This is a genomic window from Leptospira fluminis (assembly GCF_004771275.1).
Classification (GTDB): Bacteria; Spirochaetota; Leptospiria; order Leptospirales; family Leptospiraceae; genus Leptospira_B; species Leptospira_B fluminis.
In genome coordinates, this window is sequence record NZ_RQEV01000017.1 from 57672 (window position 1) to 173014 (window position 115343).

The following is a 115343-nucleotide window of genomic DNA, read 5'->3' on the forward strand; positions in this document are numbered from 1 at the left end:
GATCTGAAGATTGGTATTCGTGTTGTATTCGTCCAAAAGAGCCTGGGCGCTGATGGGAACCAGGTTACGCACGACCGGAGAAGGATAATTCCGGATCTTTTCCATCAGAGGCTGCAAAGCAGAGTATGCGTTCGAATTGTTCGTTTGCAGTTTGTTGATCAGATCCGCTCCGCCGGAAGCCAGAGTCTGCATCGCGGGCCGGCTTTGCAGCATCATCGCCTGTGCCGCCCGCAGGGTACCCAGATTGTCCGGTTGGGGAGCCTTAGCTAAAGAATTTCCTAATGCAACGTTAAAGGCGACCGGATCCAGATTCGTAAAAAAGCTCTTCACGACCGGAAACGGATTCAGAAAGGTAAAGAGAGAAACTCCGGTGTATGCCGTGGTATTGTCGGAGAATTGAGAAATCCCAGACTTATCCGTTCCCGCGTGAGAACAAGCAGTCGATAAGACAGATATAAGAGAAAAAATAAGTAAATACTTGGATCCCTTTCCGGAAACAGACCGTTCGTCTCCTGGGGTTACCAGTGATTTTTTTCCTATTTTCATTCCCAAACTTCCCCAGTTCAGCCAATTTCGCATTTTATAACGATCGTTATCCGAAATAGATCCTTCTCCTTTTTGTATAGATGAGAGAAAGAATTTGTTCAAACCATTTTTATATATCAATCGTTCGGATCATGTATCGGTCGCTATACAGGTACATATCACAACGCGCCATACAACGATTTTTTTCATATTTTTCACATTTTTTTCAAGAACGATCGTTATTTAAAGAGATCCTTTTCGTCGCCGATAATCGAATGATTTTATATTTCGAATCCTTATAAACGGCTTCCTTCCGTCTGAAACCGCAAACATCGAGGCAAATAGGGAATTGATAGGACATAACAATGAGAAATCAAAGGAGGAGAGTTTGATTCCGATTTACCGCCGTTTCGAGATGCAAAACGGGATGCAAGAATTTATTTCCAAAACCGACGGAATCCTGAAAAGAATTCCGCCGGACAAAAGGATCGCTTAGATCAAGCCGAAGCCGGTTTTGCCTGCTTCCGTTTGTAGATCGAATAACCGATCGCTCCCAAGCAGATCAAAAGCCAGATATACCAGAATTTGACGAGAAGGATCGTGATCACTGTGATTACGAAGGCCACCACTCCCAGAACAAAGGAGATCGCCATCTTGCCGAACTCTCCGATAAAAGGAATGAAACTCAGCAATGCAGTCAAAGGTCCGACCAACAGATTCAAACTCGCCCACATGATGACGAAACAAACGATTCGACCGATCCATTTCATCATCTTGTCGTCGGAAGCGATGTCCTTCATCGTCTTTTGGTAATCTCCGACGGAAGCGTTTAGGAATAAGTTATCCTCTTTGCTTCTGAATTTTCCCATCGAATGTCCGGAAACGGAACCTACGAAAGTCATATTCTCCTTCGGAATCGGCCTCACGTCTACGTTTATGCGTTCGCAACCTTCGATTTCATCCTTGGAGCATTTTTCGTTCAGATAAACGTATTCCTCCTTCAGAATCCCTTTCGACAGGTTCGCCGCTTCGGGCGCGGAAGAAGGAACTTCGCTCGTAAACTCCACGTCTTTTAGATTCACCGAGTAGGAAGCTCCGCTTTCTCCTTTGATCTTCGCGTCGCTTGCAAAGGAATTGATCTCGGAATGCGAAACTTGGTAAAACGGTTTGGATTTACAACCGGAGAGCTCGAAGTTTCGGGGGTTTTTCGGAGAGGAAGTCCATTCCAGTTTACATTTGCGGACTTTCTTCTTATTCGTTCCGCTTCCTTCTTCCTTCACTTCTTCCGTCCAAGCGTAGACCTCGGCGGTTTGGGAATAGGAAATATAATGTCCCGTTTTAACGAATTCCCCTCCCAACGGATCGGCTGTAAGCATACCTGTTACATATGACGGAAAACCTTCTTTGGCTTCCGCTGCGGGAACGGCTCCTTTCAAAGCCGCACTCGCCTGTTCGCAGGTTTCGACCTGATAGATCAGAAATAAAGAAGCGGGGAATAATAAAATACCGGTCAAGATGCCTTTAAAAGAATCGCCAAACTGACCGAATATACCGACGTCCTCCGAAGAGGACATCCCATCCGAACTTTCCAATGCCATGAATTTATCTCCTGTTGAGGGTAAAAAACGAAAGAGCATCATACACTCAAGAGAGGAAGTTAGGCAATTTATTTTTTCCGAAAAATACGGAACGTGAGAATTTTATTCCCTATGATGGAACTTTAAAATAATTCTAACCAGGCGTTACGAATATTCGGTTTTTCCATGAAGTAGGTCCCGATCAAGGCGGCGTCCACATATGGACGAAATGCGTCCAAGTCCTGTTTGCTCTTAACGCCGGATTCCCCTACTTTTATGATATTTGGCGAAAGTTTGCCCGAGACCTTCGAGACTAGATCTTGATGAATCGTAAAATCGTCCAGATCGCGGGTATTGATACCGACGATATTCGCGCCCGCATCGGAGGCGATTTCGGCCTCTTCCTCGGTGTGAATCTCCGTCAGGACGTCCATTCCGAGATCCCTCGCCTGGCGGATTAAGGAACCTATGGATTGACGATCCAGGATCCGAACGATCAATAAAATCGCTCCGGCGCCGAACTCTCGAGCCTCCAGGATCTGCCTGGGATCTATTATAAAATCCTTACGAAGTATGGGAATTCGAACCGAGTCGGAGACTCTTCTCAAGTCCTCTAAGGAGCCCCCGAAGTATTCCCGATCCGTTAGGACGGAAATACAGGAAGCCCCGCATTCCTCGTATGTCTTAGCTACGGAGATAGGATCGTAATCTACGCGGATCGTCCCGGCGGAAGGACTCTTACGCTTGCATTCCGCGATGATGGAGAATTTCCGGGACCGAAGAGATTGCCAGAGGCTCGGGCCGGAATAGCGGGGAGGGTTGTATTCGGGAATCGACTCCAACTCCCGCTTTTTGGTTTCGAGAATTTCCCGTAAAACTCGGTGCAAACCCATCCGATCAATTACGGAAGGACTTAAGGGCTTCTTCCTCTGTTTCCCGGATATCGAAAAGGGAAGTAAGTTCTATCACGTCGAAGATCCGTTTTACGGCAGGCTTGATCCCGCAGATTTTCAGACCGCCTTCTTTCGCGTTCAACTTCCGGAGGGTGGAAATGCAGGCTCGAAAACCGGAAGAGGACATATAATCCACTTCCTGCATATTCAATATAACCCTTGTATGTCCTTGGTTGTCGATGAGATCGTTGAGATTTTCTTCCACCTCGTTCGCGATGGAAACGTCCAAGCGTCCTTTGAGGTAAACAATGAGAACTCCGTCCTGTACCTTATGATCCAGCAAAGGAACCTACCTGAGCGATTAATTAGAGACAATTCTGAGTCCGAAAATTAGCCTGTCAACCAAGTTCCCCCGTATGGCAAATTTTCCTACCTCCTTGCTCGGCCAGAGAGTTCTCGTTCTAGGCGGCGGAGTCTCCGGCATGGCGGCCCTCCGTCTCTTAAGGGAAAGACAAGCTATTCCCCTCTTATGCAATTCGGAGCCCGTTCCCTCCGTAGCGGAAACATTCGTAAAAGAGGATGTTTCCTTGGCCTCTCTTCTTCCTCTCGCACTTGTAGTAAAAAGCCCCGGTGTTTCTCCCGGGCATGCGGTGATCAAACAGGCACATTCCCTGATGATTCCGGTAGTATCGGAAGTGGAATTCGCCCGCGGTTTCTTTACCGGAAAATTGCTGGGAATCACAGGTACGGATGGGAAATCCACAACCACAGCATTGACCTGTCACTTACTCTCTAAGGATTTTCCGGGAGCAACAGCGGGAGGAAATATAGGTCACGCGTTCAGCGAATTCTGTACGAAACCGATCCCATTGGCGGTTTTGGAATTGTCCAGTTACCAATTGCAGGATTCCGGTCCTCTTCAACTTGACGTTTCCGTAATTTTGAATCTTGCGCCGGATCATCTGGAGAGACACGGGACTCTGGACGAGTATTTCTCCGCCAAATCCAGGATCATAGACAGGAATAATCCCCGTCACACCCTAGTCGTCAGTTCCAAATTGTTCCGGGAAAGAGTCCAGAAATTGAATTGCCTCTGCAGGGTTCAGACCTTCGGCAGAGAGCAAGGAAACGACGCGATCATTCTTGACGAAGCAAGGACGATTCAAACCGCGCAGGCTCTTTACGACGCCAAATCGTTTCCTCTTTCCGGCGGACACAATCTGGAAAATTTGAGTGCGGCGATCCTGGCTGCGGAGGCCTCCGGAGGCAAACCTGTCAATATCCAATCGGCGATCTCTTCTTTTACCGGTCTTCCCCATCGTTTCCAGAATGCGGGAAGAGCGGCGGGAATTTCGTTTATCAACGATTCCAAATCCACGAACCTACACAGTATGTTGGCGGGAATGAGCACCTGGAAGGATCGAAAAACCACCTGCCTGATCTTAGGCGGACGTCCTAAGTCGGAATCCCCCGAGCCTCTTAAGGATTTTTTAAAAGCGGGAATGGGTTGGGTCATCCTGTTCGGAGAAGCGAGAAATATCTGGGGAGAAGAGATTTCCACTATTTTGGGGGACCGTCTCATACAAGCGGACACTCTAGAAGAGGGATTTGCCTGGTTAAAAAACGCGATTCGAACCGGAAGAGCCAAATTGCAGTCCGTGGTTTTTTCCCCCGCGTGCGCGAGCTTCGATCAGTATAAAAACTTCGAGGAAAGAGGAGAACATTTCCTGAGCATGGTTCGTCGTTGGGCGGAAGAAGAACCCTAAAATCCGGAAATGCCCTTGTCCGGGTTCATTTCGTAAGATGCGGGTGCTGGGATAATTTCTCCCAAACTCTCGCATCGATGAACATCTTCAACAATTCGGAATCCAAATGGTTGTCCTTTACTTCCATCTCCAAAATGTCGAGAGCACGATCCAAGGGAACCGCCTTCTTGTAAGGCCTGTCCTTGTCCGTCAAAGCGTCGAATATATCGGAAATGGTCATGATCTTGGACTGGACTGGAATGTCGTCTCCCGACAGCCCGCGAGGATATCCGCTTCCGTTTAACTTTTCGTGATGGGCGTGGGCGATTGCCGGAACCATTTTTAAATCGCTGGTCCAAGGGATCTTGCTCAAAAACTGGAAGGTATGTTCCACATGGGATTCGATTTCCTTACGTTCGTCGAAATCCAAGGACCCTTTTTTAATCGTGAGAAATCCGAATTCGTACGGCGTGATCAGATTCAGTTCTTCTCCCTCCGTAGTCGTGTACTGCAGTTTTGCGATCTCTTCCAAACGGTAGGAATTGGTCTCTTCCAATATGGTGGGCTCGTTGGATTGACGGATGATCTGCAACATGGAACCCAACCTTCTGAACTCCTCCGCCTTTTCGAAGTCTAGAGACTTTTCGAAATCCGCGAATCCCAAGGTTCCGTGCTTCTTTAAATATTCCACTTTTCTGGCGTTGAACCGCGCTTCCAAATCCTTTGTCAGGAACTTAAAACGCCAATCGATCAGGTCCAGTTCCAGCTCTTCCAGTTTTTTGGCCTTAACGAGCACCTTTTCCCGAACTCCGACCTTTCCGAAATCATGAAGCAAGGACGCATAACGGATCTCTTTGATCTGTTCCTTGCTGAATTTGATGTCCTTATACTTTCCGTTCTCGACCCGATCCAGCGCTTCCGCCAATCCCACGGTCAAAAGAGCGACACGAAAGGAATGCCCGCTCGTGGTCGGATCCCTGGCTTCGATCGCGTTTACCGACGCCGTGACGAATCCTTCGAATAGAGTTTCGATTTCCCGGAGGAGATAATTATTCTGGATAGCTACGGCGGCTTGGCCGGCCACACCCAAAACCAACTGGGAGGCGTAGTCGTCGAACGGCTGTATGTCCTCCCCTTTCATCTGCTCCACGGTCAGCTTTTGGTTAAAATTCCGCTTTCGGTTGATCAGTTGTAGAACCCCGACTACCTCCCCTCTATGATCCTTCATGGGCACGACCAACATGGACTTCGTATAATAATTCGTTAATACGTCGAAGTTTCCGTTAAACGTGAATTCCGTTTCGGAAGGAAGATTGTACGCGTCGGCGATGTTCAGAACCTTACCGGTCTCCGCCACATATCCTGCGATACTCTCCTTATTGATCGGGAGTAGGAATTCCTCCCCCACGCTCAACGCCGAGATTTTGAATCTAAGACTTTTGACGAAACTGATCTCGTCTCTCTCCACAAGATACAAGGATCCGGAATCCGCGTTACAGATCTCCCTTGCACTGTATAGGATCTCGCCCAATAATTTATCGAAATCCTTTTCGTTGGCCAGACTGATTCCGATCCGCGTCAACCGATTGATTTCGTATTTTGCGGTGTTGATCCGGTGGAGCAGATCGAATTGATCCGTTACCATTTGCAGATGAACGAATGCGTTGGCCAAACCTTTGCAGATATGAAGGTCGGTCGTCGTGTTCGGTAATATTCCGAAAATCAAATCGTCTTCGATTTCCGTCTGTTTGTGACCGTCATAATCCAAACCGGCGTTCAGGATAAATCGTGCCAGAATGAGAGGATTCAGACGGAGCTGTTCTCGGATACGCCTGTGATCTTCCTCCAACGCGGCGGCGGAAAGATAAAAGACGATATTTACAAATTGTTCCGTGTCTCGGATTCCCGGGTATTCGTAAAAGTCCCGAAGAAGCAGAACTTCCGGATGAAGTTTGTTCCGCAGTACGGTTAACCTGCGGTCTAGAGCCGGATCATCCGTTACCACGTATTGCTGAAACTTGGACTCCATTCCTTGCGGGCCCATCCTACGACAATTCTAGTTTCGTGAAAAGGAGAATTTTCCGAAGGACGGAAACACGCGCCAAACAGGTGTTCACGCTCGAATTCGGCTATAGAAATGCGTAAAGTATACTCATCACCAAACGGAACTTCGAAGGTCGGATTCTCTCCGTTAGGATTAGAGGAAAAATCCCGAAAAAAACCTCAAGGAACCTACAAAATAAAAGGCGTCCCCCGCCGGAAAAGCAAGGAACGCCCGAGACCGTTCGTCAAATAGTCGTTTGGGTTAGAATTAACGCTTCAGACCCAAGACCTCTTGCAGCATTTGATCCGTAGTTGTGATCGTCCTTGAGTTGGCCTGGAATCCCCTTTGGGTTACGATCATATCCGTAAATTGGTCGGACAAATCTACGTTGGACATTTCCAGAAGTCCCGCGTTGATTTTTCCCCGGCCCGCAATCCCGGCCTCTCCGATCAAAGGTTCGCCGGAGTTGTTGGAGAAAGCGAACATCGTATCTCCCGCCTTATCCAAACCTGCCGGGTTATTGAAGACCGCGGTGGCGATTCTGGCCAGGGGCTGCTTGATTCCGTTCGAGTAAACGCCGGTGATGGTTCCGGAATTGTCTATCGAAAAGGACTCCAAGTATCCCATCGTATAACCGTCCTGTTTTACCGCTTTCGTGGTAAAATCGGAAGAGAATTGAGTGATTCCATCCACCATCCCTGCTTCGCCTAAGGCAAGGTCGAAACTCTGCACCTGCGGATTTCCGGGAATCCGGAAGGAAACCTTAGCGCTTAATTTACCGGTATTCATCATGTCCGCACCGTCGGAAACGTACACGAGTTTTCCGTCGGGGGTGAAGCCGAATTCGAGCTCCGTGTTTCCGGGAAGTTGGGTGTTTTGACCGCCGGTTCCGGCGACATCCGCGGACACTTGCGTCGCATCGGTAAGAGAAACTCGACCTTTCCAGGTATTGTCACGGACCTTATAGAATTCCATTTTGAGTTCCCGCTGTTGCCCTTGATCGTCGAAAACCTTGATCGTAGTGACGTGACCGCGTCTTTGTTTCGGATCCGGATCGTTGATATAAGCCGTGATTTCCTCCGGAGTCGCGTCCGGGGGAACCGCCGGGACGGACGAGTTCAAGTTGGATCGGAAATCGATCTTAGAGGTCGCACGTGCGGGTTCTTTAGAATATACTGGAATAATAATATCTTCCGTCGATCCGGAGGAATTGATGTATTTATTTCCCTTCTCGTCGAGTCTGGAATTCCATCCCTGCACTTTCAGACCGTTGGCGGGATTCACGTAGTATCCGTTCTTATCCAGGTTAAACGCTCCGGCTCTCGTGTAGAATTGCTTATCACCGTCCTTAACGATGAAAAAACCTTCTCCGGAGATCGCTACGTCCGTATTTTTTCCGGTAGTCTGCAACGCTCCCTGAGTCATGATTTTATCGATCGCAGCGATCAACGAACCGAGACCGACCTGTTGCGGGTTTACTCCTCCGATGTTCTCCTTGGGTTCGGAAGCTCCGCGGAGTTCTTGGGAAATCATGTCCTGAAAAGTCACACGTTCGGTCTTGAAACCGTGAGTGTTCACGTTGGAAATGTTGTTCCCGATCACGTCCATTCTAACCTGGTGGTTTTTCAGACCGGAGACTCCGGAATAAAGAGACCTCATCATAACGCTTGTACCTCGATACTTTCTATCTTATTTATAATCACTTTGGTTGGGTTTGCCGGGAAAGCTCCACCCGGGAGCGCCCGAAGATTCGAATTCCTGTTCTTCGCCGGCCTGCGCATTAATTCCCGAGACGGAATCCGCGGATTGCGGTGGAACCGCGCCGTCGTTCCGGGATTGCCCGGGGATTTTGGATCCGGTCTCGTTCTGGTTCAACAAGCTCGGATCCGTGATCAGGGTGATCGCATCGATTTCGACGGTCCTGCCGTTCACTCTTACGAAGGATTTCCCTTCTCCATCAAAGAAGAGCGCTCCTGCCGTTCCGACGACGTTTTCCCCTGTCACGAAATCGGGACCGGAAACGATTTTTCCGACGAGAGAAAAGCTCTGACGGTTGGTCATTTTTCCGATCCCCTGGGAGATATTATTCATCTGTTCCAACGAGGAGAACTGCGCCATCTGAGCGATAAAATCCTGGTCCTTGACGGGATTCGTAGGGTCCTGGGAGGAAAGTTGGGTGATGAGAAGTTTTAGAAAATCATCTTTTCCTAACGCTTTTGCCGTTGAGCGCACCTCTATCCCCTGCAATCCGCTCTTTTCCTCTTTATCCAATTTCTCGAAGTGGTTCTTCAAATTGAAGCTTCTGTCTCCTTCGAGATAACGGTTTCGAGCCGCTTCGCTACTGACTGCGTTGGTTTCTGGCATTCGAATGTCCTTACACTAAAACGTTTAAACGTCTTTCTGTATTCTTGTCGGCGTTTTGCGGAATTTCTATAGAATCGGAATCGGAAAGATTTTCCGATTCCTCTCGCTTTCCGTTCGTCCGAGAAACGGAGGAGTCTCCGGTTCTTTCTTCGCCCGAATTGCCGGAGTCTTTGTCCGCGAACAAAAACGATCCGGATTCCTCCACTTCCACGGACAAGGATTCCAGAACCAATCCTTGGTCCTTGAAATCCTTTTTCAGTTGCTCCAGATCTCCGGAGAACATGCGTTTGACTTCCTCGGATTCCACGAGGATTCTCCCCTGCACTCTGTCTTCCTCGACGGAAATCCGAAGAGAGACCCTACCTAATTCTTGGGGATTTAAGCGCAAAGTCGCTTCCGACCTTCCGTTTTCTACGATATGAAGTCTTGCGCTCTGGACCAATCTTTGGAAATTTTCCCTTGTTATTCCCGGATCCGAAGTTCTTACGCCGGAAGCGCGGGATTTTTCGGAGGAGGCGGAAACGGATTCCTTATCCGTCACTCCCATTCCGGCCTTGATCAGGGATAAGGTGGTCTCGTTTCCCTGTCTATGAAGCGATTCCTGATTCTGCCTGTCCTTTCCGTTGGAATCGTTTTTCGTTCCGGCGTCTTCGGCGGCTTGCAGCTTAACGGCGGATGATTTCGAGATTTGCGCGTAGGATTCCGATTTTTTTTCGCGGGTGACTTTTATCGATTCGGAATCTAAAATTACGTTTTCCTTATTTACTTCCCGCAATACGGCCTGGCCCTTTTCCTCGTTGGCGGGTTTGGAAAACCTTCGGACTTCATCCAATTTTTTCATGCCTTCTTCCAGACTTTCCTTTTCCGAAGGTTTACTTTGACGGAATTCCTTGACGTTCTTTTTTTCCTCGGACTTCGGGGTCTCTAAAGCTTCCGTAGATTCCGATTTGGATTCCTTTTGCTGGCCAATTTCCTCTTTAGAGGAATTTCTAAGATTCTTTTTGACGGCAGAAAGGGAAACGACCCCTTCTTCCTCCTTGGCATTTTTATCCTCTTCTTTAGATTCCAAGGTCTGCAAAAATGCGCTCATGCTGAGCTGAAACGGAATTTTCCCTTCCGTTGTTTCGAGATCGTTTTCAGATCTCAGGTCTTCTCCCTCGATCGCATTCTCTTCCGATCCCTCTATCGTGCGGAGTTTTCCCTTTTGATTTTCAGGAAGAGAAACGGAATCGGAAACGAGATTCAAAAAGGAATACAGTTCGGAAAAATCGGAATCTTCCCCTTCCCCAGCGATCTCTTCTTCCTCTTCGTTTTTTTGTTCCTCATTCTTTTGGAGATTCCGAACGCCTTCGGTATTTTCGAATAAATCCTGTTCTTTCGGTTCTACGTCTCTATGGTCCGGGATGACGGCGGACCGACCTTCTCCTTCTTCCAAAGCCTGTTGGGAACGGAGCTGGATAGACTTCATCAGATCCATAAAATTCGGACCGGACTGAGGCGCCTTGTCGGAAGAAACGGAAATCGATTTGGATTCGGCATGCGTGATCCGGACATCTTCCGGGCTGGATTGATCGGTTCGTATCTGCATAAAGCGCCCCTTGCAGTATAAGGATCGAAAGTTCCTCCGATTCCTTGATCGATTTCCGAAATTATCTTCTTCCCTTTTTTGATTATGTCGGGTTAGGTGCTGGAAATCGTCTAATTTTTCCCGAAAATCGCTAAAGTAGTTCCTGCCAACCGGGAAAAAGACTGGCGCATCCGAGCGAACGACGATCCGATGAAAGCCATGTCACGCATCGTTCTCGGATTTTTTCCTCTCGCCTTCTTAATGTTAGTCGTCGCAAGTTGTACCGGAACTCGACCCACGAATCTGGGAGTTCGAGACGGTAAGTTGGCCCCTTGCCCAAGCAGTCCCAACTGCGTTTCCAGTCAAGTTGCCAACTCGGACGAGACCCATTTCATTTCTTCGTACGAATACAAGAATAAACCGGAAGACGCTAAAAAGAAATTGGTGGCCGCGATCCAATCCCTCCCGAGAACGCTTATAATTACGGAAAAACCGGATTACGTGTATGCGGAATTCACTTCCTTTACGATGCGCTTCGTGGACGACGTCGAATTTTATTTCGCGCCGGATCAAAAGACGATTCACATAAGATCCGCTTCCAGGTTGGGACATTCGGACCTAGGAGTGAATAGAAAAAGGATGGAGAAGATCAGGGAATTATTCTCCGCTCCATAAGGAAAAGCGCGGAGAATTCAGATTTTGTAAATTATTTTTTCCGAATATCCGAGGATCCGTGTATGTTCTGCAAGGAGCGGATCGTAAACCCTTTGTCCCGCATCTCCACCATTCCCTTAATCAAAGCCTTAGCGGCGCTCGCCGTCGTCAGACAAGGAATCTTATAACGGATGGCGGCCTGACGAATCGCAAAGCTGTCGTCCCGTGTCACCCTGCTTAGAGGGGTATTCAGGATCAGATGGATTTTGTTCTCACGGATATAATCCAGCGCCGTCGGAAACTGGTTGTCGTAAACCTTGTTGATCTTGGAGGAAAGAATCCCGTTTTCGGATAGGTATTTGTGGGTTCCTTCGGTGGCGATCAGGTTGAACCCGAGAACGGAAAGATCTTTCATATAGCGCAGGAGTTCCTTCTTATCCTTGTCGTTTACAGATACGAAAACGGTTCCTTGGGAAGGCAATTCTTCTCCCGCCATGTACTGGGATTTTAAAAAGGCTTCCCCCGCCGTATCCGCGATCCCCATCACTTCTCCGGTGGATCTCATCTCCGGTCCTAGAATGGTATCGACTCCCGGAAATTTATTGAAAGGTAGCACGGCTTCCTTCACGTTTACGGTTCTGAAATCCATTTCCTTGGGAAGAGGAAGTTCCTTCAGAGCTTCGCCCATCATGATACGAGTTGCGTATTTGACGATCGGGTGCCCCAAAGCTTTGGACACGAACGGAACGGTTCTGGACGCGCGGGGATTGACTTCGATCACATACAACCTCTCGTCCTTGACCGCGTATTGGATGTTGATGAGACCTTTTACTTGCAGTTCCAAGGCCAACGCTCTCGTAGCTGTACCGATTTCCTCCATCACTTTGGCGGACAGAGATTGGGGAGGAAGAACGCAAGCGGAGTCTCCCGAATGGATCCCGGCCTCTTCGATGTGCTCCATGATTCCCGCGATAAAAACTTCCTTGCCGTCGCAAAGAGCGTCCACGTCCACTTCTACCGCGTCTTCCAAAAAGCTATCGATCAGAAGAGGTCGATCCTCCGAGATTTCCTCGGCCTTTTCCATATAACGGTCCAATTCCCGTTCTTCGCTGATGATCAGCATGGCTCTTCCGCCTAACACGTAACTAGGACGAACGAGCACAGGATACGTGATCGCCTTCGCGATCTTACGGGCGTCTTCCATAGAGGTCGCGATTCCGTTTTTCGGAGATACAAGATGAAGTTTCTCCAGCACTTCCGCGAACCTCTTTCTGTCCTCCGCCCTATCGATCGAATCGGGGCTGGTGCCCAAAATAGGGATCCCCTTTTTCTCCAAGTCCTTGGCCAACTTCAGAGGAGTCTGTCCTCCGAATTGGATAATCAGACCTTCGGGCTTTTCCTTTTTATAAATCTGAACGACGTCTTCGAGAGTCAGAGGTTCGAAATAGAGACGATCGGAGGTATCATAATCCGTGGATACCGTTTCCGGATTGGAATTAACCATGATGGATTCGATTCCCAAATCCTGTAATGCGAAGGAGGCGTGACAGCAGCAATAATCGAATTCGATCCCCTGGCCGATCCGATTCGGACCTCCACCCAAGATGATCACGGACCGTTTCGAGGTTACATCCGTCTCGTCCTCTTCGTCATACGAAGAATAAAAGTACGGAGTATAGGCTTCGAACTCTCCCGCACAAGTATCGATACGTTTGTAAACGGGCTCTATCTTCGCGTCTACGATCGCCCGTTCCAGAAGGATCTCCTCCGCTTTCAATAAGGAGGCGACTTCCGCCTTTTTTTTATCCGGAGTCAGCTCCGATGAAAGTAGGACGTCCACCTGCTTTTTCCTTTTGAGATACGCCAGTTGACGATTGGAAAAACCGAAGCGCTTCATTTTCGGAAGAACGGAATCTCCTTTTTCCGCAAACTCCGTCTCCGCTTTTTGCAGGTCCGCAAATTGGTACAAAAACCAAGGATCGATCTTGCAGAGTTCGTGTATTCTTTCTACGGAATATCCTTCTTCCAAAGCTTTCTTTACATAAAAGATTCGCTTATCATTCGGACGACGTAGGAAGGCGTCGATCTTTTCCTGTTTTGCGGCCGAAGAAAGGGAATGGAACTCCGCCAATTCCGCAAAGTTCCCGTCGGACCCGAAACCGTACCTATCGATCTCCAAGGAACGCATGGCTTTCTGGAAACTTTCCTTGAAAGTCCTTCCGATCGCCATGGCTTCCCCCACCGCTTTCATCTGGACGCCCAGAGTATCATCCGTTCCGGGAAATTTCTCGAACGCGAACCTCGGGATTTTAGTGACCACATAATCAATGGAAGGTTCGAAGGAGGCCGGAGTCACGCGGGTGATATCGTTCTTGATCTCGTCCAGCGTATATCCGATGGACAATAAGGCTGCGATCTTTGCGATCGGAAATCCTGTCGCCTTGGAAGCCAAAGCCGAGGAACGGGAAACCCGGGGATTCATTTCGATCACGATCACGTCTCCGTTTTCCGGATTCACCGCGAATTGAATATTCGAACCGCCGGTTTCCACTCCGATCTCACGGATGATCTTAATGGAAAGATCTCTGAGATTTTGGTATTCCTTATCGGAGAGAGTTTGCTGAGGAGCTACCGTGATGGAGTCTCCCGTATGAACTCCCATCGGATCTATGTTTTCTATGGAACAAATGATGACTACGTTGTCCGCGAGGTCTCGCATGACCTCCAACTCGAACTCTTTCCATCCTAGGACGGACTCCTCCAAAAGCACCTGACTGATAGGAGAAGCCTTCAGCCCTTTTCCCACTACTTCGTCGAAAGTCTCTTCGTCGTACGCGATTCCACCGCCGGTACCTCCTAACGTAAACGCCGGACGGACGATAAGAGGGAGGCCGATCCTTTGCTTGATCTCCGCGGCTTCCTTTAAGTTATTCGACAGACCGGACCGAGGTACCTTGACCCCGATCTTTTCCATGGCCTTTTTGAACAATTCCCTGTCTTCGGCCTTTTTGATGGCGTCCACTTTCGCGCCGATCAATTCCACATTGTACTTTTCCAGAATGCCGGCATTGTGACACGCGATCGCGAGATTGAGAGCGGTCTGCCCGCCTACGGTCGGCAAAATCGCGTCCGGCTTTTCTTGTTCCAGAATTTTCTGGACCACGGCGACCGTCAGAGGCTCAACGTAGGTCGCGTCCGCCAGGTCCGGATCCGTCATGATCGTCGCGGGATTCGAATTGAGAAGAATGACTCGAATTCCTTTTTCCTTTAACGCCTTAGTGGCTTGGGTTCCGGAATAATCGAATTCGCAGGCCTGACCGATAACGATCGGCCCGGATCCGAGGATCAATACGGATCGGATATCTTCTCTTTTCGGCATATTATTTTACAGCTTTTTCGCTCCGTCTTGTACTTCAAGCATCAATTCCCAACGGGAAGGAAATAGTCCCCCGCCTTTTTCCATTTACCGGAACCGAGGAGAATTCTCTCCAATTCCAATTTCAAATCCGAACACAAGTGGACGGGAAGCGGCTTTCGGTTCCAAGGATCCCCGATCCTATCGTAACATTCGTATTGCACACCGTCCGGCCCGGGAATGTAGAGAAATTTCCTTTTCCCGTCCTGCACCATCCTGTGTTTCGCGAAAGAGATCGTTTCTTTAGCGTACGGATCTGAAATCGCGACGGTATTCCGATCTGAGGAATCTATGGAATGCAGCTCCAGGATATTCGGATAGCGGATCCTGCCTTTCTGAAAGAAATGATTGCCCCGATCTGAAAACCAAATTCCCGTTTCGGAATATACTTTTCGGTCGTCTTTCCAGAAGTGAAGAGCGGGAAGCGTTGTCAGGTCTCTTCCCGGATAACCCGCGTCCGTTTTGCGTCCGGCCACGGAGAGAACCGTCGGCAATACGTCCAGGGAACTCGTGATTCCGGAAAAGGTTCCGGACCGATCGGAAACGGGAAAATTCTTGGGGTACTTCAAGATAAGCGGAACCTTGGTCACGCCCTCCCCTCGGAGGTGCTCCCCGTGACCGTGACTATGCACGTCTTCGAACAATGATTCCCCGTGGTCGCTTGTTAAAAGAATTAGAGTATTATCATATAACCCTTTCTTTTTCAGCTCGGCGACGATTTTACCCACGGCGGAATCGAACGCGAGTAGAGATTCCTTATAGACCGCTCGGATCTGCTCCCTCTCGCTCTCCTCCGGAATTCTGGAGTCGCTCGGATCCACGAACCGAAAATACTTGGAAGGACCGTAATATTTCGGATCGCCTTCCGTCTTGTAGTACGGATAAGGCGGACTATAGGGGAAATGAGTGACCGAGGAAAAATAGACCAGAAAAAAAGGGTTCCGATTCTCATCCAGAAGGCGGAACAAGTCGGGCAAAATCCTTTCGTCATCCCCAAGTGTAGGAAAAGAACGCACCGAAGAAAGATATTCTCCGCCCCCGAAAAAAGCCCCCGTCAGCACGGGTAACAGATATACTTGGGATTCCAAGGTTCTTTGTTGGGTAAGGGTTCCTGCATTGAAGTCCGGGGCATAGACCTTCGAAAACCCCCAATCCGCCCTGGGAAAAATATCCCCGGCAAAAGAGGACACTACGCCGGTACGGTATCCCAGTTCGGAGTTCAAAATTCCGGCTAACGTGGAAATTCTAGATCCCAGAGACGCTCTGTCTTTTTTATCCGGAAACATGTCCAGAATTCCGTGTTCGAAGGAATATCTCCCCGTCAATAGATCGGCCCATGCGGGGAAAGTTCTAGGAATCGTGGTATGATGGTCCAGAAAAACCCTGGAATCGGCCGCGAGAAGATCTATGTTCGGAGTCAGCTCCGTTTTTCCCTGGACGAATCCGAGTTGGTCTTCCCGGATGCTATCGGCCGCGAGGACCAAAACGTTCGGATAAGACAAACCGGACGGAACCGAGGCCGGAACGTTCTTCCGAAAATTCCCCTCGGACAACGGAGACTGACTGCTTTGAAACGCGCCGAAACATCCGAGTGCGAGAACGAAAAGTAAGAAGAATTCGTACTGCCTTCGTTTCAGAGAAGGGGACCAATAATATGCGCACCCGGAAAAGAAAACGCCTAACGCGGAACCGAAACGATGGAATCCGTAAAAGAACAGCAGGAATACCGCGAGTCGAACGACGGATTGTATGTCCCCCTCTTTCAAAAAATTTCGAACCTTCCGCCCGAGTTGAACGGACAATAGAAGACTCAATACTCCGAGGGAAAACCAGGGAGGGATATGATCGGTAAGAAAATAGAGAAACCCGAGCGCCCAAGCCTGCCTATAATAAAAGAACTCTCCGTAAACCTGCGGATACATGGAAACGGAAGAACAAAAAAGAAGAAACAGGCCCGCAAAAAGCAGCGGGTAAAACATTAGAAGCGGGATTTTTTTTCCATTCCGATAAGCTTCCCATTCCGGTCCGATCGATAGTATGGAAAAGCAGAAAAAGAAGGAGTAGGATACGAAGAGTACGACGCCTAAGTCGCGTAAAATGGACGGAATCAATCCGTAAAATAAGGACCGGAATTCTCCGATGTCCACGCCCATGATATGGAAGGAAGTGTTCCCGACGACGCAAAGAAAGGAGAGAACGAAAACGAATATCCCGGTATGTATCCAGGGACTTCCGGACCGGAACTCCTGTACGAAAATTTCCCTGAACTTAAACCAACGCGCGGACATTCAGTACGTTCCTGCCGAAGGGACGAGACTCGAAACCTTCCCAATCCAAAGCGACCGGCGACTGGACGGCGATCAATGCCGCGCCGGATTCCTGAACGACGATGTCCTCCACCATCGCTTTAATCTTAGCCTCCTTTTTTTCCCAGAAAGAATAGGGAGGATCTATAAAGAAAACCTTATGCGTTCGGGCTTCGGCAAAGCCGGTATAAAAACGGAACGCATCCTTTCGAAAAACGGAATGCTCGTGGGGAATCTTTGTCAAAACGCCTTTCAGACTTTCGAAGCGGTCCCAAGCCAGTTCCAAAAAGATCGCTTCCGCGAATCCGCGACTTAGCGCTTCGATTCCCATCTGTCCGGACCCTGCGAACAAATCCAAAAACGCCGCATCCGTGAAATTCAGCCTACCCTGCAACTGGAGGGATTCCAGAATATCGAAGAAGGATTTCTTCATGATCGCGGGAGTAAAATTGCTTTTCCCTTCCTGAGTGACCGGCGAAGGGATCAACTTCCCTTTCAAATCGCCCGTCTGGATCCTAAGCCCTTTTCCTTTCTTGGACGGTTTCATTTTCCCTCCTTGCTCTTTTGTAGGCTCAATTCCAAAATCTTAAGCCGCTTTCCCAATTTTGCGTCGTGCGAAATCTCTTTAGCCTTTTGCAGGATTCCTTCCGCGGATTCATAATCCTTGGAAGAATACAGGATGCAAGCGTAAGTGTAAACTCCTTCCGCATAGCGGACCGAGGACTCTCCGTGCTCCAAAAAGATCTTTCCCCATCTCCCCCCCGGCTCCGTCGCTTCCAAAACCAACGCCCTTTCCAGAAAAAGATATACCGCGTTGTAAAAGATTCCGGGATGTTTTTTGGATCTTTCGAAGATACTGGTTAAAGTCTTATCGATTTCCTCCAGATTAGGTTCGGAGGCGACGTAAAGAAGAAGGATTTTATAATCCACTTCCCCTTTGCGCAGAACGGGTCGGGAGGCCCTGACTAAAACGTCATAATTTCCTTTTTTATAATATTCATAGATTTGATCGAAATCGACTCCGTAAGTCGGAAACACGATCGGCGATTGGGCGAGATAAAAAAATAAGACGATGGCTCCGCGAAGAATCCCCTTTCGGGAACGGTGCGGAACCGGAAAAATCAAAGCTCGATTACGTTCGAGGAACCGCACATAGCACAGATAGTGCTTTCCGGCCCGTCCAAAGAGCCGTCCGGATCGCTTTCCCAACGATGGTCGCAGTCCTCGCAGACACAGGTTACGGCTTCGTCATCCAGGAAGTCTTCCCCCCCGTCAGTATCGTAGTCCTCGTCAAAGTCGTAGTCATAGGGCATATTTACACGGAAACCAAGGGGGGCTTGTGAGTCAAGCCGTACTAAACGGGAATGCCTCAAAAAATACGTGAAAGGTGCGGGCGTTCCGGAGATTCTGCCGAGAGGATGCTCTACCAAGCTCGACATAGAAGTTACAAGAAAAAAACGGATTACAAACCCTTGGTATTTTTCTTGCTTGCAATCGTCCTCGGCGGGATCGCCTTTTTTTTTCGCCAGGATATCCGCAACGTATTTGCCGGTGACCGAAGACTTCTCTTAGAGAAGGAAAGAAAGATTCTGCAGAGCGGAATCTTAAAGTCGGACCCGAAGGAAAACGAAATCAAGGAATTCAGGTCTCTGGCCAAAGACTTTGCCTCCGCAAATCCCAAGGACGGAATTTCCTACCATTATCTGGCTTTATCCAGTTATTACGAATTTCTACTTTTAGGATTCCGTTTCGATTCCGGAACTCTGACCAAAATCGCGTATACTGGATTCGACGAATTCCTCTCCGAGGATTCCTCTTATCTTCCGCTGATAGAGGACTCTTATCGTAACGCGTTAAGAGCAGAAGCTGTGGATCCGGAATTCGCGGAACATACGGATAACCGTTATCTGATTTCGTTCGGAGAAGCGATTCGACAGAAACTTAGCCGGTCCGCGTTGAATAAGCTTTTGATCTCGATCGATCCGCAAAAACTGAGTCCGGAATTGAAGATCGGGTACGCCTGGGTCTGTCTCTTGGGAAGCTCCCTATCCGGAAATACGGATTTCCTAAAAAGTACTCTTTCTCGGGAGGAAGTATCCGGCGCTTTGCTTCTTTCCCGCAGAGAAGCGGATTTTTTGACCGCACTTTCCGAATTCAGGGCGGGACAATACGTTTCTTCCCTCGCTAGCCTGAGGCGCGTACGGAACGAGAACGTGGATTTTCTGACGGGAAGTTCCCGCATTCTGGAAGCCAAAATTTTCTATTATCAAAACCTTCCTCCGAGAGCCCTGTCTCTTTTGGAGGAATACTATCCGACAGCGGGAGATCGTAGAGAGGAAATTCTAAGATTGGCGAGAGAGATCGTAGGCAAACACCCCAATCTAAAAACGAAACTGCCGCTGGAGGAATGATTTTATGAGGATGCTGATTCCGGCGGTTTTGATTTGCCTTTCCTGCGGAGTAAAACCGGTACCGCCTCCGAAAGGCACTTTTTGCGACCCGTTAAAAAAGGAAAGAGACTGCATCACTTTGGATTTCAGAGACGGAAAAACGATCCTGAACGAAAAGGAATACGCGTTAAAGTCCAGCGGCATCCTGAATTACGCGTTTTCGGCGGAGTCCGTGACGTATGATGTGGAAGTATTAAACGAAAATAGAGTAAGAATCGTCGGAACCGACGGTTCCCAAAAACTTTTCCTTCGCTTAAAGGAAAAGGGGGAACGGAAAAAAGAATGGGCACGACTTTGGCAAGTGATCAAAGAAAGCCTAGGATTATAGGAACTTTTATCTGAATCCGGGAAATATGAAACGAATCCCGAATATCATTCCCTGAGACTTGACATCCTCGGGGACCGTCCCGAAGTTTTGTCCTCTGAGAGTATCCAAGCAAGCCCGATCCACAAGAGTTTGTCCTTGGGAAGAAACCAGCTTCGTATCGACGACCTGGCCCGCGTCGTTTAACATAAATTGTACCCGGACCTCTCCCGGAATGATCGCTTCCCTGACGACGGTACCTGCTCCGTCCCTATAACCGTAATTTCCTCCGCCGGGCGGCGCAAAGCTCCCTTCGATCTGTCGTAACATTCTTTTGAAATAATCGTACCCGGCTAATTTCTTACGGGGAATGGAAAGGGACTGTCCTCCGTCCCAGCGGAAAAGAAAATCCTGCTCGAAGCGATAATTGAACGGAATCTTAGTCATCCTTCCGGTCGCGGAGGATTGGGTGGACTGTTCCTGGGTTTTAGTCGGCTCCTGCACCGGATCGTTTTTCAGAATCGCGACGTCGTAAACCTGTTCCTCTTCCGTCTTGGTTTGGGAACTCTTCGGATTGGCCTGCTGTGAAGGCCTCTTGATCAGATTCCCCCATATAAACTCCCTATGAGGCGAAGCGGTATGGAATCCTTCCTTTTGAGTCAATCCTCCCGCACCCGCCGCATCCACGTTGGAAAGCGCCTTATATTCGTCTTTGACCCTCGAATCCGCGAAATCCTGTTCCAACAATACTTCGTAGATTTTTTCCCGCTCCGCCTTATCCGTGACCTTTACGAGAGGATCCTCCCCTAACATCTTCCAGAGTGCGTTACGGGTGAACAAATGGGCGACCAAAAAGGAGGCGAAGGCAAAAACCAAAAACGCGGCAAAGAGAAGACGTCGATCGTCCTCTTCGATATTCGCCGGTTTATCTATTTCTAAATTAAAAAAGGCCGGGAGTTGCATCTTCGTCCGTTCTTACCCCTTTAACAGGATAAGATTTTTCCAATATTTGATACGCTTTTTCTGTGGCAACCCTTCCGGAAGGTGTGCGATTGATCAATCCGATCCGAACCATATAGGATTCGTAATGATCCTCCAAAGTCCGTTCCTCCTCTCCTACCACCGCCGAAATCGGCCTAAGTCCCACCGGTCCGCCCTTATACCTATCTATCATACATTCCAGAATTTGGCGATCCATTCTATCCAAGCCGTACTCGTCTATCCCTAATCTGCGGAACGCTTCTTCGCAAGCGGGCATTTCGATGCGACGATCCCCTTGGACTTCCGAAAAATCCCGGACCCGTTTCAACAAATGATTCGCGATCCGAGGAGTCTTGCGGGAGCGGCGACCGATTTCCCAGGCGGAATTCTCCTCGATATCGTAGCCTAGGATTTTTGCGGAGCGAAGTACGATCTGCTTCATTTCCGCGTCATCGTAATAATCCAGACGGGAATGGATCCCGAATCTGCTTTTCAAAGGATCGGAAATCAGCCCGCTTCGCGTAGTCGCTCCGATTAATGTAAATGGCTTCAACTTGATCTGAACGGTCTGGGCGGTGATTCCTTCCCCAACGAGAAGATCGATCATGAAATTCTCCATGGCAGGATAAAGGATCTCTTCCACCTTTCTGCCTAGAGAATGGACCTCGTCGATGAATAGGATATCCCCTTCCTGTAGGTCCGTGAGCAACTTGGCAAGATCCGCTCCTCGAGTCAGAACCGGCGCGGAGGTCACGACGATCCTCGCGCCTAATTCCTGGGCAATGATTCCGGCCAGAGTGGTTTTCCCCAATCCCGGAGGTCCCGAAAGAAGCACGTGATCCAGCGCTTGCGCTCTCCGCTTAGTCGCTTCCACGAAAACCGAAAGGTTGGCAAGGGTTTCCTTTTGGCCGACAAACTCCGAAAAAAAGGAAGGACGCAAGGTCGCCTCCTCCTCGAATTTTTCCTCCGGATTCAAAGTATGTCTGGCCAAAAAATTTCTCTTATTCCTTAAGTTTAACCGAAATCTTGAGAGTCTGTCCCTTTCGGAACACGGTGATGGTAAGTCTCTGGCCGACTTTCGATCCGCGGATCTTGGCGACGACTTCCGACGCGTTCTTTACCTTGGTTCCGTCGATTTCCAAAATTACGTCTTCGATTTCGATCCCGGCGTCGGCGGCAGCGCTTCCGTTCACCACTTGTCTCACGAAGGCTCCCGCAACCGCCGGAAGTTTCAACTCCTTAGAGATCTCTTCGGTCACGTCGTCCAAGCCCACTCCCAATTTCGGACGTTTGACTTTTCCTCCGGATTTCAACTCTTCTACGATCGATTTGGCCTCGTTTATTGGGATCGCAAAACCTAGACCGATCGAACCTCCGCTCGGAGACACGATCATACGATTGATTCCGATAACTCTTCCGTTGATGTCAAGGAGAGGTCCGCCCGAATTCCCTTGGTTGATAGCGGCATCGGTCTGGATATAATGGACTCCCGAATTGTCGATTCCTCCTCGACCCACTGCCGAGACGATACCCACGGTCATGGATTGGTCCAGACCCCAAGGAGCGCCGATCGCAATCGACCAATCTCCAACTTTAACGGCGGATGAATCTCCTAACTCGATGGGAACCAGATTCGCTTCGGCCTGGATCTTGAGCAGAGCCACGTCGATGGTTTGGTCCGAGCCCACCAATTGAGCGGGAAATTTCTTTCCATCCTTCGTGCTGACGGTGAATTTATCCCAACCGCCTACTACGTGTTCGTTGGTAAGAATGTATCCGTCCTTGCTCAAAATGATTCCGGAACCGAGTCCGCTTTGTTTTTCTTTCTGCGGCCGAACCCTGCCTCGGCGTCCATAATAAAAATCGAAAAAGGGATCGAACCCTTGTTGAGTCACGGTACGTTCCGTAGCGACGGAAACCACACTCGGAGAAGAGTTCGTATACACTTCTTCAAACGCTTGCTGGATGGAAATGGCGGCTTTTGCGGACGCGGACGGTTCCCGATCCGCCTTCGCGTTTAAAAATAACGAGCTGTTATTGGAGGTTCCGCAATATAGTACGGGCGAAATAAGAGTACCCGCAAGCACGGACACGCAAATCACCAGGAAATTTTTGAATCTGTCGGTTTTTTTCATGGATTCCTTTCCTCAGGAATGGGATTCCGGTTGGGTACGCATCAGGATTCGCCTGAAATCGACTCTGTCAAGTTGGTTTCGGAAAACGTTAATGGCACCACATCCGGGATTTTTTGTTTTTGAAGGTTTAGACGGCAGCGGAAAAAGCACCTTGAGCCGTCACGTATTCGACCTACTTTCCCGGAAAGGTGTTCCCTCAATTTGCTTTGCGGAACCCACGAAATTCGAAACGGGACTCTATCTTAGAAAATTTTTGAGTGGAGAACTGGAACTTTCGGGGGAAGAACAAATCGGAGCCTTCCTGAAAGATAGGGAAGTCTCCCTCCAAAGGAATATTCTCCCGGCGTTAAAAGAAGGAAAAATCGTTCTACTGGATCGATATATGTATTCCACCGCCGCATACCAATCCGGTCCCGAATTTTCGGCTCAGGAAATACTCGAAAGAAATCGAGCCTGCGGCTTTCCGGAGCCGGACCTTCTTTTTTATTTGGATCTCGAGCCGGAACAGGCTCTGGTCCGCTTGGAGGGAAGGAAAGAGGCCAAGGAAAGGTTCGAATCTTTGGGAACTCTGGAAAAAATACGGAACGCTTACGAAAGCATCCTTCCGGAAAATACCGTACGCTTAGACGCGAACCTGCGGCCGGAAGAACTCGCGGATTTGGTCGAAGAGAAAATCCTCTTAGTTCGTGGAAAGGGTCGCTAGATTCCGGAGAGTTTCCTCATGAATAGCCGCTTCTCGATCCAATTGGTCGGCCATATTCAGCAGCTTTCTTTTACGGTTCGATTCGGAGGAGAGTTTCGGTTCCTCGGCGGCCAGCTCCCGCAAATGATTTGCCTCGCCCCGTTTCCTCTTTGCGAGGCCCTGCAGGTACTTTCGGACGACTTCTTTTTGTTCCGGCGTGGAGAGGCTTTCGACCAAGGCTTTCTCGATCAGTCGAGCCTCTTCTTCCGCCGAAAAGGAAACGACGGCAAAGGGAAAAAACGATAAAGCCAGGACCAATCCGGAAACGATTCTCCAAAAACGTATCGATCTCATGCCAAATTTCTGATTCATAGGTCTCTATTTCTAAATCCCTAAGGATTTTTGCATTTTTGTCTGAAGAATAGGATCCTTCCTTTTTCTGTACACGAAAAAACGGAAATACCCTTTCTTTTCGGCCCGAAAGAATACATAGAATGCTGTTGACTCGGGAGCTTCGTCCAAAAAACTCTCCTTCATACCGCACCTATAGCTCAACGGATAGAGTACAGGCCTCCGGAGCCTGGGGTCCAGGTTCGAGTCCTGGTAGGTGCAGAGAAATAAGGACTCGAAGCGAGCTCTTGGGAGCAAGCATAGCGACCCATAGGGAGCGTAAATGCTTGCGACCGAGCCACAGGACGTGGCGAGACAAGAACGAGACGCCGTGGAGCTTAGTTTGCCACGATGGCAAACTGCGTAACGGCGAGTCCTGGTAGTAAACGCAAGGGCGACTCCCGCACCGCGGGACCGCGCTACTCCAGGCTTTGGTCGCAAGCAAAGAATTTTCCCGCGTTCCATTGATTCCCGTCTTCCGAAAGCTTGCGACTGCTTCGCACCCTACGTATCGCTGTCGCGTTCGAAAAATCTCTTTCAGTAGCCGCATACTTCCTTACATTTTATTTTCGACAATCGCGCACCGAAGTAAAGCATTGACAATGCATATAAATTCCCTATCTTATGCATATCATGAGAACGACTGTAGATATTCCGGAAGAACTATTTTTGGAAGCGATGAAATTGACTCGTTTGAAAACTAAGACCGACGTAATTAAGGAAGGGCTTACCTCTTTGATCAGAAGGGAAAAGTTAAAAGACCTCAAAAAATACAAAGGCCACCTCAATCTCGAGATTGATCTAGATGATTTACGAAAACGATGAGTCGTGTCCTGTTGGATTCATCCGTTTGGATCGAGTATTTCAGGAATACCGCCTCATCAATTTCGGCCAACGTCGACGAATTGATCGATGCGGAAAATATCTACACTAACGATCTCATTCTGACTGAATTGATTCCTTTTTTGAAATTAAGAAGGCAATCGAAAGTTATCGCTTCCTTAGAAGCGATCGAACGTTTCCCGTTGAAAATCGATTGGGAGCAGATCATTGAGTATCAAATCCTGAATCTTAAAAACGGAATTAATCATGTCGGTATCCCGGATCTGATCATCGCCCAAAATGCGATTCAAAATAAAGCGTTCCTTTTTACGTTAGATAAACATTTTAAATTAATGAAGGAAAGCGTTAAACTGAAAATCTACTAAAACGGCCGCTACACATCGACTCCCGCACCGCGGGACCGCGCTACTCCAGCACTTCCACTTCTTTCCAATTGCCTCGTTGCAAGGCGATCTCTTTTGCGCTCAATCCTTCGTTCGTTTTTTTCTCGGGATCGGCTCCGTGCTTTAAAAGAAAAGCGACTATGGAACTATTCCCTTGTCTGGAAGCTGCGATATGCAAAGGAGTATATCCGCCTTCCTCCTGACTGAAGTTCGGGTCGGCTCCCTTTTCGATGAGTAATTTCACGGTTTCGTCCCGTCCTGCGGCGACGGCGGAATGCAGCGGAGTGTTGCCGAAAGAGAATTTACTTTTGGATCTCGCCTGGAGATCGGCACCGTGATCCAAAAGATACGCGACCAAAGAAGTTCTCCCGAAATGCGCCGCCAGGTGCAAGGGAGTCCAGCCGTCCTTGCTATACGAACGGGCCGCATCGGAATCTTTTGCCAGTAATTCCCTCACTCTTTTTTCGTCTCCGATAGCTGCGGCTTCGAACAAATTCAGGGGAATCTCCAAACCTAAATAAGCCTGTATGATATCCTCTTTTCCATAATACAGTGCGAACAAAAACGGAGTGATCCCTTCCGGATTCGCCACGGATCCGAGAGAAGGATTTTCGCGCAATGCAAAGATCACCTGGGATTTTTGTCCAGAAGCGATCAAATGAAATATATCGGACATGGGTAAAATATCTCCCGAAGTTCAAAGAGGGATAGTGACCGAAATCCGAAGTTTGTCAATTCGGATTAAGCCTTAAAGAAATCTAATTCTCTTGTAACTTAAAAAGATCGAAGGGCTGCAAATCCACCGAAATCGGAAGCGGAGTAAGAAGGGAATTTCCGTTCGAAGTATCGAACATACTCACCCCCGGCCTGGTAAATTCTGTATTTGCCACGTACAATATCCGATCCGATCCGAGCAACAGCGCGGAAAGGCTGGCATCGAAGGAAGAAGGTATGTAAAGTAAAGTAGACAATTTCGCCCCGCTAGAAGGATCGAAAACCTGTAACGTTTTGTTAAAAGAAGCGTCCAAAACGCTGGCATAGCCCAGATGATCGTTAGCGATCTGTACCACCATAAGATCCCCTCCGGCAGTCGTTTCCATATAAAGCGGATTCGCTCGAAAGCTTCGGGTGGAAAGTTGGAATGCGACGATTGCACCGTCCAACGCGCTGATATACCCCAACCGATTCGGCGTCGCTATCACCAAATGCGGCTCTCCGAAGAGATTCAGCAGTTGCGGTTTCCCGACGGGATTAGCGAACGGAAAGTTGTAAACCGCGAGAACGGTATCCGAAACGATATCGATCTCCAGAAGATAGGAAATCCCGCTGGGAGGAAAATAACCGCTCGGATCGTTTCGGTCCAATCTTTCCAAACATACGAAAAGGCTATTCCCTACGATTTTCATCCCGGACATTTCCGGAAGTCCGTCCGGAATTCCGGAGGCGGAAGTCGTCTCGGAATATCCGCCTAGATCCAAGGCCCCCAACGCGGCGCCGTTACTCGGGTTGATGATCTTCAGAAAGCGGGAATTGTAGAGGGAGACGTACGCCTTGTTCGGACCCGCGAATTCGATGTCTCCGGGATTGGTTCCCCCCCCCATGGACCACTCCGCTAGCGTTTGAAAGGCGAGATCGGGATCCAATACCTGTACGCTATCCCGATTTAATCTATTTATAATATATACTTTTCCGTTATAATACCGGCCGACCGCATCCGAATGAATGGGAGTCAGTCCCGGATACGAAGTCTTCAGGTCCGGATTCAATACCTTGAACCGACCCGAGCTGCTAAAATCGGTCGTTACCACTCCAATGTTTCCGGAAATGTTCGGCGTCAAAAACAAAGAGTACAACGGAGGCCTCTTAATATCCTCGCAGTCGATCGAAACGAAGAAAAAAAATCCGATCAGGATTCGACGCAATCTCATCTTAGAATCTCCCGCTCAAGGTCGCGAACCAATTTCTTCCCGGAAGAGGATATCCTACGATATCTTCCACCCTTTTGTCTCCCGCATTCCGAAAATCTAACGTAAGCAGAAGTTCCTGCGGGGCTTTTTCCGTCGCCTTTCCTTCCCCCTCCGAAGAGGAATACAGAACGAACGTCAAGTACAGATTCCAAATCTGTCTAGCAGGTTGGTAATTGATGTATTCGTTGGTTCGATCCTTGAATACGGCGCCCACATAAACGAGTTCCACTCCCCCTTCCCATCTTTTCGCGCGATAGCCTAACGTGGAGGAGAGTTCGTGTTTCGGTCGAAGCGGGAGGTATTTCCCTTTCAGATAAGGCGCATCGGAAGTGTTGATCGCCGATTGGTAGGTATAATCGATCAGGAATTTCCAACCTTTGAACTCCGTTTTTTGGGAGACTTCCGCACCGTCTATCTTCGCGGAATCTATATTTTCCGGTCTCAAGGTAAATTGGGAATTTGGAATGAAAAGAATCATATCCGAAATCCTTTTTCGGAAGTACGAAACGGAAGCTTGGGATCGTAGATTTCCGACCGTGTACTTTCCCGAAAATCCGGCGTCTAGATTTCCGCTCTTCTCCGGTTTTAAACTGTCATTCGGAAGTATGGTACCGACTTCTCCGAACAATTCCAAAAAACTAGGGATCCTATATTGCTTCGAAGCGTTGGCTTTCAGATCTAGGGAGAACGATTGTGTTTCGAGCAACTTGTATAGGACGCCTGCCTTGGGGTTCGAAAAGGAAGTAGTCTTATTTGCCGACGCAAGCGGATCCTGTCTTTGGAACCAAGGAGTGTCTGTCTGGAAACGATCCTTATAAAGGTCCCAGGAAACGCCGGGAGTCAGGATCAATGTTTCACCGAAGAGACGGATCTCGTCCTCCAACTGAGCCGTCAGATAGGTCCGAGATTTTTCCGGTTCATAAATCATATCCTGGTTATTGACGTTGCTTCTACTCCGATCGAAGGTTTCTCTCTCCAGTCCGAAATGGGTACGAACGATCTGTCCGAAGTCCAGCAGATAGAACGTAGGAGTGGCCTGCACACCGGATTGGTGGATTCGAGCCGAAGAATTAGGAGAGCCTGAGGAAAATTCCGATTTGGGATCGTAGAGTTGGTCGTTCGCAAACGTGGTAAACGCCCGGGTTTCTATCCGGAATCGCCCGTCGAACAATCCTTTGGTGTCCGTGGAAATCGAGGAAGTGTTTCTAAGATACTTCCGGTGAACCCGATATGTCTGATTCGATGCCGGTCCCGGAATTCCCTGGGAACGATAATTTAGATCATTCCAAAATCGGATTTTTGTGCGACCTATATCCCCGTCCAAGCCGACCATTCCGGTGGATCTTTCGTATTGTGCATTTCTCCTCCGATCGACGGTTTCTTCGTACGGATTTACGATCACCGTCCCGTGAGGATTCAGGAACGGAAAATTCTGATCGGATTTCTCTCCCAGAAAAAATAGGCTGGTGCCGATTCCTCCGTACGTTCCGGAATGAGCCAAGGTTCCTTTACCCGTGCCGAAACTTCCTCCTCCCAGATTGATCCTTGTCTTCAGAGGTCCTGTGGATTTTCTAGTGACCAGGTTTACGCTTCCGCCTATCGCCGATCCGGAAAATCCTACGGGAGCCCCGCTGCGATACACTTCCACACTTTGCAGATTGTCGAAGGGTAGATCGGCAAGGTTGACCTCCCCTCCTTGGGAGTTGTTAAAGGGAACACCGTCTATAAAGATCCGAGATTGGTTGGGATTTGTGCCTCTCAAGGAAAGAGTCGAATAAGAACCTAGGCCTCCGTATCTACGGACGCGAACCCCGGCTTCCCTTTCAAGAACATCCGGCAGACTCGTATAACGGGAACCGTACTGGTCCAGATTGATGGAAGATTGGAATCCACTCGGATTCTTCCGAAAATTTTCCGGTTGGGAAGAGTCGGAGACTTTTCCCAAAACTCGGATCGGAGCGGACTCCTCTGCGGTCCGACTTTGACCGAAAATGGAGGCGGAAAAAAAAGCCAACCCGAACAGGAAGAACCGGTTTCGGCGCGAAAAAAAAGATCTATCTTTACGAAAGGTACCTGTATTTAAGAGGGTCAAAAATTTCTCCCGGACGGGAGAAGATACGAGCGGACTAAAAAAGGCGCACGAAAGGACTTCCCGCCCGACCTTACTTCCCGAAAGTCCGACAATCGATAAGCGTTAGGACAGGTCTTCTGGCTCATGCCGGAGATCGGCGCCTTCCCGTCCGATCGGACAGTGGCGGTTGCCGTCCCTTTTTATAAGGCACTTACAGCTGCGGGCTCAGCTCCGGTCTTGCACCGGATTCCCTTTTTCCCTCTGCTTGCGAATCCAGCTTTCTTCTCGAAGGCGGCAAGGCAATCGCAAAAAAGATCGATTTGCCTGCTTTTCATTCTCGGAATGAAATATTTTCTTGAAGTCGTCGGGTCTAAGGCCAGAATGTTTGCATCCAAAATTCACAAAAACCCCCGGAGCATAGAAACCCGAATGAAACTGAACAATCTGTCACTATGGCTTTTGACCGGAATCGTACTCTTTTCCGCCTCCTCCGTATCCGCGATCGGAACCTACTCGGAAGGTTGGGCCGTAGCAAAACTGACCCAATTCGAAAGCAGAGGACTCATCTTCGATTCGTATGAAGGCACTCTGGAAATGATGTCCTTCGACGCGTCGGAAAAATGCGATGAAATGAAGGACGAGTGCTTCACTCCGGTAAAGAAAAAAGTTCCTTTCAGCGTTAGACCCGAAAGCACCGATGCGGTGAATTTTTTGAACAAGAGCCTAAATCAGGACGTACTGGTTCATTATAGAATCCATAGAATCGAACCTCTCGCCTTGTCGACGGACTTCGAAGTCCTAGCGGCCCAAAAGCAGGATACGGTCCTGGCAAAGGATATAGCGGAAAAACTCGCTGGCCCCAAGACGGGATCCAAGAGAAATTTTTCGGTTACCGGCAGGATCCTAAATTTGGAATATAAGGGAACCTTAATAGGTACGTACGAAGGAATTTATCTGGACGAAACTAGGGGGAAGGTCCATCCGTTTTCCGTTACGAACGAGGATATCGCGAATTTCGCCTGGTCCGCGATGAGGTTCAACCTGAAATATTTCCTCGGAATCTCGGTCGCCTTTACGACGGGAGCCAGGGAATCCCATTACGATCTATTCGAAGTGAATTTTAAAAATCCGGCCGGAGCGCTAGAATCGCCTCCACCGTCCAATTAACGGACAAAAGGGAAGATCCGCCCGTTACGCGGTCTTCCCTTTTCCAAAACGAAAATCTTAAGGTAAAACCGTTCCGTCGGATTGGATTTTAGGACCTTTACCCGGAAAGTCCGACTTGGTCAGGGATTGTACGAGCTCTACGGTTTTGTTTTCGGGATCGGGGGCAGGAACTCCGTTTTGACTGAGCTGTAGAGGCAAAATTTTTCCTCTCACGAAATTTCCCTTCTTATCCAGATCCGCTTCCAGCACTAGAGAATATCCGCCGTAACCCTTCGTGGAAAATACCCGATAGCCCAAAAAATTTCCCAAGGAATACGCGATCAACTTTCCCCTATAGAGTTCCATGGCCCTGGGTAGGTGCGGACCGTGACCTATAAATAGATCCGCTCCTGCGTCGATCAATGCGTGAGATAATGCGACTAGATTTCCCCTGTATTCACCGTAAAACCTTTCCTGTTCGTTCTTAACGTGAAGCGCAGGACCTCCTTCCGATCCTCCGTGAACGGAGATAAAGACCAATTGGGCTTTTCTCTTCGCTTCTTTGACCAGGGCGACACCGTCCTCTATGTCGTTCACGTTATTGTGAGCCGCTTTCATGTGGCTGAATCCGATCCAAGCGACCGTGGTGTTTTTTACGGTCATGTAGGTGATGGCCCCCTTTTTTCCCGTATAGCGGATTCCGGCGGCGGAAATATTCTTAGCGGTATCGTCGAAACCTTGCTGGTGAAAATCCAAGCTATGGTTATTCGCGATGGAAAGAACGTCGAAACCCACATCCTTTAGAATTTTTGCATACGAAGGAGGAGTTCGAAAAGCGAAGATCAGAGGGCGATTGATATTCTTGGAGGAAGTAGGATAATCCGTGAGAGTACTTTCGAAATTCGCAAATAGGATATCCGCACCGCGGAGGGAGGATTCCACGGAGGAGAAAAGGGTGTTTCTCGGGTCGGAAGGAAGTCGATTGTCGGGGTAATTCGTTCCCATCACCAAATCGCCGACCGCTTTGATCTTGATCGTCTCCGTTTCGGCCCAAATCGGATTCGAAACACAAGCTAAGAATAGGATCGCACGACTCAAAAAAAACGGAATTCTCTGCATAGAGGGAGATTTTTCCGACCGGGATTTCCCGAAAAGCCGTTTTCGGCAGTGGCGAAACCCCGATCCTGAGGATAAAATTTTGGTCTCCGCTTTTCCCGAAGTACCGATGAGAAAACTATATGGACCAAATCCCTTGCAATACTTGCTATACGGAAGATTTTCACCCTTTGTTTTCAAAGGCAAGTTCGCAAGGAGAAACGTTTCGTATCGTGGAATGCAAACGATGCGGTCTAGTGCAGGTAAATCCGCAGCCTTCTCCGGAAGACGTCGCGAAATATTATGAGGATTCCTATTTTACCCAAAGGACGGATAGAGGATACGACGATTACTATTCCGAATCCACTAAGCGGGAGATCTCCCGGGTTTACAATTTGAACCTCGCAGACCTGGATTTCTTTACTTGGGAAAAAAGCCTCGGACCTTCCAAAACGGCTCTGGATGTGGGTTGCGCGGCGGGGTATTTTTTGGATTATTTGAGAGACCGGGATTGGCAAGTCAAGGGCCTAGACATCGCATCCGGGCCGGTTGCTTTTGCCGTAAACAAACTGAAGTTGGATGTGGAACAGACCGACTTCCTAGCTTGGGATCCTGCCGGAACAAAACAGTTCGATCTAGTAACCTTATGGGCGAGCCTCGAACACCTCCACCACCCCAAACAAACCCTGGAAAAGATCCTTCTCCATTTAAAACCGGGAGGAAGATTGATCCTCTCCACTTGCCGCTACGGCCTCTTAGCCCGCACTCTAGGTCCCAAATGGAGATACCTGAACGTGCCGGAACACCTGTATTACTATAGTCTGGACGGAATCGAAAAGCTCTGCATGGATCTCGGATATTTGCCCCTCTCTCATATCAGCTATGGGAGCGGCTTAACGACGAGAAAGAACGCGAGTTGGAGATTCAAAGCTTCGAAGAAAATTTCGGATTGGGCCGTTAAGATCTTAGACCAAGGCGATATGATGGCGCTCTCTTTCGGCAAGACCAAATATTGATCCGGATTTTGCGGAACCGAAAAGCCGATTCCTAATTCGAGCCCGGCTTTTCCTTCACGCGAATCACTTTGGTAGCGAAGATCACTTTATAGATATCCTTTTTCGGAATGAGGGATTCCTTCTTCTGTTCTCCTTCATCCCACTCCACTTGGATGCTATCCACGTCCTGGCCCAAGACCCTCGCCTCCTGGATCCTGCCGGTCCGATAAATGATGGTGCTATAATTCTTGCCCGCCGAATCCGCCGGACTGCTCTTGTCCAGATATTTCCGGAGAGAATCCTCGAAGGTTCTTTCGCTCTCCGCGAAAAAATCCGTCCGAAGTCTTTCTCTCTCGGATTCGAAAAAGGAATCGTAATCTTTTTTATGAATGAACCGAGTGGAAGTGTCGCATTCCGTAATCTTCACTTTCCGAACGGAGACGGAGGATAAAAAACCCAAAACCAGAGAAAGGGAAACCTGGGGCCATTCCGCATAACTTTCCAAGACGTAGACTTTTCCTTCCTGTTTCGGCAAAGCAGGTTCCGAGGAGAGTTGCCACAGGCCGTAAAACGCGTACCAGCGATTGAATTGGCCGAGAGGAGAACAAGGTTGAGCGTCGGATTCCAGGGCGATCTTTTCCGGTTGGGAAAACTCCAGACGCTTTTCGAAACTACAAGCTGCCTGCAAACCGACGGAGCAGATCATCCAAATAGTTACAACCTTACGAGACCTTCCCCGTTCCATACGGGCAAGTTCGATGGATTTGACTTATCTAAGCAATCTATTTTGAGATTTTATTGGATTTTTATAGGAGCCGGAGCGAACAGAAGGAGGAACCGATTTCGTTTTGGAACGGGACTGAGTCGTCGATTTGGATCGAGACATTCCTCCTTCCCTAATAAGTTGGAAAAAGAAATAGGAAGGAATCAAAACGACCACGGCCAAAAAGAGAAATTTGGGAAGTAAGGATTCCAAAAAGGATTCCCGTAGAATCCCCAAGGTACGGCGCTGGTTTTCCGATATTTTTTCCCGGAAATCGGTTCCATGTTCTCGAGCCAGAGATTTCAATTGGACCGAACGCCAGATCTTTTCCAAAGGATTCAAACGTTCTTCAAAGGCAGCCTCGGTACGAACCCGATTCCATTTCAAAAAACTTCCCGCGAAAGCAGTCGTTATAAAAAGGAAGAGAGGCAATAGAAGCATCACGGCAAAGGATACCGATCTTTTTTTTCTCTTAGGTATCTTTTCGGAAGTCTTGGCCATAGTACTCTTTTCGGACGTTTCCTATAGTGTCCTAAGTTCGCAGTTTTGTAAAAAAAGATTTTCCGGAATTGCGGACACGAAGAAGGGAACACGGTATTTCGACTTGTATTTATTCTATCCGATCGGAGCCTATCGTTTTCTAAAAATGGGCCGGTTTCGAACGCACTTCCCCAAGCTGTTTCTTTCACTCTTCCTACTTACCGATTGCACTACGGTGGGATTCCATAGGGAAGCCGTGCGAAACTCGCTGGAATACGGCAAAACGCAAACCCTCAAGGTATGCGTTTGGAAGGACGAAAACGTCTCCCTGGAAAGGATCTCCTCCTTGATGGATTCTTGGAATGACGAATTGGCGTTGTATCGACTCAGAGCGGAAACGGTACAGATCACGGATTGGAAACGCCGAGGATGGACGGGCATTGCCATCTTGGAAGATCTAGTGCATGCCCCCCTCCCAGAAGGTTGCGACCGGATCTTGGCGTTCGCGGGAGCTAAGAGCACGGATTATTTTTACCAGATCGCACAGATCGTTCTGGCCTTCTTTTTCATTCCCTTACCGGAAGTCTTAGGCGCCGTGGACAGGAACACAGGATCGAGAGGATACGTCTTGGCCCATTGGTTCTCCCTGAACCAACTTCTCTGGAGCGCACCTTCCGCGACCTTAGTACATGAAGGATACCATCTATTGGGTTGCGGGCACTCCTTGTTTCTCTCGGAATGCTATACGAAAATCCGGGAGATCAAGGAAGCAGGTCTAACGGAGTCGGCCCGGAAGGATCTCTTCTTCCCCGCCAAGAATCCGAAAGGCGGATATTTCCTACAAAGGAAAGACCTGAATTCCTTCTTTTTGGGGGAATGATCCGATTCCTGCTTTCAGGAAAGAAAGCTGCGGGAATTTTGGAAGAATGAACGGAGAAGAAACAAGACCGTCCTTTCGTTTCTTTTCCGGAACGGGAGAGGAAGCGAAAGGATTTCTTTATGCGCTCTCGGGAACCGTTCTATTTTCCTCCAAGGGAGTTTTGGTGAAACTAGTATACGGATACGGAATCGACTCCGTAACCGTCCTGACATTTCGAATGTTGTTCGCCATTCCATTTTTCGCGTTCGTGCTCCACCGGGAATCCAAACGCGTCGAAAACATTCCCATCTCGCCGAAGAATTATAGAAACGTGGTATTCCTAGCTTTCATCGGTTATTATCTAGCCAGCTTCTTCGATTTTTGGGGATTAGAATACCTCTCGGCGTCCATAGAAAGATTGGTGCTATTCACCTACCCCGCGATCGTTCTGCTATTGAGTTTTCTTTTTCTAAGAAAGCGGGCCCATACTGTGGAATTGTACGCGGTGGCGCTCACCTACTCCGGCATCCTCTTGGCGTTCTTACCGGACGCGAAAGCGGAAGGTGGCAAAGCGTTCCTAGGAGCAGGTCTGGTGTTTCTATCCGCCTTGGCCTATTCCGTCTATCTGATCGGAAGCGGAGAATTGATTCCGAAATTGGGATCCCGCAGATTCACGGCTCTCTTAATGCTATGGTCCGGAGCCTTCGTGATTTTCCATTTTCTACTCACCAAGAATTGGAAAATTCTCGTCGAACAACCTTGGCAAGTCTACGCATATGGTCTCGCTTTAGGATTCCTAACCACGGTTCTACCGGCCTTTTTGACCACGGCCGGAATCCAAAGAATCGGCTCCAGCAAAGCCTCCATCGCGGGAAGCGCCGGCCCGATCTTCACGCTTTTTCTCTCCGCCGGTCTTTTGAACGAAAAGATCACTCTGGAAAATCTGGCGGGAACGATTCTCGTACTCTCCGGAGTGTTTCTACTAGGTCGCAAAAAGGAAAGACAATAATCAGGTGGTGATATCCAGGACGAGCATCGCCATATCGTCTCCGAAAGAACCTTCCGAAAACGAGAATACTTCGGAAACCACCTGCTCGATATATTCCTCCGGAGAAACGACGTTTCTATGCTCCAAAAGGACGGAATGGAATCCGGGAAGATCCAGGATCCTCCCTTCTGCGTTGAAGATTTCGTACATCCCGTCCGAGTAAAATACGATCCTGTCCCCGGTCTGCAATTGTATGGATTCGTTGAAGTATTCGATGGAATCGAAGATCAGCAGAGGCAGATTCATCCCTTTCAATTCCTGCATTTCCTTTCCTCGAAAAAGAAGGATGGGCGGATGCCCGGCGTACGAATAAACCAATTTTCTTTCCAGAGGAAAGAACCTCGCCCAAACGGCGGCGATATGGTGTTCCACCACCATCGGCTTGAGATCCCGGACGAATTGCTGGATACCGTCCGCGGGAGAAATCCCGGTCTTTGCGTGATGGCGGAAAGAGAGGACCGCCATTCCGGAAACCATGGCGGAGGAAATCCCGTGACCGGAAACGTCCCCGAACAGAATATCCACCACTCCCGTTTCGTGTTGTATATAAGTGATGATGTCTCCGCCTACCTTTTCGAAAGGTCTGAAATAACTTTCGATCCGATAAAAGGGAGAAGAGGGAAAATCCCTGGCGACCAAAGAACGCTGTGTCAACCTGGCTAATTCCAAATCGTGGCTCATTCTCTCGTAAAAGTCGTTTAAGTCCGCCTCCTTTTTTTTCCGATCGAAGGCCAAAACGATCAGGTCCGAAACCAATTTCAGTACATTGATGTCTTCCTGCGTCCAGAGCTTTTGCCCTCTAGCGGAATCGAATCCCACGAATCCGAGATCCTCCTCTTTGGAAAGAAGGGGGGTCACGACTGCGGAACGGAAGGAAAGACGCGAAAAGAAGGAGCGAATGGATCCGTTCGATTCCGGAATTTCGTCGTCGGAGTTCATAAGCAAAAAACCTTGGGAACGCAAAAGAATCAGGCTTTCCTTTCGGAACTCCTCGATTGCAAGATTCTGCAGTCTGTGCATTTTAGATTCCGCGCCTTCCGCGCACCATTCGTGCGTGTTGGAGACCGTCAGCCCCGAATGGGTATATAAAAACACATAGGCGCGATCCGCATCGCAGAACTTACCCAATCTGGATAACGCGAAATGGATCGCTTCGTTCGTACCGCTCGGATCGGTTCTCAAAAAATTTCTGGATATTTCGCTTAACAAACTTTCCAGTTCGAGAGTCCGTTTTAGTCTTCTCTCGGCGCTTCTAAGAAAAGTTACGTCCTTTTGCACTCCCCAAGCTCGGAGTAATCTTCCGTTCTCGACGATTCCCAGCGCCGTGTTGAGGAAAAATTTCCGCTTTCCTCCGGTATCCACCTCCACCGATTCCGAATCGTGAGTCTTGTAACCGGATCTTATGAATTCGGACAATCCGATCCTGTTAAACCGGTTTTCAAAAGCCAAAAAATCCTTTAACAATAGCCCCTTGATTTCCTCTGCATTCCGATAACCGTACATCCTGGCCATGGTATCGTTGCAATGGGTCAGCCTGGCGGTTTCGTACAGGATTTTTACCTGCTCCTCCAGAGGTAGGCTCACATCGACCGGAGGTTCCAATTCGTAGCACCAGATTCCCTCGGGAGTTCTGGTGATATAACCTTCGATTCGCTCGATTTCCTCGAGTCGTTTCCTATATTCCAAATGCCAATCCTTGCCTAGAATCCGAACGCTGATCGTTTGGACCTTCCTCTTAGTATCGGCCTTGGAAAGTCTGAAATTTTCCCCGTTTTTTTCCGAGGGGCCGGAGATTTGTCCGGGAGAATCCGTAAACTATCCCTATCGAATCGCGGAGAACCCCTTATGAAAACCCAACAGAAAAAACAGATCAACCAGGATAAAATCGCAGCCCTAGCCGAAATTCTCGCGGACAAACTCATCGAAGAAGTCCGGAAAAGAGCGGAGGAAAAAAACCGGAACTTTCCTAAGGAAGCAGCCTAATCCGGCAGGAAAACCGGTTGCAAGGGACATTTCCCGGGCGATAGTTCGCTTGTTCGGAGGTGGAAATGTCCCTCGGATTGATTTCCCGTTTTTTACGCAAAATTTCCTTATTTGCAGTCGTTTGCGTGTCATTCTCGTTTTACGGCTGCGGTTATAATACCATCCAAGTCCAGGACGAAAACGTCAAAGCGGCTTGGTCGGAAGTATTGAATCAGTACCAAAGAAGAACGGACCTGATTCCGAATCTGGTCAACACGGTTAAAGGTTATGCGGCCCAGGAAAAAGAAGTACTGACCGAAGTGACCAAGGCCAGAGCAAGCGTGGGTTCCGTCCAGGCGACTCCGGAAGTGCTGAACAATCCCGAGCTATTCAAAAAATTCACGCAAGCGCAGGGACAAATGACTTCCGCACTTTCCCGTTTGATGGTCGTGGTGGAGAAATATCCGGAGCTGAAGTCCAATCAGAATTTTTTGGATCTCCAAGCCCAATTGGAAGGGACGGAAAATAGAATCACCGTCTCCAGAAACCGGTATATCCAGGCCGTGCAGGAATATAATGTGACGGTTCGCACGTTTCCGAACGTGATTACTGCGAAGATGTTCGGATATTCCCCCAAACCGAATTTTACCGTGGAAAACGAAAAGGAAATTTCCAAACCCCCGCAGGTTCAGTTTTAAGCGGAAAGTCCTTTGAAGCGCGTCCTCTTATTCCTTGTACTTTTCTTTTGCGTAAGATCCGTTCTTTCGGAACCGATCGCCCTACCCGAGTTGCACCGTCGAGTCACGGACCTGACAGGAACCTTACGCTCGGAAGAGATTTCCTCTTTGGAGGAAAAATTGAAAAACCTCGAAGAGCGCAAAGGAAGTCAGGTCGCGATCCTTGTCCTTCCCACTACGGGAGAAGAAACTATCGAACAGTATTCCATCCGCCTGGCCGAAAAATGGAAGGTGGGTCGAAAATCCGTCGCGGACGGGGTCATCTTTTTGGTCGCAAAGAACGATCGAAAGATGAGGTTCGAAGTCGGAAGAGGTTTGGAAGGAGCGCTTCCGGACGTACTTTGTAAGCGGATTCAGATCGAGTATGTCCGTCCTCTCTTCAAGGAAGGAAAGTACTACGAAGGGATAGAGATCGGAATCGAAAAAATCATAGGTTTGATCGAAGGAGAACCCTTACCCGAACCCACCCACACCACCTTTCACGAAACATCCCGAGGAAAAATCGGTCTAACCGGATATTTCCTGCTCCTTGTCGGGGTCGGAATTTTCGTCGGAATCTTTTTCCGAAGAATGTTTTCCTTCATCAAGGCGGGCGCGGCCGCCGGGATAGGCTATTGGGCCGGCGGATTATTAGGGATTTCCTTCTGGACCATGCTTCCCATCCTGATCGTATTCTTCGTCATACTTCTGGTACTTTATTCCACCTGGAATAGCGGGATGGGCGGAGGATCTTCTTGGGGTTCGTGGGGAGGATACGGCGGCGGGTCTTCCTGGGGTTCCTCTTCCGGCGGAGATTCCGGCTGGAGCGGAGGCGGAGGCGATTTCGGAGGCGGCGGTTCCTCCTCGGATTGGTGACACATGAGCGAAAGTACTTCCCGTTTTTCCCGTTTTTTAACCCATCTATCGGCGAGCGTGACCGAATTCCTGGTTACTCCGCTCGGACATGCATTCGAATTTAATTTATTAGGAAAATATTTTAAAAAGGAAGATCTCAAAAGAATCGGAGAGATCGTTTCCGAGTCCGAAAACCTCCATAGAGGAGAGATACGCGTCGCGATAGAAACCAAACTTCCGCTCTCGCAAATCTGGTCGGGAAAATCCGCCCGCGACCGCGCTCTGGAAATGTTCTCCTTCCTGAAAATTTGGGATACCGAGGAAAACACTGGAATCCTGGTGTATTTGCTTCTGGCAGAAAGGAAAATCGTGATCCTTGCCGATCGCGGGATTTACGGAAAGATCGGACAAAGGCAATTGGACGAGATCGCGAGGGAAATCGGGGAAGGCTTTAAAACTTCCGAACACAGAAAAAGTCTAGCCGAAGGAATCCGAAAATTAACCGAGGAGCTTCGAAAGCATTTTCCTGCGGGAGAAAAAAATCCGAACGAACTCCCGGACGATCCGTACCTCGCCTGAATCCTGTTCGTGATTTCTCTCGGATAAGGTCCTCCCTTACTTCAACTTTTCCTTGAAAAAGACGATCTGCTCCGCAATCGTATCTTCGAACAATTTTCCGTAATACGGCTCGAAATGACCCATATCCAAGAGGTTCGTTTTGCAGTCGCGTATCCTACGCGCGGTCTTAAGTGCGGCAGCGTACGGAATCAAGGAATCCTTTTTGGCGATCTGCATCAGCACCGGTGCCTGGATCCTGGAAGCGTACGACACGGGGCGGTACATGGGAAGGAGAAGACAAATCCTGGCAGGAGCTTCGTTCGTCCACTCCGATCCTTCAGGAATCAACTTCGTATAACCGTCGTACGAATCCGGAGTGTTCATCAACGCGAAACTCCCCGGCCTTGCGACGATCGGAACCGTATGAGGTTTTGCTCCGAACGGAATCCGAACCAGATCCTTCAATCCGTGTAGGAAACCCTGTAGTTGATAAAGAATGGGAAAAGAATTCGTAGTGGAGATGCCATCCACGAACGGAACTTGGGAAACGACCGCCTTAACGTCCGGACTCTTGGCTGCGGTCACGAGAACGTGTCCTCCTCCGAAGGAAGTCCCCCAGATCCCCAATCGATCCCCTTTCACTTCCGGTAGGGATTTTACGAATCGGATCGCCTCCAGAAAATCCTCCACGTGCCGCTTCGGGTGGATCAGATTCCGGGGAAGTCCGTCGCTTTCACCCAGATTCCTGTAGTCGAAAAGAAAAACGGCAAAGCCCGCCTTACAGAACCGCTCCGCATAATCCGGGAGCCTGAATCTCCTCTCGGCGCCTATACCGTGTCCCATTACGATGACGGGAGGCTTAGATTCATTAGGAAGATATAATGTTCCTTTACATATAGCGCCCTTGCTAGAAAATTCCTTTAGCGAACTTTTCATAGACTCCCCCTTCGGATAAATATACGAATTTTATTATAGACTCTTGATCCGATTCACCATGGAATACAGGCCATTACGACGGCTCATGGACAAATGCTTGTCCAGACCGATCTCCTTCAGAAAATCCAAGGAAGCGTTTCGAATTTCGTCCCGGGTGCGACCGGAAAAAACCCGCAGGAGCAGAGCGATCATCCCTTTTGTGATCGCGGAATCGCTGTCCGCCGAAAAGAAAAGTTTTCCCTCTTTTTCCTCCGGCAAAACCCAAACCCTGGATTGGCAACCGGGAACGAGCAGGTCCTCGCTTTTTTTACCTTCCGGAAAAGAAGGAAGGGTATCTCCGATCTCGATCAGGAGTCCGTATCTTTCCTCCCAATCCGAACATTCGGAAAATTCCTTTATGATTTCTTCTTGGGTTTCTTCCAGACTTGGCATGCAGAATCCTCAGGGAGTTTCTCCATCTACCTTAAAACCGATCGCTTTAGTGGCAAAACAAAATTAGTTTCCGTTTCCGCGCGGCAGCCCTTCTTCGTTTTTAGGCTGGACGATCTCCGCTTTCTCTCCAAGGATTCGTCCTGGAAAAGCAATATGAAAGCCTTCGAAGTCCTCGACAATTTCGGAATAGAAAATCTGAGTTCGGTCACACGCCCCGATCCCAAACCCGGTCCTGGTGAAGTGCTGGTAAAAATCAAGGCCTGCTCCCTGAATTATAGGGATTTTTTGATGATCACCGGACAATACAACCCCAGACAAAAACTCCCGTTGGTTCCTCTCTCCGACGGTGCGGGGGAAGTCGTGGAACTCGGACCGGGCGTAAAGAAGGTTCGAATCGGAGACAGGGTATGCGGGATCTTTTCCCAAGGTTGGCTCGCCGGAGCTCCGCGATTGGAAAACATACGGGAAACTTTAGGAGGCCCGCTGGACGGGATGATTTCCGAATATCGTGTTTTTCCGGAAGAAGGGGTGATCTCTTTTCCGGAACACCTTTCCTACGCGGAAGCGTCCACTCTCCCCTGCGCGGGACTCACCGCCTACAATGCGGTCGTCACGTTCGGCGAACTGGAACCCGGGATGACCGTCGTAGCGTTAGGAACGGGCGGGGTCTCCCTTTTTGCATTACAATTCGCTAAAATGTTAGGTTGTAAGACGATCGTCACCTCCTCCAGCGACCAAAAACTTGAAAAGGCGAAATCTCTCGGAGCCGACGAAGGGATCAATTACACCGCAAAGACGAATTGGGATCGGGAAATCCGAAAAAAAACGGACATGAAAGGAGCGGATCTGATCATCGAGGTCGGAGGAGCCGGAACGCTTTCCAAGTCCGTCCAGTCCGTAAAACCCGGAGGAATCGTGGCGTTGATCGGGGTGGTCGCAGGAGGTGGAGAAGCGAACCTTTCTCTCTTTCCCATACTGATGCAGGGGATCAGAATCCAAGGAGTGATCGTGGGGAGCAGATCGGACTTCGAAAGAATGAATCTCGCGATTTCCCGGAACCTCATGAGACCCGTGATCGATCGGATTTTTCCGTATTCAGAGTTTCCGAAAGCGTTGGAATACCTAAGGGACGGAAAGCACTTCGGCAAAGTCGTAATCGAAATTTGAATTTGAGACCGGAGCAAATCTATGAGTAAACATCTTGAGATCGATTTTTGGTTCGAATTCGCAAGCACGTATTCCTATCTGAGCGCGGGACGAATCGAGCGTCTCTGCGCGCAAAAAGGGGTTCGTGCGAATTGGAAGCCCTTCCTTCTAGGTCCGATTTTCAAAGAACAAGGAATGGAGGATTCCCCCTTCAACCTTTTCCCCGCCAAAGGAAAATACATGTGGAAGGACCTGGAAAGAAGATGTAAAAAATACGATCTTCCTTTCGAACGACCCGACAAATTTCCGCAAAACGGACTCAAGGCGGCGAGAATCGCTGTCGCATTTTCCGGAAGCGAGTGGATCCATGAATTCACCCGCAGAGTATACCTTGCCGAGTTTTCCCGAAAGAAAGATATCGGCGAAACGGAAACTCTGTCTGAAATCCTGAAACAGTTAGGTCAAAGCTCCGACAACATCTTAGAAAAGTCCGAATCCCAGGAAAACAAGTCCGCCTTGCGCGAAAATACGGAAACGGCAAAATCCTTGGGAATCTTCGGCGCTCCCAGCTTTATCGTTCGCGGAGAGCTTTTTTGGGGGGACGACCGTCTGGAAGACGCCCTCGAATTTCTCATCCGAACTTGATGCTGGTCATGGATACGGAGCTTTGGATTTTGTCGTTGTAAAACGAAATCTCCTCGTCGTCCGAAGCCAAGGCAAGCGAATACAACATGGGAACGTAATGTTCCGGCGTCGGAACCGCAAGACGAGCAGACGCTCCAAGATTCTCATAATCGGACAAGGCCTTGGCATCCCGTTTTAGGATCAAGGACTTGAATGTCTCGTTCGCTTCCTGCGCCCAGTCCGGAACCTTCTCCTCGTTTCTCCAATCGTACAATCTGAGATTATGCACCAAATCGCCGCTAGCTACGATCAATACCCGACGTTGCCGTAAGCGGGAAAGTTCCTTGGCGAATTCATAATGCCAAGTCGCAGGTTTCGTCCCGTCCAGACTGAGTTGGAGGACCGGAATGTTCGCCTTCGGAATCATATGTCTGAGCACGCTCCAAGTTCCGTGATCCAACCCCCATTCGTAATCCTGTTCGATCGGTTGGAAAGAAGCGGACTTGGAAATCGAACCGGCTAATTCCGGATATCCCGGAGCAGGATATTGGACGTCGAACAATTCCTGGGGAAACCCGTAAAAATCGTGTATGGTCTTCGGAGATTCCATGGCAGTAATCCGAGTCCCGCGTGTGACCCAATGAGCGGAAATACAAAGCACCGCATCAGGATCGGGCAGACCTTTCATACTTTCCGCCCAACCTCGGGTGAATTCGTTTTCTCCGATGGCGTTCATCGGGCTTCCATGACCGACAAAAAAAACCGGGAGCCGATCCATATTCTCCTCTTTCCTCCGATACAGAAACTTTCCCAGACCCGCCGCAAAAGCAAATCCCGCCGCCCCCCAAAGGAAGCTTTTCCTGGAAAAGGCGGCTTTCGGCCGTTGTCCCTCGAAGCTCATATTGTTTATATTTAGACTTTGCGAAAAGAAAAATAATTCAAATTTAAACTATTTTGCCGCCGCAAAAAAGCAGAGGTCCGTCAATTTTTTCGGTGCAATTCGAATACTTTCGGACGAATCCGAGATTTCGAAAAATGTCGATTCGAGGCCGATTTCCCTTTTCTCAGCTTTCTTTGTTCTGCTTCAGGAAGCGAGTGAATCTCCTTGCATTCTTCAGAACAACAATGATCGAACTTTTCCGCGCAGCTTTCGCACTGGATAAACAAAACATGACAGGCGGGATTGGCGCAATTGATGTGATGCGCGGAGGAGTTCCCGCACTGGTGACACTCGCTGAGGATTTCCTGCCCGATCGTTTCCTGGAGCCTGCCGTCAAAGACGAAATTTTTACCTTTGAATCTGGAAGGTAGACCTTTTCGTCGGATTTCGGCAGCGTATTCGATGATTCCTCCGTGCAATTGGTACACTTTCCGAAAGCCGTGATGCCGGAGATAAGCGGACGCCTTTTCGCAACGAATTCCTCCGGTACAATACATTAAGATTTCCTTATCCTTTTGGTCCTTCAGTAGATCCAAAATCATAGGAAGTTCCTCTCGAAACGTATCCGCCTGCGGAAGTAAGGCCCCTTCGAAATGGCCGATCTCGGATTCATAATGGTTTCGTACGTCCACGACGAGCGCATCGGAAGATTCCAGTTTGCGGTTGAATTCCTCCGCGGATAAATGAACTCCCACATCGGTAACGTCGAAACTTCCGTCGTCCAAACCGTCAGCGACGATTTTTTCCCGTACTTTGATCTCCAATTTCAAAAAAGAACGACCGTCGTCCTCTACCGCGATTTTAAACGGTATCTCCTTGAATTCGGTCGTGCCATCCAAGTATTCGCGTAAAGCGGCGAAATTCGGCTCGGGAACGGAGAGTTGAGCGTTGATTCCTTCCCTCGCGATATAAATGCGTCCCAATACTCCGAGATCTTCCCAATCGGAATACAAGCGATCCCGCATCGTTTTCGGATCGGAAATGATAACATACCTGTAAAAGGAAAGAGTGCGTCTCGAAACGGACTCGCTTTCCAACTTTTGTCGTAGGATCTCCTTACTGTATATGTTATGCAACGGTTTCTTTGTCATATCTTTGGGCGGAACGGTTCCAAAAAATAGGTTTTGTCCCTCCGGCCCGATGGCAAGTCGAAAAAAGAGTTTCCCTTTTCGGAAGAACCTGCATCTCATTTTCTATATCATAGATTCCTTCCGGTCGGACGCCCGAAAGTCCGTTGGCGCAGTAAAAACCGGGTACCGGAAAAAAGAAATCCAAGACCGGAAATTTGTCCGGGGAATCCTTACAATGGAAAGCCAGTCTCGGGAAATGGATTTCCCGAAATCGCAATGGATCCAGAAAGGAGGATATATGGAATACTCGATCACATTATTAGTGGGAATCCTAGTCGGATTCTCTCTGGCGTTTTTCTTGGCAAAGAGATTGTACGGTTCGGAATCCGGAATCTCCGCGTCCGAGCACGAAAAATTAAAGATGGAAGTCGCCGTATCGAGGGCCACGGAACAACGATCCAAAGAAAGGACGGTCCAATTGGAATCGGATCTCAAAACCGTTTCCGAAAAGAACACGCAAGCGATCGGTGCCTGGCAAGCGATGAAAAAGGAATCCGATCTTTTAAAGGAAAGATTGGAGAACCAAAAAAAGGAATTCGAAGAACTGACCTCCAAGTTAAAGGAAGAATTCAAAAACCTTGCCAACCAGGCTCTCCTGGATAATTCCCAAAAATTCAATCTCCAAACCCAGGAAAAATTGGGCGACTTACTAAAACCCTTAAAGGAAAACATAGAGAGTTTCGGAAAGAAAGTAGAAGTCTCCGCCCAGGAAACGAAGATCAGCACCGCTACTCTGAAGGAGCATATCTCCTCTTTGACCAAGGCGAACGAAAGCCTTCAAACGGAAGCCAAAAATCTGGCCGAGGCTCTTCGTGGAGACAAAAAAGCCCAAGGAGACTGGGGAGAGGAAATCCTGGAAGGAATCTTGGAACGAAGCGGACTGAGAGAAGGAGAGGAATTCTTTCGTCAGGCCAGCTTTAAGGACGAGGACGGAGGCAAGCGACCGGACGTGATCGTAAGACTACCGGGCAACCGTTGCGTGGTAGTGGATTCCAAAGTCTCCCTAAACGCCTACGTTTCGTTTTACGGAGCGACCGAGGAAACCGAAAAGGAAATCTATCTGGAACAGCACGCCGGTGCGCTTCGGAAACACGCCAAGGATCTTGCCAGGAAAAACTACCAATATCTGGAAGGCCTGAATTCTCCCGATTTCGTACTCATGTTTCTTTATAGCGAACCGGCTCTGTTTTGGGCCCTTCGAAAGGATCCTTCCCTAGCCTTGGAAGCGTACCAACAGAATATACTGATCGTCACTCCGTCCTCCCTAATGATTTCCCTTAAAATGGTTTCCAATATCTGGAGATTAGAAGACCAGGACCGGAACGCAAAAGAGATCGCCCGCCAATCCGGATTGCTTTTGGAAAAACTCGGAAATTTCGTATCGGACCTGGAAAAAGTGGGAGGCGCATTGAGCGTCACGCAAGGACATTATGAAAATGCGATGAAGAAATTGAAATCCGGAAAAGGAAATATCCTGAAAAAAGCCGGAGAACTCATGGAGTTGGGCGCTAGCGTCTCCAAAGAAGAGACGAAAAAAAAACTTTCAGGCTTTGCGGACGAGGAAGAAGAGGACGAACCTTCCCTACTTTCGGCGGATTAAAAGGCTCAAATCGGATCGGAATCCGGAAGCCTACCCCCGACCACCGGCATTTGTTCCGTACACCTCTTTAGATACAAAAGGGAGGTCTTGTCTCCGGGATACACTCGGAGAGCCTCCCGAAAAGTTTCGCCGGCATCCATAAATCGACCGGAAAGAAACGCATCGACACCTTTTTCAAAACCCGTCTTGGAATTCCGAAACGCCTCCTGCTCCGCATCACTCAGATAGTCTCCGATCTCGTAGATAAAAACCTCTTCTTTCTTTCCTTTGATCGGAATCCGATCTAGTTTTCGACTCAAAAATCGTTCCCTGTTCTTAAGGCTCGAATAGGTATCCTGGCTCAATAGGATTCCTGTACCGTAAAATTTGGTCAATACCTCCAATCGCGCCGCCACATGAACCGCCTCGGAAATCACGGTACTATCCATTCTTCCTTCGGCTCCGATCAGTCCCAAGATCGACGACCCTGTATGGATTCCGATGCCGACCTGAAATGGGCGACGGCCTTCCGCCAGTCTTTGACGGTTGTAGATAAGGATTTCTTTTTGCATCTGGATCGCCGCGAGCACGGCATCGTCCGGAGTTTCCGAAAACAAGGCCATAATCCCGTCTCCGAAATATTTCTCCACGAAGCCGCGGTTAGTCCGAATGACCGGCTCCATCCTGCCAAGATACGTATTCAGAAACTCGAAATTTTCCTTCGCGTTCATGCTTTCGGAAATTTCCGTAAACGATCGGATATCTGAAAACAGAATGGTCACTTCCCGTCTTACCTGATCTCCCGGCTTCAACTCCGCTACGCTTTGTTTGTCGAGCAGACCCAGAAACTTACTCGGAACAAAACTGCTGTACGTGGAATTGATCCGACGCAACTCTTCCGCCAAGGCCTCCTTTTCGCGATACAAATCCCCGTAGCGAAAAGAAAGGACGAAGGTCTCTATCATCACCAGCACGAACAACCCTAAGGGCAAAAAGGAACGGGTTTTGAGGATTTGATGTGCGGCAAGTACTTCGATCACTCCCGCCGTGGACAGGATCAAATAGCCGACCATAAGAGGAATCGCGTACGGTTTCCGTTTCCAAACAGCCAACACAAGAACGTAAACGACCAGAATGATGGATGCGAACATGGACGCCTGGTAATACGGAATCGCCTTCGATGCCTCCGGAAAAGGCAAGAATGCTCCGACCGAAAAAATCAGACCCAGACCGTAAAAACTTCCCATCCAGATCCGGGGAAAAAGATCGGGATAAATGCTCCTGAGATAATGAAGACCTAAAGGAAGGGAAAGATAAAACGTGAGATATTCCAATCTCATCGAAGTCAGATAACCGAAGGACGGAAAATAAGAGAGTAGAATCTTATCCTCCGTCACCAAAATCCTAACGAATAGAGTGAAACAAAACAACCCGAAAGGTAAAGGAGAAAGGTCCTGTCTTCGGATCAAAAACAAGCCGACATGATACAGGAAGGTCAAAAAGAAAATGCCTCCCAAAAACCAATCCATGTCCCGGAACCTGGCCACTTCCTCTCTTAATGCGGAGGATTCTCCGAACCGGATCCCGTACCAAAGACCGCCGAACCTATGATGAAAATTAGAAATATCTAATGTAACCTGTGCGATCGAAACTCCGGAAGGATCCCATTCCCCGAACGAACCCCTACTCTCTGGGACGCTGGAGACCGGATCCTTGCCTACGATTCCGGACTTCAAAACCTTGGCCCCGTTAACGTAAAGATCGAACGCAGTGGCCTGTCCCTTAGAATAAAACGCAAGATTCGGAGCATTCTTCGGAAGAAGGATTCCGAGTTTCATAGTGGCGTAGCCGGAACCCAGCCAAACTCCCGGAACCGCAAAGAGGGATTTTTTTTCTTCCGCATTTCCGTCGGAAGCCAATCTGTCAGGATAATACTCCCAATCACCTGTCAGATCCAAAAGCGGATGTCGTTGAAAATCCCAATTCCTAAGATCCAGAATTCCATTCGAGACTTTCGGTCTTTCCTCGGTTTGCCTGGAACAGGAAGAGGCAAAAAGAAGGAACGGTCCGAGAATGGACAGGAAGAAAAAGAATCGAATCGCCGAAAGGCGACTGAATTCGATGATTCGTTTCAACGTTACGTTCCCCTCAGTGATATAAGCATAATCGAAAAGGCGGTACGTCAAGAGAATTGTTCCGAGCGAACGGATCTTTCTTTTTTTCCTTTACCAATGCCTCGCGTCTCCAATTCTCTTTCACATGAAAAAAAGGATTTCCCTAATTTCTTGTTCTGTTCCGTTCCTCTGTATCTTACTTTTCTCGAACAGCTGCGGAGATCGTTTACGTGGAAAGCCGACTCCCGCCATTCCGGAAATCGCGGGTTTTTATGTGAGCGATCAATCGCTTATTTGGAGCAAAGAAAATCGCCTTAAAATCCAGACGCTTTGGATCCGGAAAAACGCTAGGGAAGAATTGGAGTTCGTAAATAAAACCCTCGTTCGATTGCAATTCAGACTGAGCGAAAACAGGGAAGAGATCAAATTGAGATCCGGCAAACTGGTTACGAGCGGTCACGAATTATTGTTCTTCGAATCCATATTCAAAGAATTGAATAGACTCTATTCGGGAAAAAACACGAGCGATCCGAAACATTGGGACGTAAAATCCTTCGGTCCTTTCGTCAAAGTCAAGGAAGTCGGGCACATCCTGACGGATGCTTCCGGAAGAAGCGCCGAGATCTCCGCGAACATGAACGTCATCCGGTTTTCTGACGGGGAATCGTACAGAAGAATAGGTTCCCCTTTGATCGGAAGAATCAACGTTAACACGGGAAAAAGCAGAAAGAGCTTCGACAACGAGACCGCCGGAGTCCTTTTTTACGAACTTTCTCCGGAAATGTATCCCGGAAAAGAAGGACGAAAGTACGTGCTCGGATTTTTCTCCACCACTGACGATCTTTCCGTGGACATGCCGGTGACCGTCGGGAACGTTCCGGGAACCGTAGCGGAAATTTTCGAACACTTGGCGGTGGTAGAGATCCAGCCTAAATCCGGCGCTTCCCCCTCGCCTTTGGATCCGATCCTCTTGGTCGGATCCGTGGATCAAAAGGCCGCTTCCCAAAAACAAGGCGCGGAAGAATTGATCCGCAGATTAAAACAGGACCCGAACGTTTCCAAGGAAGAACTGATCCGGGAGTTGGAAAAGATCAAGAACAGATAAACGTTCAGACGTCGCAAAGGCCTTGCAATCCCTTTAAGAAATCTTTGCGACGACTTCCTAAAGGCGCAAAAAAACGTTCGTCAAATGCCTCGACTTCCCGTACGGCAACTTTCAATAAATTTTTCCCTTCCGCGGTAACACGCACCAGCTTAGCTCTGGTATCCGAATCATGAGCGAACCGGCTTACCATTTTCTTTCCTTCCAGAGTCCGAAGCGCCGTGGAAGTGCTCATCGGATCCGTCTTTGCCTGGTCGGAGATCCTGATTTGAGTGGTTTCCACCCCCGAACATTCCAACCAATACGTGACCGCCAAAACCACGAACTGCGCATGAGTGAGATCCAGAGGCTCCAATATTTTTCGGATCTCTCTTTGCCAAAGATTGGAAACCTGCCAAAGCAAAAAGCCGGGGCTATCCTCGGCTTTATCGAATCCAAAAATTTCATCCTTTGACATCTGCATCCATCCGTTCGGCGATCGTTTCGAAATCCGTCGATCCGATCTCCAGGATTCCGAAACGGAAAGGAAAACCCCAGGATTTTTTATTTCGAATAAAATCCAAATCCTGGACAAGAGGAAGAATCTCCGCGTCCTTAGAGGGAAGAAAGGAAACCCTTCTCCGAAACGGAACGAAGTCCGCACTCATAGGAAACGAAAACACCTCATCGTCCTGGATCCTGCCGATCGCGGTAAATTTCCGACAAAATTCCTTTTCTCCGAATTTTTCTTTGGAGGAATAAATCAGAACCCAGTCCCCCTGTTTCATGCGTGCAAGAGGTCCCTTTTTCCCGTGGCAGGCCTGAATGATTCCGTTTTCCTTCCCATTTTGTGCGTGATCCCGAGAGGCCACTACGATCCAGTAACGATTCATTTCTTGGCCTTCCTTACGAAATCGGCGAACGTGCGGATCTCCATTTCCATGTTCCTCGCCTGCTCTTCCCCGATGATCTTCTTCCACAAAAAACCCAGAGGTCCCCGAATGCTCAATTCCACTTTCACTTCCGTTCCGCCTTTTACGTCCCGGAAGAAATGTAGAAACTTCATTTTGGCTCCCGGCAAACTGGTTTCGTCACCGAGGACAAAAGGGGATTCCGCTTCCGTAATCCTCACTTTTACTTTCGGCCCGTCCTTCGGTTTCAGGTCGAATACCGTTCCAACAACCGCCGGGCCTTCGATCTTGGTCCAAAGTAACCCTTCATCCCATTTGGGCCAATTTGCCACGTCCGCCCTAGCCTTCCAAAGCTCTTCTGCGGATACCCCGTCCACTTTCGTATCGTATGTAAATTCCCACATATTCTCCTCCGTTAATAAGCAAACTTACAATATAAGTATATATAATATATATACTTATTATCAAGCATTTTACTACCGGAGAATCGATTTTTTTGGTAAAAGAAATAAAAAAGGCGCCCCTTGCGGAAAGCGCCCCACTGAGATCGGAAACCAGTTTTCGGTTATTGGTTACTTTTTGCGTTGGAAGCCATTTTTAAGAAATAACCGTTCGTATCGTACCATGCTTGGCCCAGATATAAAGCGTTTGTAGCCTCTAAGTGATCGATTCCTGTAGTGGTAATCGGGTACGAAGGTCCGCCTTTCCAACTTCCCCATTGCTGCGAGGAAGACGGAACCACGCCGTCGTTACTCACACTCTGTCCATAAAAAGGAGCCCCGATTGCGCAGATCGGATAGATCAATCCCATTGCAGGATGTTGGATCAGATCCGGAATGGTGATCGTGGAACCGAAGGAGTAGTATTTTACTCCGGCAGCATTCGGAGTGGAATTGTTAAACGCGGTAGCTCCGTCCGTCGTTAAAAGCTTCAAAGCTGCGACCGCGTTTTCGTTGGATTGCCCATACACGAATCCTACGACCGCATTCAGGACGGTTCCTACATAAGGAAGGGCCCAGCTCGGAATTACCGCCAAAACCACGTTTGCAACCGGACTACCGTAGTGCGGCGTATTTAATGTGGTCAGAGTCGCGACGTTACCCGAAAATCCGAGGTTGGAAACCAGGTATCTCGCGTCCATACCGCCTTGCGAATGCCCGATGATATGTACTTTACCGGTGTAATTCGAAGCCGCCATCGCTGTTTGAATTGCCGTCTTCAATTGGACGGCTCTCTGGGAAGAAGAACCGGTAGCGGTGACGCTCGGAGTTATAACCGTGGCTCCTTGGGATTGGAGATAAGCCGCATTTCCGCCCCAATAGTCTACGATTCCCGTAGCCTTTCCCCATCCGAACAAGCCATGAGCCAATACGATGGGATAGCTTCCCGCCAAAGGTTTGCTGGAAGAACCGCCGCCGGACGCTTGGACCGCTCCGGAAATTAACAGAGTCAGTCCGATAATCCAAATCCTCAACACTCTAGACATTTTTTTAACCTCTTCTCTTTACTATTCATCACTATGTGGAAGCTCTCCGTTTCCTCGGCCTGGGTCGATAGAAGGGAAAAGACTTCCTGATTTATTTTTCAATTGCGAACGATTGTTCGAAAACAATCTAAACTTCATTTCATACGTTTGTTATAAATAAATCCCCTTTGAACCAAATCTTACCGAACACTGCTCGGCAAGAAGACGTTATTGATTGCAATACCATTCCTGTTCTAAAAGGTCAAGGAAAGATTGTTAGAATGTAGAAAGAAAATGGACAAAAATTTCTTTATATATCAATCGATCGTTATACTTCCCTGAGGGAAAAGCCTCGAGAGTACGATCTAGTTTCCGTTTTTCTAATAGAGGAAAAGGAATTTTTTGGGAGAAATGAAACCTTTTAGATATCTAGACGAGTTTGCTGCTTGGGGTCAGACGGAAGAAGTCCGCGCGCCTTCAACTTCTGGAGGACTTTTTCGGCGATTTTCTTCCCCCAGATTTCGCCCACCTGCATGGATTCCTGGGTGATCTGGGGATTCTTCTCCAAAAGTTTTTTACCCACCGGCGAATTGTAAAATGCGGTGATTTCCCGAATTTCTTCGATCGTGAAATATTTATCGTAAATCGGAACGATCAGTTCGACCATATCCTCGCCGTGGAGCTCTTTCCGGAAATCTTCCCAGAATTCCTCCGGGATCTGAGGCATCAGTTGTTTGAAACGGGAGATCATCTGGCCGACTACCAAAACGCCCATCTTCTCCGAACCTGAGGAAATCAAAAGTCGACGGATCTCCTCTTTCTTCATGTCTTCGGAGAATAGGGGAACGGTAATAAAAAGAGAAAAAACGATCCAGGACGACAAATGACGATTCATGTTCCTACTCCGACCATCCCCTCAGGATGACCCAAAGCGGAGAGAAAGTAAAGCCGTTTCGTCGGTACCGAAGGAAGAACCGTTTTTTCTAGAGGAAAAAAAATCCGGAAAATATTCCCGGAACTCCACCGATGGAGTCTTTTTTCCGGCGTTTAGCGTCCCGCACGTTTGCGCATATTCGGATCTAGGATCTTTTTGCGCAGTCTCATGCTCATGGGGGTAACTTCCAGCAATTCGTCATCGTCCAAAAATTCTATATTCTGCTCCAGGCTAAACCTACGAGGGGGAACGAGACGGATCGCTTCGTCCGCACCCGAAGAACGGACGTTGGTCAATTTCTTTTCGCGGACCGGATTCACTTCTAGATCGTTTTCTCTAGAGTGGATGCCTATGATCATTCCCGGATACACCGCGGTTTGCGGGTCGATCAGAAGATCTCCCCGTTCCTGTATCTTCCACAGAGCATAGCCGGTGGTTTCTCCCGAGTCCATAGAAATGAGGGCTCCGTTTTTACGGCCGGGAATCTCTCCCTTATAAATGTCGAAACGGAGATAGCGGCTGGACATGACCCCTTCTCCTTTGGTTTCGGTCACGAAATATCCCCGGAAGCCGATGATGCCTCTAGTCGGGATCACGAATTCCACCCTGGTCATTCCGGAAGGATGCGCCTCCATCAGTTGGAGTTCGCCTTTCCTTCGGTTCAGTTCGGCGATGATGCTTCCCGTAAACTGGTCCGGCAGGTCCATGACCATATATTCGTAGGGTTCCAACTTTTCGCCGTTTTCTCCCTTTTTAATGATCACTTCCGGACGGGAGACTTGGAGCTCGAATCCTTCTCTGCGCATGGTCTCGATCAATACGGAGAGATGCAGTTCTCCCCTTCCCAAAATCTTGAATCGATCCTTATCTTCCGTCTCCTCCAAACGCATTGCTACGTTGGTTTCCAACTCCCGATCCAACCTTTCCCGGATATTCCGTGTGGTTACGAACTTTCCCTCTTTGCTGGCAAACGGAGAGTTATTGACCATGAAGTACATGGACACGGTAGGCTCTTCCACCTCTATGGCAGGCATAGGCGCCGGCTTTCCGGGCTCACATACCGTGTCTCCGATAAACACGTCGGGAAGTCCGGCAATGGCCACGATGTCCCCCGCTTCGGCGATATCGATTTCGTTCCTTTTCAGACCTTCAAAATTGTATAATTTCGTAATTTTTAATATTTGGGCTTCGTCCCGTCCGTTTTTCTTGGGGGACAGCTGGACGACGTTCATCCCTCTTTGGAGATTTCCGTTGTAGATCTTTCCGATGGCGATCCTTCCGACGTAATCGTTATAATCGAGAGACGTGACTTGGAATTGGAGAGGCGCTTCGGCATTCGCTTTAACGGGAGGAACGTGCTTCAGAACCATATCTAAAAGAGGATCCAGATCCTTACCCGGAGCGTCCTCCAATTTACCTACGGCCCAGCCTTGCTTTGCTGAAGCGTAGATGATCGGAAAATCCAATTGTTCGTCGTTGGCGCCCAGATCGCTGAACAGATCGAAGGCCATATCCACGACCGCGGATGGTCTCGCTCCGTCCCTATCTATCTTATTGATGACCAAAATCGGTTTGTGTCCCAATTGCAGAGACTTGCCCAGTACGAAACGGGTCTGGGGCATGGGTCCGTCGAAAGCGTCCACAAGTAGCAGACAGGAATCCGCGGTAGAGAGCACACGTTCCACTTCTCCTCCGAAGTCCGCGTGACCGGGAGTGTCCACGATATTGATCCGAGTGCCTTTATAAATCACCGCTGTATTTTTAGCTTTGATCGTGATCCCTTTCTCCCTTTCCAGGTCGTTATGGTCCATGATCCTTTCGCCGTCTTCCTTGGCGGTGACGGCTCCGGTCTGTCTGAGGATCCCATCCAGGAGAGTCGTCTTTCCGTGGTCTACGTGTGCGATAATGGCGATATTGCGGATTTCCATGCTAAAAACCAAAATTTCCCGAGGGGCCAGGGTGGCAAGGTCGATTTAGGCCATCGACGCTTTGTACATTACGTTTTCGAAACAAATCGCAGGGACAAAAACCGATCAGATTTCGGGCAGAGGAATACGATCCGTCTCTCCCGGAACCGTTCCGAAGCGATCCTCTTTCCATTCCTTTTTGGCTCGTTCTATCCTGTCCAAGGAACTGGACACGAAATTCCACCACAGGTGTTTTCGTTCGGGCAAAGGCTCTCCCCCCAAAAGAATGGCTCGGGTGGCCGTTTCCGCACGGAACTTGATGGATCCCCCCAAAGGGTAGACGGCCATTTCCCCGACTCCCACGATCCTGCCTTCCGCGTCTAGACTTCCTCTGGCGACGTAAACCGCGGCCTCTTGGCTGGAAGGAACGGGAAGTTCTACCTCCGCTCCCGGCTCGATTTCGAAATCCGCATAGAACAATGGAGAATACGTTTTTACGGGAGAAACCTCTCCCAAAAAGGATCCGGCGATCAGCCTCAGTTCCCAACCCCCTCCGCTCAATTCCGGAAATTCATCCCTACCGTAATGAAAAAATTCGGGCGGAGTCTCCTCGTATTCTTGGGGTAAAGCCGCCCAAGTCTGGATTCCCTCCAGGATCTGATACTCCGGATCCGGTTGGGAATGCTCGCTGTGAGCGATTCCGGAACCGGCGGTCATCCAATTGACTTCGTACGGGCGAATGATCTGCCTGGTCCCTAAAGTATCCTTATGCAATACCACACCGTCGTACAGATACGTAACCGTGGACAAACCGATGTGAGGATGGGATCGAACGAGTAATTCTTCTCCGGTTTTCAGAGAAACCGGCCCCATATGATCGAGAAAAACGAAGGGGCCGACGGCCCGAGTTTCGATATTCGGAAGAATCCTGCGAACCGTAAATCCATCGCCCAGATCCTTCAATTTTCCGGTAAGGTATTTCATATCAATTCTTAGACAAGTCGCGAATTCGTTGACACGATTCAAAAATGGGATTTCCTTCGCATTCCGGTCCGTGATCTTTCATCCGTCGCTCTGTTCTAGTTTGAAGTTTTTTGAAGTCAATTACTATGGCTCCCTGCGAATGCATAAATTTTTCTTTTCCGCCTGTATTTTTCTCTTTTTAACGGGGGGAAGTTCCCTCTTTTCCGAACCCCTGCTACTGGATGGAGAAGAATCCCGGAGCATATCCGATCGAATGGAATATTTTCAGGATGAAACCGGCAAACTGGAATTGCCGGATATTCTTCGGACTTCTCCTTCCTTCCTACCGAACCGCAGGAAAAATCTTCACTTAGGCTATACGAATTCGGCGGTATGGGTCCGCTTCTCCCTCCGGAACGCGGATCTCCATGGTCAGGAATATCTGATCGTTTCCGAATTTCCCTATTCGGATCGGATCGTTTTTCACGAAACAAAAAAGGGAAATATCCTGCGTTCCGTTACCACGGGAGACACCCTACCTTTCCACACTCGGGATCTAAAGCACAGGTATTTCGCGTTCAAAACAGACTTCGAATCGGGGGAAACCAAAGAGTATTATCTGCGTTATACCAACGACGGCCCCATGAACATTCCCCTCGTCGTCAGCCCCACGAGAATTTATCTGGAAAAAAGCACCGCCGAAACTCTTGCACTCGGATTTTTTTACGGGTGCATACTGATTATGATACTGTACAATTTTTTCCTGTTCACTTCCATTCGAGAACTGGACTATTTGTATTACGTAATATACCTGGTTTTCGTTTTTCTGACTCAGATCAGTTTTAACGGACTTGCGAATCGATTCCTTTGGGGAGAATTTCCGACATGGGGAAACGTTTCCACGAACGTTCTTTCCTTATTTGCGTTCTGCTCTTCCTCGCTGTTCAGCATGCAATACCTCCGACTTACGAAACGTTCCTTCGCAAACCGGATTCTGAAAATCTTTGCGGTTTCCACCTTCGTTTTCGGAGTCGCGTCGATCTTTGCGTCGATCCGTTTCTCCTCTTTGGTCGCCGTTTCCATCGGCTTGGTCCATCCGATCCTATTGATCGGCATCGGATTGATAAGACGCCTCCAAGGATATAAACCCGCCGGATTCTTTTTACTCGCCTGGATCTCGATGGAGGCCGCGATTTTTCTCACCTCGCTCCAAAGGTTAGGAGTATTCGATTCCGTTATGTTAGGGGAATACGCGATTCATGTAGGCACTACCTTCGAGGTTACCCTTCTTTCCTTCGGCCTTGCCAACAGCATCAATTCACTCAAGGAAGAGAAACAGCGGATGATCCTGGCCCAAAACGAGACCCTTGAGGAAAGGATCGCGGTCAAAACGAAGGATTTGGAAATCGCCAAGGAACAGGCGGAGGAGGCAAACCTTCAAAAGTCCAAATTTCTCGCCCACATGAGCCACGAAATCAGGACTCCGATGAACGGAATATTAGCGATGTCTAAAATGCTTTTGGAATCGGAGCCGCCGGGAGAAAAAAAGGAAACCCTAGGTATCATAGCCGCCGGGGCCGATAATTTACTTACGATCATCAACGATATCCTGGACCTATCGAGAATCGAATCGGGAAAATTGGACCTGGTATACGAGTCCTTCCGTATCGACCATTTTCTGTCGGAGATACTCGGAATCATCCGCCTCCAGACCGAAGAAAAAGGGATCGCCCTGAAGCTGCACAAATCCTCCGAAGTTCCCGAATTCATCCGTACCGACAAGACCCGCTTGGCCCAGATCCTGCTGAACCTTCTCGGAAATTCCTCCAAATTCACTTCCCAAGGGGAAATTCGATTGTCCGTAGGCGTTCGGGAAAAAGCCGCCGACTCGGTGTTACTGGAATTTTCCGTGAGGGATACCGGGATCGGAATTCCGGAGAACCGGATCCCCCAGTTGTTTCAGCCGTTCACACAAGGGGATAATTCCATCACGAGGGATTACGGAGGAACCGGTCTCGGGTTGGCGATTTCCAAACGTTTGACGGAATTACTTGCCGGCAGGATTTCCGTGCAAAGCAAACCGGGAGCTTGGACGGAATTTACGTTTACGATCTCTTGCGAAGAATCCGGAAAAAATTCCGAAAAAACCGTGGAACCGACCCCGACACCGCCCCCTGTGGAAACCGAGATTCTGGTCGTGGATGACAACGCGGCCAACCAAATCATCGTGGAACGGATCCTGAAAAAAATCGGCCACTCGGTGACCATCGCCTCCGGAGGAAAGGAAGCTTTGGAATGGCTAGGGAAAAAGAAATTTTCGGTCATTTTAATGGATCTGGAGATGCCCGGACTGGACGGTTTCGAAACTACGAGAAGGATCAGAAACGATTCGAAAGGGGGAAAAGACCCGATCATCATCGCCTTGACCGCTCATGTGATGAAGGAATTCGAACAGCTCAGCTACGAGGCCGGTATGAACGATTTTTTATCCAAACCGATAGACCCGGCCGTTTTGCGGGAAAGGATCGAATACTGGATCCGAAAATCGGCCTGAAGCAACTAGGCAGGGAATCCCGTCGCACCCAAACCGGCCGAAAATCGAGACGACTAGGCCTACCGAAGCAACTTGACAGGAGATCTTGCCGCACCAAACTGGTCAAAAATCGAGACAACTAGGCCTAGAATACGATGTTCGCGATCATATCTGTCGGGAATCGACAATTTAAAGTAACCCAGGATTCTGAATTCCTGACGGAAAAAACCGGAAAAAAACCCGGAGATACCTTCGATGCTAAGGTTTTACTGTTCGCCGAGAACAACAAGGTTCATATCGGTTCTCCCGATCTGAAATCCGCCAAGGTCTCCTTGAAGGTCGTGGACGACGTTAAAGGCGAAAAAATCCGCGGTTATATTTATAAAAAGCGCAAGAACTCCCAAAGAACCTGGGGCCACAGACAACAGCTCCAGAAACTAAAGGTAGTTTCCCTCTCGGCGGTTTGATCCGAGTAAAAATCCTCCGCAAGGGAGAAGGGTTCCAAGGCTTAGAATCGGTCGGACATGCATCGACTCGACAAGGCGCCAAAGGATCCAATCTACTCTGCGCGGCGGTCGGGACTCTGGTCCAATCCTTATACCTCCACCTCTGGAGGGAAGGAAAGGCGGAATCCGCGGAAATCCGGGACGGTTTCTTGAAATTCGAGATCCGCTCCGGTTACGAAACTGATCTCCATGTCCGAGCGAACTTCGGTTTAGTAAGGGACGGACTGGAAAATTTGAGGGAACAGTATCCCTCTGAAATAGAACTCATAGGAGAATAGACGATGGCACATAAGAAAGGTGGCGGTTCTTCGAAAAACGGACGGGATTCCCAATCCAAACGTCTCGGCGTTAAACGTTTCGGAGGAGAGCTGGTTTTGGCCGGTAACATTCTGGTCCGCCAAAGAGGTACCAGACTCCAAGCGGGCAAAAACGTCGGGTTAGGAAAAGATCATACTCTTTTCTCCTTGGTTCATGGTAGAGTGAAATTCGAGCAGGTTACCAAGACCAAAATGCAAGTTTCGGTTTATCCGGAATAAAGCTAGCTCCTATACTAAATTAGGAGATTTGAAAAAGAAAGGCCGCTGAGGAATCCTCCTCTAGCCTTTCTTTTTCTGTTTCAGGACGATAAACCAGAATGGAAAAGTTCGTAGACGAAATCGTAATCGAGGTGACTGCGGGCCACGGCGGAGCCGGTTCCATGCACTTTCGTCACGAGAAATATGTAGAGTTCGGCGGACCCGACGGGGGTGACGGAGGAATAGGCGGAGACGTCTTATTCCGAACGAACCTTTCCATGATCACTCTGGACAGGTATCTTACGAAAAGAAAATTCCGAGCCATGGAGGGATTTCCGGGAGAAGGAAACAATCGCTCCGGAAAGAAAGGAGAGGACCTGATTCTTTTCGTTCCCTTAGGAACCCAGATCTACGACGAAGACAGCGGCGAACTTCTTTTCGACTTTGTTGCCGACGAATTGGAGTTCTGCGTGGCGAAGGGAGGACGCGGAGGAAAAGGGAATTCGCATTTCAAATCCTCCACTCACCAAGCGCCGAAATTTTCCCAGCCCGGAGAGGACGGAGAATATAGACACCTTCGTCTGAGCCTAAAATTGCTCGCGGATGTGGGCATCGTAGGGCTTCCGAACGCGGGCAAATCCACCCTACTCTCCAAAATCACGGAGGCCCATCCCAAAATAGCGGGTTATGCATTCACTACCCTTTCTCCCAATCTAGGAGTGGTAAAAAGAAGGGGGGATATCTATCGTTATACGATCGCGGATATTCCCGGAATCGTGGAGGGGGCCAGCAAAGGAATAGGACTCGGACTCTCCTTTTTGAGGCATATAGAACGGGTAAAAGGGATCCTTTATGTTTTCGACGCCAGCGCTTTGGATATAGAATCCGACTTTAAAATGCTGAGAGCCGAATTAGAAACTTATAATAAACTATTGTTAGATCGCCCCCATTTGATCGTGCTGAACAAGATCGACGTGTGGGAAGACCAAAACTTCACCAAAGAACTCCTAAATTCCGTTTCTTCTTTGGGTAAAGTGGTCCCGATTTCAGCCAAGGAATCGGTCAATCTAGAGCGATTGCTGGAGATCATGGACGAAACCTTCTTTAGGCACGAATTGGAGAAGCATAAGGTAACCGACGAAGAAAGACAAAATACGGACGCCCAAGATGAATAGGTCGGATTTGGACGAAAAAATCCGGAACGCAAACACCGTCGTAATCAAAATCGGCTCGGCAAGATTATCCGGCTCGGAAGAGGAAGTGAACGACTTTCTATTCCAGCTGGTAGCTGACGTGCGTCACCTGCGCGATCAGGGAAAAAAAGTCGTAGTGGTCTCTTCGGGCGCGATAGCAAGGGGAAGAAAGATGTCCGAAACTCTTCCCGCAATAGTGAACGCGGGAGACTCGCTTTCCGAGAAGCAGGCCTTGGCCGCGATGGGGCAAAACCGTCTCGTTAATCTCTACGACAGTTTCTTTTCCAAGGTCAATCTACCCATCGCTCAGATCCTATTCGGAGTCCTGGATCTGGAAACGGGGGAAGGATTCAAAAACCTGAAAAACACATTCCGCCAACTATTGGATTGGGGAATACTCCCGATCGTGAACGAAAACGATTCCGTAGCCACGGAAGAACTTAAGTTCGGAGACAACGACGTTTTGTCCGCCGTGGTCAGTCTAATCGTAGAAGCCGATATCCTCGTCATCCTTACGGGAGTCTCCGGTTTCTTGCGGGAAGGAAAAACCGTTTCTTATCTTCCGGAAGTCGGTTCGGAGGAGCTCGCGAACGCGGGAGGTCCGAGCGGCCCGGGAACGGGGGGGATGTATACCAAACTCAAGGCGGCGACCATCCTGAAAGAGGCCGGAATTCCTACGGGAATCATTGACGGAGCGGAGAAAAACTGCGTGCGTCGTTTCTTGGAAGAGAATAGACTGGGGACATTGGTGGGAGGAAACGGCAAAAACCGTTCCTATTCCGAGGAGGAGATCAAATCCATCCTCCAATCCAAGAGAAACGGAGGAACATCCAGATGATCCAAAGATCCGTCGAACTCGAATACGTGGAGGAACTCTGCCGCAAGGCCCAGATCGCCTCCCGTGAATTACGAAAACTGAATACTTTCCGCAAAAACTCCGTCTTGGAAAAACTCGCCGAAGCCTTACTATCGAGAAAATCGACGATCCTCTCTGAGAACGCCAAGGATCTTGCCGCAGGTAAGGAAAAGGGATTGTCGGAAGCGATGTTGGATCGTTTAGCGTTGGATGATAAGAGGATCTCCAACCTCTCTAAGGCCGTGCTGGAAATCAGGGCCCTCCCCGATCCGATCGGAGAAGTGATCCGCGGACTCACTCTTCCTAACGGAATCAAACTCTCTACGAAGCGGGTCCCCTTAGGCGTAGTCATGGTGATTTACGAATCCAGACCGAACGTGACGATAGATGTGGGAGCTCTTTCCTTCAAATCGGGGAACTCCTGCATTTTAAGAGGAGGGAGCGAGGCATTTCATTCGAACCGTATTCTTTCCGACATCTTTCGGGATTGCATTTCGGCTGCGGGTATTTCTCCGGACGCCGTCACCTTTGTGGACCAAACGGACCGTGAATTCATGGTCCCGTTCTTAAAGCAGACTCGCACCATAGACTTAGTGGTTCCCAGAGGAGGGGAAGGGTTGATCCGTTTCGTTTCCGAAAACTCCCTGATCCCCGTAGTCAAGCACGACAAAGGGGTCGTAAATCTGTACATAGACAAGACGGCCGATCCTAAAAAAGCGGTTCCGATCGCGTTGAATTCCAAAGTGCAACGCCCGGGAGTCTGCAATGCGGTCGAAAATTTGGTTCTCCATTCCGGCTATCCTCGGTCTAGAGAACTGTTGCAATCCCTCTCCGAGCAAGGAGTCAGACTTTTGTTGGATCCTCCTTCACTGGCTTTGTTTCCTTCCGGTGAACCGGTTAAAAACGAGGACTATTGGGAGGAATTTTTGGACCTCCGACTCTCCGTAAAAACGGTGGATACCATCGAGGAAGCCGTGCATTTTATCTCGGAAACTTCCTCCGGTCATACGGAAGCCATAGTGACGGAGGATCTGCAAGCGGCTAACTACTTTACGGAATCCTTAGACTCCGCCGCACTCTTCGTGAATGTCTCCACAAGGTTCCATGACGGAGGAGAATTCGGACTAGGCGCGGAAGTGGGAATTTCCACCGGCAAACTTCACGTTCGAGGACCGATGGGGCTGGTGCATCTTACGACCACGACCACATTCGCGGAAGGAGAAGGTCAGGTCCGGAGTTGATTCCGAAACCTCGAGAGGACTCATGCCGATTCCTGCCGCGAAGCCGAATGTAACGGGAATTTTCGGCGGTAGTTTCGATCCTCCTCATCTGGGACATCTCGGAATTGCGGAATCCTTTTGGCGGGAATTTCCGGAGGCCTCCGAACTTTTAATCATTCCCAACTCCCTCTCTCCGGCAAAAAACGAAAAGCACGTTTCGGCAGGAATCATTCTGGACATGCTCCATCTACAATTCGGAGAAATAAAAAACACTAGAATCCTGGACCTGGAACTGCAAAGATCCGGTCCGAGTTATACGTACGATACCTTAACCGAACTCAAGAGAACCATGCCGGAACGGGATTATCTCCTGTTGGTCGGAGAAGACCAGTACGTCTCCTTTCATCTTTGGAAAGAATGGGAAGGGATCCTATCTCTTGTAACTACTCTTCTCGTATTTCGCAGAACCTCCGAAATCATCCCTCTCAATCCGGAATTGGATCGTTTCTCCGAAAAGATCGTTTTCCTAAAAAATCCGATCGTTCCCGGTGCTTCCTGCGACCTCCGAGGGGAACTTCCGGAAGCGATCCGGACGAAACGGAAACCGATTGCGCTTACCGAGGCGGTGTGGCAAAAGATTCTAGAGACGAACTCTTATTCGAAGTGAATCATGATGCCCGAAACGATACAAAAACAAACGGAATATTTCAGCAGAATCGTTCCTGAGGAAATCACCGTTACAAGATGGGAACATAGCCTGAGAGTCGCGGAGATCGCGCGGGAACTGGCCGAATTCCATGCTCCGGATTTTTCCTCCCACGCTTATCTGGCGGGAATCATCCACGACATCACAAAACAAAAGACGAAGGACTTCCACTTGAACGTTTTCCGGGAAGCGAAGGACGACGAAGCCCCCCTGCTCCCGGAAGCCGCTTGGCACGCCCGTTCGGCCTATCATTACCTAAAGGGAAAATACGGATTTTCCAACGAATCGATTTTAGGCGCGGTAAAGCACCATACTTTAGGCGGGGACGGACTGGGAGTTTTGGAGTGCATTCTGTACGCCTCCGATTTTTTAGGATCGGATTTTGCGGAAAAACAGAAGGATTACGCCGAATGGAGAGAGGAAGCCCGGAGAAATCTCTATAAGGGAGTTTTGAATAAGGCCGTCCATACTCTTTCCGATTTGTTGGAGAATCGGAAAGAAGTCCATCCGAGAACGATCGGAATGTATCACTTTGCTCTGGGAAAAATATCCAATTGACATCCGGCTTTTTAAGAACGAAATGGAACCGAGGCTTTGCTTTTGGGTTCCTCTAAATCTTCGAAACCGTTCTTTCTATTTCCTCTTTCGATCACGATAGGCATTCTGCTAGTCGTCGGAATTTTTTTCCTATTCAAACAATTGCGAAGAACCGGATTGGATGAAAAGATCGGTTCCGGCAAACCGATCCATATCCTGATACACGCAACGGGCGCCGAAGAATCCTACGAATTCGGCCTTTTGGCCACGATCTTTCCCTCTCAAGAGAGAGTGGCCTTATTCTTCGTACATCCGATCACCACGTTCGAAGATCCCGATGACACTCTCGAACAGTTAAAATCCAAGGCCGAATCGGCAGTTTCGAACGCGATGGAAGACATTCTCGGATCCAAGCCTACGTATAAGATCAAAGTGAATGCTCCCGCCTTCATCCGACTCGTGGATCTGCTCGGAGGATTGCCTATCTACACGGACGATCGCACCTCCAAAAATTCTCCCACGTATGGGAGAACTCCCGGACTTTATACCTATTCCGGAAACGACGTCTACGATTACGTTTCTTACATGGAAAAACGGGAAACACTGGACTATTTGGACAGGATCAGCCGTCAGGAAAGTGCCGTCCTTACGCTTTATGAAACACTCTATGAAAACCGAGATCTTCTAAATGCGAGCTGGTCCGAATTCGCGTTTTCGCTATTAGACACGAATCTTTCCAAAGAGGACTTCTATTCTCTTTTAAAATTCATGACGTCTCGCAGATTCGTTTTCGGAGTTACGGAACTTCCGGGAGAACCTTCTCAAGACCCGAAAACCAAACGACTGTATCTAAAGGCGGACCTCGCGAGGGCTGCGGCGGCTTTCCGTAAGTTTCAAAAGGACGTTTCCTCCGAAATATTCGCGGACGGTGAATTCGCGCGTACGGAAGTCCTAAACGGGACCGAAGTCGCGGGTCTTGCCAAAGACGTAAGAAGTATTCTGGCGGATAAAAGAATCAAGGTCCTCGCCGCTGACAACGCTTGGACTAAGGACGTCAAGAAGACGGTCGTCCTGGACCGCTCCGGAAATACCGCGGTCTCCGACAAGATTTCCTCCGTATTGGACAAGACGAAAGTGTATCACGTATTACGCAAAGACCTGGGTTTGGATTCCACCGTTCTCCTCGGTTCCGACATCCAACCTAAAAAATGAAAGATATGACTCCAGCCTCAAAAAACGCCCCGAAAGAAACGTTAGAAATTCTGCAAGCCGTCCATAAGATTATGAAGGACAAGAAGTGCGAGGAGATTGCGGTGTTGAATCTCGAATCTGTAAATTCGTACTTAAGCTATTTCGTAATCTGCACGGTCAATTCCGCGGTCCAAGCGAACGCGGTCGCCAGGGAAATCAAAAAGACCTTGAAGTCGTTTAAACTTCCGCATAAAGAGACGGACAAAACGGGAACCTCCGCCTCTTCCGGCTGGACGCTCATCGACTACGGGGAATTCATCATCCACATCATGACTCCGGAAAAAAGGGAGTTTTATAATTTGGACCGTCTCTGGCGGGATGCGGAAAGAATCCAGATGGAATGACCGGTCTACGGACACAGTTCGGAAAATTCCCGATTTAAGCCAACTTGTCCTTTAGGTTCTCCCACTTCGACACCGGCAATTCGCAACTGAAATCCCTACAAAGATAGGCGCGGACCCCGCCTTCGGAAACGCGACCTGTAAGCAAAGAGGTTTTTTCTCCCAATTCCTCGGCTTCCTTGTCCGTCGCCCAGACCAGAACCAGATCCGGAAGAAACAGGGAACCGATCCCTTTCCAGAACGGCAGAAGTTCTTCCTTGGCGGAATAAACGATCGCAAGTTCGCGTGAAGAAACGCTTCGGAGCCAATAGGCGGAAAGCATATAAGGATAATTCATCGGAGTCGTCTCGAGTTCTTTTTTGAAATAGGAGAAAATCGAATCCGCATACTTCCCGTGCTTCTCCGATTCGATCCCCATTTTCGCCAAAAGAGTGAACGCTAACGCGAAGGAGCTGTTCGCAGAAGGTTCCACGCCGTCGTAGCCGTCTACGCTGCGGCGGAGCAAAAGATCTTCGGCATCCGATCCGGTATCGAAGAAAACTCCTGCAGGAGTCCGGAAGAGTCGAACCGCTTCCTCCGAATATCTTAGCGCCAAGTTCAGGTATCTCAGACCTTTTCCCGCTTGGAAAAGAAAAAGAGACGCGAGAATAAATTCCGCATAATCCGTAGAGTATCCCAGAAATCTCGCTTCTCCCTCGCGATATCTTCGTAGCAACCTGCCGTCTTCCCGGATCAATTTCCTTTCTAGAAAATGGAAGGATTCCTCCGCTTCGCCTAAAAGTTCCCCGTCGCCGAAAGCGAGCGCGGCCTTAGTGGCGGCTTTTACGAAAAGACAATTCCAGGAAAGAAGCACCTTATCGTCGAGCAAGGGACGAATCCTGGAAGACCTTCTTTCCAGCAGTTTCTTCCGACTCCTTTCCACGATCTCGTTCAGCTCTTCCGGTTCTAATCCGTGCTTTCTCGCGAAATTCACTCGGAACGTTTCGTGCAAAATATTACTATTTTCGAAATTTCCCGTATCGGTTACGTTCCAGAATTCCTCCAACAACTTTGCGTCCGAGCCGCAGACTTCATGGAATTCTTTCCTCGACCAGATATAAAACAGCCCCTCTTCCCCTTCCGAATCCGCGTCTTCCGCGCTGGAGATCCCTCCTCCGTGGAGCTTCATATCCCGAAATAGATATTCCAATACGTCATATGCAGCTTCTTTGTACTTCTCGTCTCCTGTGACCTGGAAACATTCCACCAAGGCCTCCAGGAAAAGGGAATTGTCGTAGAGCATTTTCTCGAAATGAGGAACCAGCCATTTGTAATCCGTGGAATACCTGCACAATCCTCCACCGATCTGGTCGTAGATTCCTCCCTTCTTCATAGCAGTTAAAGTCTCCTCTACCATCTCTAGAGCCTTGGATTCCCCCGCGCTCTTATGGAACCGAAGCAAAAAGGAAAGACCCATACTGGGGGGAAATTTATTGTTCCCGCTCGTCCGGAAACCTGCGAAATCCGGATCGTAAAACCGATCGTACATCCGAAAACAGTTCTCAAACACGGACCGTTCAGGCAAGGAAAGATCTTCCCTCCGATGCAGCGCCTTCGTCTCCTCCGAATCCTTTAAAAATTGCGCCAATTCCTCGGAGGCCTCTAGGAGCTCTTCCGCCTTTTCCTTCCATAAATCCGAAAGAATCCGGAGCACTTCCGTGAAACTTTTTTTCCCGTATTTCGGGATCGGAGGAAAGTATGTTCCTCCGGTGATCGGTTTTCCTTCGGGAGTCAGGAAAAGGTTCAAAGGCCACCCGCCTTGCTGGTTCATCGCATGCAGCGCGTCCATGTAGATCCTGTCCACGTCCGGTCTCTCTTCGCGGTCGACTTTCACCGAGATAAAATACTCGTTCAATACGTCTGCTGTCGCTCGGTCCTCGAAGGATTCCTTTTCCATCACATGGCACCAATGGCATGTCGCATAACCGATGGAAAGAAAGACCAACTTATTTTCGGCTTTCGCTTTTTCAAAAGCCTCGCTCCCCCAAGGAAACCAATCCACCGGGTTCGTAGAATGTTGGAGTAGATACGGACTCTTTTCGGACGCGAGTCGGTTTAATTTCTTAGGAGTTCTGTCCATTTATTTCTCTAGCATTAGACTTTTCTCTCAGTGTTTTCGATTTGGCAAATTCTTCCGAGCCGAAAACCATGCTCCGTAAGGAAGATTATCGAAGTCATGCAGAGCGTCCAAGCCCTTCCTTTCATAAGGAAAATTTATTTCCGGCTTTTTTTGGCTGGGGCTCTGTCCGTACCAGGTTCCCTTTTTGCCCAGGAGGCCGAACCGTTCTCCACGAACAAACCGGTGCTTCACCTCTCCCTAAAAGAGGCGGTCAATTACGTTCTGGCAAATAACCTAACCGTTAAAAATGCCAAAATGGAATATGTAAAGGCCGACTCGGACTTTCTAAAGAACGATTCCAAATACGCTTGGACTCTGGTTGGTTCATTCACTTCGGTAAAGACGGGACTTCCCTCGAACCGGAATAACATCATCTCCGGAACGAAAATATCGAACGACCGGATGGCGATCGGAATCCAAAAACAATTCGAAACCCAAACGTATTTCAGCTTCGAAGTCAGCAATACCCGATTCGACACGAACGCGTTGGAATCTGCGGCATCGGCTGCTCCCCTGGGAGCCTTGGGTCCTTTGTTGGCCGCGCCTCCCCAGTACACCAGCGCATTGACCGCTACTTTGAGTCAGGAACTATTGAAATACAGTTTCGGAAAGACCGACAAACAGCGTCGTAAGATGCTCCAGCAAAACGCGGTCATCAAACGGGACAATCTGATCGATACCCTTTCCCGCCTCGTCGTCCAGACATTGGTGGATTACTGGACTCTCAGCGTTTACGATTCCCAAGTCGCTACTTTCGAAAAATTGGAAAGAAACACCCGGGCGATCCGGGATATCACCGCGAGAAAAACCGGGCTCGGACTTTCCGAATCTTTCGAACTGAACCAGTGGAATTCCGCGGTCATGAACACCCAAAACAGTCTGGAAAAAGCCAAATTGGCAAGAGACACCGCGGAAAGGAACTTGGTCCGGGTCTTGAGTGTCGATCCTTCTTCCAAAATCGCAGGAATCACCGATTTACAGGACAAAATTCCTGCAGACATACGACCGGAAAAGGATTACGAATACGCCTTACTGAATCGGATCGATTTAAAGAATTTGAGGAGACAAAAGGAAGTCGCCGATCTGGACCTGAAAATCAAAGAAGCGGAAGACATGCCCTCCCTAAAGATCAGCGGACGCTACTCTTCCCAAGGCCAGACGTTTCTCAATCCTCAAGCCAACTTCGTCAATCCGGATACGGGAGTTCTCTCCTTCAAATATCCGGACATGAACGCCAGTTTCAATCTTTCCTACCCGTTATTCGATTTGGGAATCAAGGCGAATATCCGGGACGCCAAAATCAAAGTAAAGGTATTGGCAAAGCAGGAAGAGGATCTGAAGGAGCAGATCAAGGAAGAATTGAACGACCGTTTCGCCTCCCTCTCCGCGGGACAGGAATTGTTGGATTCGGCGATCCGCCAAAGAGACGAAGCCGAAAGCTATTACAAGGGCGTCCAAGTTCGTTACAGCCAGGGTCGTTTTACGGCAGTAGTGGTCAAACTAGCTCTGGACAATCTGATCAACGCGGAACTCCGCCTCGCACAAGCCAAGATCAACTTCAACGTGGACCTGATCCGATACAACTTGGCCAAGAATTACGTATTCGAAAAGTTCGGAGTGGAAGTTTCCAAAATCGTGGAAGAACTATCCAAATACGATCCGGACGCGGAAAAAACCCCTTAGTTGTCGGCGTTCCAAACCTTAAAAACGCGACGGCAGTTTATCTTCCGTCCTGAAATTTTAAGCCTTTGGAATATTCGGAACTTCTAAAGGAATCGTCTCCCCTTCCAACGCCCGAAGGAACTCGATTAGATCCCTTTTTTCCTCCTCCGAAAGTCTCGCAGGTGCCGCCGATTGCGGGCCGGAGACCGCTCTAGCTCTAGAATGACTTTCTTCGACCGCGTGATTTACCGCTTCTTCCAAAGATTCGAATCGTCCGTTGTGCATAAACGATTTCTTTCTGGTTACGTCCCGTAAGGAAGGTGTCCGAATCCTATCCTTGGTTCCGGATATCCCGGTATTATGCATTTCCGAATCCGAAAAATTCGGACCTTGGTGACATTGGACGCATTTTGCCTTGTTTTGAAAAACGTCCCAACCGCGTTTCTGAGCGGGGGTGAGTGCCGCCTCTTCCCCCATTGCGAATCGATCGAAGTTGGAATTCCGACTCAATATGGTTCTCTGAAAAGAGGCGATCGCGAATACGATCCTATCCAAAGTGATTTCGGGGCTACCGAAGGCCTTTTGAAACATTTCCCTATATTCGGGAACGGAAGAAATTCGCTTAACGACAGTAGCTCCGTTCTTGGACATGAGTTCGGAATACACCCTCTGTTTCACGACGTCCTCCAGATCCCTAGTTTCAGGATCCTTAAAAACGTCTTTATAAAGCGTCACGTTGGTAAGGGTTTGGTCCACGTTCTGGTGAATCTTATTTCGCGGAGCTCCTTCCATGTGGAAATCCGTGTCCTTGTACGTGGCGCAACTGAAGTCCTGTCCCAAGGAAAGTCGCTTATCGAAATATAAAGTCTTTCCCAGTTCCACCTTGTCCCTATTGTAGAGATTATTGCTCGGATGGATGACGTTCCGCACGACGAAGGTCTGAAGCTCAGGTACGGGTCTACGCTCTTTGCAGAAATTCAAACCAAGCGTGATAGGAAAAAGAACGACGATTAAAAATCTATGGTTCATGTAAAAACCCGGTGCGCCTTCTATTCCTCCAGCTTTCCCCAAATTCGGCCTTTGTCAATCTCCTATTTAGAGTCGCTCTAAACGCCGCTATTATGCGAATAGGAACTGTCTTGGACCGTGTCACAGAAACGGATTCCCGGAGTCTCTCCTTAAGAAACAGGGGGAAAAAATGGAATCTAAATCCGTAATTATCGTCGGCGGAGGATACGCGGGAATTGTGGCGGCGAATCGACTAGCCAGAAAAAAATTGCCGATACGGATCCTATTGATCACGGGAAACGAAACGTTCATCGAAAAGATCCGAAACCACCAGGAAATCGCGGGAACGAATTCGAAATTTTATTCCGTACGATCCCTGCTCAGAAAAGAGGTGGAATTAAAAATCGGATTCGTGGAAAGAATCCTCAAGGAAAAACGAAGAGTCCGTTTGACGAACGGAGAGGAATATCCTTATGATTTTTTAGGATATACATTGGGGATGCGAGCGAAAACGAGCGAGGAATTTCCGGAGACGTACTATTCGGTCGCGGAAGAGAAGGATTGCAAGCGGATTCGACAAGAACTGTACGAAAATCCGGATCGAAGAATCACCGTGCTCGGAGCAGGACTGACCGGAATCGAAACCGCTTCCGAGTTAGCGGAACGTTTTCCGAAAGCGATGATCACCCTTCTGGACTCCGGATCGATCGGCGGAAATTTCGACTCGGAAGCGGCGATGTACATGCGAAAAACCCTACACAAATTGGGAGTCACTATATTCGAAAACCGGAAAGCGATTTCCTTTTTACGCGACGGAATCCTCACGGAAACCGGAGAAAAGATTTCCCACGATATCTGCCTACTCTCCGCCGGACTCTCCGCTTCTCCCGTCGGAAAGGAATCCGGTTGGAAAACGAACGAACTCGACCAGGTGTTCGTCTCGCAGACCTTGCAGATTCCCGAAGAATGGAACGCTCTTGGGGCCGGGGACGGAATTCGAATCCTGGGAGAGGGACATTCGCATTTGAGAATGTCCTGTGCGACCGCTCTTCCAATGGGCGTGTACATGGCCGAACGTATCTCGTTTTTATTGGGAACAAAAAGCGAAATCGGATCCAGGCCTTTCTCCCTCGGATACGTGATTCGCTGCGTAAGCTTAGGCAGAAAATACGGCCTGATACAGCATCTAAATCCGGATGATACTCCGAAACAATCTTTCTGGAAAGGACGGGTCGGAGCGATGGTCAAGGAACTGATCTGCAAATTCACCGTCTTTTCTTTTAAAGCCGAAAAATATTTCGATTTTTACAATTGGCCGCCAGGTCCTAAATTGGATCGAAACGACGAATCTCGCGTCAAAAAAGCGATCGTGGCCGCAGGAAAATAGGCAATGGACAAACTCGGGCAATTTCTGGAACACAAGAAGCTGCTATTCGGGATAGCGTATAGAATGACCGGTAGCGTGGTCGACGCGGAGGACATCGTGCAGGAGACCTTTCTCAGATGGGAAAGATCTTCCGCCGAAAAGGTCCGCTCCCCCAAGGCCTTCCTTTCCACGATCGCGACACGATTATCTCTGGATAACCTGAGAAAATCTAAAAGAAAACGCGAAACCTATATCGGTCCTTGGTTGCCCGAACCCATGTCGCCGACTCCGCAGGAGGAATTCCTTGGAGCGGATGAGGATACTTTAGATCTGGCCTTCCTGCATCTATTAGAAAAATTGAATCCGATCGAGAGGGCCGTCTTTTTACTGCGTGAATCGTTTTCATTGGGCTATCCTATTATCGCGGAAGCGGTGGGCAAAAGTCCGGAAAACTGCCGTCAGATCCTAAAGCGCGCCAAGACGGCGCTGAAGTCGGATCGAAGACGGTACCTCGCCGATGCGGAAATGCGAAGGACTCATCTTCGGAATTTTCTGCTCGCGACGACCAAAGGGGATCCGAGCCATTTAATCCCTTTTTTCCGGGAAGAAATCGTGATTTGGTCCGACGGCGGGGGCAAGGTGAATGCGGCAAGAATTCCGATCGTCGGAAAGGATAGAGTCGCTACGTTCCTGCATCGTGTACGGAAAAACCGTCTCAGAAAAAAACTTCGCTTCTATTTTTCCTACGTAAACGGTGCGGAATCTCTGATCGGATATTCCGGAGAACGACCGGTATATTTCCAGAATTTCATCATAGAACCGGAAGGCATCTGGAGAATCTATATCGTCTTGAACCCGGATAAACTTTCCTCGTTTTCCGACAAAAACAAACTGATACGGGAAGGCGCTTTGGTTCCGATCGAATCTTTCCTATTATTCCCGAATCCTCAAACTTCGGGATTCCAAAAATGGATGACTCCCGTGGTAAAATTGGTTCGCTGGGTTTTCTGGTAATCCTTCAACTGCGCCCTAAACCTGCAAAGATTCGATCGTTCGGAAAAATTCCTAGTTAACATAGGATAATCCTCTTTCGACCGCTTTTGCGTCCGGGATTATTGACTTTTAATCATTCATAGTTTTCTAATATAGTAATGAAACTAAGGTTGATAATTTTATATATGATCGGATTTACGATATTCAGCGTGTCTTGCGGAGTCAACGAAACGGTGGTCGAAAATCGAGCCAATTCTCTGATCGTAGACGGGGAGAAGCCGAGCGGATATTTCGAATCTAAATTCGGCAAGGTGGCTTACTGGATCCAAGGGAAGGGAAAAACGGTATTTCTACTGCATTCGGCGGGCCACGACCATAGGGACTTCGAAGCCATCCTTCCGACCCTGACCTCCAAATTTCGCGTGATTCGTTTGGACTGGCCCGGTCATGGAGAATCCGAAAATCCGTCACCCCCATCCTCGGCTTCCGCGGTATCGATCGCGGAAGTGCTGCAGGAAATCGCTCCCAAACTTGCGCCTGAAGGAGCCGTTTTTTTAGGAAACTCCGTCGGAGGATTTGCGTCCTTAAAAATGGCTTTGGAAAAACCGGAACTGGTAAAAGGTCTGGTCCTTGTGGATACGGGAGGGATGAACGCACCCGATTTCGCGACACGTACGTTTTCCAGCCTGAAAGGGAGCGTATGGTTCACGAAACTTTCTTGGACCGCGTTTCCTAAATATTATCTGAAAATCCGAAACGAATATACGAACCTGATCCTGGAGCAAATCCGGAAAAAAGGGGAACAGGAAGGAGCAAAGGAAGTGAACGCCGCGATCTGGAAGAGTTTTTTGGATCCGAAACACGACCTCAGAGAGAAAGTCAAAGATGTCCGCCAACCGACTCTGATCGTATGGGGAATGCAGGATCCGGTACTAGAACCGAGCCTCGGAAAAACCCTGCACAGGGAAATCAAGAATTCGCAAATCGTATTCCTGAAAACGGGTCACGTACCTTTTGCGGAAGATCCCGAAGCCTTCCTGAAAGCTTTGGTACCTTTCTTGGATTCCGTACGATAATGGATCCGTTTTAGGATTGCAAAAAGCGGGATCGGATGACTCTTAAAGGAGAGACATCCGATCTTGGAACCAGAACAGATCCGACAGGAAAGTCCCGAATGGGACCGAATTTTTCAAACCATATACAAAGTCTCCGGGATGCCTAGAGAAATCTGGAATCGTGCCGAAGGACTCTATTCTTTTCGAAAACTCGAATACGGCGATTTTTTCGTAAAACAAGGAAAGGTTCCCACCGAATTCGCCTTCGTTTTTTCGGGACAGCTCCGCGAATATTATCTTACCGACCAAGGCGACGAGTACATTAAAAGTTTCTGTTTTCCCGGGGAATTTACGGGTTCCTATTTCGACCTCCTATCGGAACACCCGTCCACTTGCAATATTCGCGCCTTATCCGATTGCCTGTTAGGAGTTGCGAACTTTGCAGACTTTACCGCTTTATACGAAGAGCATCCCGCTTGGGAAAGATTGGGAAGAAAGACGGCGGAATTTCTATTTATAAAGAAAGCGAAACGCGAATACGAGCTTCTGGCTCTTTCCGCGGAGCAAAGATACGAATCCCTAAAAAAGGCCTATCCGAAAATCGAGGAATCGATTCCTCAATACCATATCGCCTCTTATCTCGGGATCACACCCGTAAGCCTGAGTAGAATCAGATCGAAACTTTCCAAGGCGGGAAGTTAAAAAGAAAACGCCGGAAGAAAAACTCCCGGCGTCTCTCGTAACTCAGCAATTGCCGCTAAATGTTTAGCGAATTACTTAGCGGATGCAGCTTCGCGAATCACGTAAGCGGCGATCTCATTCTTCTGAATTTGGGTCGTTCCTTCGAAGATACAAAGGATTTTTGCGTCCCTCATCAACTTCTCCACAGGATATTCCTTCGTGTATCCGTAACCGCCGTAAATCTGAACCGCGTCGGTAGCGGCTTTCATTGCGGTTTCGGAACAGTACGCTTTTGCGATCGCGGAATACTTCGGAAGACGAGGATCTTCCGCATCGGACATGCGGGCGGACAGATAACAGATCTGGCGAGCGGTCTCGACTCCGATGGACATGTCGGCGAGCATGTGCTGCACCGCCTGGAAGCTGGAGATCTTGGATCCGAATTGCTCCCTTTGGCGAGCATACTTGGACGCGTGATCCAATGCCGCCTGCGCCACACCCACTCCCATAGCAGCCACGTATGGACGGGATGCGTTCAGAGTTTGGAGAGCGTAGATGAATCCGAGGTTTTCCTTCCCGATCATGTTCGCTTCTTCCACCGCACAGTCTTCGAAGATGATCTGACGGGTATCGGAAGCACGGATTCCAAGCTTATCTTCTTTTTTACCTACGATCAAACCCGGAGTGTCGCGTTTTACGTAGAAGCAGGAAACTCCGCGGGTTCCGCGTCCCTTATCGGTATAAGCGAATACCGTATATGCTCCCGCGCTACCACCGCCGGTGATCCATTGTTTGGTTCCGTTGATGACCCATTTGTCGCCTTTCTTAACGGCGGTAGTGCTCATTCCCGGAACGTCGGAACCTGCTCCAGGCTCGGAAAGACAGAAGGAAACTCCGTATTCTCCGTCGACTACCGGTTGAAGCCATTTTTTCTTTTGTTCATGACTTGCACCTTTCATGATCGGAAGAATTCCCAAACCGGTGTATCCGAAACAAAGGCTGATCCCGAGGCATCCTCTGGAAAGCTCTTCGGTCACAAGGCATTGTTCAATGGAACCCAATCCCCAGCCGCCGTATTCTTCGGGGATAGTTAGGCCGTTTACGCCCAATTCCTTTCTCATTCGATTGATCAGTTCTTCGGGGTGCTTATTCTCTTCGTCCCAGTGGATCGCTACTTCGTGGGTGATCTCTTTTTTTACGAAATTGCGGATCGTATCCCGAATTTCGATCTGTTGCTCAGTCAGTTCCTGGTACATTGGTTCCCTTCTTAAGAGGTTTCTGCTCCTAGTTTTTGAGGACTAGGGATTAGATCAACAAAAACCTTCCCGAAATGCCGAGCAAATCGTCCCGAATGGGACAGAATTCCAAGAAAACCCGAATTTTTGTAGAATTTGGCCTTTCTAAACAAGTTTTTTATACAGAACGTTCGTTCTGTTCTTATTCATTTCCGTAAGAAGGTTAAAATCTGAACATACATGAATGGAATCTAAAAGAGTCGACTTTTTCCTTTAAGGATTCGTAACCGAAATCTTTCCGGTTATCGTCTTTAATTCTTGCTATTTAGGTTTTTTACGGAAGTACTGGACTGTGTCTTCGGAATCCCTACAACGATCCGAAAAAAGAGCCGTTTAGCGCTCTGTTAAGCGAATCAATGATTAAGACGAAAAGACAAATCGATTCCCCTTCTACTTTATCCGATGCCTCCGAGAGACCGAGCCTGTATTCTTGGCTGGTCTTTGCGCTCTGTTTTATATTCGTAGAAAATTGTTTCTTGAATCCGATTTTCAAACCCTTGGTCTTTCCGGTCGAAGATAGCAGTCCGGACGTTACGGCGCTAATCGGCGGACTCCTAGGCGTTGCGAATCAAAAAAACCCCGTTGCTTCCGCCGGAGGAGCCACGGCTGCCCCCGTATTGGATACGACTCCTCCGGTTCCGGGCGGATCCGGAATCATTTCCGCAAGTCCTTCCGGAACTTACTCGGCTTCCACCAAAGCGCAGGTGACTCTAAGCTGGACGGCGGGTACGGATAACGTAACTTCTCAAGTGAATCTGACCTACCAAGTATATTATTCTTTAAGCAATAATCTTACGACGTTGACAAATACTTTGGCAAACGGTACTCCCTTCTCCACCGCCCAAGCCGGCCTTTCGGGAATCGCAGTCAACCAACTCTTCGCGAATGCGACGTATTACTTCAACGTAGTCCTCACCGACCAGGCGGGGAATCAGAGCATATACGCGTCTCAGCCGTCCACGATGATGCCCGCGGTCTATATCTTCGATTCCGTCAGCAATACTCAGGGAAATATCGGCACGAGAGCGAACGCGGATACCCTCTGCGCAAATCGAATGTCCGCGATCAGCGCTACCTCTTATCCCTGGAAAAACAGTTGCTCCGTAGTGAATGCGTTTATCTCCCTTAGTCCTGCGGACACCATCTGGAACATTGTAAAAACGGTGAATGCGGGAGTGATCATATTGGGAAGCCAAGGAATGATCCTGGCTTCGGATAAAGTTCAACTAACGAGTGGCACAATCCAAAACACGGTCCGAAATGCAATTCCGGAATACAGCAGCGGAAGCGGGTGGTGGAGCTTTTCGGATTTTACGGGACAATTCGTTTCGGTCGACAGTTGTACCAATGCCACTTCGAATTCCGGTGCGGTATCGGGAAGGATCGGATTTCCCGATATAACTTCTTCTGCATGGATCGACGATGCGATCAACGGAGAAGGGTCTCCCAGTGGAGCTACGTGCGATATACCGAGAACGGTATTTTGCATCTGCCATTGACGCTTGAAGGATTCATTCTACGGCAAGTATCACCGAGGAGGCGCTGAAGAAAGCGTAAACTTCCTTCCCGACTTCCAATCGTAAATTTTTACGGGCCTGGCTAGTCAGTATGGAAATCATCACGTTCCCTCCCGACAATTCTATGGATATTTCGTCGTTAATGCTTCCTTCCGCTATGGAGAGTACCGTCCCTTCCAGACGATTTTCGGCGCTGATCGAAAGATTCCGGTCGGCGGAAAGTAAAATGAACGAGGCCTTGATCAAAGCGTAGGCCGGTATTCCCGTTTTTAAGCCCAGATTTCGCACGCTTTGGTTCGTAATCGTAGCGATAATTTCCTGATTCCCTTTCAACGAAAGGGTCACTTCCGAATTGACGGCTCCCCGAAGAATACCCTTTACTTTTCCATAAAACTGATTTCTAGCGCTGGTCCTCACGGCGATCCGTCTCAAAAAATTTAACAGTTCGGTAGGATGATTCATCCGCTTACTTAGCCGATCCAGAAATTTTTTGTGTTCCTCCTCGACGATATCGAATAATTCCAGAGTTTCTATGGCTTTAGGCGTGAGCCTGGCCCCTCCGCCGTGCGTTCCTCCGACGACCTTTTCCACCAAAATCTCTTTGTATAGATTATTCATCAAATCGATCGAATCCCAGGCCGTTTTATAGCTGATTCCGACCGCCCGAGCGGCTCGGGAAATGGAGCCGTAGGCTTGCACCGCCTTAAGCAATTCGATCTTATCTTTGCCTAAAAAATTGGCCTTATCGTTCTTGAGCGAAAGGGCTCCGTCCAAACGAATCTTGTCCTTCATACGTTCTTACCTTCGGAAATGCTAAAAGAAACCTGCCCCGTAAAACCGGCAAAAAGGATTTTCAAAAAAAAGTTTACTTATCGTTATATAATTAAAAATATAGCGGCTGCGACCTCAGCGAAAAAGAGACTCAAATGTGCAATATCCGAAACTTGTTTCAGAAAATTGGAATTCGTTTAATTTATTTTGTTATCACAACTTCCCTTTTTACGGGGAATTTAATCCATGCGGAAAACGCGACTTCTCAGCCGGGAGGAAATTCCGTCACTCCCGATTCCCCGGCTTCCGGATCCGTTCCTCCTCCTACGGCTAACACTACTACCGATGCGGCTCCTCCTTCGCCCGCTCCCGTCAAAGAAACGGTTCAAGAACCTTACAAAAGTCCGTTAGTAGGAAAACTTTCGGCGGAATACCTGCGCTCCCTGCAATTGACTCCGGAGCAAAACAAAGCGGTAAGAAGCAGCAAGGAACTTTGGTTTCAGGATAAATACAGAACGGGATTCGTACTAAGACCCAGATACGAATCCTCTTTCAATCCGGATTTCGATAAGACGACACCGGACAATAAGAATGTGTTTACGAACCAGACCCAAGCCTACCTGATCGGAGACCTCAACAAACACCTTCTTTTTAAATTGACCGTGGAAGACGTACGCCAGTGGGGAGGAAGCCAAACTCCGGCCGGAACAAACGATTCACGTTTCGGACTTTCCGGAAATGCCGGCACGGTTTACAACACATCCACGCAAAAGACCGTCCCTGTCTCCAACCCCACGTCCTTCCGAGAGGCGTTTTTGGAGATTCGAATGTTGGACGAAGCGTTGAAACTAAGGATCGGAAGGCAGATCCTGGAATTCGGAGACGGTCGGATCGTAGGAGCCAGAAACTTCAATCAAATCGGGAACGCTTTCGACGGACTTCGTTTAACCGTAAAAAAAGGAGATCATAATCTCGACGTCTTCGGAACCGTCCTAAGTTCTCAGAATAACGCAAGCGGACTCGTTACCGCAAACGGAGCCGCCAATAATTCCGTCGGAGACGCGTATTTTACCGGCGCCAATTATTGGATCAAATTGGCGAATTGGATCGGCTGTGACTTTTACGATTTTACCCTCTTAAAAAGAGCCGTAGTAAGCCCGACCGCTCCGGTCTACGATTCGGAACTTCGAACGAGACAAAGCGATCAACTGAATACCTACGGATTCCGATTCACGAACCGGACCCAAAACAATACCCTTCCCGACGGATACAAATGGGACTGGACCGTCGAAGCCGCGTGGCAGGGAGGATCCACCGGACAAAGAGTAGGTACTTCGTGGTTGCAATCCCCCGGAACCACCAACATCGTTATCAACGGACAAGCGATACAGAACGAAAATCAAAAATACGATGCCCACTTTCTCGCGCTTCAGACCGGGTATTCTCCCGTGACTCCTCTTAGAGTGGGAGTCCAATACGTTTATGCTTCCGGGGATCCCAACAGAAACGACTCTTCGGTTTCCACTTGGAATCCTCTGTTCGGAGCGAGAAGAGCCGCGGGCGGCGCCATCCCGTGGTCTGGGGCCAATATTTCCGGCGTGGTATATTGGCAAAACGTAAAGGACTATTCCGTAAACATAAAATACGATTCCGGAAAATGGGGGATATTCACTTTCGTATCACATTTATATTATAAAGCGAAATTACAGGACGGATATTACAACAATAACGGCTACGTCGCGGGAAGTACGGAGGACGCAACGAATCAGAACGCGAACAACGCTTCCGCGCAACATTTGGGCAAAAAGATCGCGTCCGAAATAGATCTGATCTACCAAGTCACTCCGTACGAAAATCTTTCGATCTGGGCGGGCATGGCCTTCCTCCACGCGGGAGACGCGATTACGAATGCGAAAGTGAATCTTTCCAATCCGAATCCGGCGCTGCAATATACGAACCAGCCCAATTCTACGTATTTCTTTTTACAATCGGTTTTCGCAATCTAACAAGGGAGTCCAATTATGAAGCGAATCAAACAATTCCTTATATCTTTCCTCCTTCTATTTTCCGTTTCCTTATACGCGGAAAAGATCACAGTCGCGGCCGCGTCCGATCTGAAATTCGCCATGGACGAAATCCTAGTCTCCTTCAAAAAAGCGAATCCGGGAGAGGAAGTGGACGTGGTGTACGGCTCGTCCGGAAAATTTCAGACGCAGATCCGCCAGGGCGCACCTTTCGACCTATATTTTTCCGCGGATATCGCTTTTCCCCGGGAACTCGTAAAGGAAGGTTTTGCTTCTGGGGAAGTCGTTCCTTACGCATTGGGAAGAATCGTACTCTGGAGCGCAAGTCTGGATGCGACAAAGGCGACCTTATCCGTTTTGACCGACCCGAAAATTAAACGCATCGCGATTGCGAATCCGAAACACGCTCCGTATGGCAAGAGAGCTGAAGAAGCGTTGAAAGCTTCCGGTCTTTGGGAAAAGATACAGGAAAAATTGGTTTTGGGAGAAAACATAGCGCAGACCGCTCAATTCGTAGAGACGGGAAATGCGGAGATCGGCATCATAGCGCTTTCCTTGGCACTCAGCCCTGAGTTGGCAAAGAAAGGCGGCTATTGGTTGATTCCCGAAAATCTCCACGAACCTTTGGAACAAGGCTTTATCGTGACCAAACGTGCCGCCGATCTCCCTTTGGCAAAAAAATTCGTCGAACATATCCGTGCAAAATCCTCTCGGACGATTATGAGGAGATACGGTTTCGTACTCCCGGAAGATAATCCGGCTAAATAGGTCGTACATTCCGGATTTGTAAAATATTTCGGGCAGGAGGAGCACCGTTATTCTTTCGGAAGAAGATATGCAGGCGATTTGGCTGACGATCCGACTCTCGGGGTTGGTGACGGTCCTGCTATTATTGATAGGAACGCCGATCGCTTGGTGGTTGGCCAACACGAAATCGAAATGGAAAGGACCGTTAGGTGCCCTTATCTCCCTTCCGTTGGTCCTTCCTCCGACCGTACTCGGATTTTATCTTCTGCTTCTTTTCGGTCCGAGCGGGCCGATCGGAGAATTGACACGTTTTCTCGGCATAGGCCATTTGCCCTTCACTTTTTGGGGATTGGTTCTAGCCTCCGTCTTCTATTCTTTTCCGTTCATGGTCCAACCGTTACAAACCTCGTTCGAAGCAATAGGAGAGAAACCGTTGGAAGCCGCAGCTACTCTAGGAGCTTCGCCCCTGGATGCGTTTTTTAGCGTGGTAGTTCCCCTCTCCTTTTCCGGTTTTGCCGCGGCATCCGTACTTACCTTTGCGCATACCGTGGGGGAATTCGGAGTGGTGCTCATGATAGGAGGGAACCTTCCCGGAGTCACTCGCGTCGCTTCCGTACAGCTTTATGATCACGTGGAAGCGTTCGAATATCCGCAGGCCCATCGTTTGGCCGCTTGCATGCTCATCTTCTCGTTTTTGGTACTATTGGCGCTCTACGTCCGAACGAATCGAATCAAAAAAACATAATATGCCAGGAATAAGCGTAAATCTGCGTTTAAAACGACCCTCTTTTTCTTTGGACGTGAAATTCGAATTACCGGGAAAAGGAGTGACGGGAATCTTCGGACCGTCCGGCTCCGGAAAGACGACTTTACTCCGGTGTATCGCAGGATTGGAGAAAAACTCGGAAGGGTCCGTCGTCGTAAACGGAAGCGTATGGCAGGATGAAAAAAATCGATTGCCCGCGTTCAAAAGATCGATCGGCTACGTATTCCAGGAAGCGAATCTATTCCGGCACTTAAGCGTACGGGAAAATCTCACGTATGGAGTAGAACGGAGCCGATCCGTCGACAAAGAATCTCATCTACAAAGAGCGATCGAATCCTTGGATATCGAACCGTTGCTGCATCGGAGAACGGACCATCTCTCGGGAGGAGAAAGACAGAGGGTGGCGATCGCGAGATCCCTCGCTCTCAATCCCAGTCTCCTCTTGTTGGACGAACCGTTGGCGTCTTTAGATCCTGCCCGCAAAAAAGAAATCCTTCCTTATTTGGAACGTCTTCATTTGGAATCCCGAATTCCGGTCCTGTATGTCAGCCATTCCCACGACGAGATCACGAGACTTTCGGACCACCTTTTAATCCTGGACGGAGGAACGGTTGTCGCGAACGGCCCGATCGCGTCCACCCTGTCCGGTCTGAATCCTCCCGTAAATCTCGGCGAAAATTGCGGAATCGTTTTAGACGCCGTCGTAGCCGCGATCGAAGAGGAATGGTCTATGGCTAGATTGGATTTTTCGGACGGAGTCATCTGGACCTTGGATCGCGGGATTCCGATCGGATCCAAAACCAGGATCGTGGTTCTCGCAAAAGACGTCAGCCTGACCGTCGATCGGCCGGACCAAACGAGCATTCAAAATGCCTTATTCGCAAAAGTGGACGGAATTGCAGAAGACGAGCATCCGGGATTGTTACTCGTTCGTGTAAAAGTAGGAGAAACCTTTTTTCTATCCCGTTTAACGAAACGCGCCTCTTCCTTACTCGCTCTAACTCGGGGAAAAGAAGTCTGGATCCAGATAAAGTCGGTAGCGATTAAATGACGGCCTGATCGAATTCCTTCCGTTCGCTTCCGAATCCCTAATACCTCAAATATTCGCTTTTGAGCACGAAGGATCCTTTGGAGGCGACCTGAGCCCCTTCCGATACGCCGCTCAAGATGATGATATCATCCTCGATGATGTCCCCGACCACCACATTGACCGCTTCGAACCTACCGTCGTCATGATGGACAAAGACCACGGAACGACCTTCGATTTCGTGGACGGCTTCCAGAGGCAGCATTCTTCTTTTTCCGTCACCCGTACTCACAACCAAACCGGCCACTTTTGCCGTAACCGTTTGCCCGGGTTTCAGTTTTCCGCCTCGATTCGAAACCATGATCCTGATTTTTGCTGTTCGTTTAACGCTATCTAATACGGCACCCACGTAAGCCACCCGCCCTTGGATCTTCGTGCTTTCTTCCGTTCCGAACGGATAGATCGTCGCTTGGGCCCCCTCGTTTACACCGCCCAAATCCTTTTCGTATACGTCCAAAAGAACCCAGAGATTGTTCAGGTTCGCGATGGTAAACAACTCCTCGTTCCTGGAAGTCTGTTGTCCGATGATCGCTTTTCGTTCCGTGACTTCTCCGTTGATCGGACTCCGTAACACCAGGTTGGAGGAAACGTAAACTCCCCTTTCTATTCCCTCGATCTCCGAAGGAGTTAGTCCGTAATTTTCCAGTTTGATCCGGGTCGTCTCCGCCTCGGTCTTCGCCGTTTTGTACTGCATAGTCGCAAGTTCGTATTCCTTAGCGGCAGTGACCTTCATTTCGAAAAGTTCCTTGGCACGATCGGCCTGCAATTTCAAAGCCTCTAGGGAAGCTCTGGCCTTAACGTATGCCGCCTCCACTTCTCCGAGTTGCACGGAAGAAAGTATCGCTAACGGAGAACCTTGGCTTACGCGATCTCCTTCCCGCACCAAAACTTTCTTGATTTTCGCCTCCACGGTGGATCCGACCCGAGCCATGCTCTCGGGATCGTACGTGATCCTTCCGGGCAAGGCGAGTTCCTCGAACCGGGAAACTTCTTTTAAACTCACGAAAGTCACGGGGTGTCTCTTTAGGATTTCATCCGAGACTTTAAAGAAACTTTTGGATTCCTGCGCGAGATTCTTTTCCGGTTTTTTCTTATAGAAATGCCTGTAACCGTAAGCCGCTCCCGAAACCAACACGATCAGAAAAACGATCATTTTGTATCTCTGCAAAATCGCCGTCATCTTTCGTCTCCTTTTGACTGGGTTTTGGATGGGTAATCGGAGTTTTTTCCCGTCGCGGCCCGAAAAGCCTCCACGGCATTGAAGTAAAGATATAGAAGATCGTAATATTCGCGTAAAATGAAAAGGTAGTTTTTTTCGGCTTGGAGAAAAGTGACCTGATCGGAGGCGCCGCGCACGTACGCGATCCTGGATTTCTCCTCTAATTGTTTATTTTTTTGTAATAGATTAATCCTTTCGTATTTGGTAAGCAGTTCTTCCCGAGCCAACAATTCCTTTTTGGCCGCCTCGATTTCGGCGTCCACTTCCCTTTTTTTCGCGTCCAAAGCCAATTCGAATTTCTTGTATTCCTCCTTGGCGGCGTAGATTTTTCCCTGTCCTCTATCGTTCAACGGAATCGGAATCATGGCAAATACTCCTCCGTAATTCTCGCTACCCTTCATCCGCCATTCTCCGCCGACCTGAAGCCATCCTAACGCCTCTTTTCTTTGGAGTTCTATATTCATTTTCTTTTCCTGAAGCCTTTGCTCCAAAGCTACGATATCCGGACGATCGCCGGGAGAAGTCGCTTCTTTGAGCCTCAAGCCCAAATCCTCTAGAGAGCGGAACCTCATCGATTCCACCTGAAAAGCGAAAATACCTTCCCGTTCCGTAAGACCGCTCAAAATCCTCAGATCCTTTTCGATCGCTTGCCTCCGAACGATCGCATCTCTGTAGAATCTCTCCACCTGAATCCTTTCCAGCTCCAACCTTTCGTATTCCAAGGGAGAAATGTCCCCTTTTTGGACCCGAAATTTCGTAAGCTCCAGAAGGTCGCTGTAATTCTCGTAAAATTCCTTATTCGTATCCACGAGCAAGGTCAAGAAGACGAAAGCCCAATAATTCTGCCTGAGCCTCATCCGAAACATTCGATCGAAATTCCTAAAATCCGCTATGGATGCTTCGAAGGATTTTTTGGCGACCCGAGTCCGCAAAGGCACGACTCCGTAAACGTCTAGGTCCTGGTAGAGGGCGGGAGCGGTTTCCGGACTTCCTCCCTGTGTATTCGGATTTCCTCCGATGAACTGTTGCTGGAATTGGAAGATCGGATTTCGGTACAAAGAGGCCGTGATCACCGCCCCCCGGGAAATTCCCACATTCTGCTTTTCGGAAAGATACAGCGGATTGTTGGAAACGGCGTATTCGGTTAGGCGGTCTATATCCCAGTCGATCAGCCTGGTCTGAACTTCCGTATGTTCCGCCCCGGAAATAGGAACGTATCTCGGACTAAAATTCTCAACTTTCTCCGATCCGGAGGATTCGAACGGAATCGTTTCCGACGAAAGAAGACGGCCGGAAGAAGAGAAAAAAAGGAATCCGCAGACGACCAAGAGAATCGAAAAAGAGATTCCTCGTTCTCCGGAACACCGAAACCTCGTCTCATTCTGTTGCAAAGATCGATGGACTCGCATTCTCGGCCTTATTGACTATTCCCGCATGCAGTTTTCGTGCCCGCAAGTCGCTTTGTCGGTTTTTCCGGAGTTTTCCCTAAAAGAGTCGATGAACGTACCATTTCCCCTTCCGTTTCGTAAAATAAGGGTTAATGAGTTCCGACTCCCATTTTCGATTTTCCTTAAACTTGAATTTGACCTCGCAGGCCTGAGGAGTTTCGAAATAAAAATCGACTTCGATTCCTCTCGAGGAAAGAAGAAGGTCCCGAACCGTACGCACGTCCGAATGATTCTTTTCCTTTTCCAACGCTTCTCGATCGAAAAAATACGTCCGAAAATAATTGTCCTTTGCGGAAAGTTCCGTTTTCAATCTCGCTCTGTCCCAATGACCTTTTAGATCGATATAAATCCCGTCCTCTTCCGAAACCAGATCCGGAAGAAAAGTCAGGTCCTTTCTTACGGTTCCATCTATCAATCTTCTCAGGATGGTGAGAATTTCCTCGCTGTCCTTCGTGAATTCTCCCGTATGGCCCGAAAGATAGATCTTAGCTCTTTCCACGTTCGGTGAAAGTTCCTCCGAAACGGTCCTTTTCCGTACGAATCGAGTACAGTCAATGCAGACAAACACAACGAGGAACAAAAGGGAGAATAAGGATCTTACCCGGAGATTGTTGGCATAATCGAAGGGATTCATTCTAAAATCTCCTACCCGGGAGTTCTTAATGCTTTTTTCAGGAGTTCTTCCAGGTCTTTTCCGTACAATACGGACAGTCGGGAAGAATTGTCCGCCAAGAATCTACGTGCTCCGTCCGTAAATTCCGCATCCCCCACGATAAAGGCCTTGTCCAAACCCATGTCCTTGACCTGACTGAGAGTATCTCTAAGGAATATGTCCGAGATTTTCGCGTCCTTCCATCTTCTGAATTTGAATAAGGCTCTTGTCTCCTTGTCCGTCTTACTTAAGCCCATGAAATTGAGACCGTCGCCTTCCTTATTCGGAACTTCCCGACTAATCGTGTAGTTCAAAGCGATGACCACCTTGACGCAAAGGTTCTTGAATTCCACGCCTTTTAGAGCACGGAAATGGTCCATGGCACTGATGCCGATTTTTCCGATTTCGGCTACGATCTTTCCGCCTTCCTCGTCGATGATTCCTTTGATATGGAAGGATTTCGAGGATTTCAATCCGGAGATTTCGTAGTATCTTTCGACCGGAAAAAGTTCCGGGAACAACCGTCCCAGCTCCTGGTCAGGAATGTACCCGCTTTTGGCCGGTTTTCCGGCTTCCAATCTCTTCGTTTCTAACTGGTACTTATAATTGGCCAATTCCACGATTCTTTCATCGTCGACCCGTTCGGACTCCGCCTCGATCAGATATTCGCTGGCTTCCTCCAACCTACCCATTTTGACCGCAATCAAGGCAAAATGGAAATCCGAATCGATGAGCTCCTGTTTCCAACCGTTGTTTCTGGCGATTTCCATACAAAGCCGGGAATGTTTTAAAGCTTCGCTCAAATCCCCCTTGAGTAGGAACTCCAACATGATGAATTGGAATAACGTATAGCGAACGTATTCGTCCGGAATCAGATCCACGACGGAGTTCGCGACTCGTATCGCCTCGTCGTGTTCTCCGGAACGGGAGAGCGTAAGTGCGTACAAAAAGCCCGCTACTGCGGAATTCGGTTCTTCCTCGTAGGCTTTTTGGAAATACGGCTTGGGATCTCCCTTCCGCAAAATCGCCGCCACCACTCCCTTTGCAATGAAGAGAGCGGTCATTTTGACTTTTTCATCCGGAACCCTTGACAGGAACTTGTCGGCAATTCCGAATTCCTTCTGGCCCAAAGCCATGAAAGCGACTCGTATATTCGCTTCCAGATTTTCCGGATCTCCGCTCAAAGTATCTACATAGTGAAAGACGGATTCTTCGAAAAGATCCTGTTGGTAATAGATATCCGCGATCCGGTTCGAGACGGCCGCTTCCGAAATCTCCTTATCGTAAGAGCCGATTTTTTTGATCTTTTCCAGATGCCTGGCTTCGTTGAGGGTATCGCCTTCCATGGCGTAAATTTTCGCCATGATGAAATGTGCCCTCACGTTGGAAGGATTCGCATCCAAAATATCCCGGATTAAAATCCGGGAATCGACGTAATTCCCCATCGCCGCGAGTGCCAATGCCTTTTCGAATGCGTCCTTTTTGGACTGAATCAAAAAAGATCCCGCTGCTACGATCAGGATGATACCTGCTGCAATAAGAATTACGAAGATCATGTTCCGGAATTTCCCGTTATTTACCAAATAAATGTTGGATAAAATCAAACCTTTTCAGTATCGTGCTCTCGATGGGAAGAATCACCTACCTTCGGTTCGCCTTCTCCCTGTTCTTTCGGGATGCGACTACAAGTTTTCTTCATATCTTCTTCTCCACGTTCTTCGCGACCGGTCTGATCCTGAGTTTTTTCTCGATTCGGACGGACAAATCCGTTTCCGACGTTTCTAGTATCGATCTCTTCCGCAATTCTCCCTACTTGGTTTTGGCTCTTTCTAGCGCCGCACTGATTTTTATGGGAATTGTCAGGACGACGAGCCGCTCCGGAGACACCGGAATTATGATGGCCGTCGGCGGAAACCGCTTCGGGTGCATCCTTTTGGAAACTACGGAACTCTGGATCATTCACGGTTTCGGCTTCGTTTTGGCCTCCGCTGCCAGCTTTTTTTACCCGCCGGGAAATCCGGCCTTGGTATCCGTTTTGGATTATGCGAGCGCCTTCCTATACGAATCCGCTCTGCTCGGTCTCGCGGGAGGATGCACCGCCTTCCTCCATACATTAGTCGATCCGTACAGATCCATCCGGAGGGGAAAATGATCCTACGGATCAACAATCTTTCCCGCACATACGGAAACACGAAAGCGGTAAATTCCGTTTCCTTCGACGTGAACCAATCCGATTATGTCGCCATCGTGGGTCCATCCGGTTCCGGAAAAACGACCTTACTTTCCATGATTACCGGAATGCTGACGAGTAGTTCGGGAGAAATCTATTTCGATACCCTAAAACTCTCCAGCATGACCAAAGGAACTCTCGCGAAATTTCGGGCCCGAAATATCGGACTCATTTTCCAATTTTCCGAACTGATTTCCCATCTGACTGTGGAAGAGAATATTCTTCTCCCCGCCCTTTTGGTCGGGAAATTCGGAGAGCAGGAATATAAGGAAAAATGCGAATATCTCATTTCTAGCCTGAACCTGAATTCTATCCGGGACCGATTGCCGACCAGACTTTCCGGTGGCCAGATCCAGATGACCGCAATCGCGAGAGCCCTGATCAATGAACCCGAAATCCTGTTGGCGGACGAACCTTCCGGAGATCTGGATCCCGAAAACAGCGAACTGGTGAGAAAATTGCTCTCCGACTTCAATTCCAGAGGATTGACCGTACTCCTCGTAACCCACGATATGAACCTGGCGTTCGACGCAAAGACGATCTACGAAATGCGGGAAGGGAGCTTTACCCGAGTCGTAAAATGAAATCCTTTCTGGGATTGGACATCGGCGCACAAAGCGTTAAGGCATGTAAGGCGGACGAGCACGGATCCATTCTATTCGAATCGTCGGTTTCCACCGGATCGGAAATGGACGGAGAAGCGTTCTTAACCTCCCTGAAAAAGCTGGTATCGGAACTCCTGCAAAAAGGTCCGGTATCCGCGATCGGGTTAGGAAGTCCCGGTCCGATAGATAAGGACAAAGGCATTCTGTTATCTTCCGCCAATCTGCCCAAACTTAAAGACGTCCCCGTCGTTCCTTATCTAAAGGAGACGTTCGGACTTCCCGTTTATTACGACAACGACGCGAACTGCGCCGCGTTAGGGGAATATTGGTACGGACAAGGAAAAGGGTCCCCCAATCTTCTCGTGCTGACATTGGGGACGGGCATAGGAGGAGGCTGGATTCACGAAGGCAAACTCTTCGACGGTTACAAAGGCAACAGCATGGAAGTGGGGCACACTACGATACGCCCCGGCGGATCTCCCTGCGGATGCGGCCACAAAGGTTGCGCGGAAGCGTACTTTAGTGCCAGCGGATTTTCCACTAGATACAAAGAGCTGACCGGCAACACGTTTCGAAACGCCGAGGAGTTCTTTGCTCGAGCGGAAAAAGGCGAACGCGAGGCCGCTAGAATTTTGGACGAAGGAAAAGAGGTCCTGGCCGAACTGATCCGCAACCTGATCCACATCCTAAATCCGGAATGCATCGTTTTGTCCGGAGGCTTGGTGCGATCCTATTCTCTTTTCGGAAAACCGCTTGAAAATCGCGTTAGAGAAATCATTTTTCCCGTATTCAGAGACTACGTTCGCATTTTAGCGGGTGGCTCCATCACCGGAGCGCTCGGCGCAGCGAGTCTTTGTTTGGGACGGAACGAATGAACGACGCAAACTGTCTTTTTTGCAGGATTATCCGGAAGGAAATCCCGGCCAAAATCGCCTACGAGGATGAAAATATATTAGCATTTCATGATATTTCTCCCCAAGCGCCGGTTCATGTTTTAGTTATCCCTAAAAAGCATTACGTGTCTCTAGACGAACTAGGAGAAGGGGAAAAGAATCTGGCAGGGGAGCTTCTCTTTCGCATTCGGGAATTGGCGAGATCCCTCGGACTGGCGCAAAACGGCTACCGCGTGGTCAATAATAGGGGCCCACAAGGCGGCCAAACCGTCTTCCACCTACACTTTCACCTGTTAGGCGGTCGACAGATGACCTGGCCTCCGGGCTGAACCGTTGGAGTTCCTCCTTGAAAAAACTCGCGATCGGAATCTTAATCAGCGGCATTTCCTTGGGTTTCCTATTTTGGAAACTGGACCTTTCCGGTTTTGCCAATATCCGGGAAAGATGGGAGCCTATATATTTGCTGCCTTTTTTTGCGGCGATCATCTGGGGCTTGTCGCTTTTTTCCTGGAGATGGTACCTTCTCCTCGGAAAAAGGATCCCGTTTAAGACCGCGCTTCTCTCTTCGTTTATCGGCGTGGGAGCGAACCAATTCCTGCCCGCACGGGGCGGCGATATTTTCCGGCTGTACTTATGCAAAAAGGATTCGGACGCCAACTACGGATCCCTGGTGAGCGCTCTCTTTCTGGAAAAAGTTTTGGATTTCGCTTTCATCTTCAGCGCGGGACTCGGCGCTTTCTTCCTGTTGGGCATTCACCAGGATTTCGTACGTTTCCTATTGCCGCTCGTGGGAATCGCTTCCATTTTGGGAGTCCTCGTTTTCGTGCGTTTTTTCCACAAAGGGATCGCATCGTTGGGAGAAGCGTTATTTTCAAAAGTGGGAAAAGGGGAATTTTTCCGCAGCAAACTCTCCCCTCTCGTCCTGGAGCTGGGCGGATTTTTAAGTCTGAACAATGCGGGAAAGCACGGCTTACTCACCGGCTGCACTTGGCTCTTTGGTTACGGACTCCATTATACTTTGTTACAGTATTTGGTAGGAATCCATTTAAGTCCGATGGAGACCGTATTCATCATGTTTTGCGGAGCCGTAGGAGTGATGGTCCCTTCCGCACCGTCCGGTGCAGGTGTATACCACGCTTCCATTACTTCGGGATTCGTCTTATTAGGAAGGGAAAGTTCGGAAGGATTGGTCTACGCCACTACGGTACATCTAGGGCAGATGGTTTCTCTAGGAATCTTAACGGCGATTCTTTATACGTATTGGTCCTTTACCGGAAAAGAACGCATTCCCGCGGAATTGTCCGGGGAAAAAGACTGAACCCCTTGTTCGCTTATACATTACCGATAAAATAAAAATCCCGCAGGGAAATTTCCCGCGGGATTTTATCCGAAAAAAGAATCAGTTCAATTCGCGGAGAATTTTTGCATGTCCTCGCAACCGGGAATCGTGCGCTGTTTTCCTTGGCTTCCTTTATAGAAATCGCAAGTCGTTTTTTCCACCGCCGCAATGCAGGTTTCGAAAGAGGAGACCATATCCGCGGTGACTTCTTGTTTCTTTTCCTGACGTGCCTTACGAGCCTTCTCGAAATTTTCCTTGAAATAGGCTTCGCAATTCTCTTCCGATTGCATAAACGGAGGGATCATGTTGCGGTACTGGGCCGGGACTTTTGCGAGTTCGTCTTTCGTACACTCTATCGTCTTGGAACACATGACTTTCTGGAATTTCGGGGCCAATTCCATCAGCCTTTCCTCGGGAGATTTGGAAGATTTGCAATCTCCTAAGGAAAGGATACAGAGAGCGCATAGCGATAGCAGGATTGAAATTCTCATCGGAAACTCCGGTAAATAAATTTTAAACCAACCTAACGAAAAGATTCGATCGGGAAATTCTTTTTCCGAAGCTTTGGAAGAAATTTCCAAAACCTCGTCCGCTTTAATGGAGGATGCCGATTCGAAGATGGAATCAGGCCACGTTTTTGAACAGCCGATGGACCACCGCTTTCCGCCCCACTCCTTTCAGAGAGGCTTCGGAAGTTTCCCAGATATATCCTTTTTCGCTCAGCATACGATCCACTCCCGGAGTTTTCAGGACGGATTGGGTCACCCAAATTTCTCCGGCTTGCGCCAGACCCTGCACCCTCGCGGCTATGTTCACACTTTGACCGAAATAGTCCAATCTCTCGTCGTTGATGACCGCCAAGGAAGGCCCTTCGTTCAAACCCACTTTCAATCCGATCTCGAAACCTTGGGTATGCGCCTCCTGATTCATACGATCGATCCTACTCATCATCTCGAGGGAAGCCAACAGTCCTTCGACGGGAGAGGAAAACGTGGCCATGATCGCGTCGCCCATGGTCTTTACTATGGCACCGTTATGTTTTTTAACGGCCTCCATTAAGAGTCGGAAATGCTCCTGGACCAACTTGTACGCGATCATGTCGCCGGCCTTATCGTACATCTCCGTGGAACCTCTTAGATCGGTGAACATGATCGTAAGACTTTTGACGTTCAGATTTAGATCGGACCTCAACTGCTGCACTCGGAACAAATCACGGAAGGTCTGATTATTCAGCAGATTTTTGGCCGTCAGGAATTCGGAGACCCGAGTAGGATGACGCCTGGTAATTTCCTGGATTCGACCGGGATTGGGGGCAAGATGCAACCCACCGGCCTTATTTATGGTACGATTCGTGATCTTAACCTCGTACTTACCTTTGGGAAGATGCAATTCCGAAGGAGTAAAACCCGTAGGAAGAAGAATCAACTCCACCGTATCCATAATTTGCGGACCTTCCTTATCGAAGTGGAGAAAGGCGGCCGAATTATTTTCCACCGACGTAAACTGGTACACCTTCACATTCTCCGCATCCACCTCGATCGTGATCGTGCTGTTCGGTTCCATATTCAGTAATCCGCGGAGAGTTGTGGTCAGAAACTGGAGCAACTGCGGGGATTTTTGGTAATTTTGCGAAAAGTGAAAATTGTAATAGGACTGGACGTCTTGTAGGGAAAGAGCCGTAAAGTCGATACGTTTTACCGAAGGATGGATCGTGAAGGTGACTTCGACCTGATCGTCCAGAGTGGTGGGAATATCTATATTACAAATATAGCAATGAAAGGAATTTTGATCGATCTCATCGAGGGACTTATGACTAGAGGCGACTCCTCCGCAAGCGGGACAGACCATATTATAAGCTATGTCGAAAAGTCCGATTTTCGCGCCGTGTAGAAATAGATCCAAAGATTTACCGGAATCGAAACCGGTCTTAGAAGCAAACCGAAACGGATTGATCCGGATCAAATCCCAGACGTCCGATTTTCTCAAATGTCCGATAAAGGTCCGAACGTCGGATTTGTCCAGGTTGGAAAACCCTTCCAACGATTTTTCCTTTTGCTCCAGATTGGCTTCTTGAAACATGGCACCCCCTTTCGAACTCTTTCGGTTTCATAATATGTTAATGTAACGGAAATAATTACAATTTATTTGACGTTCATCGATCCTTTTCGGCGGAAAGAAAGTCGGATTTTCCATTCGATTTTTATGAGAGAAAGGAATTTTTGTTTTTTTGCGTCCAAAATCTGCGAAAGAGATTTATTCATTCCCATCGGGAAAATCAGAAAGTAAGGTACCCACCCCGGACGATCCTATGGAAAAAATCAAAAACGGAAAGAACTCGCGAGTGGTCATCACCGGAATAGGAGTCATTCTCCCGAATACGTTCACCGTTCAGGATTTTTGGACCAACATTTCCGAGGGAAAATCCCAATTGGATTTCATCTCCCGTTTTTCCACGGAGAATTTTCCCGTGAAAGTAGCCGGTGAGATGAATACTTTCGATTGGAAACGCCACCTTCCGGAATTGGGCGAAAAGCACGCGAAGAATTATAATACGGAGACCTTCGCCCTGATGTCCGCCATGGAAGAGGCGAATAAGGATGCCAAAATCGCCAAGAATTCCTTGGACCCGTCGCGGGTCGGATTCATCGATTCCTCTTCTCGAGCCTCTCTTTCTTGGTGGGAATTCGCTTGGAAAAAGTATCTGGAGGAAAAGGACGAGAGCGTATTCGATCGCTATTCCGTTTTGACTTCCATGGCTTCCAACCCTACCAATCTCACTGCCATAAACGCGAATATACAAGGATTCGTGACCACCATTTCCGCGGCTTGCGTAGGGGGCCATCACGCCATCAGTCTTTGTTACCAAGCGATCCGTAAGGGAAGAGCGGAAGTCATGTATGCCGGAGGTCACGAATTCCCTCTTCTCAAACCGCTCATGATGATGTATTCCGATCCGACAAGTCGGGTTATGTCCATGGAAAAGGAAAATCCGAAGCGAGGGATCCGCCCCTATGATAAGAATCGGGACGGCTTCTTATTGGGAGAAGGAGCAGTCGTCTTAGTGTTGGAAAGACTGGATCGTGCGCTGGAGAGGGGAGCGAGAATTTACGCCGAAGTTCTGGGAACCTATAGTTATAACGAAGCCGATCATGCGTTACGGATGGACTTAACGGGAAAAAAAGCCGCCGCAGGATTAAAGCACCTGATCCGAATCAGCAACCTGCATTTGGGAGATATAGATTATTTTTGCGGCCACGGAACGGGAACGTATAACAACGATTTGGCGGAAAGTAGAGCCGTTTCCCACTTGTACGAAGGAAAACCCAAATTTCATTGGTCTCCGGTAGGCTCCATCAAACCGATTTTCGGACATACGTTCGGAGCCGCCGGAATCATCAACGTAGCCGCGACTTCCTTGATGCTTCGGAACCAGATCATTTGTCCTACTATCAATTTGACGGACCCAGATCCGGAATGCGACCACGATCACGTCGCGGACGGCGCAAGAAAAACAAGATTGCGATACGCCATATCCATGGCCTTTGCGATCGGCAGCCAATCTTCTTTTGTGAGCCTGGCGGCTCCCGATTTTTAAAGTCGATTGATACGGACCAAAAGTACCGTATGATTGTCACGGGTCATCTTTAGGTTCGCCTCTTCGGATAGAATGGAACAGATCTCTTTGAGATCTTCATGTTCCCGGATCACTTTTTCCATATAATCGATATTCAAGACCTCGGTGAGTCCGTCCGTGCAAAGCAGAATATGATCCCCCGGTGACAATTTTCCGGTTAGATCGAAAATATCCGCCTGCATGTCCTTACTTCCGCCTCCGATACAACTCGTCAAAAGGTTGCGGCCGGAAAGACCTCCCAATTCCTCGCTGATATTGTGGTCCACGGTGACCTTGCTCAACCTGCCGTCCGTCATGTGATACAGACGACTGTCGCCTACGTTAAATACCCAGGATTTCTTTTTTCCCAAGAGACAACCCACTAAGGTCGTCCCCATACTCGGTTTTCCGATGGACTGTCCGTGAAAATTCACCTCGGTATTGATTTTTCGGATCAGGTTTTTCCAGCCGAGAGGAGGAAGTTCCTCCAGAGGTTGGATCGCGCGGGCCATCCAGGAAAGCTTTTCCAAAGCGGTTTTGCTGGCGACTTCCCCCGCCTCGTGCCCTCCTAATCCGTCGGCTAAAGCAAAAAGAGCGGGAAAATCCTCCGTGTCGGTCTCCCTGACTTCCGCAAGTTCTCCCTGAACCTGCCCGCATAGAAATTCTCCGTTGGCAAAGAACGAATCTTCGTTGTGGGAGCGAAAGTTTCCCTTGTCGGTGATTGCATAATAGCGGATGTTCATTTTTAGAAATTCCGAATATAGGTCCGGAACCCTGCGATCTTTTACAAGAATGCACCGGTTTCATCCGTCCTACAAGAAAAAAGAGCGTTTTGAGACGGCCGAAAACGCGGGTTCTATTTTGCGGAATACCCTCCATCCACAGGCAGGGCCACGCCGGTAACGAAAGAGGACTCGTCGGAACAAAGCCAAACCGCCGCCTGCGCTACCTCTTCCGGCTCCGAAAGTCGACGTAAGGGGTGAAGACCGGTGATCCGACGTTCCGCATCCGCAGGATCGGAGGAACTCCTAAATAAACCTGTCAACATTTCCGTCCGAATGAACCCGGGGCAGATCGCGTTTACACGAATTCGATCTTCCGCATATTCCAAGGCCGCGGACCTGGTCAGGCCGATAATTCCGTGTTTGGCGGCGGAATAGGGCGCTACCTTCCAGTCCGCGCCGACGATCCCGGCTACGGACGATACGTTCACGATCGCACCTCTTCCTCTTTTCAACATCAGCGGAATTTGATACTTCATACAAAGCCAAGTACCTTTCAAATTCACGTCGATTACTTTGTCCCATACCTTTTCCGGATAATCGTGCAAAGGCAGCGCCAGCCCTCCGATTCCCGCATTGTTGACCGCGAAATCCAATCCACCGTAAAGCGACTCCGCCTTTTGAACGAATTCTCGGACTCCGGAATCTACCGAAACGTCGCAAACGAAAAACTTCGCCTCTCCTCCGGACGAAGCGACTTCGGCTTCCACCTTTTTTCCTTCCTCTTCCCGTCTTCCGCAGAATAGGACTTTGGCTCCGCGCGCCGCTAATTCCAAAACCACGGCTCGTCCAATCCCGGTATTCCCTCCGGTTACGATCGCTATTTTATCTTTCATGAATGCTCGATTCGATCTCGGATTTCCCGAGAGGGGCTTCGGTGAGAGGAAGTAATACGGTATTTACGGAGCGAGTCAACCAAAATCTCTAATTGATTTTACGCGTCGGACTGCTACGCACGGTATTTAAATATTTCTTTAAGTGTTCGTTGATTTTTTCCAAATCCGATAATTCCTCGCTCAGATCCGCGATTTTCAGATCGTTGACCAGCATCAATAAGTACCGCAATTCCTCTAGATGCTCCTTGGCTCGAAGTATATTCCGGATTTTCTCGGATCGTATACGGGCTCCCCAAGCTCCCGAGATTCGGGCAGGTATCCGGGAAGAAACGGACCTTACCCTTTCGATCCAGGAGTCCTCCGCCTTCGACCGCAATTCATCGCACAACGCATACAACCTGAGCACGAAATCGTGTGCGATTTTCCATACCTCCAGTCTCTGGAAGCCGGATTGAACTTCGGTATCTGCGGAAAAATTCGAGGTCCCCACGGGAGGACTGGGCATAGATTGGATTTTCCCGGACGCGAACTTTTCCCGGAAAGGCGCGGGAACAAAACTCACTTTTCTTTGTTTATAATCGAAAAATAATACTCTGATTTTAACGAGGGAGACTTTTCTTCTTCTGCCGTCCTTGGACAGCCGAAAATACAGATCGAAAGATTTATCCTCCAACCGATCCAAGGAAACGTCTATGGTCGCCACATCCCGGTAAAGTAATTCGCCTTCGTAGCGTATCGAAGCGTTCGCGAAAATGATGCTATATCCGTGGATGTCCATCACGGAATATCCCAGAAATTGGAAAAAGCGGAGATGAGCTTCCATCACCAATTCCATGATGGTTGCAAAAGAGACATGGAGATCCATGCTGAGATCGGTCTTTCGAATCGGAATTTCCGTCGTAAAATAATATCTTTCGGGAAATTCCGACTCCTGTCCCGAAGAGGTTTCGGCTTTCATTCGGAAAACTTTTCCCGAAACTCCTTCGGGATCTCCAAAGTCTTGCGGGCTTTGTAGTCGTAAAATACCAGGGAAACTTTCACAATGGCGACTTCTTCCCTCTCGGGAATCTTCGTTGCGAAGAAGATCAAATCGCAGGATTTATTCCCGAGATTCGTGACGGCCACCTGCCAATCCAAACGCTCCCCTTCTCTGGCTTCGGACCGATAGTCTACTTCCAATTTCGGAACGATGATATTAGCCCCGGCGATGTTCGATTTGGACCAGGAAAAATGCTCCAAAAACCCGTCAAAGACCTTGTCGACCAGAGGAATCAAAGTGGCATAGGTCACATGGGAAACGAAAATCCCTCCGATTACGGTCGCGCTCCGAATATCCGCATTTTGAACCTGGACTTCCATCCGATAATCGAAGTGTGACGGAACGGAGATCTGAGACATGATTTTCTCTTTCGAAGGAAAGATCCCTTTTTAATATCGGTCCCGTAAAAACGGTTCTTGAAAGGAGGATGCGAATCCGATTCTATAATAGACTCCAACGTTAGGCGAATTTAAGTCTTTTTTTCCGAAAGTTTTCCGATTTCACCGTTGATTTTAATTTTCATCCGATTTCTCGGGTCACCGGTATGAAAATCCGGTTTTTTCCGTCAAATCCATGATAATCTGTTGGGAGTTTACCGTGTGCCGTTCCACGGTTAGAATTTCTACGCTAGAATGCAATGCTTAGAGAATCTTACCATCCAGAACCGGTCAAAATTCTTTCGGATCCGGACAGTCTTGTACGGGAATTCGTTAAACCGGGAATGTACTTACATTTGGCCGCAACAATGTCCCGACCGAATGCGTTGATTTATTCCTTGGCTCGGGTTTTTAAAGATAAAAATCCGGAATTCACATTTAGCGTTGCGGGAATCCACTCAAGCGCACATTCCATCGCACTTTCCGGTATTGCAAAAAAAGTCATCACCGGTTTTGCGGGAGACACTTATCCCAAACCCAGTCCGAATTCTTTGTATAGGGATCTATTGGAAGGAAAGCCTTTTCAAGTGGAACTTTGGTCCTTACTCACGATCATACAACGCTTGATCGCCGGAGCCATGCGTCTTCCGGGATTCGTTTCCAATTCCTTGGTCGGCTCCGACTTGATTACGGATAAATTGGGAAAATCCGCCTTTCTATATAACAAACCCACCGAAGGCAATCCTTATGGAGAAGCCGCCGCTTCCCATCTTTCCACCGAAACGAAAGGAATCCGGGGGAAAGACCTTCTGTTTATTTCGCCATTGAATCCGGAATACACGCTTATGCACGGCGTAGTTGCGGACGAAGACGGAAACATCGTACTCTGCCCTCCGGTGGGGGAAGGAACCTGGGGGGCCATGGCCGCGATAAAAGGAGTCATCGCCACCGTGGAAAAGATCGTCCCCCGAGGAATGATCCCGCCGGAAATCGTAAGCGTGCCGAGCAGTAGAGTGATCGGATTGGCCGTAGCCAGGTTCGGAGCCCATCCGCAATCGCTTCGAGTCCACAATCTTCCGGACCTGCCGGCGTTCAAGGGAATCGAAACGTATTTGGACGACTATGAATTCCAATCCGAAGCCAACGAGTGCGCGGGAGTTCCGAGCAGAGCGGCAAGATGGTACAAACAATTCGTCGACCTAGCGCGAGGACACGAAGAGTATCTGGAAGAGATCGGTACGGATAAATTACGAAGATTGAAAATGATTCCTCCGGAACACCGACTCACTCGAAAAGAGGACCCGAATACCGTAAACGATTCGGAACAGATGATCATTCTCGCCGCGAGGGCCGTGATAGAACGGGTAAAAAAAGGAGGTTACAAGACTATACTCGCGGGAATTGGAGCCGCTCACATGGCTGCTTGGACCGCCTTTAAATTATTGGAACAACAGGGAATCTCCATCCGTGTCATTTCCGAATTGGGATTTTACGGAATGAGTCCCTTTCCCGGAGACGTTTTTTTATTCAGCCAACTTCACGCTCACAATTGTTTCATGCTTTCCGAAACGGCCCAGGTTTTAGGGACCATCGTTCCGGATTCCTGCCTCGGGGTGATCGGAGCCGCGGAACTCGATTGGTTCGGAAACGTGAATTCCGTTGCGGACGGAAAAGGGAAATTCCTGGTGGGTTCCGGAGGAGCCAACGATATCGTCTCGGTTGCAGATACCGTTGTGGTAGCCAAAGCGAACCGGCAAAGATTCGTGAGAAAGGTGAAGCATATCACTTCCCCGGGCGAAAGAATCATTGAAGCCGTCTGCCAATTCGGACGCTTTCAAAGGGACTCCCTGTCCGACCACCCTTTCGAATTGTATTCCTGGATCCCACCCGCCTCCGATGAAGAAATGGAAACCGTGGAAGCGGTGCTCAGGTACACTCTTTGGTTACCTCCCGATGAGGAACTTCCTATGCGGAAAGAGCCTCCGATTACGGCGGACGAACTGACCGTCTTACGGGAGCTGGATCCGGAAAGAATCTACACGGAGCAGTTTATGGTTTATACTCGTCTGCCTTAATTGGGCAAATATGTGTACAAATCGTGGAATTATGACTGGAAATTTATTGTTTAGCTGGGAAAAATTGAATCATGTCCAACCATAGCCTGGGCGTTTCCAACGGAGTTTGCATCACCGGATTCGGTCATTATCTACCGGAACAAATCGTTACGAACGACGAGATCCGTTCCCGACTGAAATATCCGGAAATGCACCCTGCCGAAAAGGCCGTAATCGGAAACATCGGCGTCTCGAAGAGACATAGAGCCTCGGAAAAAGAAACCCCCGCTTATATGGCGGCTAAAGTCGCGGAAATGGTCTTAGCGGATGCAGGGAAAAAACCCGAAGATGTGGATCTATTCCTATTGGCGAACTGGACCGATCGCTATTACGTTCCGGAGCTGGCCCCGCAAGCATCCGTACTAGCCGGCACAAAACGAGCGCTCGCCTTCGATATTTGTACTGCATGCACCGGTTTCATTCACGGAGTGCAAATGGCCTCGGCATTCCTTTGTTCCGGAAAATTCAAAAACGCGTTGGTAATCGGGAGCGAGCGTTTTTCCGCCCGGACCAGAATTGGCGGTTACGGGGAATTTACCGCCGGAGACGGAGCAGCCGGAGTGTTATTGGAGTTTACGGGAGAAAAAGAATTCGGAATCATTGATTCCTTTTTGAAAAACGACGGCAAGCTGGCCCCGATCATCATCACCGGTCCTCCTCCAGAAAGCTATATCAAAAGTTTTCCTGAGCTGGTACCGAATGCGGTCGACTTGACGCTTTCCGCAATGGACGACCTGCTGCAAAGAAATCGTTTCGCTGTGGAAGATATAGATTGGGTCGTTCCACATCCGGGAACGGATGCGGTGCTCCAGGACGTCTTAAAGAGGACTCCGTTTCCGAGAGAGAAGATTCTTACGAACTTCGAGAACGTGGGAAACATTTCGGCGGCTTCGATACCGATCGTCCTTTCGGAGTTTTATCGAAAAGGAACGTTTAAAAAAGGGGATCTCTTTTTGTCTCCCGCCGTCGGGGCGGGGTTCTACTGGGGAGGACTCCTGTTTCGGCTTTGATTCCGCAGGCAGAGAGAGAAAGTCGGAAAGGATTTTCGACATAGATAAAAACAGGTGAAGTGACTAGATGATCGTAACAGGATTCGAACTTCGGGAAAGATTAAATGCCGAATCCTCTTCGGAAGTGTACAAGGCGGTACGCAAAGAAGACGGAAAATTCGTAATTATAAAATTTCTTCCTTTATTGGATGAACTGCATCCGTCGGTCGTGAACCTGAGGAACGAATACGAAATCCTCAGGACTCTGAACGGAGGAAAATTCGTTCGCGCGATCAATTTCGAAAAACTTCCGGACGGGTACGCCCTCTTCATGGATTTCATGCCCGGAGGAGTACTAAAACAGCATATCGTTCAAAATCCCCTCCCGTTGCAGGAATTCTTTTCCGTCTCGGTTCAACTAGCCGAACGCTTGGGTGATATACATACCAAAAAGATCATCCACAAAGATATCAAACCGGAAAACATAATATACAATAGGGAAGAAAACGAAGTACGGGTCATCGACTTCGGGATCTCCACCCGACTGACCAAAGAGGAAACCTCCTGGTCCTCCCCCAACATATTGGAGGGATCCATACAGTACGTTTCTCCGGAACAAACGGGAAGAATGAACCGCTCGGTAGACTATAGGAGTGATTTTTATTCGCTCGGAGTTACGTTCTACGAAATGCTTACGGGCACTCTTCCGTTCGAGGGGGAAGATCTTCTGCAATTGGTCCATTCTCATATGGCAAAGAATCCTGCGCCTCCGAAAAAGCTGAGGCCGGAGATACCTAACGTACTTTCCGATATCGTAATGAAGATGTTGGCCAAGACCGCCGAAGACCGTTACCAGACGGCAAAAGGGCTTCAGGGCGACTTGGAAAAAGCTTATTCTCTCTGGAAAGAAAATTCGAATTTTCCCGACTTTCCTCTGGCGCAAAACGACTATTCCCAGGAATTCAAGGTCCCTCAGAAACTATACGGAAGAGGCGACTATATCGAGGCTTTGTTAGGGGAATTCAAGGAAGTCGCCGCCGACGGGAAAACCAAAATGGTTCTGATCGCAGGCTATTCCGGAGTCGGAAAATCCTCCCTGGTCCGGGAAATCAATAAACCTCTCACCGAATCCAAAGGCTACTTCATAACGGGGAAATTCGACCAGTACAATCGGAACCTTCCTTTTTCCGCGGTCATACAGGTCTTTTCCAGCCTGATCGAACTGATCCTGACGGAACCTCCCGAAAGAATAGAGGCCTGGCGATCCAAAATACGCAAGGCTCTCGGCGCCAACGGAAAAGTGGTCACGGATGTGATTCCCGAATTGGAAATCATCATCGGAAAACAAGAACCGATTCCCGAGTTGGGACCCCAAGAGAACGCGAACCGCTTTTACGTCGTATTCCAGAATTTTATAAAAGTATTCGCGGCCTCCGAACATCCTCTGGCGATTTTTCTGGACGATATGCAATGGGCGGATACCGGCTCTTTGGAATTGCTCAAGAATCTCATGGAAGACGTAACGGTAAGTTATCTTTTCCTAATGCTTGCTTACCGAGACAACGAAGTGGACGCTTCGCATCCCTTCCGAACGCTTATCGATACTTTAAGCAAGGAAGGCTTGGATCCGCACGAAATCGAGCTGCATCCTTTGTTGTTAAAGGACGTCAACGAGCTCCTTTCCGAAAGCCTAAGATGCGGACCGGAAGAAACCAAAGAACTCGCCGAAATCGTCCATTCCAAAACCGGAGGGAATCCTTTTTTCATCGGGGAATTACTCAAACAATTGTCCCGAGAGGAAATGGTCTATTTCGATGCAGGCTCGGGAAGGCCGGGAGAAGGCCGCTGGAAATGGAATCTCGCTAAAATTCGGAATACGAAAATTTCGGATAACGTAGTCGAGTTACTCGTCGATCGCATCCGCAAATTGGCACCCGAAATTCAGGAGACGCTAAGGATGGCGGCCAGCATCGGAAGCAATTTCGATCTTTCCTTGTTGGCGCGCATCCTGGGAAAAACCTTCAAAGAAACTTCCGCATCTTTGCAGGAATGTATCAACGAGGAATTGATCGTTCCGGTGGGTGAAAATTATAGGATCGCGGAATCCTTTTTGGAAACCGCGGCAAACAAGGAAAAAAACGAGCAGACGGCAAAGACCGTCCTTTTCCGGTTCCAGCACGACAGAGTCCAACAGGCCGCTTACGAGATCATCGACGAGGAAAAGAAGAAGCAGATCCGTCTCGGCATCGGAAGAATGCTTTTGCAAGGAACCGAAGGAAAGCATTTGGAAGACATCGTCTTCGACGTCGCAAATCATCTGAATACCGGCTCTTCCCTTATCGGAGATCCGTCCGAAAAAAAACGACTGGCCGAATTAAACCTACTCGCGGGCAGAAAAGCCAAAAACTCCACCGCTTACCAACCCGCCTTGGTTTATATAGAAAAAGGAAGGGATCTGCTCTTCACTCTCCCAGAGGGAACAAAGGGGGACGACGTCCTTTGGTCCGTCTTTTACGACCTCTGCTATTCCATTCATAAGGAACTCGCAGAAATTCTCTACCTTACTGGAAACTTCGAAGACTCTCAGAAGATCATAGATGTGTTGTTGAAATACGGAAAAACTTCGGTAGAACAAGCCGAGGCTTACAATATGCTCATCATCCAGTATTCCGCCTTGGGAAAATTCGATCTAGCCCTGCCCACGATCGTAAAAGCGCTCAAACCCCTAGGCGTGGATATTCCGGAAACGGATTTCGGACAGGTCCTGACCCAGGAAATGGAGATCGCGAACGAAGCCCTGGAAGGAAAAACGGTGGATTCCCTATTGGATCTTCCCCTGATGCAGCAACCGGAACACATCATGGCGGTAAACCTTCTGATCGGTGCGATCCCTACCGCGTACAATTTCGCACTCGCATTATTTCCCGTAATCTGCGTAAAGATGGTGAATCTCTTCCTAAAACACGGAAACCTCTCCGATCCTTACGGTTATTCTTCTTACGGAGTCGTACTGGCCTCGGGATACCAAGAATACAGAAAAGGATTCGAATTCGCCGAACTCGCGGTCAAGGTTAGCGAAAAGCACAAAAACCCGAGCGGAACCACCAAAGCCGCGAATATTCTGGCCAACTACACGAATCCGTTCGTAAAGCACCTGAAATTTTCCGAAGACATCAACCAAAAGGGAATACAATCCAGCCTCGAATCCGGAGAATTTCTACACGGCGGATATTGCGCCATGAACGACGCGGTCAACATCGTTCTACAATCCAAGAATATCGAATCCGCCGCGTTGAAAGTGGAAGCGCTTTTGAAATTTTCTCGAAAGGTGAAAAATAATCTAGCGATAGACACCGTGCTCGCTTCCGCTTTGGTCCTTTCGAACCTGAGGGGGAAGACGACTTCCCATATGGAATTTTCCACCGAAGAAATGGACGAAACCCAGTTCGTGGAACTCTGCAACACTCACCAAAGCCCTTTCCCGATCTGCCTCTTTAAGATCATGAAAGCGAGAGTCCTACTTACCTACGGAGAATTCGCTACCGCTCTCAAGGAGTTGGACGAGGCGGAAGGTCTTTTGGGTTATATCTCGGGACAAATCTCCGTGGAGGAGCACGCGTATCTTCACGCGCTAGCTATGGCGGCGAACTTTAAGTCCTCTTCCCAAGCCCAAAAAACGAAATTCCTGGAAAAGATCAAACGGAACCTAGCGAAACTGAAATTACTTTCGGAAAACTCGCCGGAAAATTTCGAGCACAAATACCTACTGGTGGACGCGGAACTTTCCCGTCTGGAATACAAGAACTGGAAGGCGGCAAAAACCTACGAGCAAGCGGTACAGCTCGCCGCTAAAAACGAATATTCCAACGACGAAGCTCTAGGATGCGAATTGGCGGCGAGGTTCTGGCTGGCGAAAGGCAGCGCGAAAATCGCGGCTCAATATATTAGTGAATCCTACTATAGATACGGAAAATGGGGTGCTCTTAAGAAGCAGGAGATGCTGCGCGTGGAACATCCCGAATTCGTGAGAGAGAAAAGCAGAGGCACATTCCGCACCGCCTATACTCTCGGAACGATCGGGACCCATACCGCTTCCGCCACGGAAGTATATACCGGACAAACTCTCGATTTCCAATCCATACTCAAAAGTTCGAACGTGATTTCCGGAGAGATCAAACTGGAAGCTCTTCTGGATAAACTGATGCAGATCTCCATCGAAAACGTAGGCGCCCAAAAAGGAATCCTCATCCTGAAACGCGACGGAAAACTTTCGATAGAGGCGGAAGGAAACATTTGGAGCGAGGAAATCCACGTACTCCAGGGAATTCCCGTTCAAGAAAGTACGAATATACCGATCAGCATCATCTACTACGTGGAAAGGACAAAAGAGGATCTCGTACTGAAAAACGCCTACGCCGACGAGAAATTCAATAAGGACCCTTACATCCGCGAACAGAAGACCAAATCGGTGCTCTGCTCCCCCATCATCAAGCAAGGGGAATTGATCGGGATTCTCTATCTCGAAAACAATCTCTCGGAGGCGGCCTTTACCTCCGACCGACTGCAAACCATCTCCATCCTGTCCTCGCAGGCGGCGATTTCCATCGATAACGCCCTATTGTACGCGAACCTCGAGGACAAGGTGACAGAAAGAACCAAGGAACTAGCCCGTGCAAATGATGATCTGGCCCTTAAGAACCAGCACATTACGGATAGTATTACATATTCTTTAAATATCCAGCAAGCCATCCTACCCGCCGACGAACTTCTCAGCAAGACTCTGGCAGAATATTTCGTGGTTTTCAGACCGAAGGACATCGTTTCGGGGGATTTTTACTGGTTTTACAAACAGGAAGAAGCGGTCTTTCTCGCGGCAGTCGATTGCACTGGTCACGGAGTGCCGGGAGCCCTAATGTCTATGATCGGAAACACCCTTCTCAACCAAATCGTGACCGAAGCCGGAATTTCGGATCCGGCTTTAATTTTAGAATCTTTGCACGAGAAAGTTCGACAAGCCCTAAAACAGGATAGGGAACAGACGAATTCGGGAGACGGAATGGATATCTGCTTACTCAAAATTGAAAAAGGAAATTTATTCTTTGCGGGAGCTAAACGTCCTATTTTTATAGGAAAAGGAGGCATCTTGTCGGAAATCAAAGGGGATAGAGCCTCTATCGGTGGAAGGCAGACAGAAGAAACGAGAAAATTTACCACGCATTCCATCCCGCTAGAACAGGAAGTCCGTACGAGCGTTTATCTGACAACGGACGGCTTCATGGACCAGCCCAACCCGAATCGCGAAAAGATCGGTACCAAAGGATTTTTGAATTTCCTAGGAACGATAGAACACCTCCCCTGCACGGAACAAAAGGAAAGGTTGGAATCCTTTTTATCGGCTCATCAAAATGGAGAAGCGCAGAGGGACGACATCACGCTAGTCGGATTAGTCTTGAACGGACGGTAGGAGAAGTTTCTGAAAAAGGAAGATGCTAATGATGGACAACAAGCTCTTAAATCTATTCAAATCCTACAAAGAAGCGGACGAGTACGACTTACTCGTCAGTTTTAAAGGTAGACTCTCGCAGGAAGTTCTCACGGAATTGGGATCTTTGATCCGAACTTCCTTAAGCGCAGAAGTCAAAATTAAGAAAATCTTTGCAGTTTTTATCGAACTTGCACAGAATATGCTGCATTATTCCTCCGAGCGCCGCACAAATGAAGAAATGAAGGAAGCCGGAGTAGGTATTCTTGCCGTCAGGGAAAATTCGATTGGCTATCAAATCGCTTCGGGCAATCTAGTCCAGAATGAGAAGCTAGACTTTCTCTCTGAAAGGATCCAAAGAATCAACTCGATGAATAAGGACGAATTAAAGTCCTTTTATCAGCAGCAGCTAAGAGCGGAACGACCTGACGATAGTAAGGGCTCGGGAGTTGGCTTAATAGATATCGCTCGTAAATCGGACGGACCGCTTGTGTTCCATTTCGATACCGTGGACGATAACAATTCTTTCTTCACGATTTCTGCATTCTTTACTAAGGAAAACTAAGAATGGAATCCTTACACATACAGCAGACTAAAACCTCGCCGGAAGTCATCCTAGATTCGTCCAAGGGCGACGCGGAAATTATCGGGGAATCCTACCCGGAAAACGCAATGGCATTTTACAAGCCTGTATTTGAATGGTTGAAAGCCATGCAGTCCGAAGGGAAGCGGATCCGACTGAAGTTTCAGATGGATTATTTCAACACGAGTTCCTCGAAGGTCATCATGGATATTTTGGACAATCTGCAAAAATTCCATGAAAAAGGCGGTAAGGTCGAAGTGGAATGGTTGTACAAGGAAGACGACGAGGATATGCAAGAGACAGGCGCCGAATTTTCCTCGGACTTAAGCATTCCGTTTCAAATGAAATCTTACAAATGAATTCCGCGCACCGATTCGGTACGCGGATCCGTAGATTTTAGCCGAGTGCCCGGACGACTTCCTCCGGCGCCTGAACCAATTCGATCAACACTCCTTCTCCGCAAAGAGGGAACTCCTCGTTTCCTTTCGGATGAATGAAAGTTACATCGTGCCCCCCGGCTCCTTTTCGGATTCCTCCCGGAGTAAACCGGACTCCCTTCGAAGAAAGCCATTCCACAGCCTTATGAATATCGTCCACCCAGAGACCGATATGATTCAATTTCGGATCATGTACTTTCGGACTTTTGCCCGGATCCACCGGTTCCATGATGTCCACTTCCACCGCATAAGGCCCTTTGCCCATTCTAAGAATATCTTCGTTCACATTTTCTTTTTCACTACGGTACGTTCCGACATTCTCCAAACCCAGAACATCCACCCAAAAGTTCCTCAGCTTGTCCTTGCTCTCGCCCCCTACGGCTACCTGTTGGATTCCCAGAATCTTAAACGGTCTCATAATAAACCTTCGTATTTTTTTTCCAACTTCTCCCTTAGAAAGCGGAAGGCAATTCATTCCGCGAAACGAAAGACCGCTTCCGACGGGAAATGATCGCTGGCTTCGGCCGCGTCCCCTTTTCGAAGGACGTCGTACTTGCTTTTGACCAACCCTGTCGAATAGAAAATATAATCTATGGTCCGGTCCGGCTCGGCGATGGCGGGATCGTTCGGATAATATGTGAAGAATTTCTCCTTTTCGGGACCGTTCAATTCCTCCTTCGTAACTACGGAAGACCAGCCGTCAAAGAGAGGTTTGATTTCCTGATCGTCTCCGTAATAAAACGCTCCGTTCGGGTGCAAGGTTTTCCGATCGAAACCCGGCGGGAGAAGATTGAAATCTCCCGCTAAGATCCAATCCGACCTTTCTCCGTCCAACTTCCGCAACAGATCCGAAAGGAATTTCACCTGTTTTTGCATCGTGTCCGTTCCCATGGAGAACGCGTCCAAATGGGTATTTAGAACGGAGAACTTTCGTCCTCCCGATACGGAAAGATCCGCCTTCAGTACGGCTCGCTTCAATTGGAACTGACGACTGATAGGATCCGCTTCCGCCAAAGGCAACTGATAACGCACTGCCGAAGCGATCTTATATTTACTCAAAATGACCAGCTTCATCCCTGCCGATCCGAGAACTTTAGGATGAGGCACAAAGCCCGCTTTCCAATAAAAGGCTTCCGTCCTGCAGGGATAAAAATCCGAAAGGTGCTGAACCAATCTCTCGGATTGGTTTTCCCCGCGGGTCCTTTTGGCTCCGTCGTCCACTTCTTGCAGCAATACTACGTCGGGATCCGTCTTCAGGATCACGTTAGCGACCTTTTTCAAAGTGGCATCCACTTCTTCGGAAGTCGTCACGGTGTCAGGACCGGATTCGTCGGGAACGTCGTACCAAAAGACTTTTTTCTTACCGGCAAAATATTGCACGTTCCAAGAAAGCACTTTCAACTCCTTGTTTCCCGGAACCTCGAGCGCGTAGGATTTGCATACCACATCCGCGTTTTCCGTCTGCTTCGGATGAAAGGTGGAAAAATAAACCGCCGCCAGCAATAGAGAGAATGCGACCAGCGCGACATACAGGATGTTCTTTAAAATTTTCAAGACTCCCCCTAAGAATTGTTTTCGTCCGGAGTTCCGCTTCGTTCGGCGAAGCATCCTTTTGTAAATATGCTCGGGGTTTCGTCCACAATTTTCGATCCGGATTTTACGGACGAAGGAATCGGAAAGACTTTCCCTTTTTAGGGGGATCCGGCAGCATGGAGTCGATCGCATGAGTCGTTCCTTTTTTATCCCGTTTCTTTTACTGGTTTTCGGTGGATTCGTACTTTCTCTGCAAGCGGAGGAAGTGGAATTACAGGTTATTCTCAAGAACGGCACAAAGGGAGGAGAAGGCTCGGCGGAAAAGGTCCGTGCCTTTGCGCTGGAAAAGCAGATGATCCCGCTTTCCGTGGGAGAGATAGGTCCCGTAAGAGGAAGTTTCCGCTTACCGAAAGTGGAGGCGCCGAACGGGCTTCCGATTCTTTTGCAGGTCACGTACGGCGGAGTGAATTACAATAAAATCGTTCCTCCTGTTCCGATGATGCGGGCACAACCCCAGGAAATCACGGTCTATGAAAAGACCCAGGACAGATCCTCGATCAAGACCAAGTCCCTGTTACAGATCACCCGATCTAAGGACGCGTTGATCGCCTTCAAAGTATTCATTCTTCATAATAATTCCATTCCACCCCGCAGTTTTCAGAACGACGCGGATCCCCTGGAGATTTTCGTCCCGTCAGAGGCCACGGACGTTTCCGCCCAATTGACCCAAGGCGCCGGAATGGGAATCCCGCTCCAACTTCGTCCCGGAAAACAGGGATGGATTCTGGATCGTCCGATTTTGCCGGGGACTTCCCAGTTGTACGTTTCCTATTCCATCCCGGCGAGCAATCTGGCGTCCGTGACGTTTAAAGACAAACTCCTCTTCGAAAAGAACGACGGGGAACGGGTCGTTTTTGCCAAACCGAAGGATATGGAACTCTCCTTTGTGGGAGCTAAGAATCTCAAAAAGCTGGAAGCGGATGTCCCGGAAGACGTAAAGGCTTACTCGGTGGCCTATTCCGCTCCCCGCCAAGAAGTGACCATATCCGTGAGCGGAGGACAAGCGGTAGAATCGTTTTCTTCCGATCAGGAACGGAATATAGAGAACGGAAAGATTTTCATATCCGCGGAAAAAACCCTCTTGGGAGTCGTTGCGGTTCTAGGACTTTTATTCACGCTTTCTTTTCTGTTCGCGTACCGAAAACACCCCTAAATCGTCCGTTTTTTACTGATCCACGCCTCTCAGGCGCAGTCTTTTTAGCGGAAGAAATTCTTCTTTTTTTTTACCGGCCTCCTTGACTTGCCAATTAGTTTGATATAAAATTAAATTTCTCAATTCTTTCGGAGGTCGGAAAAATGGAAAATTCGTATTCCGGAAAAATCATCGATGCCTGGGCACAGCCCGCTCTGGTCTCTATGGTCCAGAAATTACCGGAAGTATCCTATCTTTTCAAGAGGTCCGGTTCCGGAAAATACGCGCACACCAGTCTCTCACCGGAAGAAACCGTCGAGCTGATGGACCGTTCGGGAATCGACAAGCTTTTGTTGCGTGCCTGGTGTAGACCGGGCGAATGGGTCTGCACCAATGATCAAATCTTCGAATACACGAACCGGTTTCCGGATCGATTTGTCGGCATCGCCTCCGTGGACCTTCACAGGCCGGTACAAGCGGTAAAAGAATTAAGAAGAGCGATCAAGGATCTGAATTTTAAAGGATTATTCCTTCTACCTTGGCTTTGGGAACTTCCGCCGAATCACAAATATTATTATCCGCTTTACGTGGAATGTATCGAGCTGGGGATCCCTTTCTGCACGCAGGTAGGTCAGACAGGACCACTCAAACCGTCCGAGCCGGGAAGACCGGTGCCTTACCTAGACGAAGTCGCATTGACTTTTCCGGAATTGGTGATCGTGGGCGGCCATATGGGATTTCCCTGGATAGACGAAATGATCGGAGTATGCATGAAGCACGAAAACGTGTACATAGACACCTCGGCGTATCTTCCCTCCCAGTATCCGAAGCAATTGCTGGATTACATGAAGACTAGTGGCAGAAGCAAGGTGCTTTTCGGCACGAATTTTCCGCATCTGGAATTCAAGAAATGTACATCCCAGCTCGGAAATCTGGATCTTCCCGATTCTTCCCTGAAGCGTTTTCTCTTTTCAAACGCGCAGAGAGTCTTTCGTCTATAACCGGACGTTCTCGGCGCTTTTAACGTTTGCTCGAGCGCTTCTTTTTAGGGGCGGCGGACTTAATTTTTTTTTTGACCGGCTTTTTCAGGAACGAGAGAATCCACGAATTCCTTGATATCCTTAAGGACGTTTTCCTTTTCCGGAGAGGTTTCGTTCATGATTTCATGATATAGATTCGGATAGGTTTTAATCCGTTTGTTCTTATAGACAAGATGGTTATAAAATTCCAAACTTCCGGCGGGATCCGCGATTCGATCCGCTAATCCATGAAGGATCAATATGGGAGTCCTCAGGATCGGCGCCTTTTTATTGGCGATCTCGCCCTGTTGGAACAACTCGTATCCCATAGAGAAAGAGACTTTGCCGTGAACAAGAGGGTCCGCGGCGTATGCTTTGACTACCTCAGGGTCATGACTCAACAGATTGATGTCTAGATTCGCATCCAAGGTGGTGGCAGGAGAAATTTTACGCAAGAAACCGGCGGCGGCGATTTGGATCTTCTGGAAAGCGTTCGCCGGAATTTTCAAAGCGGGGGCGGAGGCCACTACCGCATAAAGATAATCTTGGTTGATTCCTTCTAAAGCGTATCGAATGACGACCGCACCTCCCATGGAATGTCCCAAAAGTAGAATCTTATCTTTCTTTTCCCGGCGACGAACTTCCTGAACCAAATCGGCCAAATCGTCCACAAACAGCTCGAACGTATCCGCGTGCCCGCGTTTTCCGTCGGACTTACCGTGTCCTCGCATATCCAATGCGTAAAAGTTGATATCGCTGTCTTTAAAATAGTTTAATAGGTTGTTATAACGACCGCTATGTTCTCCGAATCCGTGGTTAATCACCATTACTCGATTGGCATCCGGCTTGGTCCAGGCTTGGCAATATAGCTTAGTATTATCGCGTGAGGATTGGATATAAAATTCTTTGTGCTGATAAGCCATGGAAGAAGACTCCGGGGTTGGAAAGGATTCCGATCGAAGCTATCGAAACTTTCCGAGCGGGTCAAGTCTTTATTACGTAAGGTCAGATTTGCCTCGTCGGAAGTTGATTCTTCGTATCCGAACCGTAACTAGACCCGCTTCCGGAAAGTATTCGTTGACGGTTCCCTCAGGGCATGGTACAGAATCCAGGCCGCAAAAAAAGAACCCCACGGCAAAACCCTTGATTGGAGAGATCCGGATGCCCCCACCACCTTCCGAGAAAAGTAAACTTCGTTATTTTGGACTGCAAGAACTCGCGGACCGGGGAGGAAATGCCGTCCTGGCTTTTTGGATGATTCTCGGAATGGCTTTCTTTTTATTCGCCGATCAGAATCTGATTTCTCCCAACTTACGGAACATAGCTCGATCCTTCGGAATCTCAAACCAAAAGGAAATCGACTGGAAGATGGGCGGGGAAATTCCGATTTTTTTCTTCGTACTAGGCGGTTTGGTTTCCGTGAACATGGGGTATCTGACCCAAAGGTATTCCCGGAAAGTTTTGGTCGTCGCTACCGTGTTGTTGGGAGAAATTCCCTGCCTGCTTTCCGGCTTGGCACGTTCTTACGATGAATTTTTACTTCTAAGAACTTTGACCGGATTCGGTTTAGGCGGGAGCTTTCCTCTCCTCTTTTCGATCTTAGGGGATTATTTTACGGATAAATCCCGTTCCACTGCCTCCGGTTATCTTTCTTTAGCGATGGGCTTGGGCGTGGGTGTAGGTCAACTCGTAGGAGGAATTTTAGGGGAAAGCGATCCGGAAAACGGATGGAGACTCAGCTTCGTTTATATGGCTGCCCCTTCTTTTTTGTTCATGGCCGTTTACGCTTTGTTTTGCGAAGTTCCCCGGAGAGGAGGATCGGAAAAGGAATTTATGCAGACGGACACTTCCTCCGAATCGGACGTCCGTTTAACATGGCAGGATATAAAAATTCTTTTCGCCAACAAAACGAATATAGGAATCTTTCTGCAAGGAATTCCTGGCTGCGTCCCCTGGGGAGTGTTCTTCACCTTTCTGGCCGACTTCTACGAACATGATTACGGAATCCCGAAAGCGAGCGCCGCCGGGTTGGTGACGTTCGCCGCCATCGGCATCTTTGCGGGCACGTTCTTCGGCGGAGTCATCGGCCAAAAACTGTACAACAGAAATAAGAGCTCCATGCCGATCTTCTGCGCGGTGATGGTGCTCGTCGGAACCGCTCCGAGCGTCTATCTATTGCATGCGGGACGCGAGGCTCTGAACCCTAGCTTTTTATGGATCAATGTTGCGACCGGTTTCATCATTTCCGTAACCGGCCCGAACGTACGTGCTCTAATCATGAACGTCAATCCTCCTAAAAATCGTGCAGCGATGTTTTCGCTCTACAATCTGACGGATGATCTAGGCAAAGGCCTCGGCCCGGCGATGGCCGCGATCATTTTGGGATTCGTAGCGGATCGGAGTACCGCTTTTACGATAGCGGTTCTATTCTGGATTCCTTGTTCCCTGCTTTGGGGTATCATTCTCTCGAATTTCCGAAAGGACGAGGAAAGCGTACATAGGATCCTGACCGAAGAAACGCGAAAAAAAAGAAGGACTTCCTGAAGTGAAGCAAGAAACTCCGAACGTTTTTTTATTCGATATAGAAGGCACGACCACGCCTATCGAATTCGTCCACAAAGTGCTCTTTCCCTACTCCGACTCCAATTTTCTATCTTTCTTCCGGGAACAATTCCCGGAAGAAAGACGATTCGAAGAATTCAAAATCGCTTCGGAAAAGGAAACCGAGTTCGACGGGCCGCTGGAAAAAAATCCGGAAAGTCTTTCGAGATTCTGCTCCTATCTGGTATCCAAGGATCGAAAGTTAGGAGCGTTGAAGGAGACACAGGGAAAAATCTGGAAACGCGGCTACGAATCGGGAGAGTTAAAGAGTACCATTTTCTCCGACGTGCCTCGCTTCCTCGGCAAAATCAGGAACGCCGGAAAGTCGGCCGCCGTCTACTCCTCGGGAAGTGTGGAAGCCCAGGTGCTCATTTTTCGATATTGTGAAGCGGGAGACCTGACCCCCTACTTCCGCTCCTATTTCGATACGGAAGTGGGAGGAAAACGGGAACCCCAAAGTTATCTTGCGATCGCGGACAAGCTGGCGGTTTCCCCGGGCAAAATCGTCTTCTTTACGGACATAAAAGAGGAAGCAGAGGCGGCAATCTCCGTCGGAATCCGCCCTTTTATAATGGAAAGACCCGGCAATCTGCCCCAAGGCTCGCACCAGTTTCCGATTTTAAGGACTTTCGACGACGTTCCGCCGGATTTTATCGGAACTTAATACTGAAGAGATCCGCGCCGCCTACCGAAATTCGTACTATGACTCCGTTCCGAGCCTTTCCGATCCTCGCGTCCCTTTTTCTCGCCTTCGGAACACCCCAAGCCAAAGAAGTGATTTACGCCTTTCGCGATCCGGGAATGCCGAAAAGTTCCAAACAGGACGACAAACCCAGAAAAGAAAAGATGATTCTGATCGGAGAAACGATGATGTTCGATAAGGTAAAACCCATCGAATACGAAGGACAGTACAAGAACCTGGAACTCGGTTACGATATCCGCCCGGATATCGTAACGGTGAAAGTGCATTACGATCCGGGAATCCGTCCGGGACAGGTCCTGTATCTCATAGAAAAAGACTTCGATCACGAAACCTTTAAGGACGGAAATATCGTGGGGCAGATCGAAGTGAAATCGGTGTTTCAAACCGCATTCATCGGAAAGCAATTGCGAGGGATCGGCTATCTGGGAATCGCGAAAGAAAAGGTTCTTTCCGTAGCCTATCCCTTATCGTCGGAACAAACGGGCCCCGCCTTGGTGGAACGGAAAAAAGGGGACTATCATTACGCGAGAAACGAAGTCCCGGAAGCGATCCAAGCATACCGCAAATCGATCCGTTTGGATCCTTCCTCGCCTACCGCACATTATCGATTAGGAATACTGTATTTAAACGAATCCCCCGATCCCCAAGGTGCAGCAACCTGTTCCGGAATTTTACCCATGAGCGCCGGAGCAGAATTCGCGTCCGCTTGGAAAAAAAGAGGGAGATTCGAATCGGATCAGGACATGATCCGGTTCGCGAGGGAATACGTTTCCTTTTTGAACTGCAAATCGGAACAGTCCCCGAGCTTCCTTAAAGGGAGCGGGGTTCCTGAAGAACTTTACCGGGCGGAGGAAGTGGCTCGATCCGGATTTCAGGTTTCCCGTTCCGACTACGAACTTTTAGTGAGAAGCGCCGAAACCTTTTATAAATTTTA

The 115343-nt window shown here is 48.8% G+C and carries 109 protein-coding genes, 1 tRNA gene and 1 riboswitch (2 of these 111 cut by a window edge); of the genes, 57 read left to right on the forward strand and 53 right to left on the reverse strand.

Annotated elements, in window-relative coordinates:
• From EHO61_RS15750 to EHO61_RS15765, 4 genes are all read right to left on the reverse strand, one after another.
• Window positions 1-330 carry the start of a hypothetical protein gene (locus tag EHO61_RS15750; protein ID WP_246032174.1) on the reverse strand. 3375 nt of this gene lie to the left of the window's left edge, so 330 of the gene's 3705 nt are visible here — the first part of the coding sequence; it begins with the start codon at window positions 328-330; its stop codon lies beyond the left edge, outside the window.
• A gap of 692 nt (window positions 331-1022) precedes the next feature.
• Complete coding sequence (locus EHO61_RS15755; protein WP_135814524.1) at window positions 1023-2123, reverse strand: TMEM43 family protein; 1101 nt, start codon at window positions 2121-2123, stop codon at window positions 1023-1025.
• A gap of 122 nt (window positions 2124-2245) precedes the next feature.
• On the reverse strand, window positions 2246-2995 hold the full coding sequence (locus tag EHO61_RS15760) for a beta/alpha barrel domain-containing protein (RefSeq protein ID WP_135814525.1): 750 nt from the start codon (window positions 2993-2995) through the stop codon (window positions 2246-2248).
• A gap of 4 nt (window positions 2996-2999) precedes the next feature.
• Window positions 3000-3338, reverse strand: coding sequence for an STAS domain-containing protein (locus EHO61_RS15765; protein ID WP_135767884.1), 339 nt, complete (start codon window positions 3336-3338; stop codon window positions 3000-3002).
• A gap of 73 nt (window positions 3339-3411) precedes the next feature.
• Between EHO61_RS15765 and murD the strand changes: the two genes are divergently transcribed.
• The gene (gene murD, locus EHO61_RS15770) at window positions 3412-4761 is read left to right on the forward strand and encodes a UDP-N-acetylmuramoyl-L-alanine--D-glutamate ligase (protein WP_135814526.1); all 1350 of its coding nucleotides are present in this window, start codon (window positions 3412-3414) and stop codon (window positions 4759-4761) included.
• A 25-nt stretch (window positions 4762-4786) separates the two neighbouring features.
• On the opposite strand, the gene EHO61_RS15775 is transcribed toward murD, so the two are convergent.
• The 4 genes from EHO61_RS15775 to EHO61_RS15790 all read right to left on the reverse strand — a co-directional run bounded on the left by EHO61_RS15775 (window position 4787) and on the right by EHO61_RS15790 (window position 10736).
• Window positions 4787-6769, reverse strand: a complete 1983-nt coding sequence (locus tag EHO61_RS15775; RefSeq protein WP_135814527.1) for an HD family phosphohydrolase — start codon at window positions 6767-6769, stop codon at window positions 4787-4789.
• A 282-nt stretch (window positions 6770-7051) separates the two neighbouring features.
• Entirely contained in the window at window positions 7052-8446 is a 1395-nt protein-coding gene (gene flgE, locus EHO61_RS15780) for a flagellar hook protein FlgE (protein WP_135814528.1), read from the reverse strand.
• Between the two features lie 27 nt (window positions 8447-8473).
• Entirely contained in the window at window positions 8474-9148 is a 675-nt protein-coding gene (locus EHO61_RS15785; RefSeq protein WP_135814529.1) for a flagellar hook capping FlgD N-terminal domain-containing protein, read from the reverse strand.
• Between the two features lie 10 nt (window positions 9149-9158).
• A complete protein-coding gene (locus EHO61_RS15790; RefSeq protein WP_135814530.1) occupies window positions 9159-10736 on the reverse strand; it encodes a flagellar hook-length control protein FliK in 1578 nt (525 codons plus the stop codon).
• A 198-nt stretch (window positions 10737-10934) separates the two neighbouring features.
• Here EHO61_RS15790 and EHO61_RS15795 point away from each other — a divergent pair, with 198 nt between their 5' ends.
• Window positions 10935-11390, forward strand: a complete 456-nt coding sequence (locus tag EHO61_RS15795) for a DUF1499 domain-containing protein (protein WP_246032175.1) — start codon at window positions 10935-10937, stop codon at window positions 11388-11390.
• A 31-nt stretch (window positions 11391-11421) separates the two neighbouring features.
• Here EHO61_RS15795 and carB read toward each other — a convergent pair whose 3' ends face one another.
• The 5 genes from carB to EHO61_RS15820 are packed head-to-tail and all read right to left on the reverse strand — an operon-like array spanning window position 11422 to window position 18403.
• On the reverse strand, window positions 11422-14748 hold the full coding sequence (gene carB / locus EHO61_RS15800) for a carbamoyl-phosphate synthase large subunit (protein WP_135814532.1): 3327 nt from the start codon (window positions 14746-14748) through the stop codon (window positions 11422-11424).
• Between the two features lie 41 nt (window positions 14749-14789).
• On the reverse strand, window positions 14790-17072 hold the full coding sequence (locus tag EHO61_RS15805) for a sulfatase-like hydrolase/transferase (protein WP_135814533.1): 2283 nt from the start codon (window positions 17070-17072) through the stop codon (window positions 14790-14792).
• Window positions 17053-17637: an RsmD family RNA methyltransferase gene (locus tag EHO61_RS15810; RefSeq protein ID WP_135814534.1), complete on the reverse strand. Its 585-nt coding sequence runs from the start codon at window positions 17635-17637 to the stop codon at window positions 17053-17055. The genes EHO61_RS15805 and EHO61_RS15810 overlap by 20 nt, the downstream gene beginning before the upstream one ends.
• A complete protein-coding gene (locus EHO61_RS15815; RefSeq protein WP_425460361.1) occupies window positions 17634-18212 on the reverse strand; it encodes a hypothetical protein in 579 nt (192 codons plus the stop codon). Before EHO61_RS15815 ends, EHO61_RS15810 begins: the two co-directional genes overlap by 4 nt.
• Window positions 18212-18403 carry a hypothetical protein gene (locus EHO61_RS15820; RefSeq protein ID WP_135814536.1) on the reverse strand — a complete coding sequence of 64 codons (192 nt, stop codon included), beginning with the start codon at window positions 18401-18403 and terminating at the stop codon, window positions 18212-18214. Before EHO61_RS15820 ends, EHO61_RS15815 begins: the two co-directional genes overlap by 1 nt.
• A 105-nt stretch (window positions 18404-18508) precedes the next feature.
• Here EHO61_RS15820 and EHO61_RS15825 point away from each other — a divergent pair, with 105 nt between their 5' ends.
• Entirely contained in the window at window positions 18509-19501 is a 993-nt protein-coding gene (locus EHO61_RS15825; RefSeq protein ID WP_135814537.1) for a hypothetical protein, read from the forward strand.
• A gap of 10 nt (window positions 19502-19511) precedes the next feature.
• The gene (locus EHO61_RS15830; protein ID WP_246032176.1) at window positions 19512-19868 is read left to right on the forward strand and encodes an LIC12806 family lipoprotein; all 357 of its coding nucleotides are present in this window, start codon (window positions 19512-19514) and stop codon (window positions 19866-19868) included.
• Between the two features lie 6 nt (window positions 19869-19874).
• Here EHO61_RS15830 and EHO61_RS15835 read toward each other — a convergent pair whose 3' ends face one another.
• Genes EHO61_RS15835 through EHO61_RS15845 form a run of 3 tightly spaced genes read right to left on the reverse strand, consistent with a single transcriptional unit; the run spans window position 19875 to window position 22960 of the window.
• Entirely contained in the window at window positions 19875-20807 is a 933-nt protein-coding gene (locus tag EHO61_RS15835; protein WP_135814539.1) for an energy transducer TonB, read from the reverse strand.
• Complete coding sequence (ruvB, locus tag EHO61_RS15840) at window positions 20785-21816, reverse strand: Holliday junction branch migration DNA helicase RuvB (RefSeq protein ID WP_135814540.1); 1032 nt, start codon at window positions 21814-21816, stop codon at window positions 20785-20787. The genes EHO61_RS15835 and ruvB overlap by 23 nt, the downstream gene beginning before the upstream one ends.
• A gap of 10 nt (window positions 21817-21826) precedes the next feature.
• Window positions 21827-22960 (reverse strand): trypsin-like peptidase domain-containing protein, encoded by a 1134-nt coding sequence (locus EHO61_RS15845; RefSeq protein ID WP_135814541.1) that lies wholly within the window; start codon window positions 22958-22960, stop codon window positions 21827-21829.
• Window positions 22961-23051: 91 nt separating this feature from the next.
• Here EHO61_RS15845 and tmk point away from each other — a divergent pair, with 91 nt between their 5' ends.
• Window positions 23052-23663 (forward strand): dTMP kinase, encoded by a 612-nt coding sequence (gene tmk / locus EHO61_RS15850; protein WP_135814542.1) that lies wholly within the window; start codon window positions 23052-23054, stop codon window positions 23661-23663.
• On the opposite strand, the gene EHO61_RS15855 is transcribed toward tmk, so the two are convergent.
• Window positions 23640-24014 (reverse strand): LIC10421/LIC12816 family protein, encoded by a 375-nt coding sequence (locus tag EHO61_RS15855; RefSeq protein ID WP_246032177.1) that lies wholly within the window; start codon window positions 24012-24014, stop codon window positions 23640-23642. The two genes, tmk and EHO61_RS15855, sit on opposite strands and share 24 nt — an antisense overlap.
• 168 nt (window positions 24015-24182) lie before the next feature.
• On the opposite strand from EHO61_RS15855, the gene EHO61_RS15860 reads away from it, so the two are divergent.
• From EHO61_RS15860 to EHO61_RS15870, 3 genes are all read left to right on the forward strand, one after another.
• A tRNA-Arg gene (locus EHO61_RS15860) sits at window positions 24183-24254 on the forward strand.
• A 411-nt stretch (window positions 24255-24665) separates the two neighbouring features.
• Window positions 24666-24857, forward strand: coding sequence for a type II toxin-antitoxin system VapB family antitoxin (locus EHO61_RS15865; RefSeq protein ID WP_135814543.1), 192 nt, complete (start codon window positions 24666-24668; stop codon window positions 24855-24857).
• Window positions 24854-25240: a PIN domain-containing protein gene (locus EHO61_RS15870; RefSeq protein ID WP_135814544.1), complete on the forward strand. Its 387-nt coding sequence runs from the start codon at window positions 24854-24856 to the stop codon at window positions 25238-25240. Before EHO61_RS15865 ends, EHO61_RS15870 begins: the two co-directional genes overlap by 4 nt.
• 40 nt (window positions 25241-25280) lie before the next feature.
• Here EHO61_RS15870 and EHO61_RS15875 read toward each other — a convergent pair whose 3' ends face one another.
• The 3 genes from EHO61_RS15875 to EHO61_RS15885 form a co-directional block, all read right to left on the reverse strand.
• Window positions 25281-25934 carry an ankyrin repeat domain-containing protein gene (locus EHO61_RS15875; RefSeq protein ID WP_135814545.1) on the reverse strand — a complete coding sequence of 218 codons (654 nt, stop codon included), beginning with the start codon at window positions 25932-25934 and terminating at the stop codon, window positions 25281-25283.
• An 82-nt stretch (window positions 25935-26016) separates the two neighbouring features.
• Complete coding sequence (locus tag EHO61_RS15880) at window positions 26017-27186, reverse strand: YncE family protein (RefSeq protein WP_135814546.1); 1170 nt, start codon at window positions 27184-27186, stop codon at window positions 26017-26019.
• Window position 27187: 1 nt separating this feature from the next.
• Window positions 27188-29248 (reverse strand): TonB-dependent receptor, encoded by a 2061-nt coding sequence (locus EHO61_RS15885; RefSeq protein WP_135814636.1) that lies wholly within the window; start codon window positions 29246-29248, stop codon window positions 27188-27190.
• 159 nt (window positions 29249-29407) lie between these two features.
• Window positions 29408-29584, reverse strand: a riboswitch (cobalamin riboswitch).
• A 141-nt stretch (window positions 29585-29725) separates the two neighbouring features.
• Here EHO61_RS15885 and lsa26 point away from each other — a divergent pair.
• Window positions 29726-30463 (forward strand): surface adhesion protein Lsa26, encoded by a 738-nt coding sequence (lsa26, locus tag EHO61_RS15890; RefSeq protein ID WP_135814547.1) that lies wholly within the window; start codon window positions 29726-29728, stop codon window positions 30461-30463.
• A 57-nt stretch (window positions 30464-30520) separates the two neighbouring features.
• Here lsa26 and EHO61_RS15895 read toward each other — a convergent pair whose 3' ends face one another.
• Complete coding sequence (locus EHO61_RS15895; RefSeq protein ID WP_135814548.1) at window positions 30521-31561, reverse strand: CapA family protein; 1041 nt, start codon at window positions 31559-31561, stop codon at window positions 30521-30523.
• Between the two features lie 119 nt (window positions 31562-31680).
• Between EHO61_RS15895 and EHO61_RS15900 the strand changes: the two genes are divergently transcribed.
• Window positions 31681-32553, forward strand: a complete 873-nt coding sequence (locus EHO61_RS15900; RefSeq protein WP_135814549.1) for a class I SAM-dependent methyltransferase — start codon at window positions 31681-31683, stop codon at window positions 32551-32553.
• 31 nt (window positions 32554-32584) lie between these two features.
• Here the strand turns inward: EHO61_RS15900 and EHO61_RS15905 are convergent, their stop codons facing one another.
• A complete protein-coding gene (locus tag EHO61_RS15905; RefSeq protein ID WP_246032178.1) occupies window positions 32585-33277 on the reverse strand; it encodes an LIC_13076 family protein in 693 nt (230 codons plus the stop codon).
• A gap of 24 nt (window positions 33278-33301) precedes the next feature.
• Window positions 33302-33796: a hypothetical protein gene (locus tag EHO61_RS15910; RefSeq protein ID WP_210415356.1), complete on the reverse strand. Its 495-nt coding sequence runs from the start codon at window positions 33794-33796 to the stop codon at window positions 33302-33304.
• Here EHO61_RS15910 and EHO61_RS15915 point away from each other — a divergent pair.
• Window positions 33789-34655 (forward strand): hypothetical protein, encoded by an 867-nt coding sequence (locus tag EHO61_RS15915; RefSeq protein ID WP_246032179.1) that lies wholly within the window; start codon window positions 33789-33791, stop codon window positions 34653-34655. The two genes, EHO61_RS15910 and EHO61_RS15915, sit on opposite strands and share 8 nt — an antisense overlap.
• 46 nt (window positions 34656-34701) lie before the next feature.
• Window positions 34702-35643, forward strand: a complete 942-nt coding sequence (locus tag EHO61_RS15920) for a DMT family transporter (RefSeq protein ID WP_135814551.1) — start codon at window positions 34702-34704, stop codon at window positions 35641-35643.
• Here EHO61_RS15920 and EHO61_RS15925 read toward each other — a convergent pair whose 3' ends face one another.
• Window positions 35644-37368, reverse strand: coding sequence for a SpoIIE family protein phosphatase (locus EHO61_RS15925; RefSeq protein WP_135814552.1), 1725 nt, complete (start codon window positions 37366-37368; stop codon window positions 35644-35646). It lies immediately after the preceding gene.
• 159 nt (window positions 37369-37527) lie between these two features.
• Here EHO61_RS15925 and EHO61_RS17270 point away from each other — a divergent pair, with 159 nt between their 5' ends.
• The 4 genes from EHO61_RS17270 (at window position 37528) to EHO61_RS15940 (ending at window position 39794) form a co-directional block, all read left to right on the forward strand.
• Entirely contained in the window at window positions 37528-37665 is a 138-nt protein-coding gene (locus EHO61_RS17270) for a hypothetical protein (protein ID WP_167884894.1), read from the forward strand.
• Window positions 37666-37730: 65 nt separating this feature from the next.
• Window positions 37731-38342 (forward strand): LemA family protein, encoded by a 612-nt coding sequence (locus tag EHO61_RS15930; protein ID WP_135814553.1) that lies wholly within the window; start codon window positions 37731-37733, stop codon window positions 38340-38342.
• 12 nt (window positions 38343-38354) lie between these two features.
• On the forward strand, window positions 38355-39236 hold the full coding sequence (locus tag EHO61_RS15935; RefSeq protein ID WP_135814554.1) for a TPM domain-containing protein: 882 nt from the start codon (window positions 38355-38357) through the stop codon (window positions 39234-39236).
• 3 nt (window positions 39237-39239) lie between these two features.
• Entirely contained in the window at window positions 39240-39794 is a 555-nt protein-coding gene (locus EHO61_RS15940; RefSeq protein WP_135814555.1) for a TPM domain-containing protein, read from the forward strand.
• A 36-nt stretch (window positions 39795-39830) separates the two neighbouring features.
• Here the strand turns inward: EHO61_RS15940 and EHO61_RS15945 are convergent, their stop codons facing one another.
• Window positions 39831-40709, reverse strand: coding sequence for an alpha/beta hydrolase (locus EHO61_RS15945; RefSeq protein WP_135814556.1), 879 nt, complete (start codon window positions 40707-40709; stop codon window positions 39831-39833).
• Between the two features lie 33 nt (window positions 40710-40742).
• Window positions 40743-41141 (reverse strand): SufE family protein, encoded by a 399-nt coding sequence (locus EHO61_RS15950; RefSeq protein ID WP_135814557.1) that lies wholly within the window; start codon window positions 41139-41141, stop codon window positions 40743-40745.
• A gap of 153 nt (window positions 41142-41294) precedes the next feature.
• Here EHO61_RS15950 and EHO61_RS15955 point away from each other — a divergent pair, with 153 nt between their 5' ends.
• Together EHO61_RS15955 and EHO61_RS15960 are read left to right on the forward strand one after the other, a co-directional pair.
• Window positions 41295-42308, forward strand: coding sequence for a zinc-dependent alcohol dehydrogenase family protein (locus EHO61_RS15955; protein WP_135814558.1), 1014 nt, complete (start codon window positions 41295-41297; stop codon window positions 42306-42308).
• A gap of 21 nt (window positions 42309-42329) precedes the next feature.
• A complete protein-coding gene (locus EHO61_RS15960) occupies window positions 42330-42932 on the forward strand; it encodes a 2-hydroxychromene-2-carboxylate isomerase (RefSeq protein WP_135814559.1) in 603 nt (200 codons plus the stop codon).
• On the opposite strand, the gene ygiD is transcribed toward EHO61_RS15960, so the two are convergent.
• Window positions 42919-43689: a 4,5-DOPA-extradiol-dioxygenase gene (gene ygiD, locus EHO61_RS15965; RefSeq protein ID WP_246032180.1), complete on the reverse strand. Its 771-nt coding sequence runs from the start codon at window positions 43687-43689 to the stop codon at window positions 42919-42921. The two genes, EHO61_RS15960 and ygiD, sit on opposite strands and share 14 nt — an antisense overlap.
• A gap of 203 nt (window positions 43690-43892) precedes the next feature.
• Complete coding sequence (gene trhO, locus EHO61_RS15970) at window positions 43893-44942, reverse strand: oxygen-dependent tRNA uridine(34) hydroxylase TrhO (protein WP_135814561.1); 1050 nt, start codon at window positions 44940-44942, stop codon at window positions 43893-43895.
• 214 nt (window positions 44943-45156) lie between these two features.
• On the opposite strand from trhO, the gene EHO61_RS15975 reads away from it, so the two are divergent.
• Window positions 45157-46581 carry a DNA recombination protein RmuC gene (locus EHO61_RS15975; protein ID WP_246032181.1) on the forward strand — a complete coding sequence of 475 codons (1425 nt, stop codon included), beginning with the start codon at window positions 45157-45159 and terminating at the stop codon, window positions 46579-46581.
• A 5-nt stretch (window positions 46582-46586) separates the two neighbouring features.
• Here EHO61_RS15975 and EHO61_RS15980 read toward each other — a convergent pair whose 3' ends face one another.
• Entirely contained in the window at window positions 46587-48746 is a 2160-nt protein-coding gene (locus tag EHO61_RS15980; protein ID WP_246032182.1) for an adenylate/guanylate cyclase domain-containing protein, read from the reverse strand.
• A 73-nt stretch (window positions 48747-48819) separates the two neighbouring features.
• Between EHO61_RS15980 and EHO61_RS15985 the strand changes: the two genes are divergently transcribed.
• Window positions 48820-49779, forward strand: coding sequence for an LIC12353 family lipoprotein (locus tag EHO61_RS15985; RefSeq protein WP_135814562.1), 960 nt, complete (start codon window positions 48820-48822; stop codon window positions 49777-49779).
• Window positions 49780-49783: 4 nt separating this feature from the next.
• Here EHO61_RS15985 and EHO61_RS15990 read toward each other — a convergent pair whose 3' ends face one another.
• The 7 genes from EHO61_RS15990 to EHO61_RS16020 all read right to left on the reverse strand — a co-directional run bounded on the left by EHO61_RS15990 (window position 49784) and on the right by EHO61_RS16020 (window position 55956).
• Entirely contained in the window at window positions 49784-50233 is a 450-nt protein-coding gene (locus EHO61_RS15990; protein ID WP_135814563.1) for a MarR family winged helix-turn-helix transcriptional regulator, read from the reverse strand.
• A complete protein-coding gene (locus EHO61_RS15995; RefSeq protein WP_135814564.1) occupies window positions 50220-50648 on the reverse strand; it encodes an EVE domain-containing protein in 429 nt (142 codons plus the stop codon). The genes EHO61_RS15990 and EHO61_RS15995 overlap by 14 nt, the downstream gene beginning before the upstream one ends.
• Window positions 50645-51070 carry an SRPBCC family protein gene (locus EHO61_RS16000; RefSeq protein ID WP_135814565.1) on the reverse strand — a complete coding sequence of 142 codons (426 nt, stop codon included), beginning with the start codon at window positions 51068-51070 and terminating at the stop codon, window positions 50645-50647. The genes EHO61_RS15995 and EHO61_RS16000 overlap by 4 nt, the downstream gene beginning before the upstream one ends.
• Before the next feature lie 161 nt (window positions 51071-51231).
• A complete protein-coding gene (locus tag EHO61_RS16005; protein ID WP_135814566.1) occupies window positions 51232-52152 on the reverse strand; it encodes an esterase/lipase family protein in 921 nt (306 codons plus the stop codon).
• A gap of 400 nt (window positions 52153-52552) precedes the next feature.
• Entirely contained in the window at window positions 52553-53026 is a 474-nt protein-coding gene (locus EHO61_RS16010) for a DUF2059 domain-containing protein (protein ID WP_135814567.1), read from the reverse strand.
• 152 nt (window positions 53027-53178) lie between these two features.
• Window positions 53179-54993 (reverse strand): translational GTPase TypA, encoded by a 1815-nt coding sequence (gene typA, locus EHO61_RS16015; protein WP_135814568.1) that lies wholly within the window; start codon window positions 54991-54993, stop codon window positions 53179-53181.
• A gap of 105 nt (window positions 54994-55098) precedes the next feature.
• Window positions 55099-55956 carry a pirin family protein gene (locus EHO61_RS16020; protein WP_135814640.1) on the reverse strand — a complete coding sequence of 286 codons (858 nt, stop codon included), beginning with the start codon at window positions 55954-55956 and terminating at the stop codon, window positions 55099-55101.
• Between the two features lie 253 nt (window positions 55957-56209).
• Here EHO61_RS16020 and EHO61_RS16025 point away from each other — a divergent pair, with 253 nt between their 5' ends.
• The 11 genes from EHO61_RS16025 to rsfS all read left to right on the forward strand — a co-directional run bounded on the left by EHO61_RS16025 (window position 56210) and on the right by rsfS (window position 65596).
• The gene (locus EHO61_RS16025; RefSeq protein WP_246032184.1) at window positions 56210-58489 is read left to right on the forward strand and encodes a hybrid sensor histidine kinase/response regulator; all 2280 of its coding nucleotides are present in this window, start codon (window positions 56210-56212) and stop codon (window positions 58487-58489) included.
• Window positions 58490-58623: 134 nt separating this feature from the next.
• Window positions 58624-58935, forward strand: a complete 312-nt coding sequence (gene rplU, locus EHO61_RS16030; protein ID WP_135767837.1) for a 50S ribosomal protein L21 — start codon at window positions 58624-58626, stop codon at window positions 58933-58935.
• Window positions 58932-59252, forward strand: coding sequence for a ribosomal-processing cysteine protease Prp (locus tag EHO61_RS16035; RefSeq protein WP_135814570.1), 321 nt, complete (start codon window positions 58932-58934; stop codon window positions 59250-59252). Before rplU ends, EHO61_RS16035 begins: the two co-directional genes overlap by 4 nt.
• Window positions 59253-59255: 3 nt before the next feature.
• Complete coding sequence (rpmA, locus tag EHO61_RS16040) at window positions 59256-59510, forward strand: 50S ribosomal protein L27 (RefSeq protein WP_135767835.1); 255 nt, start codon at window positions 59256-59258, stop codon at window positions 59508-59510.
• Between the two features lie 98 nt (window positions 59511-59608).
• Window positions 59609-60664 carry a GTPase ObgE gene (obgE, locus tag EHO61_RS16045; RefSeq protein ID WP_135814571.1) on the forward strand — a complete coding sequence of 352 codons (1056 nt, stop codon included), beginning with the start codon at window positions 59609-59611 and terminating at the stop codon, window positions 60662-60664.
• Window positions 60657-61520: a glutamate 5-kinase gene (proB, locus tag EHO61_RS16050; RefSeq protein ID WP_135814572.1), complete on the forward strand. Its 864-nt coding sequence runs from the start codon at window positions 60657-60659 to the stop codon at window positions 61518-61520. The genes obgE and proB overlap by 8 nt, the downstream gene beginning before the upstream one ends.
• Complete coding sequence (locus EHO61_RS16055) at window positions 61517-62779, forward strand: glutamate-5-semialdehyde dehydrogenase (protein WP_135814573.1); 1263 nt, start codon at window positions 61517-61519, stop codon at window positions 62777-62779. Before proB ends, EHO61_RS16055 begins: the two co-directional genes overlap by 4 nt.
• Window positions 62780-62801: 22 nt before the next feature.
• Window positions 62802-63425, forward strand: a complete 624-nt coding sequence (locus tag EHO61_RS16060) for a nicotinate-nicotinamide nucleotide adenylyltransferase (protein ID WP_135814574.1) — start codon at window positions 62802-62804, stop codon at window positions 63423-63425.
• 3 nt (window positions 63426-63428) lie between these two features.
• Window positions 63429-64022 carry a bis(5'-nucleosyl)-tetraphosphatase (symmetrical) YqeK gene (yqeK, locus tag EHO61_RS16065; RefSeq protein ID WP_135814575.1) on the forward strand — a complete coding sequence of 198 codons (594 nt, stop codon included), beginning with the start codon at window positions 63429-63431 and terminating at the stop codon, window positions 64020-64022.
• Between the two features lie 42 nt (window positions 64023-64064).
• Window positions 64065-65213 carry an LCP family protein gene (locus EHO61_RS16070; RefSeq protein WP_135814576.1) on the forward strand — a complete coding sequence of 383 codons (1149 nt, stop codon included), beginning with the start codon at window positions 64065-64067 and terminating at the stop codon, window positions 65211-65213.
• 5 nt (window positions 65214-65218) lie between these two features.
• A complete protein-coding gene (rsfS, locus tag EHO61_RS16075; protein ID WP_135814641.1) occupies window positions 65219-65596 on the forward strand; it encodes a ribosome silencing factor in 378 nt (125 codons plus the stop codon).
• Between the two features lie 34 nt (window positions 65597-65630).
• On the opposite strand, the gene EHO61_RS16080 is transcribed toward rsfS, so the two are convergent.
• Window positions 65631-67712 (reverse strand): thioredoxin domain-containing protein, encoded by a 2082-nt coding sequence (locus tag EHO61_RS16080; RefSeq protein ID WP_135814577.1) that lies wholly within the window; start codon window positions 67710-67712, stop codon window positions 65631-65633.
• 96 nt (window positions 67713-67808) lie between these two features.
• Here EHO61_RS16080 and EHO61_RS16085 point away from each other — a divergent pair, with 96 nt between their 5' ends.
• The gene (locus tag EHO61_RS16085) at window positions 67809-69434 is read left to right on the forward strand and encodes a TolC family protein (RefSeq protein ID WP_135814578.1); all 1626 of its coding nucleotides are present in this window, start codon (window positions 67809-67811) and stop codon (window positions 69432-69434) included.
• Between the two features lie 57 nt (window positions 69435-69491).
• On the opposite strand, the gene EHO61_RS16090 is transcribed toward EHO61_RS16085, so the two are convergent.
• Window positions 69492-70442: a cytochrome-c peroxidase gene (locus EHO61_RS16090; protein WP_135814579.1), complete on the reverse strand. Its 951-nt coding sequence runs from the start codon at window positions 70440-70442 to the stop codon at window positions 69492-69494.
• Window positions 70443-70611: 169 nt separating this feature from the next.
• Between EHO61_RS16090 and EHO61_RS16095 the strand changes: the two genes are divergently transcribed.
• From EHO61_RS16095 to EHO61_RS16110, 4 genes are all read left to right on the forward strand, one after another.
• Window positions 70612-71808: an NAD(P)/FAD-dependent oxidoreductase gene (locus EHO61_RS16095; protein ID WP_135814580.1), complete on the forward strand. Its 1197-nt coding sequence runs from the start codon at window positions 70612-70614 to the stop codon at window positions 71806-71808.
• Window positions 71809-71811: 3 nt separating this feature from the next.
• Window positions 71812-72801 (forward strand): sigma-70 family RNA polymerase sigma factor, encoded by a 990-nt coding sequence (locus tag EHO61_RS16100; RefSeq protein WP_135814581.1) that lies wholly within the window; start codon window positions 71812-71814, stop codon window positions 72799-72801.
• Between the two features lie 137 nt (window positions 72802-72938).
• Window positions 72939-73856 carry an alpha/beta fold hydrolase gene (locus EHO61_RS16105; RefSeq protein ID WP_135814582.1) on the forward strand — a complete coding sequence of 306 codons (918 nt, stop codon included), beginning with the start codon at window positions 72939-72941 and terminating at the stop codon, window positions 73854-73856.
• Between the two features lie 138 nt (window positions 73857-73994).
• A complete protein-coding gene (locus EHO61_RS16110; RefSeq protein ID WP_135814642.1) occupies window positions 73995-74537 on the forward strand; it encodes a Crp/Fnr family transcriptional regulator in 543 nt (180 codons plus the stop codon).
• 71 nt (window positions 74538-74608) lie between these two features.
• On the opposite strand, the gene EHO61_RS16115 is transcribed toward EHO61_RS16110, so the two are convergent.
• Complete coding sequence (locus EHO61_RS16115; RefSeq protein ID WP_135767823.1) at window positions 74609-75772, reverse strand: acyl-CoA dehydrogenase family protein; 1164 nt, start codon at window positions 75770-75772, stop codon at window positions 74609-74611.
• Window positions 75773-76167: 395 nt separating this feature from the next.
• Between EHO61_RS16115 and EHO61_RS16120 the strand changes: the two genes are divergently transcribed.
• Window positions 76168-77310, forward strand: a complete 1143-nt coding sequence (locus EHO61_RS16120) for a hypothetical protein (protein WP_246032186.1) — start codon at window positions 76168-76170, stop codon at window positions 77308-77310.
• 12 nt (window positions 77311-77322) lie between these two features.
• Here EHO61_RS16120 and EHO61_RS16125 read toward each other — a convergent pair whose 3' ends face one another.
• Window positions 77323-78120: a TOBE domain-containing protein gene (locus EHO61_RS16125; RefSeq protein WP_135814583.1), complete on the reverse strand. Its 798-nt coding sequence runs from the start codon at window positions 78118-78120 to the stop codon at window positions 77323-77325.
• A 152-nt stretch (window positions 78121-78272) separates the two neighbouring features.
• Here EHO61_RS16125 and EHO61_RS16130 point away from each other — a divergent pair, with 152 nt between their 5' ends.
• The 4 genes from EHO61_RS16130 (at window position 78273) to modC (ending at window position 82687) form a co-directional block, all read left to right on the forward strand.
• Window positions 78273-80105, forward strand: a complete 1833-nt coding sequence (locus EHO61_RS16130; protein ID WP_246032187.1) for an alginate export family protein — start codon at window positions 78273-78275, stop codon at window positions 80103-80105.
• Window positions 80106-80120: 15 nt separating this feature from the next.
• Window positions 80121-80891, forward strand: a complete 771-nt coding sequence (modA, locus tag EHO61_RS16135) for a molybdate ABC transporter substrate-binding protein (RefSeq protein ID WP_135814585.1) — start codon at window positions 80121-80123, stop codon at window positions 80889-80891.
• A 67-nt stretch (window positions 80892-80958) separates the two neighbouring features.
• Entirely contained in the window at window positions 80959-81615 is a 657-nt protein-coding gene (gene modB, locus EHO61_RS16140) for a molybdate ABC transporter permease subunit (RefSeq protein WP_135814586.1), read from the forward strand.
• Window position 81616: 1 nt separating this feature from the next.
• Complete coding sequence (gene modC / locus EHO61_RS16145) at window positions 81617-82687, forward strand: molybdenum ABC transporter ATP-binding protein (RefSeq protein ID WP_135814587.1); 1071 nt, start codon at window positions 81617-81619, stop codon at window positions 82685-82687.
• Window positions 82688-82724: 37 nt separating this feature from the next.
• Here modC and EHO61_RS16150 read toward each other — a convergent pair whose 3' ends face one another.
• The 4 genes from EHO61_RS16150 to EHO61_RS16165 all read right to left on the reverse strand — a co-directional run bounded on the left by EHO61_RS16150 (window position 82725) and on the right by EHO61_RS16165 (window position 87598).
• Complete coding sequence (locus EHO61_RS16150) at window positions 82725-83903, reverse strand: efflux RND transporter periplasmic adaptor subunit (protein ID WP_135814588.1); 1179 nt, start codon at window positions 83901-83903, stop codon at window positions 82725-82727.
• Entirely contained in the window at window positions 83900-85333 is a 1434-nt protein-coding gene (locus tag EHO61_RS16155) for a TolC family protein (protein ID WP_425460360.1), read from the reverse strand. The genes EHO61_RS16150 and EHO61_RS16155 overlap by 4 nt, the downstream gene beginning before the upstream one ends.
• Window positions 85334-85427: 94 nt before the next feature.
• Window positions 85428-86024: a hypothetical protein gene (locus tag EHO61_RS16160; protein WP_246032188.1), complete on the reverse strand. Its 597-nt coding sequence runs from the start codon at window positions 86022-86024 to the stop codon at window positions 85428-85430.
• An 11-nt stretch (window positions 86025-86035) separates the two neighbouring features.
• A complete protein-coding gene (locus EHO61_RS16165) occupies window positions 86036-87598 on the reverse strand; it encodes a tetratricopeptide repeat protein (RefSeq protein ID WP_135814590.1) in 1563 nt (520 codons plus the stop codon).
• Window positions 87599-87669: 71 nt separating this feature from the next.
• Here EHO61_RS16165 and EHO61_RS16170 point away from each other — a divergent pair, with 71 nt between their 5' ends.
• Genes EHO61_RS16170 through EHO61_RS16190 form a run of 5 tightly spaced genes read left to right on the forward strand, consistent with a single transcriptional unit; the run spans window position 87670 to window position 91088 of the window.
• A complete protein-coding gene (locus EHO61_RS16170; protein ID WP_135814591.1) occupies window positions 87670-88194 on the forward strand; it encodes an ABC transporter permease in 525 nt (174 codons plus the stop codon).
• The gene (locus EHO61_RS16175; RefSeq protein WP_135814592.1) at window positions 88191-88856 is read left to right on the forward strand and encodes an ABC transporter ATP-binding protein; all 666 of its coding nucleotides are present in this window, start codon (window positions 88191-88193) and stop codon (window positions 88854-88856) included. The genes EHO61_RS16170 and EHO61_RS16175 overlap by 4 nt, the downstream gene beginning before the upstream one ends.
• Entirely contained in the window at window positions 88853-89752 is a 900-nt protein-coding gene (locus EHO61_RS16180) for an ROK family protein (protein WP_135814593.1), read from the forward strand. Before EHO61_RS16175 ends, EHO61_RS16180 begins: the two co-directional genes overlap by 4 nt.
• Window positions 89749-90099, forward strand: coding sequence for a histidine triad nucleotide-binding protein (locus EHO61_RS16185; protein WP_135814594.1), 351 nt, complete (start codon window positions 89749-89751; stop codon window positions 90097-90099). The genes EHO61_RS16180 and EHO61_RS16185 overlap by 4 nt, the downstream gene beginning before the upstream one ends.
• A 17-nt stretch (window positions 90100-90116) precedes the next feature.
• The gene (locus EHO61_RS16190) at window positions 90117-91088 is read left to right on the forward strand and encodes a lysylphosphatidylglycerol synthase transmembrane domain-containing protein (protein ID WP_135814595.1); all 972 of its coding nucleotides are present in this window, start codon (window positions 90117-90119) and stop codon (window positions 91086-91088) included.
• A gap of 86 nt (window positions 91089-91174) precedes the next feature.
• Here EHO61_RS16190 and EHO61_RS16195 read toward each other — a convergent pair whose 3' ends face one another.
• Both EHO61_RS16195 and EHO61_RS16200 read right to left on the reverse strand, forming a co-directional pair.
• A complete protein-coding gene (locus EHO61_RS16195) occupies window positions 91175-91600 on the reverse strand; it encodes an LA_2478/LA_2722/LA_4182 family protein (protein ID WP_246032189.1) in 426 nt (141 codons plus the stop codon).
• Window positions 91601-91733: 133 nt separating this feature from the next.
• Window positions 91734-93188, reverse strand: a complete 1455-nt coding sequence (locus tag EHO61_RS16200; protein WP_135814597.1) for an adenylate/guanylate cyclase domain-containing protein — start codon at window positions 93186-93188, stop codon at window positions 91734-91736.
• Window positions 93189-93417: 229 nt separating this feature from the next.
• Between EHO61_RS16200 and EHO61_RS16205 the strand changes: the two genes are divergently transcribed.
• A complete protein-coding gene (locus EHO61_RS16205) occupies window positions 93418-94704 on the forward strand; it encodes a beta-ketoacyl-[acyl-carrier-protein] synthase family protein (protein WP_135814598.1) in 1287 nt (428 codons plus the stop codon).
• Here EHO61_RS16205 and EHO61_RS16210 read toward each other — a convergent pair.
• From EHO61_RS16210 to EHO61_RS16225, 4 genes are all read right to left on the reverse strand, one after another.
• Window positions 94701-95465, reverse strand: a complete 765-nt coding sequence (locus EHO61_RS16210) for a PP2C family protein-serine/threonine phosphatase (protein ID WP_135814599.1) — start codon at window positions 95463-95465, stop codon at window positions 94701-94703. The genes EHO61_RS16205 and EHO61_RS16210 overlap by 4 nt on opposite strands.
• Before the next feature lie 113 nt (window positions 95466-95578).
• Window positions 95579-96340: an SDR family NAD(P)-dependent oxidoreductase gene (locus EHO61_RS16215; protein WP_135814600.1), complete on the reverse strand. Its 762-nt coding sequence runs from the start codon at window positions 96338-96340 to the stop codon at window positions 95579-95581.
• Between the two features lie 88 nt (window positions 96341-96428).
• On the reverse strand, window positions 96429-97298 hold the full coding sequence (locus EHO61_RS16220) for a four helix bundle protein (RefSeq protein WP_135814601.1): 870 nt from the start codon (window positions 97296-97298) through the stop codon (window positions 96429-96431).
• A complete protein-coding gene (locus tag EHO61_RS16225) occupies window positions 97295-97738 on the reverse strand; it encodes an acyl-CoA thioesterase (protein WP_135814602.1) in 444 nt (147 codons plus the stop codon). The genes EHO61_RS16220 and EHO61_RS16225 overlap by 4 nt, the downstream gene beginning before the upstream one ends.
• A gap of 278 nt (window positions 97739-98016) precedes the next feature.
• Between EHO61_RS16225 and EHO61_RS16230 the strand changes: the two genes are divergently transcribed.
• The 5 genes from EHO61_RS16230 (at window position 98017) to EHO61_RS16250 (ending at window position 107283) form a co-directional block, all read left to right on the forward strand.
• Window positions 98017-99831 carry a CoA-transferase gene (locus EHO61_RS16230; RefSeq protein WP_135814603.1) on the forward strand — a complete coding sequence of 605 codons (1815 nt, stop codon included), beginning with the start codon at window positions 98017-98019 and terminating at the stop codon, window positions 99829-99831.
• Window positions 99832-99902: 71 nt separating this feature from the next.
• Window positions 99903-100880 carry a ketoacyl-ACP synthase III gene (locus tag EHO61_RS16235; RefSeq protein WP_135814604.1) on the forward strand — a complete coding sequence of 326 codons (978 nt, stop codon included), beginning with the start codon at window positions 99903-99905 and terminating at the stop codon, window positions 100878-100880.
• Between the two features lie 67 nt (window positions 100881-100947).
• Window positions 100948-106323, forward strand: coding sequence for a protein kinase domain-containing protein (locus EHO61_RS16240; RefSeq protein WP_135814605.1), 5376 nt, complete (start codon window positions 100948-100950; stop codon window positions 106321-106323).
• 28 nt (window positions 106324-106351) lie between these two features.
• Window positions 106352-106906 (forward strand): SiaB family protein kinase, encoded by a 555-nt coding sequence (locus tag EHO61_RS16245; protein ID WP_135814606.1) that lies wholly within the window; start codon window positions 106352-106354, stop codon window positions 106904-106906.
• Window positions 106907-106908: 2 nt separating this feature from the next.
• Window positions 106909-107283 (forward strand): DUF1987 domain-containing protein, encoded by a 375-nt coding sequence (locus tag EHO61_RS16250; protein WP_135814607.1) that lies wholly within the window; start codon window positions 106909-106911, stop codon window positions 107281-107283.
• Window positions 107284-107320: 37 nt separating this feature from the next.
• Here the strand turns inward: EHO61_RS16250 and EHO61_RS16255 are convergent, their stop codons facing one another.
• Window positions 107321-107779 carry a VOC family protein gene (locus tag EHO61_RS16255; protein ID WP_135814608.1) on the reverse strand — a complete coding sequence of 153 codons (459 nt, stop codon included), beginning with the start codon at window positions 107777-107779 and terminating at the stop codon, window positions 107321-107323.
• Window positions 107780-107832: 53 nt separating this feature from the next.
• Window positions 107833-108915 carry an endonuclease/exonuclease/phosphatase family protein gene (locus EHO61_RS16260; protein WP_167884895.1) on the reverse strand — a complete coding sequence of 361 codons (1083 nt, stop codon included), beginning with the start codon at window positions 108913-108915 and terminating at the stop codon, window positions 107833-107835.
• A gap of 169 nt (window positions 108916-109084) precedes the next feature.
• Between EHO61_RS16260 and EHO61_RS16265 the strand changes: the two genes are divergently transcribed.
• A complete protein-coding gene (locus EHO61_RS16265; RefSeq protein WP_135814610.1) occupies window positions 109085-110107 on the forward strand; it encodes a hypothetical protein in 1023 nt (340 codons plus the stop codon).
• Window positions 110108-110250: 143 nt separating this feature from the next.
• A complete protein-coding gene (locus tag EHO61_RS16270; RefSeq protein WP_135814611.1) occupies window positions 110251-111087 on the forward strand; it encodes an amidohydrolase family protein in 837 nt (278 codons plus the stop codon).
• Window positions 111088-111146: 59 nt separating this feature from the next.
• Here EHO61_RS16270 and EHO61_RS16275 read toward each other — a convergent pair whose 3' ends face one another.
• Window positions 111147-112028 carry an alpha/beta hydrolase gene (locus EHO61_RS16275; protein WP_135814612.1) on the reverse strand — a complete coding sequence of 294 codons (882 nt, stop codon included), beginning with the start codon at window positions 112026-112028 and terminating at the stop codon, window positions 111147-111149.
• A gap of 238 nt (window positions 112029-112266) precedes the next feature.
• Between EHO61_RS16275 and EHO61_RS16280 the strand changes: the two genes are divergently transcribed.
• The 3 genes in view from EHO61_RS16280 to EHO61_RS16290 are tightly spaced (at most 38 nt apart) and all read left to right on the forward strand, a layout consistent with a single transcriptional unit that may run on beyond the window.
• Window positions 112267-113649, forward strand: coding sequence for an MFS transporter (locus EHO61_RS16280; protein WP_135814613.1), 1383 nt, complete (start codon window positions 112267-112269; stop codon window positions 113647-113649).
• Window position 113650: 1 nt separating this feature from the next.
• Window positions 113651-114370: an acireductone synthase gene (mtnC, locus tag EHO61_RS16285; protein WP_135814614.1), complete on the forward strand. Its 720-nt coding sequence runs from the start codon at window positions 113651-113653 to the stop codon at window positions 114368-114370.
• 38 nt (window positions 114371-114408) lie between these two features.
• A protein-coding gene (locus EHO61_RS16290) for a tetratricopeptide repeat protein (RefSeq protein ID WP_135814615.1) crosses the window boundary here: on the forward strand, window positions 114409-115343 show its 5' portion. The gene runs 352 nt beyond the window's last position; only the first 935 of its 1287 coding nucleotides appear in the window; the start codon lies at window positions 114409-114411; its stop codon lies beyond the right edge, outside the window.

Coding starts and splice junctions, on each gene's coding strand:
- trhO (WP_135814561.1), bottom strand. CDS start 44,942: ATGACAAAGAAACCGTTGCATAACATATACAGTAAGGAGATCCTACGA.
- EHO61_RS16240 (WP_135814605.1), top strand. CDS start 100,948: ATGATCGTAACAGGATTCGAACTTCGGGAAAGATTAAATGCCGAATCC.
- EHO61_RS15900 (WP_135814549.1), top strand. CDS start 31,681: ATGGACCAAATCCCTTGCAATACTTGCTATACGGAAGATTTTCACCCT.
- EHO61_RS15955 (WP_135814558.1), top strand. CDS start 41,295: ATGAAAGCCTTCGAAGTCCTCGACAATTTCGGAATAGAAAATCTGAGT.
- EHO61_RS16170 (WP_135814591.1), top strand. CDS start 87,670: ATGGGAAGAATCACCTACCTTCGGTTCGCCTTCTCCCTGTTCTTTCGG.
- EHO61_RS16185 (WP_135814594.1), top strand. CDS start 89,749: ATGAACGACGCAAACTGTCTTTTTTGCAGGATTATCCGGAAGGAAATC.
- EHO61_RS16090 (WP_135814579.1), bottom strand. CDS start 70,442: ATGAACCATAGATTTTTAATCGTCGTTCTTTTTCCTATCACGCTTGGT.
- EHO61_RS15760 (WP_135814525.1), bottom strand. CDS start 2,995: ATGGGTTTGCACCGAGTTTTACGGGAAATTCTCGAAACCAAAAAGCGG.
- EHO61_RS15755 (WP_135814524.1), bottom strand. CDS start 2,123: ATGGCATTGGAAAGTTCGGATGGGATGTCCTCTTCGGAGGACGTCGGT.
- modA (WP_135814585.1), top strand. CDS start 80,121: ATGAAGCGAATCAAACAATTCCTTATATCTTTCCTCCTTCTATTTTCC.
- EHO61_RS15845 (WP_135814541.1), bottom strand. CDS start 22,960: ATGAAAAAAACCGACAGATTCAAAAATTTCCTGGTGATTTGCGTGTCC.
- proB (WP_135814572.1), top strand. CDS start 60,657: ATGAATAGGTCGGATTTGGACGAAAAAATCCGGAACGCAAACACCGTC.
- EHO61_RS15930 (WP_135814553.1), top strand. CDS start 37,731: ATGTCCCTCGGATTGATTTCCCGTTTTTTACGCAAAATTTCCTTATTT.
- EHO61_RS15920 (WP_135814551.1), top strand. CDS start 34,702: ATGAACGGAGAAGAAACAAGACCGTCCTTTCGTTTCTTTTCCGGAACG.
- EHO61_RS15785 (WP_135814529.1), bottom strand. CDS start 9,148: ATGCCAGAAACCAACGCAGTCAGTAGCGAAGCGGCTCGAAACCGTTAT.
- murD (WP_135814526.1), top strand. CDS start 3,412: ATGGCAAATTTTCCTACCTCCTTGCTCGGCCAGAGAGTTCTCGTTCTA.
- EHO61_RS16275 (WP_135814612.1), bottom strand. CDS start 112,028: ATGGCTTATCAGCACAAAGAATTTTATATCCAATCCTCACGCGATAAT.
- EHO61_RS15865 (WP_135814543.1), top strand. CDS start 24,666: ATGAGAACGACTGTAGATATTCCGGAAGAACTATTTTTGGAAGCGATG.
- EHO61_RS15835 (WP_135814539.1), bottom strand. CDS start 20,807: ATGCAACTCCCGGCCTTTTTTAATTTAGAAATAGATAAACCGGCGAAT.
- EHO61_RS15905 (WP_246032178.1), bottom strand. CDS start 33,277: ATGGAACGGGGAAGGTCTCGTAAGGTTGTAACTATTTGGATGATCTGC.
- typA (WP_135814568.1), bottom strand. CDS start 54,993: ATGGAAATCCGCAATATCGCCATTATCGCACACGTAGACCACGGAAAG.
- EHO61_RS16220 (WP_135814601.1), bottom strand. CDS start 97,298: ATGAAAGCCGAAACCTCTTCGGGACAGGAGTCGGAATTTCCCGAAAGA.
- EHO61_RS16215 (WP_135814600.1), bottom strand. CDS start 96,340: ATGAAAGATAAAATAGCGATCGTAACCGGAGGGAATACCGGGATTGGA.
- EHO61_RS15875 (WP_135814545.1), bottom strand. CDS start 25,934: ATGTCCGATATATTTCATTTGATCGCTTCTGGACAAAAATCCCAGGTG.
- EHO61_RS15830 (WP_246032176.1), top strand. CDS start 19,512: ATGCTGATTCCGGCGGTTTTGATTTGCCTTTCCTGCGGAGTAAAACCG.
- EHO61_RS16055 (WP_135814573.1), top strand. CDS start 61,517: ATGATCCAAAGATCCGTCGAACTCGAATACGTGGAGGAACTCTGCCGC.
- EHO61_RS16210 (WP_135814599.1), bottom strand. CDS start 95,465: ATGAACATCCGCTATTATGCAATCACCGACAAGGGAAACTTTCGCTCC.
- EHO61_RS16000 (WP_135814565.1), bottom strand. CDS start 51,070: ATGTGGGAATTTACATACGATACGAAAGTGGACGGGGTATCCGCAGAA.
- tmk (WP_135814542.1), top strand. CDS start 23,052: ATGGCACCACATCCGGGATTTTTTGTTTTTGAAGGTTTAGACGGCAGC.
- EHO61_RS15880 (WP_135814546.1), bottom strand. CDS start 27,186: ATGAGATTGCGTCGAATCCTGATCGGATTTTTTTTCTTCGTTTCGATC.
- EHO61_RS16120 (WP_246032186.1), top strand. CDS start 76,168: ATGATTAAGACGAAAAGACAAATCGATTCCCCTTCTACTTTATCCGAT.
- EHO61_RS16180 (WP_135814593.1), top strand. CDS start 88,853: ATGAAATCCTTTCTGGGATTGGACATCGGCGCACAAAGCGTTAAGGCA.
- ygiD (WP_246032180.1), bottom strand. CDS start 43,689: ATGGATCGGCTCCCGGTTTTTTTTGTCGGTCATGGAAGCCCGATGAAC.
- carB (WP_135814532.1), bottom strand. CDS start 14,748: ATGCCGAAAAGAGAAGATATCCGATCCGTATTGATCCTCGGATCCGGG.
- EHO61_RS16200 (WP_135814597.1), bottom strand. CDS start 93,188: ATGTTTCAAGAAGCCAATCTGGAGCAAAAGGAAAAATCGTTGGAAGGG.
- EHO61_RS16115 (WP_135767823.1), bottom strand. CDS start 75,772: ATGTACCAGGAACTGACTGAGCAACAGATCGAAATTCGGGATACGATC.
- EHO61_RS15855 (WP_246032177.1), bottom strand. CDS start 24,014: ATGAATCAGAAATTTGGCATGAGATCGATACGTTTTTGGAGAATCGTT.
- EHO61_RS15810 (WP_135814534.1), bottom strand. CDS start 17,637: ATGAAACCGTCCAAGAAAGGAAAAGGGCTTAGGATCCAGACGGGCGAT.
- EHO61_RS15775 (WP_135814527.1), bottom strand. CDS start 6,769: ATGGAGTCCAAGTTTCAGCAATACGTGGTAACGGATGATCCGGCTCTA.
- EHO61_RS16230 (WP_135814603.1), top strand. CDS start 98,017: ATGCTTAGAGAATCTTACCATCCAGAACCGGTCAAAATTCTTTCGGAT.
- EHO61_RS16160 (WP_246032188.1), bottom strand. CDS start 86,024: ATGAATCCCTTCGATTATGCCAACAATCTCCGGGTAAGATCCTTATTC.
- EHO61_RS16175 (WP_135814592.1), top strand. CDS start 88,191: ATGATCCTACGGATCAACAATCTTTCCCGCACATACGGAAACACGAAA.
- EHO61_RS15995 (WP_135814564.1), bottom strand. CDS start 50,648: ATGAATCGTTACTGGATCGTAGTGGCCTCTCGGGATCACGCACAAAAT.
- EHO61_RS15940 (WP_135814555.1), top strand. CDS start 39,240: ATGAGCGAAAGTACTTCCCGTTTTTCCCGTTTTTTAACCCATCTATCG.
- EHO61_RS16165 (WP_135814590.1), bottom strand. CDS start 87,598: ATGATCTTCGTAATTCTTATTGCAGCAGGTATCATCCTGATCGTAGCA.
- EHO61_RS15820 (WP_135814536.1), bottom strand. CDS start 18,403: ATGCCCTATGACTACGACTTTGACGAGGACTACGATACTGACGGGGGG.
- EHO61_RS16100 (WP_135814581.1), top strand. CDS start 71,812: ATGGACAAACTCGGGCAATTTCTGGAACACAAGAAGCTGCTATTCGGG.
- yqeK (WP_135814575.1), top strand. CDS start 63,429: ATGATGCCCGAAACGATACAAAAACAAACGGAATATTTCAGCAGAATC.
- EHO61_RS16195 (WP_246032189.1), bottom strand. CDS start 91,600: ATGAGAATTTCAATCCTGCTATCGCTATGCGCTCTCTGTATCCTTTCC.
- lsa26 (WP_135814547.1), top strand. CDS start 29,726: ATGAAACTGAACAATCTGTCACTATGGCTTTTGACCGGAATCGTACTC.
- EHO61_RS15805 (WP_135814533.1), bottom strand. CDS start 17,072: ATGTCCGCGCGTTGGTTTAAGTTCAGGGAAATTTTCGTACAGGAGTTC.
- EHO61_RS15990 (WP_135814563.1), bottom strand. CDS start 50,233: ATGTCAAAGGATGAAATTTTTGGATTCGATAAAGCCGAGGATAGCCCC.
- rplU (WP_135767837.1), top strand. CDS start 58,624: ATGTTCGCGATCATATCTGTCGGGAATCGACAATTTAAAGTAACCCAG.
- EHO61_RS15985 (WP_135814562.1), top strand. CDS start 48,820: ATGAAAAAAAGGATTTCCCTAATTTCTTGTTCTGTTCCGTTCCTCTGT.
- flgE (WP_135814528.1), bottom strand. CDS start 8,446: ATGATGAGGTCTCTTTATTCCGGAGTCTCCGGTCTGAAAAACCACCAG.
- EHO61_RS16270 (WP_135814611.1), top strand. CDS start 110,251: ATGGAAAATTCGTATTCCGGAAAAATCATCGATGCCTGGGCACAGCCC.
- EHO61_RS16150 (WP_135814588.1), bottom strand. CDS start 83,903: ATGACGGCGATTTTGCAGAGATACAAAATGATCGTTTTTCTGATCGTG.
- EHO61_RS15825 (WP_135814537.1), top strand. CDS start 18,509: ATGCTCTACCAAGCTCGACATAGAAGTTACAAGAAAAAAACGGATTAC.
- EHO61_RS16110 (WP_135814642.1), top strand. CDS start 73,995: ATGCCTAGAGAAATCTGGAATCGTGCCGAAGGACTCTATTCTTTTCGA.
- EHO61_RS15895 (WP_135814548.1), bottom strand. CDS start 31,561: ATGCAGAGAATTCCGTTTTTTTTGAGTCGTGCGATCCTATTCTTAGCT.
- modC (WP_135814587.1), top strand. CDS start 81,617: ATGCCAGGAATAAGCGTAAATCTGCGTTTAAAACGACCCTCTTTTTCT.
- EHO61_RS16080 (WP_135814577.1), bottom strand. CDS start 67,712: ATGGACAGAACTCCTAAGAAATTAAACCGACTCGCGTCCGAAAAGAGT.
- EHO61_RS17270 (WP_167884894.1), top strand. CDS start 37,528: ATGAAAACCCAACAGAAAAAACAGATCAACCAGGATAAAATCGCAGCC.
- EHO61_RS16255 (WP_135814608.1), bottom strand. CDS start 107,779: ATGAGACCGTTTAAGATTCTGGGAATCCAACAGGTAGCCGTAGGGGGC.
- EHO61_RS16005 (WP_135814566.1), bottom strand. CDS start 52,152: ATGTCTAGAGTGTTGAGGATTTGGATTATCGGACTGACTCTGTTAATT.
- EHO61_RS15975 (WP_246032181.1), top strand. CDS start 45,157: ATGGAAAGCCAGTCTCGGGAAATGGATTTCCCGAAATCGCAATGGATC.
- EHO61_RS16125 (WP_135814583.1), bottom strand. CDS start 78,120: ATGAAGGACAAGATTCGTTTGGACGGAGCCCTTTCGCTCAAGAACGAT.
- EHO61_RS15950 (WP_135814557.1), bottom strand. CDS start 41,141: ATGCCAAGTCTGGAAGAAACCCAAGAAGAAATCATAAAGGAATTTTCC.
- EHO61_RS15910 (WP_210415356.1), bottom strand. CDS start 33,796: ATGGCCAAGACTTCCGAAAAGATACCTAAGAGAAAAAAAAGATCGGTA.
- EHO61_RS16105 (WP_135814582.1), top strand. CDS start 72,939: ATGAAACTAAGGTTGATAATTTTATATATGATCGGATTTACGATATTC.
- EHO61_RS16205 (WP_135814598.1), top strand. CDS start 93,418: ATGGAAAAAATCAAAAACGGAAAGAACTCGCGAGTGGTCATCACCGGA.
- EHO61_RS15795 (WP_246032175.1), top strand. CDS start 10,935: ATGTCACGCATCGTTCTCGGATTTTTTCCTCTCGCCTTCTTAATGTTA.
- EHO61_RS16010 (WP_135814567.1), bottom strand. CDS start 53,026: ATGAATCGTCATTTGTCGTCCTGGATCGTTTTTTCTCTTTTTATTACC.
- rpmA (WP_135767835.1), top strand. CDS start 59,256: ATGGCACATAAGAAAGGTGGCGGTTCTTCGAAAAACGGACGGGATTCC.
- EHO61_RS16280 (WP_135814613.1), top strand. CDS start 112,267: ATGCCCCCACCACCTTCCGAGAAAAGTAAACTTCGTTATTTTGGACTG.
- modB (WP_135814586.1), top strand. CDS start 80,959: ATGCAGGCGATTTGGCTGACGATCCGACTCTCGGGGTTGGTGACGGTC.
- EHO61_RS15790 (WP_135814530.1), bottom strand. CDS start 10,736: ATGCAGATACGAACCGATCAATCCAGCCCGGAAGATGTCCGGATCACG.
- EHO61_RS15960 (WP_135814559.1), top strand. CDS start 42,330: ATGAGTAAACATCTTGAGATCGATTTTTGGTTCGAATTCGCAAGCACG.
- EHO61_RS16085 (WP_135814578.1), top strand. CDS start 67,809: ATGCAGAGCGTCCAAGCCCTTCCTTTCATAAGGAAAATTTATTTCCGG.
- rsfS (WP_135814641.1), top strand. CDS start 65,219: ATGACTCCAGCCTCAAAAAACGCCCCGAAAGAAACGTTAGAAATTCTG.
- EHO61_RS15945 (WP_135814556.1), bottom strand. CDS start 40,709: ATGAAAAGTTCGCTAAAGGAATTTTCTAGCAAGGGCGCTATATGTAAA.
- EHO61_RS16060 (WP_135814574.1), top strand. CDS start 62,802: ATGCCGATTCCTGCCGCGAAGCCGAATGTAACGGGAATTTTCGGCGGT.
- EHO61_RS16250 (WP_135814607.1), top strand. CDS start 106,909: ATGGAATCCTTACACATACAGCAGACTAAAACCTCGCCGGAAGTCATC.
- EHO61_RS16265 (WP_135814610.1), top strand. CDS start 109,085: ATGAGTCGTTCCTTTTTTATCCCGTTTCTTTTACTGGTTTTCGGTGGA.
- EHO61_RS16025 (WP_246032184.1), top strand. CDS start 56,210: ATGGAATATTTTCAGGATGAAACCGGCAAACTGGAATTGCCGGATATT.
- EHO61_RS15870 (WP_135814544.1), top strand. CDS start 24,854: ATGAGTCGTGTCCTGTTGGATTCATCCGTTTGGATCGAGTATTTCAGG.
- EHO61_RS16020 (WP_135814640.1), bottom strand. CDS start 55,956: ATGAAATACCTTACCGGAAAATTGAAGGATCTGGGCGATGGATTTACG.
- EHO61_RS16225 (WP_135814602.1), bottom strand. CDS start 97,738: ATGTCTCAGATCTCCGTTCCGTCACACTTCGATTATCGGATGGAAGTC.
- EHO61_RS16235 (WP_135814604.1), top strand. CDS start 99,903: ATGTCCAACCATAGCCTGGGCGTTTCCAACGGAGTTTGCATCACCGGA.
- EHO61_RS16095 (WP_135814580.1), top strand. CDS start 70,612: ATGGAATCTAAATCCGTAATTATCGTCGGCGGAGGATACGCGGGAATT.
- EHO61_RS16245 (WP_135814606.1), top strand. CDS start 106,352: ATGATGGACAACAAGCTCTTAAATCTATTCAAATCCTACAAAGAAGCG.
- obgE (WP_135814571.1), top strand. CDS start 59,609: ATGGAAAAGTTCGTAGACGAAATCGTAATCGAGGTGACTGCGGGCCAC.